The organism is Pseudomonas sp. BC42, from assembly GCF_021560055.1.
Taxonomy (GTDB): Bacteria; Pseudomonadota; Gammaproteobacteria; order Pseudomonadales; family Pseudomonadaceae; genus Aquipseudomonas.
The window spans coordinates 3,729,762-3,845,104 of sequence record NZ_CP091067.1; the positions used below are offsets into that span (position 1 = coordinate 3,729,762).

General features: G+C 64.2%; 91 protein-coding genes (2 of these 91 cut by a window edge). 47 read left to right on the forward strand and 44 right to left on the reverse strand.

The features are described from left to right. Positions 1-294: the 5' end (the start) of a UvrD-helicase domain-containing protein gene (locus L1O02_RS16615; protein ID WP_235758312.1), read on the reverse strand. Its footprint begins 2,172 nt before the window's first position; the window shows 294 of its 2,466 coding nt (coding positions 1-294); the start codon lies at positions 292-294; its stop codon lies beyond the left edge, outside the window. A 274-nt stretch (positions 295-568) separates the two neighbouring features. Here L1O02_RS16615 and L1O02_RS16620 point away from each other — a divergent pair, with 274 nt between their 5' ends. Beyond that, a complete protein-coding gene (locus L1O02_RS16620) occupies positions 569-1,264 on the forward strand; it encodes a pirin family protein (protein ID WP_108543489.1) in 696 nt (231 codons plus the stop codon). A 94-nt stretch (positions 1,265-1,358) separates the two neighbouring features. On the opposite strand, the gene pgm is transcribed toward L1O02_RS16620, so the two are convergent. Together pgm and L1O02_RS16630 are read right to left on the reverse strand one after the other, a co-directional pair. Further along, positions 1,359-3,005, reverse strand: a complete 1,647-nt coding sequence (gene pgm / locus L1O02_RS16625; protein ID WP_108543487.1) for a phosphoglucomutase (alpha-D-glucose-1,6-bisphosphate-dependent) — start codon at positions 3,003-3,005, stop codon at positions 1,359-1,361. Between the two features lie 226 nt (positions 3,006-3,231). After that, complete coding sequence (locus L1O02_RS16630) at positions 3,232-4,254, reverse strand: zinc-dependent alcohol dehydrogenase family protein (protein ID WP_060839125.1); 1,023 nt, start codon at positions 4,252-4,254, stop codon at positions 3,232-3,234. 270 nt (positions 4,255-4,524) lie between these two features. Between L1O02_RS16630 and L1O02_RS16635 the strand changes: the two genes are divergently transcribed. Continuing rightward, positions 4,525-5,439, forward strand: coding sequence for a LysR family transcriptional regulator (locus tag L1O02_RS16635; RefSeq protein WP_060839124.1), 915 nt, complete (start codon positions 4,525-4,527; stop codon positions 5,437-5,439). A gap of 400 nt (positions 5,440-5,839) precedes the next feature. Here the strand turns inward: L1O02_RS16635 and L1O02_RS16640 are convergent, their stop codons facing one another. Continuing rightward, positions 5,840-7,966 (reverse strand): TonB-dependent siderophore receptor, encoded by a 2,127-nt coding sequence (locus tag L1O02_RS16640; protein ID WP_108543485.1) that lies wholly within the window; start codon positions 7,964-7,966, stop codon positions 5,840-5,842. 277 nt (positions 7,967-8,243) lie between these two features. On the opposite strand from L1O02_RS16640, the gene L1O02_RS16645 reads away from it, so the two are divergent. The 3 genes from L1O02_RS16645 to L1O02_RS16655 all read left to right on the forward strand — a co-directional run bounded on the left by L1O02_RS16645 (position 8,244) and on the right by L1O02_RS16655 (position 12,120). Further along, entirely contained in the window at positions 8,244-9,134 is an 891-nt protein-coding gene (locus tag L1O02_RS16645; protein ID WP_108543483.1) for an amidohydrolase family protein, read from the forward strand. Positions 9,135-9,181: 47 nt separating this feature from the next. After that, positions 9,182-10,411 (forward strand): MFS transporter, encoded by a 1,230-nt coding sequence (locus L1O02_RS16650; RefSeq protein ID WP_060839121.1) that lies wholly within the window; start codon positions 9,182-9,184, stop codon positions 10,409-10,411. A gap of 98 nt (positions 10,412-10,509) precedes the next feature. Next, positions 10,510-12,120, forward strand: a complete 1,611-nt coding sequence (locus L1O02_RS16655) for an amidohydrolase family protein (RefSeq protein WP_108543481.1) — start codon at positions 10,510-10,512, stop codon at positions 12,118-12,120. 91 nt (positions 12,121-12,211) lie between these two features. Here the strand turns inward: L1O02_RS16655 and L1O02_RS16660 are convergent, their stop codons facing one another. Further along, on the reverse strand, positions 12,212-15,277 hold the full coding sequence (locus L1O02_RS16660) for an FAD-binding and (Fe-S)-binding domain-containing protein (RefSeq protein WP_108543479.1): 3,066 nt from the start codon (positions 15,275-15,277) through the stop codon (positions 12,212-12,214). A gap of 159 nt (positions 15,278-15,436) precedes the next feature. Here L1O02_RS16660 and L1O02_RS16665 point away from each other — a divergent pair, with 159 nt between their 5' ends. Further along, positions 15,437-16,330 (forward strand): LysR substrate-binding domain-containing protein, encoded by an 894-nt coding sequence (locus L1O02_RS16665; RefSeq protein WP_060839118.1) that lies wholly within the window; start codon positions 15,437-15,439, stop codon positions 16,328-16,330. A gap of 148 nt (positions 16,331-16,478) precedes the next feature. Here L1O02_RS16665 and L1O02_RS16670 read toward each other — a convergent pair whose 3' ends face one another. The 5 genes from L1O02_RS16670 to L1O02_RS16690 all read right to left on the reverse strand — a co-directional run bounded on the left by L1O02_RS16670 (position 16,479) and on the right by L1O02_RS16690 (position 21,740). Next, entirely contained in the window at positions 16,479-17,048 is a 570-nt protein-coding gene (locus L1O02_RS16670) for a VOC family protein (RefSeq protein ID WP_235758314.1), read from the reverse strand. 232 nt (positions 17,049-17,280) lie between these two features. Next, complete coding sequence (locus tag L1O02_RS16675; RefSeq protein ID WP_108543474.1) at positions 17,281-17,652, reverse strand: DUF4156 domain-containing protein; 372 nt, start codon at positions 17,650-17,652, stop codon at positions 17,281-17,283. A gap of 209 nt (positions 17,653-17,861) precedes the next feature. Next, complete coding sequence (locus L1O02_RS16680; RefSeq protein ID WP_060839115.1) at positions 17,862-18,860, reverse strand: LacI family DNA-binding transcriptional regulator; 999 nt, start codon at positions 18,858-18,860, stop codon at positions 17,862-17,864. A 101-nt stretch (positions 18,861-18,961) separates the two neighbouring features. Further along, positions 18,962-20,437 (reverse strand): glycoside hydrolase family 32 protein, encoded by a 1,476-nt coding sequence (locus L1O02_RS16685; RefSeq protein WP_235758316.1) that lies wholly within the window; start codon positions 20,435-20,437, stop codon positions 18,962-18,964. A gap of 13 nt (positions 20,438-20,450) precedes the next feature. Next, entirely contained in the window at positions 20,451-21,740 is a 1,290-nt protein-coding gene (locus L1O02_RS16690) for an MFS transporter (protein WP_060843471.1), read from the reverse strand. A gap of 377 nt (positions 21,741-22,117) precedes the next feature. Between L1O02_RS16690 and mexE the strand changes: the two genes are divergently transcribed. The 7 genes from mexE (at position 22,118) to L1O02_RS16725 (ending at position 33,696) form a co-directional block, all read left to right on the forward strand. Next, positions 22,118-23,365 carry a multidrug efflux RND transporter periplasmic adaptor subunit MexE gene (gene mexE, locus L1O02_RS16695; RefSeq protein ID WP_108543472.1) on the forward strand — a complete coding sequence of 416 codons (1,248 nt, stop codon included), beginning with the start codon at positions 22,118-22,120 and terminating at the stop codon, positions 23,363-23,365. 15 nt (positions 23,366-23,380) lie between these two features. Then, entirely contained in the window at positions 23,381-26,560 is a 3,180-nt protein-coding gene (locus L1O02_RS16700) for an efflux RND transporter permease subunit (protein WP_060839111.1), read from the forward strand. Further along, positions 26,557-27,978 carry a TolC family protein gene (locus L1O02_RS16705; RefSeq protein ID WP_129406000.1) on the forward strand — a complete coding sequence of 474 codons (1,422 nt, stop codon included), beginning with the start codon at positions 26,557-26,559 and terminating at the stop codon, positions 27,976-27,978. Before L1O02_RS16700 ends, L1O02_RS16705 begins: the two co-directional genes overlap by 4 nt. Positions 27,979-28,243: 265 nt before the next feature. Further along, positions 28,244-29,143, forward strand: a complete 900-nt coding sequence (locus L1O02_RS16710) for a bestrophin family protein (RefSeq protein ID WP_060839109.1) — start codon at positions 28,244-28,246, stop codon at positions 29,141-29,143. A 74-nt stretch (positions 29,144-29,217) separates the two neighbouring features. Further along, complete coding sequence (locus tag L1O02_RS16715) at positions 29,218-30,273, forward strand: tetratricopeptide repeat protein (RefSeq protein WP_235758318.1); 1,056 nt, start codon at positions 29,218-29,220, stop codon at positions 30,271-30,273. A 253-nt stretch (positions 30,274-30,526) separates the two neighbouring features. Continuing rightward, entirely contained in the window at positions 30,527-32,029 is a 1,503-nt protein-coding gene (locus tag L1O02_RS16720) for an ATPase domain-containing protein (RefSeq protein WP_235758320.1), read from the forward strand. Beyond that, complete coding sequence (locus L1O02_RS16725; RefSeq protein WP_235758322.1) at positions 32,026-33,696, forward strand: ATP-binding protein; 1,671 nt, start codon at positions 32,026-32,028, stop codon at positions 33,694-33,696. Before L1O02_RS16720 ends, L1O02_RS16725 begins: the two co-directional genes overlap by 4 nt. Positions 33,697-33,704: 8 nt before the next feature. Here the strand turns inward: L1O02_RS16725 and L1O02_RS16730 are convergent, their stop codons facing one another. The 5 genes from L1O02_RS16730 to L1O02_RS16750 form a co-directional block, all read right to left on the reverse strand. Then, a complete protein-coding gene (locus L1O02_RS16730; protein WP_060839105.1) occupies positions 33,705-34,082 on the reverse strand; it encodes a response regulator in 378 nt (125 codons plus the stop codon). Between the two features lie 244 nt (positions 34,083-34,326). Next, entirely contained in the window at positions 34,327-35,508 is a 1,182-nt protein-coding gene (locus tag L1O02_RS16735) for a hybrid sensor histidine kinase/response regulator (RefSeq protein ID WP_060839104.1), read from the reverse strand. Beyond that, positions 35,502-36,107 carry a chemotaxis protein CheB gene (locus L1O02_RS16740; RefSeq protein WP_060839103.1) on the reverse strand — a complete coding sequence of 202 codons (606 nt, stop codon included), beginning with the start codon at positions 36,105-36,107 and terminating at the stop codon, positions 35,502-35,504. The genes L1O02_RS16735 and L1O02_RS16740 overlap by 7 nt, the downstream gene beginning before the upstream one ends. Beyond that, positions 36,104-36,919 carry a protein-glutamate O-methyltransferase CheR gene (locus tag L1O02_RS16745; RefSeq protein WP_235758324.1) on the reverse strand — a complete coding sequence of 272 codons (816 nt, stop codon included), beginning with the start codon at positions 36,917-36,919 and terminating at the stop codon, positions 36,104-36,106. The genes L1O02_RS16740 and L1O02_RS16745 overlap by 4 nt, the downstream gene beginning before the upstream one ends. Next, positions 36,919-40,413 carry a response regulator gene (locus L1O02_RS16750; RefSeq protein WP_060839102.1) on the reverse strand — a complete coding sequence of 1,165 codons (3,495 nt, stop codon included), beginning with the start codon at positions 40,411-40,413 and terminating at the stop codon, positions 36,919-36,921. Before L1O02_RS16750 ends, L1O02_RS16745 begins: the two co-directional genes overlap by 1 nt. Positions 40,414-40,667: 254 nt before the next feature. On the opposite strand from L1O02_RS16750, the gene L1O02_RS16755 reads away from it, so the two are divergent. The 8 genes from L1O02_RS16755 to L1O02_RS16790 all read left to right on the forward strand — a co-directional run bounded on the left by L1O02_RS16755 (position 40,668) and on the right by L1O02_RS16790 (position 49,384). Beyond that, on the forward strand, positions 40,668-41,027 hold the full coding sequence (locus tag L1O02_RS16755) for a response regulator (RefSeq protein ID WP_060839101.1): 360 nt from the start codon (positions 40,668-40,670) through the stop codon (positions 41,025-41,027). Positions 41,028-41,095: 68 nt separating this feature from the next. Beyond that, complete coding sequence (locus L1O02_RS16760; RefSeq protein ID WP_108543462.1) at positions 41,096-42,394, forward strand: glycosyltransferase; 1,299 nt, start codon at positions 41,096-41,098, stop codon at positions 42,392-42,394. A gap of 165 nt (positions 42,395-42,559) precedes the next feature. Continuing rightward, positions 42,560-43,465 carry an AraC family transcriptional regulator gene (locus L1O02_RS16765; RefSeq protein ID WP_060841937.1) on the forward strand — a complete coding sequence of 302 codons (906 nt, stop codon included), beginning with the start codon at positions 42,560-42,562 and terminating at the stop codon, positions 43,463-43,465. A 262-nt stretch (positions 43,466-43,727) separates the two neighbouring features. After that, positions 43,728-44,576 (forward strand): iron uptake transporter permease EfeU, encoded by an 849-nt coding sequence (gene efeU, locus L1O02_RS16770; RefSeq protein WP_060839099.1) that lies wholly within the window; start codon positions 43,728-43,730, stop codon positions 44,574-44,576. Between the two features lie 9 nt (positions 44,577-44,585). Beyond that, positions 44,586-45,785 (forward strand): iron uptake system protein EfeO, encoded by a 1,200-nt coding sequence (gene efeO / locus L1O02_RS16775; protein ID WP_235758326.1) that lies wholly within the window; start codon positions 44,586-44,588, stop codon positions 45,783-45,785. A 15-nt stretch (positions 45,786-45,800) separates the two neighbouring features. Next, a complete protein-coding gene (gene efeB, locus L1O02_RS16780) occupies positions 45,801-47,111 on the forward strand; it encodes an iron uptake transporter deferrochelatase/peroxidase subunit (protein WP_108543457.1) in 1,311 nt (436 codons plus the stop codon). Between the two features lie 34 nt (positions 47,112-47,145). Further along, on the forward strand, positions 47,146-47,970 hold the full coding sequence (gene efeO, locus L1O02_RS16785) for an iron uptake system protein EfeO (RefSeq protein WP_060839096.1): 825 nt from the start codon (positions 47,146-47,148) through the stop codon (positions 47,968-47,970). A gap of 214 nt (positions 47,971-48,184) precedes the next feature. Further along, positions 48,185-49,384 carry an MFS transporter gene (locus tag L1O02_RS16790; protein WP_108543455.1) on the forward strand — a complete coding sequence of 400 codons (1,200 nt, stop codon included), beginning with the start codon at positions 48,185-48,187 and terminating at the stop codon, positions 49,382-49,384. Between the two features lie 120 nt (positions 49,385-49,504). Here the strand turns inward: L1O02_RS16790 and pssA are convergent, their stop codons facing one another. Beyond that, positions 49,505-50,848 carry a CDP-diacylglycerol--serine O-phosphatidyltransferase gene (gene pssA, locus L1O02_RS16795; protein ID WP_060843463.1) on the reverse strand — a complete coding sequence of 448 codons (1,344 nt, stop codon included), beginning with the start codon at positions 50,846-50,848 and terminating at the stop codon, positions 49,505-49,507. Between the two features lie 322 nt (positions 50,849-51,170). Between pssA and L1O02_RS16800 the strand changes: the two genes are divergently transcribed. Beyond that, a complete protein-coding gene (locus tag L1O02_RS16800; RefSeq protein WP_060839093.1) occupies positions 51,171-51,734 on the forward strand; it encodes a TetR/AcrR family transcriptional regulator in 564 nt (187 codons plus the stop codon). Positions 51,735-51,792: 58 nt separating this feature from the next. Beyond that, entirely contained in the window at positions 51,793-52,272 is a 480-nt protein-coding gene (locus L1O02_RS16805) for a nuclear transport factor 2 family protein (RefSeq protein ID WP_060843462.1), read from the forward strand. 330 nt (positions 52,273-52,602) lie between these two features. Here the strand turns inward: L1O02_RS16805 and sfnG are convergent, their stop codons facing one another. After that, positions 52,603-53,697: a dimethylsulfone monooxygenase SfnG gene (gene sfnG / locus L1O02_RS16810; RefSeq protein ID WP_235758329.1), complete on the reverse strand. Its 1,095-nt coding sequence runs from the start codon at positions 53,695-53,697 to the stop codon at positions 52,603-52,605. A 379-nt stretch (positions 53,698-54,076) separates the two neighbouring features. On the opposite strand from sfnG, the gene L1O02_RS16815 reads away from it, so the two are divergent. Both L1O02_RS16815 and L1O02_RS16820 read left to right on the forward strand, forming a co-directional pair. Further along, positions 54,077-55,312, forward strand: a complete 1,236-nt coding sequence (locus tag L1O02_RS16815) for an acyl-CoA dehydrogenase family protein (protein ID WP_235758331.1) — start codon at positions 54,077-54,079, stop codon at positions 55,310-55,312. A gap of 529 nt (positions 55,313-55,841) precedes the next feature. Beyond that, a complete protein-coding gene (locus L1O02_RS16820) occupies positions 55,842-56,621 on the forward strand; it encodes a TSUP family transporter (protein ID WP_060839089.1) in 780 nt (259 codons plus the stop codon). Here the strand turns inward: L1O02_RS16820 and nudC are convergent. The 4 genes from nudC to L1O02_RS16840 all read right to left on the reverse strand — a co-directional run bounded on the left by nudC (position 56,589) and on the right by L1O02_RS16840 (position 60,522). Beyond that, positions 56,589-57,419 carry an NAD(+) diphosphatase gene (gene nudC / locus L1O02_RS16825; protein WP_108543453.1) on the reverse strand — a complete coding sequence of 277 codons (831 nt, stop codon included), beginning with the start codon at positions 57,417-57,419 and terminating at the stop codon, positions 56,589-56,591. The two genes, L1O02_RS16820 and nudC, sit on opposite strands and share 33 nt — an antisense overlap. Positions 57,420-57,425: 6 nt before the next feature. Continuing rightward, entirely contained in the window at positions 57,426-58,238 is an 813-nt protein-coding gene (locus tag L1O02_RS16830; RefSeq protein ID WP_060839087.1) for a crotonase/enoyl-CoA hydratase family protein, read from the reverse strand. A 273-nt stretch (positions 58,239-58,511) separates the two neighbouring features. Next, positions 58,512-59,816, reverse strand: coding sequence for an ATP-binding protein (locus tag L1O02_RS16835; protein WP_060843457.1), 1,305 nt, complete (start codon positions 59,814-59,816; stop codon positions 58,512-58,514). A gap of 4 nt (positions 59,817-59,820) precedes the next feature. Beyond that, positions 59,821-60,522, reverse strand: coding sequence for a response regulator transcription factor (locus L1O02_RS16840; protein WP_060839085.1), 702 nt, complete (start codon positions 60,520-60,522; stop codon positions 59,821-59,823). Positions 60,523-60,725: 203 nt separating this feature from the next. Between L1O02_RS16840 and L1O02_RS16845 the strand changes: the two genes are divergently transcribed. Both L1O02_RS16845 and L1O02_RS16850 read left to right on the forward strand, forming a co-directional pair. Next, positions 60,726-61,880 carry an efflux RND transporter periplasmic adaptor subunit gene (locus L1O02_RS16845; protein ID WP_108543451.1) on the forward strand — a complete coding sequence of 385 codons (1,155 nt, stop codon included), beginning with the start codon at positions 60,726-60,728 and terminating at the stop codon, positions 61,878-61,880. 10 nt (positions 61,881-61,890) lie between these two features. Then, positions 61,891-64,989, forward strand: a complete 3,099-nt coding sequence (locus L1O02_RS16850; protein ID WP_108543449.1) for an efflux RND transporter permease subunit — start codon at positions 61,891-61,893, stop codon at positions 64,987-64,989. A gap of 68 nt (positions 64,990-65,057) precedes the next feature. Here the strand turns inward: L1O02_RS16850 and L1O02_RS31120 are convergent, their stop codons facing one another. Both L1O02_RS31120 and L1O02_RS16855 read right to left on the reverse strand, forming a co-directional pair. Next, positions 65,058-65,183, reverse strand: a complete 126-nt coding sequence (locus tag L1O02_RS31120) for a hypothetical protein (RefSeq protein WP_258230278.1) — start codon at positions 65,181-65,183, stop codon at positions 65,058-65,060. 258 nt (positions 65,184-65,441) lie between these two features. Next, positions 65,442-65,903, reverse strand: a complete 462-nt coding sequence (locus L1O02_RS16855) for a DUF6196 family protein (RefSeq protein ID WP_108543447.1) — start codon at positions 65,901-65,903, stop codon at positions 65,442-65,444. Between the two features lie 124 nt (positions 65,904-66,027). Between L1O02_RS16855 and L1O02_RS16860 the strand changes: the two genes are divergently transcribed. Then, positions 66,028-66,936 carry a LysR family transcriptional regulator gene (locus L1O02_RS16860; protein ID WP_108543445.1) on the forward strand — a complete coding sequence of 303 codons (909 nt, stop codon included), beginning with the start codon at positions 66,028-66,030 and terminating at the stop codon, positions 66,934-66,936. Between the two features lie 115 nt (positions 66,937-67,051). Then, on the forward strand, positions 67,052-67,591 hold the full coding sequence (locus tag L1O02_RS16865; RefSeq protein WP_108543443.1) for an AAA family ATPase: 540 nt from the start codon (positions 67,052-67,054) through the stop codon (positions 67,589-67,591). A gap of 335 nt (positions 67,592-67,926) precedes the next feature. Here the strand turns inward: L1O02_RS16865 and L1O02_RS16870 are convergent, their stop codons facing one another. The 5 genes from L1O02_RS16870 to L1O02_RS16890 all read right to left on the reverse strand — a co-directional run bounded on the left by L1O02_RS16870 (position 67,927) and on the right by L1O02_RS16890 (position 73,390). After that, entirely contained in the window at positions 67,927-68,106 is a 180-nt protein-coding gene (locus L1O02_RS16870) for a hypothetical protein (RefSeq protein ID WP_060839079.1), read from the reverse strand. Positions 68,107-68,261: 155 nt separating this feature from the next. Beyond that, entirely contained in the window at positions 68,262-69,437 is a 1,176-nt protein-coding gene (locus L1O02_RS16875) for a lactonase family protein (RefSeq protein ID WP_108543441.1), read from the reverse strand. Then, the gene (locus L1O02_RS16880; protein WP_060839077.1) at positions 69,424-69,717 is read right to left on the reverse strand and encodes a DUF5629 family protein; all 294 of its coding nucleotides are present in this window, start codon (positions 69,715-69,717) and stop codon (positions 69,424-69,426) included. The genes L1O02_RS16875 and L1O02_RS16880 overlap by 14 nt, the downstream gene beginning before the upstream one ends. 215 nt (positions 69,718-69,932) lie before the next feature. Beyond that, positions 69,933-72,308 carry an RND family transporter gene (locus tag L1O02_RS16885; protein WP_060839076.1) on the reverse strand — a complete coding sequence of 792 codons (2,376 nt, stop codon included), beginning with the start codon at positions 72,306-72,308 and terminating at the stop codon, positions 69,933-69,935. Positions 72,309-72,340: 32 nt separating this feature from the next. After that, positions 72,341-73,390, reverse strand: a complete 1,050-nt coding sequence (locus tag L1O02_RS16890) for a YCF48-related protein (RefSeq protein ID WP_108543439.1) — start codon at positions 73,388-73,390, stop codon at positions 72,341-72,343. A 423-nt stretch (positions 73,391-73,813) separates the two neighbouring features. Here L1O02_RS16890 and L1O02_RS16895 point away from each other — a divergent pair, with 423 nt between their 5' ends. Continuing rightward, positions 73,814-75,445 carry a SulP family inorganic anion transporter gene (locus L1O02_RS16895; protein ID WP_108544053.1) on the forward strand — a complete coding sequence of 544 codons (1,632 nt, stop codon included), beginning with the start codon at positions 73,814-73,816 and terminating at the stop codon, positions 75,443-75,445. A gap of 150 nt (positions 75,446-75,595) precedes the next feature. Here L1O02_RS16895 and pepN read toward each other — a convergent pair whose 3' ends face one another. From pepN to L1O02_RS16925, 6 genes are read right to left on the reverse strand one after another with little or no spacing between them, the layout of a single operon-like run. Next, on the reverse strand, positions 75,596-78,253 hold the full coding sequence (gene pepN / locus L1O02_RS16900) for an aminopeptidase N (protein WP_235758333.1): 2,658 nt from the start codon (positions 78,251-78,253) through the stop codon (positions 75,596-75,598). Positions 78,254-78,265: 12 nt separating this feature from the next. Continuing rightward, positions 78,266-79,096, reverse strand: coding sequence for a DUF2797 domain-containing protein (locus L1O02_RS16905; RefSeq protein ID WP_060843452.1), 831 nt, complete (start codon positions 79,094-79,096; stop codon positions 78,266-78,268). Then, the gene (locus L1O02_RS16910; protein ID WP_060839071.1) at positions 79,093-79,353 is read right to left on the reverse strand and encodes a DUF1315 family protein; all 261 of its coding nucleotides are present in this window, start codon (positions 79,351-79,353) and stop codon (positions 79,093-79,095) included. The genes L1O02_RS16905 and L1O02_RS16910 overlap by 4 nt, the downstream gene beginning before the upstream one ends. A 15-nt stretch (positions 79,354-79,368) precedes the next feature. Further along, positions 79,369-80,238 carry a rhomboid family intramembrane serine protease gene (locus L1O02_RS16915; RefSeq protein ID WP_060839070.1) on the reverse strand — a complete coding sequence of 290 codons (870 nt, stop codon included), beginning with the start codon at positions 80,236-80,238 and terminating at the stop codon, positions 79,369-79,371. Continuing rightward, complete coding sequence (locus L1O02_RS16920; protein WP_173655942.1) at positions 80,235-81,209, reverse strand: metallophosphoesterase; 975 nt, start codon at positions 81,207-81,209, stop codon at positions 80,235-80,237. Before L1O02_RS16920 ends, L1O02_RS16915 begins: the two co-directional genes overlap by 4 nt. Then, complete coding sequence (locus tag L1O02_RS16925) at positions 81,206-82,096, reverse strand: NAD(+) kinase (protein ID WP_007920913.1); 891 nt, start codon at positions 82,094-82,096, stop codon at positions 81,206-81,208. The genes L1O02_RS16920 and L1O02_RS16925 overlap by 4 nt, the downstream gene beginning before the upstream one ends. A gap of 162 nt (positions 82,097-82,258) precedes the next feature. Between L1O02_RS16925 and L1O02_RS16930 the strand changes: the two genes are divergently transcribed. Continuing rightward, on the forward strand, positions 82,259-83,236 hold the full coding sequence (locus L1O02_RS16930) for a DUF1853 family protein (RefSeq protein WP_181321557.1): 978 nt from the start codon (positions 82,259-82,261) through the stop codon (positions 83,234-83,236). A gap of 90 nt (positions 83,237-83,326) precedes the next feature. Here the strand turns inward: L1O02_RS16930 and L1O02_RS16935 are convergent, their stop codons facing one another. Both L1O02_RS16935 and L1O02_RS16940 read right to left on the reverse strand, forming a co-directional pair. Further along, the gene (locus tag L1O02_RS16935; RefSeq protein ID WP_108543433.1) at positions 83,327-84,613 is read right to left on the reverse strand and encodes an arsenic transporter; all 1,287 of its coding nucleotides are present in this window, start codon (positions 84,611-84,613) and stop codon (positions 83,327-83,329) included. A gap of 148 nt (positions 84,614-84,761) precedes the next feature. Then, positions 84,762-85,319 (reverse strand): NAD(P)H-dependent oxidoreductase, encoded by a 558-nt coding sequence (locus L1O02_RS16940; protein WP_060839067.1) that lies wholly within the window; start codon positions 85,317-85,319, stop codon positions 84,762-84,764. A 216-nt stretch (positions 85,320-85,535) separates the two neighbouring features. Between L1O02_RS16940 and L1O02_RS16945 the strand changes: the two genes are divergently transcribed. Next, positions 85,536-85,772 carry a hypothetical protein gene (locus L1O02_RS16945; protein ID WP_060839066.1) on the forward strand — a complete coding sequence of 79 codons (237 nt, stop codon included), beginning with the start codon at positions 85,536-85,538 and terminating at the stop codon, positions 85,770-85,772. Between the two features lie 116 nt (positions 85,773-85,888). Further along, positions 85,889-86,782, forward strand: a complete 894-nt coding sequence (locus L1O02_RS16950; protein ID WP_108543431.1) for a LysR substrate-binding domain-containing protein — start codon at positions 85,889-85,891, stop codon at positions 86,780-86,782. Here the strand turns inward: L1O02_RS16950 and L1O02_RS16955 are convergent. The 3 genes from L1O02_RS16955 to dnaQ all read right to left on the reverse strand — a co-directional run bounded on the left by L1O02_RS16955 (position 86,779) and on the right by dnaQ (position 90,670). Next, positions 86,779-87,366 carry a GNAT family N-acetyltransferase gene (locus L1O02_RS16955; RefSeq protein ID WP_108543429.1) on the reverse strand — a complete coding sequence of 196 codons (588 nt, stop codon included), beginning with the start codon at positions 87,364-87,366 and terminating at the stop codon, positions 86,779-86,781. The genes L1O02_RS16950 and L1O02_RS16955 overlap by 4 nt on opposite strands. A 14-nt stretch (positions 87,367-87,380) precedes the next feature. Further along, positions 87,381-89,636: an arginine/lysine/ornithine decarboxylase gene (locus L1O02_RS16960; RefSeq protein WP_060839063.1), complete on the reverse strand. Its 2,256-nt coding sequence runs from the start codon at positions 89,634-89,636 to the stop codon at positions 87,381-87,383. 281 nt (positions 89,637-89,917) lie between these two features. After that, positions 89,918-90,670: a DNA polymerase III subunit epsilon gene (dnaQ, locus tag L1O02_RS16965; RefSeq protein ID WP_060839062.1), complete on the reverse strand. Its 753-nt coding sequence runs from the start codon at positions 90,668-90,670 to the stop codon at positions 89,918-89,920. Between the two features lie 238 nt (positions 90,671-90,908). Here dnaQ and L1O02_RS16970 point away from each other — a divergent pair, with 238 nt between their 5' ends. Beyond that, on the forward strand, positions 90,909-91,187 hold the full coding sequence (locus L1O02_RS16970; protein ID WP_235760255.1) for a DUF2388 domain-containing protein: 279 nt from the start codon (positions 90,909-90,911) through the stop codon (positions 91,185-91,187). 5 nt (positions 91,188-91,192) lie between these two features. Here the strand turns inward: L1O02_RS16970 and rnhA are convergent, their stop codons facing one another. Continuing rightward, positions 91,193-91,642, reverse strand: coding sequence for a ribonuclease HI (gene rnhA / locus L1O02_RS16975; protein WP_016964267.1), 450 nt, complete (start codon positions 91,640-91,642; stop codon positions 91,193-91,195). A 108-nt stretch (positions 91,643-91,750) separates the two neighbouring features. Beyond that, positions 91,751-92,509, reverse strand: a complete 759-nt coding sequence (locus tag L1O02_RS16980; protein ID WP_060839060.1) for a methyltransferase domain-containing protein — start codon at positions 92,507-92,509, stop codon at positions 91,751-91,753. Between the two features lie 65 nt (positions 92,510-92,574). Here L1O02_RS16980 and gloB point away from each other — a divergent pair, with 65 nt between their 5' ends. From gloB to L1O02_RS17025, 9 genes are all read left to right on the forward strand, one after another. Further along, entirely contained in the window at positions 92,575-93,342 is a 768-nt protein-coding gene (gloB, locus tag L1O02_RS16985) for a hydroxyacylglutathione hydrolase (RefSeq protein ID WP_108543425.1), read from the forward strand. Between the two features lie 99 nt (positions 93,343-93,441). Beyond that, positions 93,442-94,872 (forward strand): transglycosylase SLT domain-containing protein, encoded by a 1,431-nt coding sequence (locus tag L1O02_RS16990; RefSeq protein WP_060839059.1) that lies wholly within the window; start codon positions 93,442-93,444, stop codon positions 94,870-94,872. Between the two features lie 172 nt (positions 94,873-95,044). After that, complete coding sequence (locus L1O02_RS16995; protein ID WP_108543423.1) at positions 95,045-96,874, forward strand: extracellular solute-binding protein; 1,830 nt, start codon at positions 95,045-95,047, stop codon at positions 96,872-96,874. Then, a complete protein-coding gene (locus L1O02_RS17000; RefSeq protein WP_108543421.1) occupies positions 96,871-98,706 on the forward strand; it encodes an extracellular solute-binding protein in 1,836 nt (611 codons plus the stop codon). The genes L1O02_RS16995 and L1O02_RS17000 overlap by 4 nt, the downstream gene beginning before the upstream one ends. A 1-nt stretch (position 98,707) precedes the next feature. Further along, on the forward strand, positions 98,708-99,781 hold the full coding sequence (locus tag L1O02_RS17005; protein ID WP_060839056.1) for a microcin C ABC transporter permease YejB: 1,074 nt from the start codon (positions 98,708-98,710) through the stop codon (positions 99,779-99,781). A 1-nt stretch (position 99,782) separates the two neighbouring features. Then, entirely contained in the window at positions 99,783-100,802 is a 1,020-nt protein-coding gene (locus L1O02_RS17010; RefSeq protein ID WP_060843442.1) for an ABC transporter permease, read from the forward strand. A 1-nt stretch (position 100,803) separates the two neighbouring features. Continuing rightward, complete coding sequence (locus tag L1O02_RS17015) at positions 100,804-102,414, forward strand: ABC transporter ATP-binding protein (RefSeq protein ID WP_235758335.1); 1,611 nt, start codon at positions 100,804-100,806, stop codon at positions 102,412-102,414. Positions 102,415-102,436: 22 nt separating this feature from the next. Then, positions 102,437-103,231, forward strand: a complete 795-nt coding sequence (fabI, locus tag L1O02_RS17020) for an enoyl-ACP reductase FabI (RefSeq protein WP_060839053.1) — start codon at positions 102,437-102,439, stop codon at positions 103,229-103,231. Positions 103,232-103,344: 113 nt separating this feature from the next. Next, on the forward strand, positions 103,345-104,277 hold the full coding sequence (locus L1O02_RS17025) for a hypothetical protein (protein WP_235758337.1): 933 nt from the start codon (positions 103,345-103,347) through the stop codon (positions 104,275-104,277). Between the two features lie 62 nt (positions 104,278-104,339). On the opposite strand, the gene L1O02_RS17030 is transcribed toward L1O02_RS17025, so the two are convergent. Both L1O02_RS17030 and L1O02_RS17035 read right to left on the reverse strand, forming a co-directional pair. Then, entirely contained in the window at positions 104,340-105,308 is a 969-nt protein-coding gene (locus L1O02_RS17030) for a sensor domain-containing diguanylate cyclase (protein WP_060843440.1), read from the reverse strand. A 92-nt stretch (positions 105,309-105,400) separates the two neighbouring features. Continuing rightward, positions 105,401-106,579 (reverse strand): NnrS family protein, encoded by a 1,179-nt coding sequence (locus tag L1O02_RS17035; RefSeq protein WP_235758339.1) that lies wholly within the window; start codon positions 106,577-106,579, stop codon positions 105,401-105,403. A gap of 284 nt (positions 106,580-106,863) precedes the next feature. On the opposite strand from L1O02_RS17035, the gene L1O02_RS17040 reads away from it, so the two are divergent. Beyond that, positions 106,864-109,299, forward strand: a complete 2,436-nt coding sequence (locus tag L1O02_RS17040) for a hypothetical protein (protein ID WP_235758341.1) — start codon at positions 106,864-106,866, stop codon at positions 109,297-109,299. 9 nt (positions 109,300-109,308) lie between these two features. On the opposite strand, the gene L1O02_RS17045 is transcribed toward L1O02_RS17040, so the two are convergent. Then, entirely contained in the window at positions 109,309-111,396 is a 2,088-nt protein-coding gene (locus L1O02_RS17045) for an EAL domain-containing protein (RefSeq protein ID WP_060839049.1), read from the reverse strand. Between the two features lie 331 nt (positions 111,397-111,727). On the opposite strand from L1O02_RS17045, the gene L1O02_RS17050 reads away from it, so the two are divergent. The 3 genes from L1O02_RS17050 to L1O02_RS17060 form a co-directional block, all read left to right on the forward strand. After that, positions 111,728-112,252, forward strand: coding sequence for a sigma-70 family RNA polymerase sigma factor (locus L1O02_RS17050; RefSeq protein WP_207168045.1), 525 nt, complete (start codon positions 111,728-111,730; stop codon positions 112,250-112,252). A gap of 6 nt (positions 112,253-112,258) precedes the next feature. Continuing rightward, a complete protein-coding gene (locus tag L1O02_RS17055) occupies positions 112,259-113,236 on the forward strand; it encodes a FecR domain-containing protein (protein ID WP_060839047.1) in 978 nt (325 codons plus the stop codon). A 114-nt stretch (positions 113,237-113,350) separates the two neighbouring features. Next, on the forward strand, positions 113,351-115,343 hold the 5' portion of the coding sequence (locus L1O02_RS17060) for a TonB-dependent receptor (RefSeq protein ID WP_235758343.1). The gene runs 488 nt beyond the window's last position; only the first 1,993 of its 2,481 coding nucleotides appear in the window; its start codon is at positions 113,351-113,353; its stop codon lies beyond the right edge, outside the window.

A 115,343-nucleotide genomic window follows, 5' to 3' on the forward strand; every position in this document is an offset into this window, starting at 1 on the left:
CAACCGGTCATCCACCCCTGGCGGCCGGTGCTCGGTGTTGCGGCTGTCGCGGATCAACAACACCTGACGGCCTTCTTCCAGCCCCTCAAGCCGGCCCTCCTTGTAGCCGTACTCCACTCCCGCCGTGTGACCGCTGCGAAAGCCGTCGGCCTGACCGTGCAGCCAGGAGGCCCGATGCTGGGCCCGCAGGCGGTTCAGGCCATGACCGAAGAAGCGCGCAGCCAGGCGCTTCAACAGGGGCATCTGGGCCAGGGGCAAAAGCTCGGGGGGCAGATCGGGATTGTGTTGCGACACGCGGACTCCAAGGGGGTGAGACTGAGCGGTAATGGTCGCCGGATTTATTCCTGGTATCCAGCGAATTGCTTGCAGGTCATTAACTTAAGCGATGAACCGAAGGTTTAACACCAAGATTCCGACAAAATAATCATCTAATTTTACGATTGGATTACGGCATTTTTTGCGCTTTTTATCGATCTATGACTGATAGAAGATGCACGCCATCAACCAACGGTTATCGTTTTTGGCCCGGGTACAAGGCGCCATGGCGAAGCCTAATGAGGAGACGATCATGCTTGAACTCAGACCCTTCAGCTCCCTAGGCGGCGCACACCACGGCTGGCTGGATGCTCATCACCACTTTTCCTTCGCCGAGTACTACGACCCCAAGCGCATGCACTGGGGCAACCTGCGGGTCTGGAACGATGACGTGATCGCTCCCGGCACCGGTTTTCCCCAGCACCCGCACCGGGACATGGAAATCATTACCTACGTCCGCGAAGGCGCCATCAGCCATCAGGACAACTTGGGCAACAAGGGCCGCACCGAGGCCGGCGATGTGCAGGTCATGAGCGCCGGGACCGGGATCGCCCACAGCGAATACAACCTGGAAGCCACGCCGACCAAGATCTTCCAGATCTGGATCGTTCCCAACCAGGCCGGTTCTGCGCCGTCCTGGGGCGCCAAGCCTTTTCCCAAGGGGCTGCGCGAGGGTTTTGTGACCCTGGCCAGCGGCAAGGACGGCGACGAGGAAAGCTTGCGCATTCGAGCCGACGCACGGCTGGTGGCGGCCAACCTGAAGGCTGGGGAAACCGCCGAGTACCATCTGGACGCTGGACGCCGGGCTTATCTGGTGCCGGCTACCGGAACGATCGAGATCAACGGCTTGCGCGCCGAAGCTCGAGATGGGGTTGCGGTCGAGGACGAACGAGTGCTGCGAGTGAGCGCGCTGCAGGACAGTGAGATCGTGCTGGTGGATCTGGCGTGAAGCGCTGCGGCCAATAAAAGCGCTGTGGTAAAAAAAGGGGCGGCCGTGAAGGTCGCCCCTTTTTTATTGGCCGGCGAGCCGGCTTTGGGGTGAATCAGTTGCCGCTGATGGCGGCGTCCACCAGGGCCTGGGCTTCCTGCACCAGCTGCTTGAGGTGATCGTCACCGATGAAGCTCTCGGCGTAGATCTTGTAGATGTCCTCGGTGCCCGATGGCCGTGCGGCAAACCAGCCGTTCTCGGTCATGACTTTCAGGCCACCAATGGCCTGATCGTTGCCCGGGGCCTGACTGAGGATCTGCTGGATCGGTTCGCCGGCCAGCTGGGTCGAGGTCACCTGTTGCGGCGAAAGCTTGCTGAGCAAGGCTTTTTGCTGCGGGTTGGCCTTGGCATCGACCCGTACCGAGAAAGGTTCGCCCAGCTCGTCGCACAGGGCGCGGTAGGCCTGGCTCGGATCACGGCCGGTACGAGCGGTCATTTCAGCGGCCAGCAGCGACGGGATCAGGCCGTCCTTGTCGGTGCACCAGACACCACCGTCCTTGCGCAGGAACGAGGCACCGGCACTTTCTTCCCCACCAAAGCCCAGGGAGCCGTCGAACAGGCCGTCGGCAAACCACTTGAAGCCCACGGGCACTTCGTACAGGCGACGGCCCAGACGCGCCGCCACCCGATCGATCAGGCCACTGCTGACCACGGTCTTGCCCACGGCGGCGTCGGCGCGCCATTGCGGACGGTTCTGGAACAGGTAATCGATGGACACCGCCAGGTAGTTGTTCGGTGCCAGCAGGCCGCCGCTAGGGGTGACGATGCCGTGGCGGTCGTGATCGGGGTCACAGGCAAAAGCCACGTCGAAGCGCTCTTTCAGGCCGATCAATCCTTGCATGGCGTAGCTGGAGGATGGGTCCATGCGGATCTGTCCGTCCCAGTCCACCGACATGAAGCGGAAGGTGGCATCCACTTGCTGGTTCACCACGTCCAGATCAAGACGGTAGTGCTCGGCGATGGCCGACCAGTAGCGCACCCCTGCTCCACCCAGCGGATCCACGCCCAGGCGCAGCTTGGCGTTGCGGATGGCGTCGAGGTCGATGACGTTGATCAGGTCGGCGACGTAGGTATTGAGGTAGTCATGGCGATGTGTGGTATCAGCCTTCAGCGCTTGCTCGTAGCTGATGCGCTTGACTCCGGCGAGCTTGGCCGCCAGCAGTTCGTTGGCCTTGGCCTCGATCCACTTGGTGATATGGGTGTCGGCCGGGCCGCCATTGGTGGGGTTGTACTTGTAGCCACCGCTTTGTGGCGGGTTGTGGGAAGGCGTGATGACGATCCCGTCCGCCAGGCCCGAGGTCCGGCCGCGGTTGTAGCAGAGAATGGCATGGGACACCGCCGGGGTCGGGGTGTACTCGTCACCGGCAGCGATCATCACGGTCACGCCGTTGGCCGCCAGGACTTCCAGAGCGCTGGCCCCGGCCGGGGTCGACAGGGCGTGGGTGTCGATGCCCACGAACAACGGGCCATTGATGCCCTGGGATTCACGGTACAGGCAAATGGCCTGACTGATGGCCAGGACGTGCCATTCATTGAAACTCAGATCGAACGAACTGCCGCGATGCCCGGAGGTGCCGAAAGCCACGCGCTGGGTAGGCACCGAGGCATCGGGTTGACCGGTGTAATACGACGTAACCAGTCGCGGGATGTCGACCAGCAATTCAACCGGTGCCGGTTTACCCGCAAAAGGACTGAGAGTCATGCAAAACCTCTGGAAAAGGATGGTTCGGGAATGGAGCGCAGTTTACTGGCAGTTTGACCGCAGCGCGACGGAATCTATCCCGCAGCGCCGCGCTTTTCTGTAGTCGTCGACTGGCCGGCAAAAGGGGCCGTGAGCCCCGTGCAGTTTTCCAGAGGGTCTTCGCCAACCGGCCGCGAGCCCAGGGCGCAGAAACAAAAACGCCAGGCTAGGCCTGGCGTTGGAGTCATCAGGCCGGTTCGACCTGGAGCGCCACCCGTTCGCGGCATGGACACTCGTCCATGTAACGGTGCGCTTCGACAAACTCGCTGAAAGGAAAGACCCGGGTCTTCAAGGGCAACAGCACCCGGTCCGCGGTCAGCTGGTTGATGTCGCGCAGCGCACGCTGCAACGCCACCTGGTCCTGAATGATCCCCAGCTCCGGCTTGCCGGTGAAGTTGCCGATGCAGTGGACGAAGAACTGAATGTTCTTCTGGAACGCCGCACAGGCCGGGAACGGCGTCTGGTTGCCGCCTTGCAAGCCGTACAGCACCAGGCTGCCTCGGGGTGCCAGGACGTCACCAAGCATCGACATCTGTGGACCGCCCAGACCATCGAATACCACGTCGACCCCACGGTTGTCGGTGAGCTTGTTGATCTGCATTAGCAGGTCCTGCTCCTCGGTGACTATGACTTTCTCGGCTCCCAGGGACAACAGGTACTCACGCTCTTCTGCGGTCTTGGTGGCGGCAATCACCCGCACACCCAAGGCCTTGCCCAACTGCACGAAGGACGGACCGGCGCAGTGACTGGCGTCGGTCACCAGGGCGAACTGCCCGGGCTTGACCCGCGCTAGATCAACGTAGGCGAAATAGGCGATCAACAGCGGCGTGTAATGCACGGCCGCCTCGATGGGGCTCAGCACATCCGGGTAGCGGGTCAGGGCCGAGCGCGGCAGGACGATCAGCTCGCCGTAGACCGGATAATCATTGGGACTTTCGGCAGGAAAGCTGGCGACCTTGTCACCGACCGCGAGGTCGTCGACGCCCTCGCCCACTGCGGTGACCACGCCGGCCATTTCATGCCCCAGGCCCGATGGCAGGCGGGCATGGGACGACGCCAGGTTCTGCCGCCAGAGCACGTCGTACCAACTGATACCAATGGCTTCGACTCGTACCTGCACTTCGCCTGGCGCAGGCAACGAGGCCGCATGCTCTTCGCATTTGAGCACCTCGGCCGGTCCAAACTTGTGAAAACGAATCGTGCGGGACATCGCAAACCTCGTCAAATTAACCTCTAATGCCGCGAACTTTATCCGGGCTTTGAAAGCAAGACTATCAGTGCCTATTAATAGTCGACATGTCTGTCATTGATTCCGTGCCCTTGATAATCGGGGCGGACAGCGCTTCCCGTGCGCGGCCTGACTACAAACAAACAACATTTAGCCGGTGCAGAGTACCAGCCTTTACCCGTAAGATTCACGCCGACCTTTTTACCCCGAGGGTCGCTTCCGTCAAGTTCGCTGACTCTGCCAGGACTCCAGATGAATCGTAATGACCTGCGTCGTGTCGACCTGAACCTGTTGATCGTGTTCGAAACCCTGATGCACGAACGCAGCGTGACCCGTGCCGCCGAGAAGCTGTTTCTTGGCCAGCCGGCCATCAGCGCCGCCTTGTCGCGCCTGCGCAATCTGTTCGACGACCCCCTGTTCGTGCGCACTGGCCGCAGCATGGAGCCTTCGGCCCGGGCAGTGGAAATCTTCGCCCTGCTCTCGCCGGCCCTGGATTCGATTTCCACCGCCGTCAGCCGCGCCGCCGAGTTCGATCCCGCCACCAGCACCACCGTATTTCGCATCGGTCTTTCCGATGACGTGGAATTTGCCCTGCTGCCGATGCTGCTCAAGCGCTTACGCGCCGAAGCCCCGGGCATCGTCCTGGTGGTGCGTCGGGCCAACTACCTGCTGATGCCGTCGCTGCTGGCCTCCGGCGAAATCTCCATTGGCGTCAGCTACACCGCCGACCTGCCGGCCAACGCCAAGCGCAAGGTCTTGCGCCGCAGCCTGCCCAAACTGCTGCGGGCCGACACCGTGCCCGGCGCCCTCAGCCTGGACGATTTCTGCGCCCGCCCCCACGCCCTGGTGTCGTTCGCCGGGGACCTGAGCGGCTTTATCGATGAAGAACTGGAGAAACTCGGACGCAAGCGCCACGTGGTACTCGCCGTGCCGCAGTTCAACGGCCTGAGCACCCTGCTGGCCGGCACCGACATCCTCGCCACCGTTCCGGACTACACCGCCGAAGCCCTGACTGCCGCCGGCGGAGTACGTGCTGAAGATCCGCCCCTGCCGGTGCGCAGTTTCGAACTGCACATGGCCTGGCGCGGCTCACAAGATAACGATCCGGGAGAACGCTGGTTGCGTTCGCGGATTCAGATGTTCTTTGGCGATCCGGACAGTCTTTGATCGAAGCGGCTTGAGCGCATCAAGCAACGCTGTGGCGGGCCAAGGCGAAATGGGTGCCTGAGCGCCGCGCCGACGGATTGAGCAATCGGCGCCGTCGGACGCCCCGGCAACCGACTCAGTTGGCGCGAATCATCCAGCAGATCACCTTTGGCTGCGGCGGCGTCAGAGTCCGCGAGCAACCCCGCAAGTCTCGCTGACAAGCCCATGCCAAGCGGTGCCGCTATGTATTGCTCGGGTATCTGCCAGCGCCTGCCCGGTGCCTCGGTGTTCGACTGCCAGGCCCACGCGCCGTCAGCGCGCGGGCGCCGGGTCAGCGTCCTATCCCTGGTTTTTTCGAGGTGGCTGTGCAGGTCGCCGTAACATCAGGCCAAGCTCGGCCCCCGCCGGCAAAACAAACTCGCTACAAGGTGTAGGCAATGCCCAATTGCAGCGTCCGCGGCGCCCCTGGGTAGGCGTAAACGTTGCCGAACGCGCCCTCTTCATATTCACGATCAAACAGGTTTTTCAGGTCAAGATTGAGCCGCACCTTGTCATTGACCTTGTAGAAACTGAGCAAGTCGACAACGGTGTAGCTGCCCATCGAAAACCCGGTGTTGGCGGTTTGCCCGGCGCGCTCGTCGACGTACTTGAGTCCGCCACCCAGGCCCAGGCCCTTGAGGATGCCGTCCTGGAACTCGTACATGTTCAGCAGGCTGAAGCTGTTTTTCGGGATGTTCAACAGCCGCGTGCCAGAGCGCAGCACGTTGTCCTTGGTGACTTCGGCATCGACATAGGCGTAGCCGCCGATCACGCGCCATTCGGGACTGAGGTTGCCGGCAACGTTGACATCGAAACCACGACTTCGCACTTCACCGGCCGCAACGCTGAAGGTCGAATCAACAGGGTCGGTGGTCAAGACGTTGCGCTTTTCGATCTGATAGATCGCCGCGTCGACACTCAACTGCTGGTCCAGTGCTTCCCACTTGATACCCATTTCATAAGACTTGCCCTTCTCCGGCGCAAATCCGCCACCGAGGCGGCTGGCGCCGGTGTTGGGCTTGAACGAGCGAGCGGTATCGGCGTAGATCGCAAAGGTTTCGGTCAAGTCGTAGCTCACCCCCATGCGCGGTGTGACGGCATTGTCACTGGCCTGCCAACTCCTGCCGCCGGGTACATAGGTTTCGTAGTCATGTTCGAAGCGTTCGAAACGCGCCCCCGCCAGCACTTTCAGTTTGTCGGTCAGTGCCACTTGGTCTTGCACGAACGCGGCATAAGTCTTGAGGTTTTCCTGGTCATGAGTCGGCGTGCGGGTCAGGGCCGGACGCGGCTGGCCGTACACCGGATCGAAGAGGTCGATGGGGTACGCACCCGCAGCGCCGCTGGAGCGTTGAATGATCGACTGGTAGTCGTAGTCTTCGTACTCGATGCCGGTCAGCAACGTGTGCTGCACACCGGCGGTATCGAAACGACCGGTCAGGTTGAGCTGAACATCCTGGTCGGTCCACTCCAGCTTGCGATAGTTGAAATTGCGCCCCAAGGTGCGGCCGTCGGCGGCAATACCGTTGGCCTCGACCGCGTTGCCCTTGAGCGAACCATCAAGCCACTGCACGCCACCGCCCAGGGTCCAGTCGTCGTTGAGCAGGTGGTCGAAACGCAGTTGCGCCATGTTGTTGTCGTTGTGCAACTTGCCCACGTCTTTTTCACCGAAAAAACTGTCGCGAGATGCGCTGCCAACCTGCTTCGCGTAACGGGTCATGCCTCGATCCAGAGGCGCGTTGTTACGCATGAAATCACCTTCGAACATCAGCCGGGTCGCATCGCTGACCTGCCAGGTGAGCACCGGCGCAATGCCGTAGCGCTCGGTGTCGACATGATCGCGGAAGGTGTCGCCGCCCTCGCCCACCACGTTCAGTCGATAGGCCAGGCGCCCTTCTTCGTCGAGCGGCCCGGAAGCATCCAGCGTGCCGCGCTTCATGCCCTGGTCGTTGAATTGACTGCCCAGGGTGACCGTGCGCTCGGGCAACGGCTGTTTGGAAACCACGTTGAAAGTACCGCCAGGATCACCCCGACCGTAAAGCATGGTTGCCGGGCCGCGCAGCACTTCAAGGCGCTCAATGGTGTTGGCATCCGGCATGTTCGGATAGCCGCGGTTGATCGGAAAACCGTTGCGGTAAAACTCGCCCGTGGTGAAGCCACGAACGGTAAAGGTGGTCAGCCCCTGCCCGCCAAAGTTGTTCGCCCGCCCCACGCCCCCGGCGTAGTCCAGCGCGTCCTGCAAACGAGTGGCTCCGAGATCCTCGACCGCATCCTTCGCGACCACGCTGATCGACTGCGGGGTTTCATGGATCGAGGTATCGGTACGCGTGGCGCTGGCCGAGCGCGTCGCGCGGTAACCCTGCACCGGGCCGTCCGCCCGTTCATAAGTCGCGGTGCCGATGACATCGGCCGTGTCCAACTCAAGGCTTGAAGGTTTTACCTGCGCTTGTTCAGCCCATGAAGTAGACGACAACGCTTGCAGCACACAAATGGAAAGCAGGGTTCGACGCATGGAGAGGAAAACCTTTACGAATAGGCCAATACAAGCGGTGAAACCGCCAAAAAACGCCCGCGAATGCTATACAAAACTATTCGCAATTAATACAAATTCCCATTAGCTCACAAATCGCCATTTCTCCGCCGTGCGAAATCCGCACCTGCGCGCATTGACAAGGCCATGGCAAAAATTCAACATGCCAGCACTTGTTGGACAACCTACAACCAACAACCAACAAGTACCGCTTTTCAGCCGCCAAGGCGTGCGAAGAGCTGTCGAGGAGATGAAATCCATGTCTCACCCCAAATCCGCCACAGCATGGCCGCCCTCCTGTGCCGCCCCGAGAGAAAAGATCCGAGCGCCCAGCTTCGTGCTACCGGCAGGTGCGTGCGACACCCATGCGCATGTGATCTGCGCCGATTTCGCGCGCTATCCCCTGGTATCCGACCGCAGTTACACCCCGCCTCCCGCACCTGAGGCGTTGTATCTGGACATGTTGCGGGCGACGGGAATGCAGCGAGGGGTGTTGGTGCAGCCCAGCGTCTATGGCACCGACAACCGCTACATGCTCGAGGTGTTGCAACGCCATCCCGATCAACTGAGGGGGGTCGCGGTCGTCGACGAACGAATCTGCGATGACGAACTGGCGCACATGCACGCCTTGGGTGTGCGTGGAGTGCGCATCAACGTTCTGTTTCGCGGCGGAGTGAATCTGGACTTGATGGAGCGTCTGGCCCATCGAGTTGCCGACCTTGGCTGGCACATGCAGTTTTTGATTGATGTCCGGCTTTTAAGCGAGCTGCAGGCGCGGATAGCCAAGCTGCCCTGCCCTGTAGTGATCGATCACTTCGGACACTTCCCGGCCCACTTGGGCGTCAAGGAGCCGGGCTTCAAGCTGCTGCTGAGAAACGTGGCGGAACAGGGTTGGTGGGTCAAATTGTCGGGCGCTTATCGCCTGAGTGAGCAGCCTCCGGACTATGCCGACACGGATGCCCTGGCCCATGCCTTGCTGGGCGCCGCACCCGAACGCATGGTTTGGGGCAGCGACTGGCCTCACGTCGCCCTCCAAAGCACGCCCGACACCGGTTCATTACTGGATCGCTTGCACTCATGGGCGCCCGGTGCACGCCAACGACAGAGCATCCTGGTCGATAACCCAGCCGTTCTGTACGACTTCAAATAACAAAAACAATAACCCAGCAGCACCGAGGTGCTGCACGGAGAACAATAATGAGTTGGTTTAGCGAACTTAATACCGTTGAAAAACGCACCTTCTATTCGGCATTTGGCGGCTGGGCTTTGGACGCCCTGGACTTCATGGTGTTCACCTTTGTCATCGCCTCGCTGATGACCCTCTGGCACATCGATAAGGGATCAGTGGGACTGCTGAGCACCGTGACACTGCTTTTTTCGTCCATTGGCGGATGGGGAGCGGGGATTCTGGCGGACCGCTACGGTCGGGTGCGGCTGCTGCAGATCAGCATTCTGTGGTTCTCGATCTGCACGGTGCTGATCGGCTTCGCGCAAAACTTCGAACAGCTGTTTGTTCTTCGCGCGCTGCAGGGCCTCGGGTTTGGAGGCGAGTGGGCCGTGGGCTCGGTACTGATCGGCGAAATGGTCCGAGCGGAGCATCGCGGCAAGGCCGTGGGTATCGTGCAGAGTGGATGGGCCGTCGGCTGGGGCGCGGCCGCGCTGCTTTACACAGTGGCCTTCAGCTACCTTCCGGAAGACCTTGCCTGGCGCTCGCTGTTTTGGATCGGCATCGCACCTGCACTCCTGGTCCTCTACATTCGTAAATACGTGCCAGAGCCCGAGGTGTTCCTGCAGACCAAAAAGCACCAGAGCGAAACAGGCGACACGGTGGCTTTCTGGCATATTTTCTCCCCTTCGCTGCTGCGCACCACCCTGTTGTCGGCTCTGCTGTGCATGGGTGTGCAAGGTGGCTACTACGCGATCACCACATGGCTGCCGGCCTATCTGAAGCTGGAGAAGGGCCTGTCGGTCTTCGGCACCGGGAGTTATCTGCTGGTCGTCATCATGGGGTCGTTCTTCGGTTACGTCTGCGGCGCCTTCCTGTCCGACCGGCTGGGGCGTCGCGCCAACTTCATCATCTTCGCCGTTCTGTCGGCCGTCAGCGTGATCTGCTACATGCAGTTGAACCTGACCAATACCCAGATGCTGATTCTCGGCTTTCCCTTGGGTTTCGCCGCTTCCGGTATCTACAGCGGCATGGGGGCCTTTCTGACAGAGCTCTACCCTTCGGCAGTGAGGGCCAACGGCCAGGCGTTCTCCTATAACTTCGGGCGGGCGGTGGGTGCTCTGTTTCCAGGGCTCGTCGGTTTCATAAGTGCCCAATACAGCCTGGGCACCGCGATCGCGATGTTCGCCGGAGGTGCCTACTGCCTTGTCCTGGTGGTGACCTGCTTCCTCCCGGAAACCAAGGGCAAGCAATTGCACTGAGCGAGCCATCATTTGTTAGAGTAACGCCCGCGTATCGTTCGTTACGTGGGCGTTCTACGTTTCAAGCTTTTGAAACTGACATTCGATGACTGAGTAAAATGACTATAAAAGCAATTGGCCGACGTGATCACTTCTCGGTTGAAATCTTTCGTTATCTGGAAAGTGAAATACGTGAAGGCCGACTCCGTCCCGGTGATCGCATCCCCACCGAAAGTCGCTTGGCCGAAGCCTTCGCTGTCAGCCGAAATGTAGTGCGTGAAGCCGTGGCCCGGCTCAATTCGGCCGGTCTCGTCATCAGTCGCCAAGGGCTTGGGGTGTTTGTTGCCACCGAAGCCAACCAGAGCAGCTTCCGCATCACTCAAGAGGAACTGACCGACAGCAACAAGCTGCGTCAGCTGTACGAACTGCGCCTGGACCTCGAAGTCGCCGCCGCCGCCATGGCCGCCCGACGCCGCTCGCGCAATCAGTTGAACAAGATCGCAGCGGCCCTGGACACCCTGCGCACCGGCCTACAAAACCGTCAGGACATGCTGGAGCACAGCCTGCAGTTCAAGCGGGCAATTGCCGACGCCACAGGCAATGACTACTTTCGCAACTTCATCATCTTTCTCTGCAGCCACGTCTACGAAGCGGCCTTGCTGGAGAACCGCCTGGTTCGTTCGAGCGACCTCGGCGAAACGCTGCTGGCCGAACACCAGGCGATCTTCGATGCCATCAAACTCGGCGACCCCGACCTCGCCAGACGCGCCACCTGGCAACAAATCATCAACTCCGCCGAGCGCAATGGATTGCGCGGATTGCAAGGCTGGGAAATCACGCGGATGAGTTCGCTGGGCGAAACCTATGCGCCGCAATGCGCAGGCCCGGATCCCGAGCCTCGCCAACTGCAACGCACCTTGCCGGAGGGCGCATGCGACTGCCACTTCCACGTCTTTGGTGACGAGCATGGGCAACCGTTCTCCCCTCACCGCTCCTACACGCCGCCACCCGCTCCCCTGGAGGCCTTTCAGCGTGTCCAGAAAACCCTCGGGTTGAGTCGCGCAGTCATCGTCCAACCCAGTGTCTATGGGGCCGATAACAGCACCACCCTGGCGGCGCTGAAAGAAGGGGGCAGTGCATTGCGCGGCGTGGTGGTGATCGATACCGACACCGATCCACACACCCTGTCGGCGATGCATCGCCTCGGGGTCCGCGGCGTGCGCGTCAACCTGATCTTCAAAAGTGGCGTTGAGGTATCGGATGTTGCGGCGCTGGCGGAAAAAGTCGCACCCCTTGGCTGGCACCTTCAGTTGCTGATCGATATCACCGAATTCGCCGACTTGTATGAAACCGTGGCCAGCCTGCCCGTGCCGGTCGTCATCGACCATATGGGGCACATGCCCACCAGTTGCGGGCTGAACCACCCTGGCTTCATCGACCTGCTGCGGCTGCTGAAAGAAGGCCGTGCGTGGGTCAAGCTTTCCGGCGCCTATCGCTTTACCGCGTCGAAGGACTTCCCTTACGACGACGTAACGCCCTACGCCCGGGCGCTGATCGAGGCCAACCCGAACCGCCTGCTATGGGCAAGCGATTGGCCACATCCGTGCATACCGGTGCCGATGCCCAACGACGCCAGCCTGCTGGAGATGCTGTTCGACTGGGTTGAAAACGATGACGCGCTGATCAAGCAGATCCTGGTGGATAACCCGGCACAGCTCTACGGCTTCTGATGCCCCCCTGACGCCCCGGCCACCCACCGATACACGCCAGTCCACAGCGACAGACACCCGAGGCCGTCACAGCGCCTCGGGCCCGTGCCACTCAAATTCCTGAAGATTGGGCGGCGCCGCGCATCAGCTTCAGCAACGCCTGCAGCGGATGCTCAACCGTCTGTCCGTCCTTGCGCTTGACCTGGCTTCGACACGAATAGCCATCCGCCAGCAGGCGCCCTGCCCCATTGAGACGGGCCACCAGCGGCCCCCAGGACTGACTGTAAATGACGTCGGACGTCTCGGCGTTCCGGGCTTCGTGGCCGTAGGTTCCGGACATCCCGCAGCAGCCGCTGGCTTGCACCTGCAACGTCAGGCCGACTCGTGCGAAGATCGTCTGCCACAGGGCCACGCTGCCCGGTTCGTTGGTTTTTTCGGTGCAGTGCGGCAGAAAGTAGTAAGTCCCCTGATCGGCGCCCAGCGCCGATGGCGCCAGTACCTGCGCCAGCCACTCCTGCGGCAGCAGCACCGTCGGCGCTTGATCCTGCCCCAGGGTCTTGGCGTACTCCTGCCGATACACCAGGGTCATCGCCGGATCCAGCCCCACCAGGGGAATCTGATATCGGTGCAGCTGGCGAAGGGACCGGCCGTTGAAATGGGCGGCCTTTTCGAAGGCTTTCAAGAAGCCCTGGACCTGCAGCGGCTTGCCATTGGCCGCGAACGGCGCGATGTACACCTCGAACCCCAGCCTGGAAATCAATTCGATCCAGTCAGCCAGCAGCGGTGTTTCGAAGTAACGGGTAAAGGCGTCCTGCACGAGAATCACGCTGCGAGCACGTTGCGCCTCGTCCAGCCCCTCAAGCCGTGCGGGCGACGCCACGCGTACGTTCCACCGGCGGCAAACCTCATCGAAATTCAGCAAGCTCAGCAGCGGACTGTCGATCATCCCGGCCACCCGCCGCAGCAACGCCCCCACCATCCGCGAGCCGAGGATGCCGTTGTACAAGCGCGGCACGCGGGCGAAGTAGGGAATCGTGTACTCCAGGGAGCCGATGAGGTAATCCTTCAGCGGGCGCAGATAGCGACTGTGGTACAGCTCCAGGAATCGCGAACGAAAGTCCGGCACATTGACTTTCACCGGGCACTGCCCCGCACAGGACTTGCAGGCCAGGCACCCGGCCATTGCATCGTAGACCTCATGGGAAAAGTCTTTCTGGCCCATCTTCTGCGCAAGCGTATTGACCGCACGTCGCGGCAGGCCCAGAAGCGCGGCCCCGGACGAGAGCCCCCCTTGGCAAGCCAGCACATCGACACCTTGCTGCCCCTGCAAGCGCAGCCATTCACGCACCAGGGAAGCCCGCCCCTTGGGCGAGTGCACTCGGTTGCGGGTGCCTTTCCAGGAAGGACACATGGCGTCATCGGGATCGAAGTTGTAGCAGGCGCCGTTGCCGTTGCAATGCACGGCGGCGTCATAGTGCGACCAGACCCGCTCATCAATGGTGCGATCCAGCTCGCCCCGCAACTGGACTTCATCCACCCGGGTCAACCGGGCGCCGGGCAGCGTCTTTGGCGTGGCGATCTTGCCCGGGTTGAGCTGGTTGTTCGGGTCAAAAGCCGCCTTGAGTTCCTGCAGGGCCGGATAGAGTTCGCCGAAGTAGTCGGGCACGTATTGCGAGCGCAGTCCTTTGCCGTGCTCGCCCCAGAGCAAGCCGCCGTGTCGTTGCGTCAGCTCGGCGACGGCGTCCGAAATGGGCCGGATCAGCGCCGCCTGAGCCGGGTCTTTCATGTCCAGGATCGGCCGCACATGCAGGACCCCGGCGTCCACGTGGCCGAACATGCCATATTCCAGGCCATGGCTATCGAGCAGCTCGCGAAATTGCCCGATGAAATCGGCCAGGTGCTCGGGAGGAACAGCGGTATCTTCAACGAACGGCTGGGGCCTGGCGGAACCCTTGACGTTGCCCAGCAGCCCCACCGCCCGCTTGCGCATCGCGTAGACCCGCTTCACTGCCTCGGCGCCGACGGCCAAGGTGTGCCCCAATCGCACCACGCGGGTGTCACGCTGCAGGTGCAGGACAAATTCATGCACCCGTTGCAGCAGGGCCGCCTCGTCGTCGCCACTGAATTCAATCAGGTTGATGCCCAGGGTCGGCACATCGAGGTCTTGGGGAAAGTATTCGGCGACGCCGTGCCAGACGATGTCGTTCATGGCCAGTCCGAGGACCTTGGAGTCCACCGTCTCGATGGACAGGGGCTTGAGCTCCATCAACGCCTTGGCGTCGCGCAGTGCGTCCATGAAGCCGGCATAACGCACATTGACCAGGATCGAATACTGGGGAATGGGCAGCACATTCAGCGTGGCTTCGACAATGAAACCCAGCGAGCCTTCGGAGCCGCACAGGACACTGCTCAGATTGAGGCGCTCATCGGGCTCCTGCAGATGCGCCAGGTCGTACCCCGTCAGGCACCGGTTCAGCTTGGGAAACGTGTGTTCGATGAGCTCGGCATACTGCTGCACGATCTGCGACGCGCATCGATAGACCGCGCCAACCTTGTCTTCGCGACGGGCCTGCGCCTGCCACTGTTCAGGCTCCAGGGGCGCACTGTCGAGCCGCTCGCCACCGATGAGAATGGTGGACAGCGCCAGGACATGATCACGGGTTTTCCCATAGGTGCAGCTTCCCTGACCGCTTGCGTCGGTGTTGATCATGCCGCCGATCGTGGCCCGATTCGAGGTCGACAGCTCGGGCGCGAAAAACAGCCCGTGGGCTTTCAACGCCGCGTTGAGCTGGTCTTTGACCACGCCGCTTTGCACCCGCACCCAACGTTCCTCGACGTTGATCTCGAGGATGCCGTTCATATGCCGTGACAGGTCGACCACAACCCCACTGGTCAACGATTGACCATTGGTGCCGGTTCCTCCGCCCCGCGGCGTGAGCACCACCGAGCTGAATGGCGCCAGCGCCACGAGACGGGCCAACAGCTCGACATCCTGCACATTGCGCGGAAACACCGCGGCTTGCGGCAGGCGCTGATAGATCGAGTTGTCGGTTGCCAGCACGGTCCTGAGTCCATGATCGCGAGCGATTTCGCCCTGGAAACCCTCCTGTTCCAGGCGAGCCAGGAACAACTCACAGGCTGGGTTTTTGACTTCATGGGGAGACAACCGGGCAATCATGCTGGAATTCCTACTGGCGATACCGCTAATCTGAGCATTCTCGTTATGTATGCTTACCCCCCGACAGCTGCTTCATGGCGAGGGGCACACCCCAGATTCTGTGGGGCCAAGACGTTTCACACAAACGTAAAACCTGCAGCATTTGCATGAGCTTTATGAATGAATCCACGCCGACTGACCCCCTCGATGTCCCTGCTGGTCGCTTTCGAGGCCGCCGCCCGCCATTGCAGCTTCACCAAAGCCGCGGACGAACTTGCCCTGACGCAAAGCGCAGTCAGCCGGCAAGTGCAGGCCCTGGAGTCGCAACTGGAGATCTCGCTGTTCAAGCGCGAGGGAAGAAAAATCGAGCTCACCGCCGCCGGCGCCCTTTACCAGCATGAGCTCACAGCCGCATTGGGCCGCATTCGCAGCGCCACCCTGCAGACCATCGCCTTCAAGGAAGACGATGGCCCGTTGAACCTGGCGGTGCTTCCAACGTTCGGCTCAAAATGGCTGCTGCCGAAAATGCATGAGTTTTATGCCCGTCATCCCAGGAACCTGGTGCATATCCACTCAAGGATCATTCATGCCGACAACCCCTCCAGCGTGGGCGACATGCAAGCCATCATCTGCGCGGGGAAAGGGGATTGGCCGGGCTACGTGTCGCACCTGTTGCTGCGAGAAAAGCTGATCGTGATCGCCAGCCCCAAAGCCCTGGCAGACACCCCCGAGCTGTCCCTCGACGACATCACCCATCATTTGCTGCTCAATGTGGTTTCGCGGCCCAACGGCTGGTCTGACTGGTTCGACTGCAACAACCTGGATCACCAGAAGATGCGCACGGGCCCCAGCTTCGAGCTCACCGCCCACCTGATCCAGGCGGTGGCCGCAGGCATAGGTATCGGGCTGGTTCCGGATATTCTGGTGCAGGATGAAATCGAGTCTGGGGCCGTGGTCAAGCTGTTCGGCCCCATGGAAAGCGGCCGCAACTATTACCTGACCTGCGCCGCGCGCTATCAGCATTTTCCGGCATTCAAGACATTCAGCGCCTGGCTGCTGTCCCTGCCCTCCTGAAGCGCCCGCTACAAGCAGCGGGCTCAGCGGCAGCAATGACCGAGCGATCGGCGCAACGCATCACCAGCGCATGATCATCGGCAGCAGCGGACGAAAATCCCGGTGCTGGCCGCTGGCTCCATGATCGATTTCCACTTCGATCAGGTGCTCATCGCCCTGGACCATCGCAAATCCCTGCAGCTGGTTTGCGCAGTGGGCAGCGGCTGAAAAAGCGTCGCGGGCGGGCGTGGTGATGCGCACCGCGCGTCATCTCGCGAAAACCATTGGGATGCTCAAACGGCTGGGCGCGCTCAATCGGCGCCTCATCGGGTCTGTTGGCAAACGCCAGAAAAAACCACATCGGCTCGCTGACCGGCGCTTGCCCCACGTCGACTTTCAGGGCCGCGGGCAAATACTGGGGGCGATATTCCCAGACCGGAAACAGCGGCGCCTCGCCCTCGCTGGAGGGCCTGAAGCAAACGCCAAAGGGCGCGGCGTGTGCATCGTCACCCTTGAGGCGGTCATAGAGTCGTGTCGGCGCGGTCAACTGACTTTGCGCCTCGGCCTCATCGGTGAGATACAAAAGCTCGATGAACGCATTGCGCAAGAAGAACCGTCTGTTGGCAGTGCCTTGGCCCGGGTGGGTGTTCGGCGTCCCTTCAACCAATCCGAGGGCTTTCAATGCCTCAGCGCCTTGCCGGTGATCATTCACGCCAATAAAGATGTGGTCTGTTTGCATCGTCAATTCCCTTTGATCCCGATCGCCAGTAGCGGCCCTTTTGCCTGGGGCAAAAAAGCCGGCAAGCAGTCTGACATGGCCCCTTGCGGCCATCCACCAGCCATGCTCGAACGCACGTTGGCCAGCGATCCGTGGCACGCAGATGCCCCCAACCGAGGCCGACTTCGATAGCGCCGACAGGTCAGCTCTTGGCGGGGGAAAGATCTTCCGCGATCAGAGGGAGCGAGTCGGTTCAGGGCTCAGGGCAGTGATAGACATTGCCCGAAAGCGTCACGTTGGTTTGCTCCAAGCGATTGTCCGAACCGGTCTGTCCGGCGCGCTGAGTGAGCAGATAAACCCGGTTGCCCCCCATCGCCGCGGCCTTGTTTTTCAGGTCGTTGCGGGCGCCGGTTTCGAGGTTGGCGTTGCCCGTGATACTGCCCAATAGAAAGTCGCCCTGACTGCCGGTGACATCGCCAAGAAACTTGCATTCACGTCCCGGTTCATTGTGGGTGATGCGCACATTGTTGGCCCCGGGTCCGGCGATTGAAGTGGGCGCGCAACCTGCCAGGACAAACAACGCGGCACACAGACCGATCCCCGTGAGCCTATGAGAGAGATACATCCGGATGATTCCTTTCGTGCATTTGGAGCGATACCCCGAGCGGAAAATCCTCCAGGGCGGTAGAGCGCGCAGTATCGAACTTTGCCAAAGCCGGAGTTGTATTAATCAGTGAATTTACAGTCAAAAAATGTAAAGGCTGGCCGACGATTGACCAGCCCCAGGATCATGGGCGCCCGTCGGCTGGCGCATTGTCCCGCCAGCCATGGCGTTCAGCAGGACTCGCGTTCCACCAGCGGGCATGCCACCCGGTGAATCATCGGCTGTTCCCTGCGTTCAATGAGGTATTGAGCAGCCCGCCGCCCCATCTCGTAATACGGCAATTGCACGGTACTGAGCGGCGGATAGAACAGCTCGGCAACACCGATCATGTTGTCGTACCCCAGGACCGCCACCTGATCCGGAATGCGCAGGCCGCGACTGAGCAAGTACTGGTAGGCGACCAAAGCGATCCGATCGTTACCGCACACCAGGAGATCGAACGCCGGCCGGCCTTGCAGCTCGCGCAACCGGCTCTCCAGCACGGCAATGGTTTCCTGATAGGCGTCGTCCTGGGACAGGTGGTATTGAGGCACATCGGCCACCGCTATCCCGGCTTCGGCGAAGGCGCGAGCCAATCCCAGCTGTCGCTGCTCCCAGGCCAGGCTGCTCTGCGGCAGGTTGATGCACAGCGGACTGCGGTAGCCCCGCTTGAGGGCGTAGCGCACCGCCTGATACTGACCGTCTGCGTCATCCGGCACGTAGCAGGCCACGCCGGGCTCCAGGCTCACGCAATTGCTCAGTACCAGCGGCAGGCTGCGCAGTACCGGGGGGATCTCGACGGTGCGCAGCTGCATGGCGCTGAAGATGATCCCGTCAGGCTGATGGGACAGCATCAGATCGATGGTCTGCTGGTTCGGCGGCACTTCAAAGACGTTGACGATGAACAGGTTCCAGCCGCTTTCGCGGGCGGTGCGCTCCATGGACAGGAGCATTTCCACAGCGAAGGGCGTGGTGGCGGTATCCAGGGCGAAGACGCCGATCGTCTTGCCACCCGAGGAGCCGCCGCGGATCTTTCGCGCAGAAAGGCTGGGGACATACCCCAGGGTCTCCACCGCTTGCAGAACTTTCGCCAGGGTTTCCTGATTGACCTTTTCCGGGGTATTGAGCGCCCTGGACACCGTCATGAAGGAAACCCCTGCCAGGCGCGCGACATCTTTAACTGAAGCCATTCGCAGGTGCCAATGCTGATAGGGCCGGGCATCATGTCATGCCTGGCAAAAGCATGACAACACGCCGCCGCAAGTCGTGCCAGGCGCGTCCCACCCGCGCCTCAGAGGCGCAGATCGGCCAGGTGCCAGAGCGAAACGTCGCCGAAAGCACCGCGCCCATTGATGGCAAACGCCGTGACCGCCTGACTGTCGGGACCAGGATAGATACGGCTGCTCAAGCTGTAGGCGCCATCGTCGACAAACACCTCGATAGAGGAACGATCCAGAAAAATCCGCAGGGCGATCCGGGTTTGCCCCCAGGCAATCGGCACGCTGCGTACCCCGCTCACACCGGCGCCCGAATGCTGCCGGTCAAGCACCAGACGGCGCGCCATGGCATCGAAATACACCAGGGTCCGCTCCTGCCGGTCCTCGCTGCAACGCAGGGCCAGACCGAAGCGCTCGGCGGTACTGCCAGCCAGGTCCAGGGTCAGTTCGAACTCCAGCAGCGTGCCTCGCTCATCGAGCAGGCAATCGGCGGATTCCACCGCGCCAATCGGCAAGGTCCGCAGCGACCGGCGCAAGGCCGTCAACTCGCGGGCCGGCCGCATGCGCAGCCGCTCGCCGTCGCGGCTCAACTCCCGAGGCAGCGACAGCGCTCCACACCAGTGATGCGCCTGACTCGGCATCGGGCTGTCCCACATGTCCATCCAGGCCCACAGCAGGCGGCGCCCGTCCGGCGCCAGCAGGGTCTGCGCAGCATAAAAGTCATGACCGTGATCCAGCTCGCGCAGCGTGCCGCACTCGCTGAAAAAACCCCGGTCGTCCAGCAGGCCCATTCGGTAGCTGTTCTGGAACTTGTTCCAGTTGTCATAGCCGCTGGGTTTCAGGCCCTGGGGCGAATAGAGAAACACGTCGCAGCCATCGAGTTCGAACAGGTCCGGACACTCCCACATGTAGCCGTCCGGCTGACGCTGCCCTTGCAGGGCGCAGCTCAGGTACTCCCAGTGCTGCAGATCGTGCGAACGATAGAGCAGCAGCTGCGGGTCGTCGCCGCAACGCGCGCCAAGGGCCATCCACCACTGCCCTGCCCGTCGCCACACCTTGGGATCGCGAAAATGCATGATGCCCGGCTCCGGCGCCGTCTCGATCACCACCCCGTGCTTGTGAAACGACACGCCATCGGTGCTGCTGGCCAGGCACTGGACCTGACGGATGTTCTGGTCGTCGCCCGGCGCGCCCAGCCACAAATGCCCGGTGTAGATCAGGTACAGCCTGTCGTCCGCGACCACTGCAGACCCCGAGAAGCAGCCGTCGCGGTCATAGGCAGCGCCAGGCGCCAGCGCGATGGGCAGATGCTCCCAATGCACCAGGTCACGGCTCCTGGCATGTCCCCAGTGCATCGGCCCCCATTGCGCCGAATAGGGATGATGCTGGTAGAACACGTGATATTCACCGCGAAAAAACACCAGGCCGTTGGGGTCGTTCATCCATCCCGCCGGCGGCGCAAGATGATAGGCGGGGCGAAAGTCGTTGCCCCGCTCAGCCAAGGTTTTTTCGATAGCGCGGTGCGCTTGGTCCAACAGTGCCGCGTGCATGGCTGGTTCCTGTCTAGGGTTCATAACGAAGGGCGGATTGAGAGATGGCGGGCAGCTCCGGCGAATCGCCAGGCCCGTCTTGGGAGGTGCCGCGCGCGGGGTCCTTGCGCAACAAGGTCCATGACAGCAGCAGGCAAGCGCCGACCAGGGCTGCCATGAGCACGTAGACGTTGGCGAAGCCGAAGCGGTCGTAGCCGTAGCCCACCAGCGGCGACAGCAGCATGGCGGTCAATTGCTGGGCGAACTGAAAGCCCACCAGGTAGATCGAGGCAGACAGCCGGGAGTCGAAATTGAGGGAAATGTATTTGAATATCGAGACCAGCAAGAGGGGCACTTCCAGGGCATGCAACATCTTGCAGGTGGCGATGGTCCAGGCCTGCGTTGCCAGCCCGGAACCGAGGATGCGCACGAACATGATGCCGCCCGCCAGGATCAGCCCGTATTTGGCGCCTGTGCGGCTGACCACCCAGGGGGCAAACAGCATCAGGACCGCCTCGACCAGCACCTGGGACGAGTTCAGGTAGCCATAGGCGCGGGTGCCCTCCTCCGGGGTCGGGAAAAACGAGGAGAAATACACCGGGAACTGTTGCTCGTAGATCATGTAGATCCCGCACACCCCCGTCAGGTAAAGGCTGAAGGCCCAGAATCGCGGGAGGACCAGCAACTTCCCGAGATCGTTCAACTGCACCGGCCGGGCCGCCATGCCCGCCTGCGCCGCCGGTTGGTTCAAGCGGCTCAGGTCCAGGCGCGACAGGATCAGCAGGAACACGATGCCGGCGGCGCTGCTCATGTAGAACGTGATGTCCGGATTGATGTTGAACACCACGCCGACCGCGCCCGTTGCACTGGCCCAGCCCAGCGATCCCCACATCCGGGTGGTTCCAAACTCGAAACCGGCATGCCGCGACAGGCGCTCGGTGTACGACTCGATCACCCCCACGCCGGCCAGCATCGCCAGTGCCAGGAACGCGGCACCGACCAGCGCCCCGAGCACCACGTTCTGCGCCAACAGGCCGGCATAGACATGAATCGCAAAGGGCGCGGCGGCACACAGCAGGATGCCAATCCACACCAGGAGCTTTTTGGACAGCCCGAGGCGGTCCTGAAGCGCGCCATAAAATGGCTGGACCAGCAACGCCGCAATGGCGTTGGCGGCAAAGATGAAGCCGGTTTCCGTGCCATTCAGGCCGATGACTCGATGCAGCCAGATAGAGAACAGCGAATAGCTGGACGACCACGAAAAGAAGAAGAAAAACAACAGACCACTGATAAGCCAGTACTCGCGTTTGGCGGCAAGCTGCATGTGACGATCCTTTTGTTCTTATTTAGGTTAACGTTAACATAGCAACACATTACGCGTCTTCAAAGGCTTTGCTGTCAAGTGGGAGCCGCTGCAAAAAGTCTCCGAAGCGCCCTGCCTGGCCCGCTCAAGGTTCCTCCCCGAGCGCAGCTCAACCACCTCGCTGCCGATGGCGACCTGCGCCGACCAATGTTGCGTGGCGAGCAACAATGAATTGCGCGCGAGGGGATTGATAGCAGCCTAACGACAGGCGCAGGCTAGAGGGCTCGCTCGGGGCTTATATCATTCCGAATGATAGTTACCTTCGCTTCATTCGATTCGTGAGATACAGACCTGCCGAGCATCATCCGCCCATCTCAAATTACCTTGGCGGATGAACCATGGACCAGTCAGTCAAATTCTTGCGTTACCCCTTAGCCGCCCTCGCCGTTCTGGTCATGAGTGCCTGCGGCAAGGCCCCGGAAACCGCCTCCGCTCCGCCCGCCGCCAAAGTCAGCGTGGCCAAGGTACTGGAGCAGCCGGTCAACGAGTGGGACGAGTTCACCGGGCGCCTGGAAGCCCCGGAAACCGTGGAAGTCCGTCCACGGGTATCGGGCCAGATCGATCAGGTGGCCTTCACCGAAGGCGCCCTGGTGAAGAAAGGCGACCTGCTGTTCCAGATCGACCCGCGTCCGTTCCAGGCTGAAGTCCGCCGTCTCGAAGCCCAACTGCAGCAAGCCCGGGCCACCGCCACCCGCAGCGCCAACGAAGCCCAGCGTGGCCAGCGCCTGCTGACCAGCAACGCGATTTCCGCCGAGCTGGCCGACACCCGCAGCAGCGCCGCCCAGGAAGCCCGGGCCGGGGTCGATGCGATCCAGGCCCAGCTCGACCTGGCCAAGCTCAACCTGAGCTTCACCCGGGTGGTGGCGCCCATCAGCGGTCGCGTCAGCCGTGCGCAGATCACTGCCGGCAACCTGGTGACCGCCGATGTCACCCCGCTCACCAGCCTGGTGTCCACCGACAAGGTCTACGCCTACTTCGACGCCGACGAACGTGTATACCTCAAGTACACCCAACTCGCCCGCCAGGGCCAGCGCGGCCAGACCACCCCGGTGTACCTGGGCCTGTCCAATGAAGAAGGCCACCCGCACCTGGGCCAGATGAACTTCGTCGACAACCAGGTCAACCCCAAGACCGGCACCATCCGCGGCCGCGCGGTGTTCGACAACCGTGACGGCAGCTACACCCCGGGCCTGTATGCGCGCCTGAAACTGGTGGGCAGCGGCACCTACTCGGCGATGCTGATCAACGACGAGGCCGTGGGCACCGACCTGGGCAAGAAATTCGTGCTGGTGATGGACGCCGACAACAAGCCGGCCTACCGCGCCGTGGAACTGGGGCCGAAGATCGAAGGCCTGCGCATCGTGCGCAGCGGCCTGAGCAAGGACGACACCATCATCGTCAAGGGTCTGCAGCGGGCACGTCCCGGCGCCCCGGTGACGCCTGAGGTGATCCCCATGGCCAGCCAGGAAACCCTCGCCGCCCTGGCCCAACAACGCCAAGCACTGGAAGCCAGCAACCTGCCGCAGGTCACCCCTGCCAAGGTGGCTCCGGCTGTGAAACTCGCCGCTGCGACTCCGCGCGGTTAAGGGACGACTCTCAAGATGAATTTTTCCCAGTTCTTCATTTCAAGGCCGATCTTCGCCGCGGTGCTGTCGCTGCTGATCCTGATCGCCGGCGCCATCTCGCTGTTCCAGCTGCCCATCAGCGAATACCCGGAAGTGGTGCCGCCCACCGTGGTGGTACGCGCCAACTTCCCCGGGGCCAACCCGAAGGTCATCGGTGAAACCGTGGCAGCGCCGCTGGAACAGGCGATCACCGGGGTCGAGAACATGCTCTACATGTCCTCGCAATCCACCGCCGACGGCAAGATCACCCTGACCATCACCTTCGCCCTGGGCACCGACCTGGACAACGCCCAGGTGCAGGTGCAGAACCGCGTGACCCGCACCCAGCCCAAGCTGCCGGAAGAAGTGACGCGCATCGGCATCACCGTGGACAAGGCCTCTCCGGACCTGACCATGGTGGTCCACCTGACCTCGCCGGACAAACGCTACGACATGCTCTACCTGTCCAACTACGCCCTGCTCAACATCAAGGATGAGCTGGCGCGCCTGGGCGGCGTGGGGGATGTGCAGCTGTTCGGCATGGGCGACTACTCGCTGCGGGTCTGGCTCGATCCGAACAAGACCGCCTCGCGCAACCTGACCGCCACCGACGTGGTCACCGCCATCCGCGAACAGAACCGCCAGGTCGCCGCCGGTGCCCTGGGCGCGCCGCCTGCGCCCAGCGCCACCAGCTTCCAGCTGTCGGTCAACACCCAGGGCCGCCTGGTCACCGAGGAAGAGTTCGAGAACATCATCATTCGCTCAGGCGAAGACGGTGAGATCACTCGCCTGAAAGACATCGCCCGCATCGAGCTGGGATCGAGCCAGTACGCCCTGCGTTCGCTGCTCAACAACCAGCCGGCAGTGGCGATCCCGATCTTCCAGCGCCCGGGCTCCAACGCCATCGAGATCTCCAACGAAGTGCGGGCCAAGATGGCCGAACTCAAGCAGAGCTTCCCGCAGGGCATGGACTTCAGCATCGTCTACGACCCGACCATCTTCGTCCGCGGCTCCATCGAAGCGGTGGTGCACACCCTGTTCGAAGCGCTGATCCTGGTGGTGCTGGTGGTGATCCTGTTCCTGCAGACCTGGCGCGCCTCGATCATCCCGCTGGTGGCCGTACCGGTGTCGCTGATCGGTACCTTCGCGGTCATGCACCTGTTCGGTTTCTCCCTCAATGCCCTGTCGCTGTTCGGCCTGGTGCTGGCCATCGGCATCGTGGTGGACGACGCCATCGTGGTGGTGGAGAACGTCGAACGGAACATCGGCCTGGGCCTCAACCCGGTAGAGGCCACCAAACGCGCCATGCGTGAAGTGACCGGCCCGATCATCGCCACCGCCCTGGTGCTGTGCGCGGTGTTCGTACCGGCGGCCTTCATCAGCGGCCTGACCGGACAGTTCTACAAGCAGTTCGCCCTGACCATCGCCATCTCCACGGTGATCTCGGCCTTCAACTCCCTGACCCTGTCGCCGGCCCTGGCCGCGGTACTGCTCAAGGAACACCATGCGCCCAAGGACCGCTTCTCGAAGATCCTCGACACGCTGCTGGGGGGCTGGCTGTTCAAGCCGTTCAACCGCTTCTTCGACCGGGCCAGCCATGGCTACGTCGGCACCGTGCGCCGGGTCATCCGCGGCAGCGGCATCGCCCTGTTCCTCTATGCCGGGCTGATGGTGCTGACCTGGTTCGGCTTCGCCCACACCCCGACCGGTTTCGTGCCGGCCCAGGACAAGCAATACCTGGTGGCCTTCGCCCAACTGCCGGACGCTGCCAGCCTGGACCGCACCGAAGACGTGATCAAGCGCATGTCCGACATCGCCCTCAAGCAACCCGGCGTGGAAAGCGCGGTGGCCTTCCCAGGCCTGTCGATCAACGGCTTCACCAACAGCCCGAACAACGGCATCGTCTTCGTCACCTTGAAGCCCTTCGATGAGCGCAAGGACCCGAGCATGTCCGCCGGCGCCATCGCCGGTGCCCTCAACGGCAAGTACGCGGACATCCAGGACGCCTACATGGCGATCTTCCCACCGCCGCCGGTACAGGGCCTGGGGACCATTGGCGGCTTCCGCCTGCAGGTGGAGGACCGCAGCGGCCTGGGTTACGACGAGCTGTATAAAGAAGTGCAGAACGTCATCACCAAGAGCCGCAGCGTGCCGGAACTGGCCGGGCTGTTCACCAGCTACCAGGTCAACGTGCCCCAGGTCGATGCCGCCATCGACCGGGAAAAGGCCAAGACCCACGGCGTGGCGATCTCCGACATCTTCGACACCCTGCAGGTCTACCTGGGTTCGCTGTATGCCAACGACTTCAACCGCTTTGGCCGCACCTACCAGGTCAACGTCCAGGCCGAGCAGCAGTTCCGTCTCGAACCCGAGCAGATCGGCCAGCTGAAAGTGCGCAACAACAAGGGCGAGATGATCCCCCTGGCGACCTTCATCAAGGTCAGCGACACCGCCGGTCCCGACCGCGTGATGCACTACAACGGTTTCGTTACCGCGGAAATCAACGGCGCGGCGGCCCCGGGCTACAGCTCCGGGCAGGCAGAAGCGGCGATCGAGAAACTGCTCAAGGAAGAACTGCCCAACGGCATGACCTACGAATGGACCGAGTTGACCTACCAGCAGATCCTGGCCGGTAACACCGCCCTGTTCGTCTTCCCGCTCTGCGTGCTGCTGGCCTTCCTGGTACTGGCCGCGCAATACGAGAGCTGGAGCCTGCCCCTGGCGGTGATCCTGATCGTGCCGATGACCCTGCTGTCGGCGATTACCGGGGTGATCGTTTCCGGTGGCGATAACAACATCTTCACCCAGATCGGCCTGATCGTACTGGTGGGCCTGGCCTGCAAGAACGCGATCCTGATCGTCGAGTTCGCCAAGGACAAGCAAGAGGAAGGCCTCGATCCGCTGGCTGCGGTGCTGGAAGCCTGCCGCCTGCGTCTGCGGCCGATCCTGATGACCTCCTTCGCCTTCATCATGGGTGTGGTGCCCCTGGTGATCTCCAGCGGTGCCGGCGCGGAAATGCGTCATGCCATGGGCGTCGCGGTGTTCTCCGGGATGCTCGGGGTGACCTTCTTCGGCCTGCTGCTGACCCCGGTGTTCTATGTCCTGATCCGCAATTACGTGGAGCGCAGCGAGGCCCGCAAAGCCGCCCGCGCCCTGCAACTGGAGGCGCAACAATGAGTGCCAAAGTCTTCCTGCCCAGCCTGCTGGTACTGGCCCTCGGCGCCTGCGCCGTCGGCCCGGACTACCAGGCCCCGACCACCGAGGCGGCGCACATCAGCGCCGCCACCGACGGCGCCGCAGGCCAGAAGAACTTCGACCGCGCGCGTTTCGAAGGCATCTGGTGGCAGCAATTCGATGACCCGACCCTCAACCAGCTGGTGAGCCAGTCCTTGCAGGGCAACCGCGAACTGCGGGTGGCCTTCGCCCGCCTGCGGGCCGCCCGGGCAATTCGCGATGACGCCAGCAATGACGCCATGCCCACCATCACCAGCCGCGCCAGCAGCGACCTGGCCAAGGGCCAGATCCCCGGCCAGACCACCAAGCGGGTCAACAGCGAGCGCTACGACCTGGGCCTGGACATGGCCTGGGAACTGGACCTGTTCGGGCGCATCCAGCGCAACCTGGAAGCCACCGACGCCGACCAGCAGGCCGCCGAGGCCGACCTCTACCAACTGCAGGTGACCATGATCGCCGAGCTGGTGGACGCCTACGGCCAGCTGCGCGGCGCGCAACTGCGGGAAAAGATCGCCCTGGCCAACCTGGACAACCAGCAGGCCTCGCGCAAGATCACCGAAAGCCTGCGCGACGCAGGCGTCGGCGACCAGCTCGACGTGGTGCGTGCCGACGCCCGCCTGGCTTCGGTGGAAGCCAGCGTGCCGCAGCTGCAGGCCGAGCAGACCCGCCAGCGCAACCGCATCGCCACCCTGCTGGGGGAACGGCCGGACAAGCTCAGCGTCGACCTGTCCCCGGCGCAACTGCCAGCGATTGCCAAGGCCCTGCCGATCGGCGACCCGGGCGAGCTGCTGCAGCGCCGTCCGGACATTCTCAGCGCCGAGCGCAAACTGGCCGCCGCCACCGCGCGCATCGGCGTGGCCAAGGCCGACCTGTTCCCGCGGGTCAGCCTCAGCGGCTTCCTCGGCTTCACCGCCGGGCGCGGCTCGCAGATCGGCTCCTCGGCGGCCAATGCCTGGGCCCTGGGCCCGAGCATCACCTGGGCGGCCTTTGACCTGGGCAGCGTGCGGGCCCGCCTACGGGGTGCCGACGCCAACGCCGACGGCGCCCTGGCCAACTATGAGCAGCAGGTGCTGCTGGCCCTGGAAGAGTCGGAAAACGCCTTCAGCGACTACGGCAAGCGCCAGCAACGGCTGATCTCGCTGATTCGCCAGAGCGAGTCCAGCCGCGCCGCGGCGGACCTGGCCGAGATCCGCTACCGCGAAGGCACCGTGGACTTCCTGGTGCTGCTGGACGCCCAGCGTGAACGCCTGGCGGCCGAAGACGCCCAGGCCCAGGCCGAAGTCGACCTGTACCGCGGCATCGTCGCCATCTACAAGGCCCTGGGCGGTGGCTGGCAGCCAGCGACGGTGGCCAGCCGCTAAGGCATAGCAACGAGCTCCTTTGGTTGGCCGCAACCAACCAATGTTTGGCCCCGCGACGCATTCGGTCGCGGGGCTTTTTTTTGCCACGACATCGCCAAGCAAGCTCCTGCGAACCTTCGCGCAGCCTCGCCGCAGGCTCGACAGCGGCTACAGGGTCGTTGGCCGATAGAGGCAGTCGATCATTCGGTCGATCGTTGCGATTGGACAGCCCTGCGGCGCGCTCCTACTCTTCACTCGCCGCGTAATCGCCCTGGCCTCAGCCCTCATGATCGTCCGCCCCAAGCCGAACCTGATCAGCATCCTCTTCGCCCTCAAGGGCTCGATCGCCAAGCGCATTGCCTTGCGCTGCGTGCTGATCACCCTGCTGGCCTCGGTCATCGTGCTGGTGGAAACCCTGCAACCCACTTACTTTTCCAAGGTCAACGCCACGCCCTTCACCCTGCTGGGGCTGTCGCTGTCGATCTTCATGAGCTTTCGCAACAACGCCTGCTACGACCGCTGGTGGGAAGGCCGCAAGCAGTTGGGCCAACTGATCATCGAGGTGCGCTCGCTGATCCGTGAAAGCCTGGTCATCGACGGCCACCCCGAACGCGAGGGCCTGCTGCGCGACCTGTGCGGCTTCGCCCACAGCCTGATTGCCCGCCTGCGCCATGAAGACGAAGCCCGCGCCCTGCAACCCTGGGCCCAGGCCGGCCTCGACCCGCAGCACCCGAACCTCACCGATGCGCAGTTGCAACGCATCGGCCAGCGCTGCTCGCAGTGGGCGCAGCAGGGACTGATCAGCGAATGGCGCTACACCCAGATGGAAACCCGGCTGGTCAGCCTGAGCCTGGTCCAGGCCGCCTGCGAGCGGATCCAGAACACCCCACTGCCCTTCCCCTACACCTTGCTGCTGCACCGCACCATCTACCTGTTCTGCATCCTCCTGCCGTTCGCCATGGCCGAGCCCCTGGGCTGGCTGACGCCGATCTTCACCGCCATCGTCAGCTACACCTTCCTGGGCCTCGACGAGATCGGCAACGACCTGGAAGACCCCTTCGGCTACGACGACAACGATCTGCCCTGCAACGCTCTATTGCGCGGCCTGGAGCGCGAAGTCCTGGCAGCCCTGGGGCAGCGCGAACTGCCGCCGCCGCTGGAACCGGTGGAATACGTGCTCAGCTGATTGCGGGTTTGACTCGGGCCGACTCCTGACCGAAGCTTGCGCCTTGCAAAAGTCGCCAGCTTCCGGATTCCCCCATGTCACTGCCCCGTCGCTACCTGCTGATCAGCCTGTCGCTCGTCATTGCCCTGGCCCTGGCCTGGAACTTCCTGCGCAGCAGTCCGCCGGTGATCCCCGAGGCCATCAAGCACGGCTATGGCCCGGCCCTGGAAAAAGCCCGCAACGGCCAGCCCGGCGCGGCCCGGGTGCTGTACCAGCAATTGGCGCGCCCCGACCTCAGCGACTCGCAGCGCATCCGTCTGCTGGCGGTGCTGCCCAACTACCCCAGCCCGCAAGCCCTGAAACTGGCGGACGCCGATCTGCACCACCCCTCGCCGCCCGTGCGCAAGGCCGCGATCAACAGCGTGCTGGGCCTGGTGCCCAGTGGCCAGCGCAGCCTGTTGCTGGGGCCGCTGCTGGATGATCACGAGCAAAGCGTGCGCTTTACCGCGGTGGACGCTCTGCTGGGCCTGTCCCCGGATGATCAGGGCCTGTACTTCGGCCCGCTGCAGCAGGTGATCGACGAATACACCCAGGTGCTCAAGACCCAGGGGGACAATGTCGAAGCCCAGTACCAGCTGGCGCGCCTGTACCTGCACAACGCCGATCTGGTCAAGGCCCAGCAGACCCTGGAACAGGCCCTGCGCCTGGCGCCGGACAACCTGCAGGCGGTGGTGCTGCAGATCGAGGTGCTGGACAAGCAGGGCCAGAGCGACGCCGCCCGCCAGTTGCTGGCCAAGCAATTGCAGGCCCAGCAGGACTCGGCCTACCTGCAACACGCCCTGGGCCTCTGGCTGCTGCACCATGGCCAGGGCGAATTCGCCCTGCTGGGCCTGTCTCGGGCCGTGGAACTGGAGCCCAACAACGCCGCCTATCGCTACGACCTGGCCACCACCCTGCACGGCCAGCAGGAGCAGGAGGCGGCGCAGAAGCAGCTGGAAGAAATCGTCCAGCGCCAGCCTTACAACCGCAAGGCGCGGGTGCTGCTGATCAATTACTGGAAAGAAAGCGGCCAGTTGCAGAACGTCCAGGTGCTGCTGGCCCAGCTGGAGCAGCAGAACCCCGACGACCCGGCCCTGCAACAGGGCCTGTAGCCGCTGCCGAGCCTGCGAGGCTGCGAAAAGCCCCGCAGGGCCTTCTGGCGATCCCCAACCGAACCTTTGCCGCCCTTGAGCCCCCTGCGTCTGCTGCGTCGGAATGCCGCCCAAGCCGTTCGCAGCCTGCGGCAGCGGCTACACAACAAAAGGTTGAACCGTGCCGACGGCAGGCGGTCAAGTGATTTATCGGCGATATCAAGGCGTTCGACGCCATCGCCGATCACCTTGACCCATTGTGCGAGGGCATTGTTTGTCGACCTCATGTGCGTTGCTCAGCGAAAAAGCCGCCACCGGCATCGAAGGCCTGGATGACATCCTCAACGGCGGATTGTCACGCGGCCATTTGTTTCTCCTGGAAGGCCAACCCGGCACCGGCAAGACCACCGTGGCCTTGCATTTCCTGCGCGCCGGCGCCGCAGCCGGTGAGCGCTGCCTCTACATCACCCTCTCGGAAACCGAACGTGAATTGCGCCAGGGCGCAGCCTCCCATGGCTGGCAGCTCGACGAGCACATTCACATCTTCGAGCTGATCCCGCCGGAAAGCCTGCTCAATGCCGAGCACCAGCAAAGCCTGCTGTACGCCTCGGACCTGGAGCTGGGGGAAGCCACCCGGCAGATCTTCGAAGTGGTGGAACGGGTCAAGCCGACCCGGGTGGTGCTCGACAGCCTCTCGGAAATCCGCCTGCTGGCCCAGAGCTCGCTGCGCTACCGGCGGCAGATCCTGGCGATCAAGCACTACTTCGTCCGCTATGACGCCACCGTGCTGCTCCTGGACGACCTGACCACCGAAGCCCTGGACAAGACCGTGCACAGCGTGGCCCACGGGGTGGTCCGCCTGGAGGAACTGACCCCCAGCTACGGCGCTGAACGTCGGCGCATCCGGGTGGTGAAGTACCGCGGCCAGAAGTACCGCGGCGGCTTCCACGACTTCACCATCATGGGCGACGGCGTGCATGTGTTCCCGCGCCTGGTGGCCGCCGAGCACCGCGCCCGCTACCCGCGCCAGACCCTGTCCAGCGGCATCGACGAGATGGACGCGCTGCTGGGGGGCGGCATCGAAACCGGCTCCAGCACCCTGATCCTCGGTCCGGCCGGCACCGGCAAATCGCTGATCTCGCTGATCTTCGCCGCCGCCGCGGTGGCCCGGGGGGAAAAGGCCGCACTGTTCATCTTCGACGAAGAGCTGGGGCTGCTGTTTGAGCGCATGCGCAACATGGGCATCGACCTGCAGGCCCTGCAGGCCGGGGGCGATCTGGTGATCGAACAGGTGGACGCCGCCGAACTGTCGCCGGGCGAGCTGTCCCACCGGGTCCGGCGCTGCGTCGATCAGCAACGGATCAAGACCGTGGTGATCGACAGCATCAACGGCTATCAGGCGGCGATGCCCGAGGAAAACGCCCTGGTGCTGCACATGCACGAGTTGCTGCTGTACCTCAACCGCCAGGGAGCGGCGACCTTCATGACCGTGGCCCAGCATGGCCTGGTGGGCGACATGCAGACCCCGGTGGACATCACCTACCTGGCCGATACCGTGGTCCTGCTGCGCTACTTCGAGGCCTTGGGCAAGGTGCGCCGGGCCATTTCCATCATCAAGAAACGCACCGGCCGCCACGAGTCGACCATCCGCGAATACCGCATCGGCGAGCGCGGCCTGACCATCGGCGCCCCTCTGGAAGCCTTCCAGGGCGTGTTGCGCGGCGTGCCCAGCTACCAGGGCGAGAGCGCACCGCTGCTGCAGGATGAGGACACATGAGCCGGCCTCCGGCATTTTCCGAGCGCGCCCTGGTGCTGACGCCCTACGGCCGCGACGGCCAGCTGGCGCAGATGATGCTCAACGAAGCCGGATTCAGCAGCCTGATCACCCCGCACCTGGCGGCCCTGTGCGACGAGCTGGATCAGGGCGCCGGGCTGGCGATCATCGCCGCCGAAGCCTTGCGCGGGGCCGATCTGCAGCCCTTGCTGCGTTATCTGGAGCAGCAACCGGCCTGGTCCGACCTGCCCATCGTGCTGCTGACCCAGCACGGTGGCCCGGAGCAGAACCCGGCCTCGCGCCTGGGCGCGCCCCTGGGCAATGTCAGCTTTCTCGAAAGGCCCTTTCATCCGGCGACCCTGATCAGCCTGGTCAGCGCCGCCCTGCGCGGACGCCGCCGGCAATACGAAGCCCGGGACCGGCTGATCGACCTGAGCCAGAGCGAACTGCGCCTGCAGCGCACCCTGGAAACCCTGGAGCAGCAGGTGCAAGAACGCACCGCGCAACTGCGGCACAACGAAGAGGCCCTGCGTCAGTCGCAGAAAATGGAAGCCGTGGGCCAGCTCACCGGCGGCATCGCCCATGACTTCAACAACATGCTCACCGGCATCATCGGCAGCCTGGAGCTGCTGCGCCGGCGCCTGGCCCGGGGCCGCACCGAGGACCTGGACAGCCTGATCGACCTCGGGGTGACTTCGGCCAACCGCGCTGCCGGCCTGACCCATCGCCTGCTGGCCTTTTCCCGGCGCCAGTCGCTGGATTCCAAGCCGGTGGAAATGAACGCCCTGGTGACCTCCATGGGCGAACTGCTGCAACGCAGCCTGAGCGAAAGCATCCAGCTGGACATGCGCCTGGACCCGCAGCTGTGGGTGGCCGAAGCCGACCCCAATCAACTGGAAAGCGCCCTGCTCAACCTGGTGCTCAATGCCCGGGACGCCATGCCCAACGGCGGCCGGCTGCTGGTGGAAACCCTCAACCAGCGCCTGGAAGCGGACTTTACCCAGGCCCACGACAACCTGGCGCCCGGGGAATATGTGCTGCTGCGGGTCAGTGACAATGGCTGCGGCATGCCCGAGGCGATCATCAACCGGGTGTTCGACCCTTTCTTCACCACCAAGCCCATCGGCCAGGGCACCGGGCTCGGGCTGTCGATGATCTATGGCTTCAGCAAGCAGTCAGGCGGCCACGTCACCCTCAACAGCACCCTGGGCCGCGGCACCGAGGTCAGCCTGTACCTGCCGCGCTTTCGGGGCGGCCTGGCGCAGGACGAACCGCCACCGGCGCAACAATCGGCGAGCGCGCAACAGGGCGAGACGGTGCTCATCGTCGAGGATGATCCGGCGGTGCGCGTGCTGGTCAGCGCGGTGCTTGGCGAACTGGGCTACGCCTATCTCGAAGCCGGCGATGCCCGCAGCGCCATGCCGATTCTCGATTCGGCGCAACGTATCGACCTGCTGATCAGCGACGTGGGCCTGCCGGGCATGAACGGCCGGCAACTGGCGGAGATCGGGCGGCAGATCCGCCCGCAATTGAAGGTGCTGTTCATCACCGGCTACGCCGAGCACGCCGCCGCCCGTGGCGGCTTCCTCGATCCCGGCATGCAACTGATCACCAAGCCATTCACCTTCGACCTGCTGACCGCCAAGGTGCGGGAAATGATCGGCGACTGAGGCCCGGTTCAGGCCAGCAGTTGCTGGATCTGTTCCTGCAGGCTGTTGAGGTCGAACGGCTTGGCCAGAATCGGCGCCTTGCGGGTGATGGGGCTGGCGCATTCAAGGATTTCGTTGGGGTAGCCGCTGATGAAAATCACCTTGAGGTCCGGGCGCAGCTTCACCGCCGGCTCGGCGATCATCACCCCGGTAATCCCGCCCGGCAGACGATAATCGGTGATCATCACGTCCAGGTGCGGCTTGCTGGCGAGGATCTCGAACGCCTGCTCGCCATTCTCGGCCTGCAGAACCCGGTAGCCCAGGCCCGACAGGTAGTCGGCCAGAAGCATCAGGATCACCGGTTCATCTTCGACGATCAGTACGACGTCTTGTGCATCTTCACTCATGGAAAACCTTTGCTGGGTCAATTGCTGCAAGGGGCTGTTGATGTTTGGTGACCGACTGCGTTGCCGGGCCGCGTTTCTCGGAGCGTATCTGGAACAACCAAACCGCGCTCCTCGCGCCCTGCCCTGTGCTCAGTGGGTCACCGTCGTGGCAGGTCACCAAACGTCAGCAGCCCCTTCGACCATTGGGTCACACAGAGGTTGCGTAAGCATTACGCTTTTAGTCACTCGCCGCTCGTCCGACCGTCTACAAGGGCAGGCTGACGCGAAACCGCGCGCCCTGGCCCAAGCGACTCTCGACCGTGATGGTGCCGCCGTGGGCGGTGACGATCTGTTCGGAAATAAACAGCCCAAGCCCGAGGCCCGCCGCCACATGGCTGGCGCTGACCCGCTCGAACTGCTGAAAAATGCGTTTCTGGTTGTCCTCGCTGATGCCGATGCCATGGTCCCGCACCTCGACCCGGGCCTCGCCGTCCTCGGCATAGACCCTGACTTCGATGGGGCTCTTGGCCCCGTAACGCAGGGCGTTGGTCAGCAGGTTGGAGATCACCTGCTCGATACGGAACTCGTCCCATTGGCCTTCCAGGGGCTGCTCGGCCTGCAGCGTCAGGGACGACTGCGCCGCTTCCACCTGAGGCGCGAAATTCTCCACCAGCCCGCGCACCAGTTGCGCCAGGTCGAACCGGGATGGCCGGATCGACAGCTTGCCGGTACGAATCCGCGAAATGTCCAGCATGTCCTCGATCAGGCGGATCAGGCTTTTGATCTGCCGCTCGTCGCGATCGACCATGGCGTGCATCTTGTCCAGGCTGAAGGCCGCGGCGTTCTCCCGGGCCAGGTGCATCTTGCGCAGCTGGGTTTCCAGGATCAGGCCATTGAGGGGCGTACGCACCTCGTGGGCGACGATGGACATGAAGTCATCGCGCATGCGCACCGCCTGCTCCAGCTCGTTCTGGGTGGCCTGGAGCTTGTTGAGCAGCGCCTCCTGTTCGCGCCGGCTCTGCTCCAGGGCCTCGACCTGCTGCTTCATGGCCTTGCTCTGGCGGTACAGGTCGACGAAGACATTGACCTTGCTCTTGACCGCATGGATGTCCAGGGGCTTGTGCAGGAAGTCCACCGCCCCGCTCTCGTACCCCTTGAACGCATAGTTGAGTTCACGCCCGGCGGCGCTGACGAAAACGATGGGAATGTTCTTGGTCTTCTCGGTGCCGCGCATCAGTTCGGCCAGCTCGAAGCCATTCATGCCGGGCATCTGCACATCGAGAATGGCCATGGCGAATTCGTGCTGGAGCAGCAATGACAAGGCTTCGTCGGCCGACAGCGCCTTGTACACCGTGCGGTCCTCGCGCTTGATCAGCGCTTCCAGGGCCAGCAGGTTCTCCGGCAGATCGTCGACGATCAGCAGCTTGGCTTGAATATTACTTAACATGCGATTCGTTCCAGCTCGGCGAGCAGATGGCTGATGCCGCGCAAAGGGAGGATGTGGTCCGGTTGCTGCAGGGCCAGGGCTGCTTCCGGCATGGTGGGGACACGGGCTTCGCCGGGGTCCTGGACGATGGTCAGCCCGCCCTGGCGCTTGACCTCGACCAGGCCCTGGGCGCCGTCCTGGTTGGCCCCGGTCAGCAGCACCGCCACGAGGTGCTCGCCGTAGGCGTCGGCGGCGGACTCGAACAGATAATCGATGGCCGGCCGCGAGTGATGCAGGCGCTCCTCCTGGCTCAGGGACAGGGTGCGGTCCTGCTCCACCGACAGGTGATAACCGGGGGCGGCGAAGTACAGGGTGCCCGCAACGATCGCTTCCTTGTCGTCGGCCTCCTTCACCCTCAGCGCCAGGCGCCGGTCGAAGACGTCGGCCAATTGGCTGCGACGCTCGTCGGGCAGGTGCAGGACCACGATCACCGGCAGGCTGAAGCTGGCGCTGAACTCATTGAACAGGCTCAACAAGGCCTCGACGCCCCCCGCGGAGGCGCCTACCACGACAGCCTCGATCCGAGGCCGGCGATGCGGCGCGACACTTTCCTGGCTCATGTCTTGCGGTAGATCCGTTCTTGTTTGACCAAGGGTTCGAAATGCTTGCCATAGGCGGAAAATTCCAGGGTTTCCTTGCTGCCCAGCACCAGGAAACCACGGTGGCAGAGCGACTCATGGAACAGCCCAAAGGTCCGATCCTGCAACTTTTTATTGAAGTAAATCAATACGTTACGGCACGAAATTAATTGAGTTTCGGAGAAGACGCTGTCCGTCGCCAGGCTGTGATCGGCAAAGGTCACGTTCTCGCGCAGGGTCTTGTCGAAGATCGCGTAGTCGTAGGCGGCGGTGTAGTAGTCGGCAAAGGAGCGCTGGCCACCGGCCTGCTGGTAGTTGTGGGTGTAGGCCCGCACGTTCTCCAGGGAGAAGATGCCCTGCTTGGCCTTCTCCAGGGAGCTGGGGTTGATGTCGGTGGCGTAGATGATGGTGCGTTCCAACAGCCCCTCTTCGCGCAGCAGGATGGCCATGGAGTAGACCTCCTCGCCGGTGCTGCAGCCGGCAATCCAGATCTTGATCGACGGGTAGGTCTTGAGCAGCGGCACCACCTCCTGGCGGATCGCCAGGAAGTGCGACGGATCGCGAAACATCTCGCTCACCGGAATGGTCAGGAACTGCAGCAGTTGCATGAACGCGGTCGGGTCGTGCAGCACCCGTTCCTGCAACGCGGAAATGGTCTTGCACTCGAACTGACGCAGGGCATGGTTGACCCGGCGCTTGATCGAAGCGCCGGAATAGTCGCGGAAGTCGTAGCTGTATTTCAGGTAGATAGCTTCGATCAGCAAACGCAGTTCGATCTCGGTATTACGCTCCACTAAATTCTTTCCATCTTCGGTAGCCACACGCGGATAAGGGAAAACAGCCGGTCAAGGTCGATGGGCTTGGCCAGGTAATCGTTGGAACCGGCCTGCAGGCAGCGCTCCTGGTCGTCCTTCATGGCCTTGGCGGTCACGGCGATGATCGGCAGCTTGCGCCAGCGCGGGTCCTTGCGGATCTGCACCGTGGCTTCAAAACCGTCCATCTCCGGCATCATCACGTCCATCAGCACCAGGTCGATATCCTCCACCTCGTTGAGGCGGGCAATGGCTTCATGGCCGTTGCGCCCGATCACCACCACCGCGCCCTTGTGTTCCAGGGCGCTGGTCAGGGCGAAGATGTTGCGCACGTCATCGTCCACCAGAAGAATCTTGCGCCCCTCGAACACCTTGTCGCGGCTGCGGGCGGTCTTGAGCATCTTTTGCCGCTCATGGGACAACTGGGATTCGACTTTGTGCAGAAAAAGCGTCACTTCATCCAGCAGGCGCTCCGGCGAGCGGGCGCCCTTGATGATGATCGAGCGCGAATACTTGCGCAGCTCGGCCTCTTCGTCCCGGGTCAGGTTGCGCCCGGTATAGACGATCACCGGCGGGAAGGAGCAGATGTCCTCGGTGGACATGCGCTTGAGCAGGTCGTTGCCGAGCATGTCCGGCAACTTGAGGTCGATGACCATGCAGTCGTAGACGTTCTCGCGCAGCAGGTCCAGGGCATCCTGGGCCAGGCCCACGGCGGTGATCTCGATGTCGTCGTCACCGATCAGGCGGGCAATGCTGTCGCGCTGCAGATCGTCGTCCTCCACCAGCAGCACGCGCTTGACCTTCTGGGTCAGCTTGGCTTCGAGGCGGGCGAACACGTCCTTGAGCTCCTCGCGGGTGGTGGGTTTCACCGCGTAGCCCACGGCGCCCATGTGCATGGCCGCTTCCACCCGGTCCTCCACCGAAATCACGTGCACCGGGATGTGCCGGGTCTGGGGGTGCTCCTTGAGCCGCTGCAGCACCGTGAGCCCGGAATGGTCGGGCAGGCGCATGTCCAGCAGGATCGCATCGGGGACGAACTGCTCCGCCAGGCTGAAGCCTTCGTCGGCGCCGTGGGCCACCAGGCAGTGATACCCCAGCTCGTGAGCCAGATCGAAGAGGATGTGCGCGAATTCGAGCTCGTCCTCCACCACCAGGATGCAGCGGCCGCTGAACGGTGCCTTGTCCCGATCATCGGCGAACCGCGGGATCTCGGCCGCCGGTGCCTCTACCGGCGTCGGCGCCATGCTCGCCGGCTGCACCGGTGCTGCCGGCAACAGCGCCGGCGGGGCCACGATCAACGGCTGCGCCGCCTCGTTGTAGTGCTCCGGCAGCACCAGGGTGAAGATGCTGCCACGCCCCGGCTCGCTGCTGACGCTGATGGAGCCGCCCAGCAAGGTGGCCAGATCCCGGGAGATCGACAGCCCCAGGCCGGTGCCGCCATAGCGCCGGCTGGTGGTGCCGTCGGCCTGGCGAAAGGCTTCGAAGATGCTCTCCTGCTGATCCCGGGCAATGCCGATGCCGGAATCCTGCACGGCAAAGGCGATGCCCGTGCCGGGCTGTGCGTAAACGCTCAGGCTGACCTGGCCCTGCTCGGTGAACTTGATCGCATTGGACAGCAGGTTCTTGAGAATCTGCTCGACCCGCTGGCGGTCGGTGAACAGCATCTGCGGCACCCCGGGCTGCAGTTGCACCCGGAATTCCAGGCCCTTGTCCACGGTCAACGGCTGGAACAGGTTACGCAAACCGTCCACCAGGCGCGGCACGCTGGCGTTTTCCGGACGCACTTCCAGCTTGCCGGCCTCGACCTTGGAAATGTCGAGGATGTCGTTGATCAGGTTCAGCAGGTCATTGCCGGCGGAGTAGATCGATTCGGCGAACTTGACCTGCTCGGCACTGAGGTTCTCCTGGGGGTTTTCCGCCAGCAGCTTGGCCAGGATCAACGAGCTGTTGAGGGGCGTGCGCAACTCGTGGGACATGTTGGCGAGGAATTCGGACTTGTAGCGGCTGGAACGCTGCAACTCCTCGGCGCGCTCTTCGAGCTGGGTCTGCGCCTCGTTCAACTCGTTGTTCTTGCGGTCCATGGCGTCGCGCTGCTCAGCGAGGATCTGCGCCTGTTCGGCCAGGCGTTCGTTGGTCTGCTCCAGCTCCACCTGCTGGGTTTCCAGGTGCACCTGGGATTCCTTGAGAATCCGCGACTGCTCCTCCAGCTCTTCGTTGGCGGTCTTCAACTCTTCCTGCTGCACCTGCAGCTCTTCGTTGAGCTGCTGGGTTTCGGCCAGCACTTCCTGCAGGCGCTGGCGATAGCGCGCGGCCTCGATGGAGGTGCCGATATTGCCGGCAATCAGCTCCAGCAACTCGACATCGCGTTCGCTCAAGGCCCGCAGGAAGCCCAGCTCGATCACGCCGTTGACCCGATCGTCATCCCGGGTCGGCACCACCAGCACGCTGTGCGGCGCGCCTTCGCCCAGGCCGGAACTGACCTTGAAATAATCCGCCGGCACGTTGTCCAGGCGGATCAGGCGCTTGTGCTGCGCGGCCTGCCCCACCAGGCCTTCATCGCCATACAGCGACTGCTCCTGCTGCTCCTGCTCCCGGGAGAAGCCGTAGGACGCCACGCGCTTGAGGCCGCCGTGGTCTTCGCGCACATACAGCGCCGCTACCGGCGTCCCCAGGTACTGGGCACAGAAGTGCAGGATGTTGCGCCCCAACAGGTTCAGGCTCAGTTGCCCGAGCATCTGTTCGGCCAGCTCGGTCTGGCCGTTGCGCAGCCAGGCTTGCTGCTCCAGGCGACGCGCGCTCTGGTCCTGGGCCTCGAGGTTGTCGCTGTAGCTTTTCGAAAGCGCCAGCAGGTCGCGGCGGCCGATGTAGGCCAGCAGGCCACTGATGCCCACCACGAACAGCAGGTACAGGATCACGCTGAAAATGGTCGTGCGACTGACGTCTTCATTGCGCTCCAGGCGCAGTTGCTGCTCCATGGTCACCGCGTCGTCGTATTCCTTGCGGATCTCGTCGGTCAGGCGCTTGCCGCGGCCAGCCTGTACCGCGCCACGGTAGTCGCCGTTCTGCCGACGCAGCTCGATCATGCCCTGGGCGAAGTTGTTCCACTCGGTCTGCAGGGCTTCCAGGCGCTTGAGCCGATCCACCTGCTGCGGGTTGTCCTTCACCAGTTCCTGGAGGCTGCGCAGCTCGCTGACGATGCGCGGCTTGGCCACTTCGTAGGGATCGAGAAAGTGCTCGTCGCCGGTGATCAGAAAACCGCGCATGCCGGTTTCCAGGTCAATGGTCAGGCGCGCCGCCTCGTTGATGTTATTGATCACCCGGTCAGTGTGCTGCACCCACTGGATCACCGAGAGCAGGTAGGTGATCAGGGACACGAAAAAAACCGCGCTGAGCACGCCCACACCCAGGGGCAGGCTGATGTTGCGGGTCAGCAGCTTGCGAAAACTCTGTTCATCAATCGAGGTCGGACGAATCATTTGATGGACCTGGACGCCGGTAAAAAAAACGAAGTTTGCCCCACATTCGGCCATTGCAGCTATTTTTTATAACCTGTGGGTTCACAACTGCAATTGAAGCTGCGCTGGGACAAAGGAAGCGGTTATTCTTGCCGACGCTTGTACAAGAGCATTTTTTTGTACAGCTTCGGGAACTTGTGGCCAGCTGCCACTTACTGATGCACAGGGCCGCCTGTCACGCCGCCCCACCGAATTCATTTCTTGAGAGTGTCCCTATGCCCGCCAGCGCTACCACCATCCTAGTCGTCGAAGACGATGCCATCGTGCGCATGTTGATTGTCGATGTTCTCGAAGAGCTCGAATTCAATGTCCTGGAAGCCGATGGCAGCGACGCCGCGCTGCACCTGCTGGAAGAGACGGGGCAAGGCATCGACCTGCTGATGACCGATGTCGGCCTGCCTGGCATGAACGGCCGCGAACTGGCCGAACGGGCCCGGCAGTTGCGCCCGCAATTGCCGGTACTGTTCGCCAGCGGTTACGCCGAATCCATCGAGGTGCCGGCCGGCATGGCGGTGATCGGCAAGCCCTTCTCCATCGATCAGTTGCGGGACAAGGTGCGCAGCATCCTCGGCTGATCCGGTGGCGGCCGGCTGTGGTTTAATGGCGACCTTTTTTTGCCCCCGCCTGCCAGGAATACCCGCTCATGAGTCCCACCGCCGCAACCAAAGTCCTGATCATTGGTTACGTCTGGCCAGAACCCCGCTCCTCCGCTGCCGGCGGGCACATGATGCAGATCCTCCAGAGCTTTCTCGATCAGGGTTGGGAGCTGACCTTCAGCAGCCCGGCCAACGAGGGCGAGCACAAGGAGGACCTGGCGGCGCTGGGCATCCGCGAGTGCCCGATCGAACTCAACAACAGCAGTTTCGACCGCTTCGTCGCCGAACTGGCGCCGGATATCGTGCTGTTCGACCAGTTCATGATGGAAGAGCAGTTCGGCTGGCGCGTCGAGCAGCACTGCCCGAATGCCCTGCGGGTCCTGGAAACCTCGGACCTGCAATGCCTGCGCCACGCCCGCCACCAGCGACTCAAGGATCAGCTCAAGGCCGGCGCCGACGAGGATGACTTCAGCGCCCTGTTCCGCCGGGCGCCGCTGGAAGAATTCCGCCACATGGCCGACACCGACCTGGCCAAGCGCGAGATCGCCGCCATCTACCGCTGCGACCTGAGCCTGATGATCTCCGAAGTGGAGATCGACCTGCTGGTGCAGCAGTTCCGCCTGCCCCCGGCCTTGCTGCACTGGTGCCCACTGATGCTGGACCGGTTGCCGGACCAGTTCCCGCCCTTTGAACAGCGGGCGCACTTCCTCAGCATCGGCAATTTCCGTCACGCGCCGAACTGGGACGCCGTGCTGTGGATGAAGAACCGCGTGTGGCCGCTGATCCGCCAGCAACTGCCCGGCGCGCAACTGCACCTGTATGGCGCCTACACCCCGCCCAAGGCCGCGGCTCTGCACAACCCGGCCCAGGGCTTTCACATCATGAACTGGGCCGAAGACGCGCTGCAGGTGATGAGCGCGGCGCGGATCTGCCTGGCGCCCCTGCGTTTCGGCGCCGGGATCAAGGGCAAACTGCTGGACGCCATGCTCTGCGGCACCCCCAGCGTGACCACCCCAGTGGGCAGCGAATCCATGTCCCAGGACGACCTGCCGTGGCCCGGGGCGGTGGCCGAATCCGCCAGCGCCCTGGCCTCGGCGGCGGTGCGCCTGTATCAGGATCAGGCCTTGTGGAACCAGGCCCAGGCCGCGGGCGCGCGCCTGCTGGAGGCGCGCTACCGCCGGCAGATTCACGGCCCGGCGCTGATCCAGCGCCTGCAGCAGTGCCGCCAGCACCTGGAACAGCTGCGCCGCGACAACTTCACCGGCGCCATGCTGCGCCACCATCATCACAAGAGCACCCAATACATGGCGCAGTGGATCGAGGCGAAGAACCGCCCCGCCTCCTGACCCCGGCGCCCTCGCAGGAGCCGCGGGTGGTTGCAGGGGCCGGCGAATAGGGTCGCAAAGGCGTTGAATGGGTGGGCGCCTTCGCTGGCCAGCCAGTTCCTGCTGGTGCACGGGAAGGCCGCGAGGCATTATCGGGCGGGCCAACAACAAGAACTGTCTCCCGCCATGAGCCGACCCGGCAAGATCACCGACCCTTCCTATGAATTGATGGACGACCACAACGGTCTGTCGATCATCTATCGCCAGCACGGCTTCCCCAGCCCACTGGTGCGCTGGCATTTCCACAAGGAGTACGAGCTGCACCTGATCGTCGCCAGCGCCGGCAAGGTGTTCATCGGTGACTACATCGGCAACTTCTATCCGCACACCCTGTTCCTCACCGGCCCCAACCTGCCCCACAACTGGATCAGCCAGGTGGCCGAGGACGAAGTGGTACCCAAGCGCGACATGCTGGTGAACTTCACCGACGAACTCTTCGACAGCGGCAGCCAGATCTTCAGCGAACTGAAGAACCTCAGTCCCCTGCTGGAGCGGGCCCAGTACGGCATCGAGTTCCGCTGCCCGCAGACCATCGCCCAGGCCATGCCGCTGATGCAGCGTATCGCCGACTCCAGCGGCATCACCCGGCTCGGCCACTTCTTCATCCTCATGGAACTGCTGGCGGCCTGCGACGACTACCAGTTGCTGTCCAGCGCCACCCGCGGGCAACTGGCGGATGAACACAGCGTCGACCGCACCAACCGCGCGGTGGACTACATCTTTGCCCACTACGCCCGGGAGCTGCCCCTGGAGGAAGTCGCCGAGTACCTGGGGATGAAAGCCAGCTACTTCTCCCGAGTGTTCAAGCAAGCCACCGGCCGCTGCTTCATCGAGTTCGTCAATCGCCTGCGCATCAGCAAGTCCTGCGAACTGCTGGCCGCTGGCGACAAACCGGTGACCGACGTGTGCTTCGAATCGGGCTTCAACAACATCTCCAACTTCAACCGACGCTTCCAGCAGCTCAAGGGCATGACCCCTTCCCATTACCGGCGCCTGGCGGTGCAACGCCTGACCGAACAGAACCGCGGCTGAGCCGCCCGCGCCAAAACCTGCATCTCCCTCCCCCGTAGGCGCTGGCTGGCCAGCGATTGCGCCAGCCTATTCAACCCATCTCTCGCGCCTCTCTGCGCCGCCCAGCCGGCCCATGCCGGGTGGGGGATGGGCGCCAAACCCCGCCGTAGAAGTAAACAAATCTCGTTCAGCTCAGGTTCAGCGGATGCCAATCATCTTCATTTAGCAATGAGTATCATTATGTTACAAATTAGCTCCCTACCCATTGCCCCGCCGGTGCTGAATGCTCGTTCCATTTCTGATCATGCTGCGCGAAGGGATTGAAGCCGCGCTTATCGTTGGCATCATCGCCAGTTACCTGAAACAGACCGGCCGCGGCCAGTGGATGCCCGCGGTGTGGATCGGGGTGTTTCTCGCCGCGGCCCTGGCCCTGCTGGTGGGCGGCGGCCTGGAGCTGATGAGCGCCGAGTTCCCGCAGAAACAGCAGGAACTGTTCGAAGGCATCGTCGGCCTGGTGGCCGTGGGCATCCTCAGCTCCATGGTGTTCTGGATGCGCAAGGTGGCCCGCTCCATCAAGCACTCCCTGCAGGTGTCCCTGGACCAGGCCCTGGCCGGCTCCCGGCATCAGGTCATGGCCCTGATCGCCATGGTGTTCTTCGCCGTTGCCCGGGAAGGCCTGGAAACCGTGTTCTTCCTGCTGGCGGTGTTCCAGCAGAGCGAAGGACCTGGCGCGCCCATCGGCGCCCTGCTGGGCCTGATCGGGGCAATCATCGTCGGTTGGCTGATCTACACCGGCAGCATGCGCCTGAACCTCGGGGCGTTCTTCCGCTGGACCGGGCTGTTCATCCTGGTGGTGGCCGCCGGCATCCTCGCCAACTCGGTACAGGCCCTGCACGAAGCCGGAATCTGGAACCACTGGCAGACCGTGCTCTTCGACTTCAGCGCCAGCCTGCCCATGGACAGCCCGCTGGGCTCGGTGCTGGCCGGCATGTTCGGTTACCAGGACGCGCCCACCCTCAGCACCCTCGGCGCCTATGGGCTGTACCTGGCGGTGACCCTGGTGCTGTTCTTCCTGCCCGCCGGCAGCGCGGCCAAGGCGCCCGCCCCGACCTCTTCCGTTTCCCGTCAGTAAGGCTCCCCCATGACCCAGCAAGCCTCTCCCCAGGCCTCGCCCCCCCGCGCCTTGCGCTGGGCGGTTGCCGGCTCGGTGATCGTGATGATCGCCGCCGGCGGGCTGTTCTATTACGCCGCGCAACTGGCCGCCGACAAGCGTCAGGCGCACCAGGGCGAAATCACCGTGACCATCCACCCCAAGGGCTGTGAGCCCAACGCCCTGACCGTTGCGGCCGGGCGTGCCAGCTTCCGCATCGTCAACCGCTCCGAGCGCGCCGTGGAATGGGAAATCCTCGACGGCGTGCTGGTGGTCGAGGAGCGGGAGAACATCGCTCCGGGCCTGAGCCAGGTGATCAACGCCAACCTGCAACCGGGTGACTACGCCATGACCTGCGGACTGTTGAGCAACCCGCGGGGCACCTTGCACGTGACGGCCACTGCCGAGTCCGACGCCCAGGCCAAGGCCGGCCCCTCGCTGCTGGCCTTTGTCGGGCCGCTGTCGGAGTTCCGGGTCTACCTCAGTGTTTCCGGCAGCGCCCTGGTCAAGGCGGTGAGCGCCTTGCAGCAAGCCATCGACGCCGGCGACCTGAAGCAGGCCCAGGCCCTGTACCTGCCGGCCCGTGCCGCCTATCAGCGTCTGGCGCCGGCGGCCCAGCGCCTGGCCGAGCTGGACAACGCCATCAATGCCCGCGCCGACTACTTCGAGCAGCGCGAACAGGACCCGGGCTTTCGCGGCTTCCATCGCCTGGAATACGGCCTGTTCGAGCAACGCGACCTGGCCGGCCTGGCCCCGGTGGCGCAAGGCCTGTCCAGCGATGTGGCCCGTCTCAAGGAACAGTTGCTGGCCCAGACCCTGGCGCCGCAACAGCTGGTCGGCGTGGTGGCGCGCAACATTCGCAGCCTGGCCGAGCAGCGAGCCGGCAGCGGTGAAGAGGAGCGCTACAGCCACAGCGACCTCAACGGTTTTGCCGCCAACCTGGACACCACGCGCAAGGTCGTCGACCTGCTGCGCCCCTTGCTGAGCAAGTCCGCCGCCCCCTTGCTGAACCAGGTGGACGGCGCCACCCAGGCCCTGGCGGCCCGCCTCGACAGCCTGCGCCAAGGGTTTGGCTATGTGGACTACGACCAGGTCAGCGCTGCACAACGCCAAGAGATCGCCGACAAGGCCAAGGCCCTGGCCGACGCCCTCGACGCCATCGACCCCGCACTCGGCCTTTCCGGCCTGTAACCAGACGAGCCTTCCATGAACGATTCAGATCAAGCCAACCCCTCCTTCAGCGCCCAACGCCGGCGCGTACTGCTGGGCATGGGCGCCGCCGGCGTGGCCCTGGCCGGCAGCAGCCTGAGCTGCCCGGCCATGGCCGCCGCGCCGGCCCAGGTCGCCGAAGCCCCGAGCAGCGACCGGACCCTGGACCGTCACGATTTCCACGGCCGGCACCAGAGCGGCATCGTCACCCCACGTCCGGCAGCCGGCATGCTGGTGTCCTTCGATGTCCTGGCCCGCGACCGCGACGAGCTGGAGCGGCTGTTCCGCACCCTCAACGAGCGCATCGCCTTTCTCATGAGCGGCGGCCCGGTGACCCAGGTCGACCCGAAACTGCCGCCCCTGGACTCCGGCATCCTCGGCCCGGTGGTGACCCCGGACAACCTGACCATCACCGTCTCGGTGGGTGCCTCGCTGTTCGACGAGCGCTTCGGCCTGGCCGCCGCCAAGCCCAAGCGCCTGATACGCATGGCGGGATTCCCCAACGACGCCCTGGAGCCGGCCTGCTGCCACGGCGACCTGAGCCTGCAGTTCTGCGCCAACACCGCCGACACCAACATCCACGCCCTGCGCGACATCGTGAAGAACCTGCCCGACCTGCTGCTGGTGCGCTGGAAACAGGAAGGCAGCGTGCCGCCCCAGGCCCCGGCCAAACCCGGCGAGCCGGCGCAGAGCGCGCGCAATTTCCTGGGCTTTCGCGATGGTTCGGCCAACCCCGATTCCAATGACCCACAGGCCATGCAGCAGATCGTCTGGGTTCAGCCCGGCAGCGACGAACCGGCCTGGGCGGCCCATGGCAGCTACCAGGCGGTGCGGATCATCCGCAACTTCGTCGAGCGCTGGGACCGCACCCCGCTGCAAGAGCAGCAAAGCATCATCGGCCGGGTCAAGACCACGGGCGCGCCCATGGACGGCCAGAAGGAAAGCCAGGTGCCTGACTACGACAAGGATCCCCACGGCAAGCTCACCAAGCTCGACGCCCACATCCGCCTGGCCAACCCGCGTACCGCGCAGACCCGGCAGAACCTGATCCTGCGCCGGCCGTTCAACTACTCCAACGGCGTCAACAAGAACGGTCAGCTGGACATGGGCCTGCTGTTCATCTGCTACCAGGCCGACCTGGAGAAAGGCTTCATCGCGGTACAGACCCGCCTCAACGGCGAACCTCTGGAGGAGTACCTCAAGCCCACCGGCGGCGGTTACTTCTTCACCCTGCCGGGGGTCACCGGCGCCGAGGATTTCATCGGCCGCTCGCTGCTCGATGCCACCCGAACGACAGCCACGGCCTGACACCCCAACACCACCACCCCCACGGAAACGTCCCATGAAAAAGTCGCCTCTCGCTGTGTTGCTGACCCTTGGCTTGCTCCACGCTCCCCTGTCGGCGTTCGCCGCCACCGCGCCCCTGGAACTGGTGGGGCCAATCTCCGACTACAAGATCTACGTCACCGCACAGCTCGACGAGCTGGCCAGCCATACTCAGCAGTTCACCGACGCGGTGAAACAGGGCGACCTGGCCACCGCCCGCAAGCTCTACGCGCCGACCCGGGTCTACTACGAATCGATCGAACCGATCGCCGAACTCTTCAGTGACCTCGACGCCGCCATCGACTCCCGGGTCGACGACCACGAGCAAGGCGTCAAGGCCGAAGACTTCACCGGCTTCCACCGCCTGGAATACTCGCTGTTCGCGGAAAACAGCACCGCCGGCCTGGGCGCGCTGGCCGAGCGCCTGAACAAGGACGTCAAGGACCTGCAGACCCGCGTCGCCGGCCTGACCTTCCCGCCGGAAAAGGTCGTGGGAGGCGCCGCCGCGCTGTTGGAAGAAGTGGCCGCGACCAAGATCTCCGGCGAGGAAGACCGCTACAGCCATACCGACCTCTACGACTTCCAGGGCAACATCGACGGCGCGAAGAAAATCGTCGATCTGTTCCGCGGCCAGATCGCCAGGCAGGACCAGGCCTTTGTCGCCAAGGTGGACAAGAACTTCGCCACGGTGAACAGCATCCTGGCCAAGTACAAAACCGCCGACGGCGGCTTCATGACCTACGACAAGGTCAAGGAAAGCGACCGCAAGGCCCTGGTGGGCCCGGTCAACACCCTGGCCGAAGACCTCTCGACCCTGCGCGGCAAACTGGGCCTGAACTGAGCTCGACGCCCAGGCGCCAACACCGGTGGCTCATCGCAACACTCGTAGCAGTGGGCTTGCCGGCGAAAGCGACCTTGAGTCCAACCCCCGTCTCAAGGCCCTCTTCGCCAGCCGATCCCGGGCCAACCACAGCATCGCTGTGCAGATAAGGCTGGGCTGTGACGCGTTATCCCGCTAACGTTCACGGCCCAATCGCTTTCATGGAAGACCCCGCATGTCTCGCCCCTTAGCTGCCGGCGCGCCGCTGACTGCCACGCCCTTCTCGCTGCTGCCGCTGATGGCCGCCTACATGGCCTGCACCATGGCGATGATGGCGTTCGTCTCGCTGATCGGTCCAATCACCCGGGCGCTGGGCCTGGAGACCTGGCACGCCGGCGCCGCGGTGACCGTTTCCGGCGTGATCTGGATGCTCCTGGCGCGCCCCTGGGGCCAGGCCAGCGACCGCTTCGGCCGGCGCCAGGTACTGCTGCTGGGCACCGCCGGCTTCACCCTCGCCTACTGGGCCCTGTGCCTGTTCATCGATCTGTCGCTGCAAAGCGTGCCCAGCGTTGCCATGGCCTTTTTCGGCCTGATGCTCGGCCGCGGCCTGATCGGTGCCTTTTATGCGGCGATTCCAGTGGGCGGCTTCGCCCTGATCGCCGACAACGTCGAACCCGAGCATCGCGCCCGGGCCATGGCCACCCTCGGCGCGGCCAACGCCGTGGGCCTGGTGGTCGGTCCGGCGATTGCCGCGCTGCTGGCCCGCTACAGCCTGAGCCTGCCGTTCTACGCCATGGCGGTGCTGCCGTTGCTGGCGCTCCTGGTGCTGCGCTACAAGCTGCCGCGCCAGGAACTGCACCTCAGGCACACCCCCAGCCAGGTCCGCTTGAACGACCCACGGTTGGTGCGCGCAATGACGGTGGCCTTTGTCGCCATGCTGTGTGTATCCATCGCCCAGATCACCGTCAGCTTTTATGCCCTGGATCGCCTGCAACTGGACCCGGCCGCCGCGGCACAGACCGCCGGGGTGGCCCTGGCCATGGTCGGCGTGGCGTTGATCTGCGCCCAACTGCTGGTGCGCAAGCTGGAATGGCCGCCCTTGCGGATGATCCGCTACGGCGCGCTGCTCTCGGCCCTGGGGTATGCCGGCAGCATGCTGGTGGACAGCGCCTGGGGCCTGTGGCTGGCGTTCTTTGTGTCGGCGGCGGGCATGGGCGGGGTGTTTCCGTCGTTCTCGGCCCTGGCGGCGAATGCCGTGGAAGCCTCGGAACAAGGCGCGGCCGCCGGCAGCATCGGCGCCGCCCAGGGCCTGGGCGTGGTCATCGGCCCCATGGCCGCCAGCCTGATCTACGCCATCGAACCGCGCCTGCCCTACCTGCTGGCAGCGATCCTGCTGGTACTGATCGCCATCTGGCCACAGCCCCGATCCCTGTAACCGCGGCCGCAGGCTGCGAACGGCTTGGGCGGCATGCCAACGCAGGCAATGGCGCCCCTCTGATCGCTGCAGGTCCTGCGGGCCCTTGCGCAGCCCCGCAGGCTCGGCAGCAACGCCGAGTTACAGCATGCGGTAAAGCAGACGCTCGATACGCACGCGGCTGACCCGACGCAGGAACTTGCTCACGGCCTCGGGATAGTCCACCAGGCTTTCCAGGTATTGGAAGTGCTCAATGCGCCGGGTGTGGCGATAGATCAACGCCTGCTCGGCGCTGCGCGCTGGCAGCAACTGGCCCTTGGGGTCGTCCAGCAACAGGGCGTTTTCCAGGTCCAGGCGAAACGCCCGGGGGTTGAGGTTGTTGCCGGTGAGCAAGGTGTAGCGCTCATCGACCCACATGCCCTTGAGGTGATAGGTGTTGTCGCCGTCACGCCACAGGTGCAGGTTCAACTGGCCGCTGTCGATCACCTTCTGATGCCGCTTGGCGAAGCGCCGCAGGCTGATCTCGTACAGGTACGGCAGCGCCGCGATCACCTTGAACGGCTCGCTGGGGGGGATATAGAAGTCGTTGGCGGTCTTGTCGCCGACGATGATGTCGATCTTCACCCCACGCTCCAGGGCCCGGTTGATTTCCCGGGTCACCGGCAGTGGCAGGTTGAAATACGGGGTGCAGATGGTCAGCTGGCGCTGGGCGCCGGCGATCAGCTCGCAGATCACCCGGTTCAGCGGGTTGCCCTTGCCGACCCCGAGCAATGGACTGACCGAGAGCTCGCTCTTGTCCAGGCTGCCGGCGGTGGTGTCGTAGGTGGCGTGCTTGAGACGGCTGCGCAGATCGCCGATGTCGTTGCGCAGGCTGCGGGTGCTGGGCAGGTTCGGCAGGTCCAGGCGATGCACCGCCCGCGAGGCCACCAGGCCGTGCTGCACCAGGTGCTGCATGGAATCGGCCAGGGCCTGGTTGTGCAGCAGGTGGTAACGGTCGAAGCGGTATTTGTCGAACTTGTGCAGGTAGACGTTATTCAGGCTGGCGCCGCTGTAGAGCACGCAGTCGTCGATGACGAACCCCTTGAGGTGCAGCACCCCGAACAGCTCCCGGGTCTGCACCGGCACGCCGTAGATCGGCACTTCGCTGGCGTGGGTGCGGGTCATGTGCTGGTACCAGGCCGAATTGCCCGGCTGCTTGCCGGCACCGATCAGGCCGCGCTGGGCGCGCAACCAGTCGACCACGACCACCACGTCCAGCTCCGGGCGGGCGGCCTTGGCGGCGTGCAGGGCATCAAGGATCTCCTGGCCGGCTTCGTCCTGTTGCAGGTACAGGGCAACGATGTAGATACGCCGGGTGGCCTGGGCGATTTGCTCCAGCAGCGTGCGGCGAAATTGTGCAGCACCGGTCAGCGTGGTGAAGGCCTCGGCAGCCAGCGGAAAGCTGCGCAGCTTGGGCAGCAGGGAACGTTTGAAAAGCGACGGCATAGGGCTCGCAGTGGCTCAAATCCAAAGAGCGCAAGAGCTTACACCATGGAACAGGCTGAGTCCCCTGCCCGACCTGTACAAGACCATTCCCCGCCCTGAACGGCGAGATACTGCGCAGCCTTCACTGGCAGCCAGCGCCTGCATAGGCAACCGCAGCACCTGATTCGGTAGGAGCCGGCTTGCCGGCGAAGAGGCCTGCGGATGCTGCGCAAGACCCGGTGACGCCTTCGTTGGCAAGCCAGCTCCTACATGGCAGGGGAACTTTGATGGCCAACGAAATAATTATTTGACCAAGGAGAACGATCGTTCTACTCTTTGCTCCATGAACGAAATCACTCCCTCTGAAACACGCGACATTATCCTCGACGTCACCGAGAAGCTGATCTACAAGAGCGGCATTGCCGCCACTGGCATGGATCTGTTGGTGAAGACCGCCGGGGTGTCGAGAAAGAGCGTCTATCGCTATTTCAGCAACAAGGACGAACTGGTGGTGGCCGCCCTGGAGCGTCGCGACCAGCGCTGGATGCACTGGTACAGGACCGAAGTGAACCGGGCCGAAGGCTCTGCGCAGCGGCTGCTGGCGCTGTTCAGCGTGCTCAAGGGCTGGTTCGAATCCGAAGGTTTCCGCGGCTGCGCCTTTATCAACACCAGCGGTGAGACTGGCGATCCACAAGACCCGGTGCGCCAGGTGGCGAAACAACATAAACAGAAACTGCTCGATTACGTGACCGAGCTTTGCCAGGAACATGGCGTGCAACATCCCGAGGGACTGGCAGCGCAACTGCTGATCCTGATCGATGGCGCCATTACCGTTGCCCTTGTCATGGGCGATCACAGTGCTGCTGATAATGCGCAATGCATGGCGCGAAAGTTATTGGACCTCTGATTGTTTTAAACAAGAGCAACTTCTTTGTTTGAACAGCAACTTTCATTGGAGACAGATCATGTCGTCTAACGCTCAAGTGCGCCCGCCCCTTCCGCCTTTCACTCGCGAGTCGGCGATTGAAAAGGTCCGTCTGGCCGAAGATGGCTGGAACTCCCGGGACCCGGAGCGGGTATCCCTGGCCTACACCCTGGATACCCAATGGCGCAACCGCGCCGAGTTCGCCCACAACCGCGAAGAGGCCAAGGCCTTCCTCACCCGCAAATGGGCCAAGGAGCTGGATTACCGTCTGATCAAGGAACTCTGGGCCTTTACCGACAACCGCATCGCCGTGCGTTACGCCTATGAATGGCACGACGATTCCGGCAACTGGTTCCGCTCCTACGGCAACGAGAACTGGGAGTTCGACGAACAAGGCCTGATGGCCCGGCGTTTCGCCTGCGTCAACGACCTGCCGATCAAAGCCAGCGAACGCAAGTTCCACTGGCCCCTGGGCCGGCGCCCGGATGACCATCCAGGCCTTAGCGACCTGGGCCTGTAACCCGGCCCAAGGTTCTTTTACCTAGCGCACCCGTAGGAGCTGGCTTGCCAGCGAAGGCATCCTCAAGCCTTGCACCAGACCCAAAGGCCCTTTCGCCGGCAAGCCGGCTCCTACACAGCAACCTCGCGCAACACCTTCCCGTAGGAGCTGGCTTGCCAGCGAAAGCGTCCTCAAGCCTTGCACCAGACCCAGAGGCCCTTTCGCCGGCAAGCCGGCTCCTACACAGCAACCTCGCGCAACACCTTCCCGTAGGAGCTGGCTTGCCAGCGAAAGCGTCCGCAAGCCTTGCATCAGGCTGTTGAACCGCTTCGCCGGCAAGCAAGACACCGTTCAAGCCGCCGCTTCTTGCTCCTTGAGCCGGGCCTGGGCTTCCAGCTCCCGCACCAGGGGCAATACCCGCTTGCCGAAGTATTCGACCTCTTCCTGGAAATGCAGGAAACCCGCCAGCACCAGGTCCACCCCCACCGCCTTCAGGTCGACGATGCGCTGGGCAATCTGTTGCGGGGTGCCGATCAGGTTGGTCTTGAAGCCGTCGTTGTATTGCACCAGGTCCTCGAAACTGGACTTGGCCCAGTTACCCTCGCCTTCGGGCGAGGCCTTGCCGGCCTGCCTGGCGGCATCGCCAAAGGCATTCACCGCCTCCGGATCGGCCTTGTCGATAATCTCCGCCAGCACCGCCCGGGCTTCTTCCTCGGTGTCCCGGGCGATCACAAAGGCATTCACCCCGACTTTCACCGAGTGCTGGTTGGCCGCCGCCTTGCTGCGGATGTCGTCCACCTGGGCCTTGATGCCTTCAACGCTGTTGCCATTGGTGAAGTACCAGTCCGACACCCTGGCCGCCATGTCCCGCGCCGCCCGCGAGCTGCCGCCCTGGAAGATCTCCGGCCGGCCCAGAGGCTTGGGCTTGAGGCTGTAGTTGTCAAAGCGATAGAAGTCGCCTTTGAAGGTGAAGTGGTCCTGGCTCCAGATGCCCCGTAGGGAACGGATGAATTCCTCGGACCGGCGATAGCGCTCGTCGTGCTCCAGCCAGTGTTCGCCGATGGCCTGGAACTCGCCCTTGAACCAGCCGCTGACGATGTTCACCGCGATCCGGCCGTTGGTCAGCTGATCGATGGTGGCCAGCTGCTTGGCCGCCAGCGCCGGTTGCCAGGGGCCGGGCAGAATCGCCGCGATCACCTTGAGCTTGTTGGTGGCGGCCAGCAGCGCGTGGCTGAAGGCCACCGACTCGTGCTGGTACTCGGCGCCGTACCCGGCAGTGAAGCGGATCTGGGTCAGGGCGTATTCGAAGCCGGCCTCCTCGGCGATCTGCGCCAGTTTGCGGTTGTAGTCGATGCCCCAGTGGGTGCGTTGCTCGATCTTGCTCACCACCAGACCACCGCTGACGTTGGGCACCCAATAGGCAAATTTGACGGCTTGCTGACTCATGGCTCGGTCCTCGGGACAGGTAAAGGTGCAAGGACCAGAGCAGCAAGCGTGCCAGTCACCGTCGGGGCCCCGGCTCGACCGGGTCCCGACGCTTCGCGGCCCCCGACCAAAGCGCGCCGGGCCGGGCTCCGGTCCCCTGGCAGGCGACGCCGGCGCCCTGGCTGCAGCGGGTCGGCCACGGCCCCTGCCCGCGGCGAGCGGGCCGTCGAAACACCGCGCAAACAGACGATTTGTTGATCAAGTGTTGTCCCGGCAACAGTTGACTGACCCTCCCCTGGGCCCATCCCCAGGCAGACCGGGCTGCGGGATGTCGGCATGCTGTGTGCAAAGACCCGCCCAGACACCCATTGTTTTTTCTGCCGAACCCAGGAGCTACGCCATGACTGAACACCAGGTAATCAATCCATTGTCCTTGGGGGTCGATTACGAGCCTCTGGCCGAGCGCTTCCGACCGATCTTCCAGCGCATCGCCGCCGGAGCCGTGGAGCGCGAGCACAGTCGCACCTTGCCTTATGAACCCATCCAATGGCTCAAGGAGGCCGGCTTCGGTGCCCTGCGAGTGCCCGTGGAATATGGCGGCGGCGGTGCCTCCCTGCCCCAGCTGTTCCAGCTGCTGATCGAGCTGGCCGAAGCCGACGCCAATGTGCCCCAGGCCCTGCGCGGCCACTTCGCCTTTGCCGAGGACCGCCTCAATGCTCCGCCCGGGCCGGGTCGGGACCTGTGGTTCAAGCGCTTTGTCGAGGGCGATATCGTCGGCTGCGCCTGGACCGAAATCGGCGCGGTGGAGATTGGCCAGGTGATAACCAAGGTGACGCCGGACGGCGAAAAATGGCGCCTCAACGGCGAGAAGTTCTACAGCACCGGAAGCATTTTCTCCGACTGGATCGACGTCTATGCCCAGCGCAGCGACACCGGCGGCGATGTGATCGCGGCGGTGCGCACCCGCCAGCCGGGCATCCAGCAGAGCGATGACTGGGACGGTTTCGGCCAGCGCACCACCGGCAGTGGCACCTCGCGCTTCAACGACGCCGAAGTCGAGGCCGAGAACATCATCGACTTCGCCACCCGCTTCAAATACCAGACGGCCTTCTACCAACTGGTGCTGCTGGCGACCCTGGCCGGGATCGGCCGCGCCGCGCTGCGCGATGTGGCCCACGAAGTGCGGGTGCGCAAGCGCATCTACAGCCACGGTAACGCGCCTCAGGTCAGCGCCGACGCCCAGGTGCAGCAAGTGGTGGGCGAGATTGCCGCCCTGGTGTATGCGGCCGAGGCCGCGGCGGTCCGCGCGGCGGCACCGGCCCAGCAGGCCTACCTGGCGCGCTTTGCCGGGGATGAGGTGAAGGAACGAGCGGCCAATGTGGCGGCGGAAATCGAATCGGCCACGGCCCAGGTGGTGGTCACCGAACTGATCCAGCGCGCCACCAGCGAACTGTTCAACGCCCTCGGGGCCTCGGACATTCGCCAGGGCAAGGCCCTGGACCGGCACTGGCGCAACGCGCGGACCGTGTCTTCGCACAACCCGGTGATCTACAAGGCGCGGATTATCGGTGACTGGCAGATCAACGGCACCGAGCCGCCCTTTGTCTGGCAGATCGGCAACGGCCCGCAACGCTGACCCTTCCCTGCACCGTCCGTAGGAGCTGGCTTGCCAGCGAGGGCGTCCTCTGATCATGCGCAAGGCTCAAAGGCCCATTCGCCGGCAAGCCGGCTCCTACGCTTTCCGGGCCCTGCGCCGTCCTTAGGAGCTGGCTTGCCAGCGAGGGCGTCCTCCGATCGTGCGCAAGGCTCAAAGGCCCATTCGCCGGCAAGCCGGCTCCTACGCTTTCCGGGCCTGCGCCGTCCGTAGGAGCTGGCTTGCCAGCGAGGGCGTCCTCCGATCGTGCGCAAGGCTCAAAGGCCCATTCGCCGGCAAGCCGGCTCCTACGCTTTCCGGGCCCTGCGCCGTCCGTAGGAGCTGGCTTGCCAGTGAGGGCGTCCTCCGATCGTGCGCAAGGCTCAAGGACCCATTCGCCGGCAAGCCGGCTCCTACGATAGGGGTACCAGACCAAGGTCGAGGCGGTCGCGCAGCGGGCGGGGTTGCAGGTAAGATGGCGATCTTTCGCGCAGCCCCCTTTGCGCTTCCCGCCGAACAATAAGCCGAATCCATGCCCTTCGAACTCAGCGTAGACCTGACCACCCTCGCCATCCTTGCCCTCGTGGCCTTCATCGCCGGTTTCATCGACGCCATTGCCGGCGGTGGTGGCCTGCTGACCACGCCCGCCCTGCTGACCGCGGGCTTGCCGCCGCATCTGGTACTGGGCACCAACAAGCTCAGCTCGACCTTCGGCTCGGCCACCGCCAGTTTCACCTTCTATCGGCGCAAGCTGTTCCACCCGCGGCAGTGGATGCACGCCATCATCGGCACCCTGGTGGGGGCGCTGACCGGAGCCATCGTCGCCCATTACCTGCCGGCCGAGTGGCTGAACAAGATGCTGCCGGTGATCGTCTTCGCCTGTGGCCTGTACCTGCTGTTCGGCGGCACGCCCAAGGCGCCGCTGGACAGCGATGCACCGATCAAGAAGAAGTGGCAGTCGAGCCAGGGCTTCAGCCTGGGCTTCTATGACGGCGTGGCCGGGCCCGGCACCGGGGCGTTCTGGACCGTGAGCAGCCTGCTGCTCTACCCCATCGATCTGGTCAAGGCCAGCGGTGTGGCCCGCAGCATGAACTTCGTCAGCAACATCGCGGCGCTGTCGGTGTTCGTGTTCTCCGGGCAGGTGGACTGGATCATCGGCCTGTGCATGGGCCTGTCGGTGATGGTCGGGGCCTTCTTCGGGGCACGCACCGCGATCAGCGGTGGTGCCAAGTTCATTCGCCCGGTGTTCATCACCGTGGTTCTCGGGTTGACCGTGCGCCTAGCCTGGCAGCACTGGTTCAGCGTGGCCTAGGCGACGCGCCACGTAGAGGTCGATCAGGTAGCGGGCAATCGAGCGCGAGGCCGGCAACGGCGGTAGCGCATGGACGCTGAACCACTGGGCGTCCTCGATCTCGTCTTCCTGGGGCACGATCTCGCCGCCGGCGTATTCGGCATGGAAGCCCAGCATCATCGAGTGCGGGAACGGCCAGCACTGGCTGCCCACGTACTGGATGTTCTTGACCTCGATGCTCACCTCCTCGCGCACCTCGCGAATCAGGCAGTCCTCCGCCGACTCGCCGGGCTCGGCAAAGCCGGCCAGGGTGCTGTAGACCCCGGTGACGAAACGCGGCGAACGGGCCAGCAGCACTTCATCGCCACGGGTGACCAGCACGATCATGCTCGGTGAAATGCGCGGGTAGGCCCGCAGATCGCAGGACTCGCAGTACATCGCCCGCTCCCCGGGCACCTGCACATTGGGCCGGCCGCAACTGCCGCAGAAACGATGTTCCCGGGCCCAAGTGCCAATCTGGGCGGCGTAGCCCAGGACCTTGTACAGGGTGTGATCGCCCTCCAGCATGAAGGCCCGCAGGCCTTTCCAGCCGCAGCCGGGCACCTCGGCGCGGCCACTGAGCTCCAGCAGGTACACCGGCTCGCCATCGAGGTGGCCGATGCCGTGCTCGGCCAGCAGCGGCAGGTCCTGGCCCTTGAGCCAGTGCCGGGGAAACAGCGCGCCGTTGTCGTCATAGAGAAAGCCGTCCGGGCCACGGGCCACGGCCCAGCCGCCGGGAAGTTCGGTATCCAGTACTGCGGTGGTCCAGCGTTCAATCATCGTCTATCAATCCAGAAATTCGGGTTTCTGTTTGCTCATGTGGGCGGCAATGGCCACACGCAAGTCGGTGGATTGCAACATGGCGGCGTTCCAGGTGGCGACATATTCCAGGCCGTCGTCGATCCGGTGGTCACGCATGTAGCTGAGCATTTCCTTGGTGCCGCTGACGGCGATCGGCGACTTGGCGGCAATCTCCCGGGCAATCTCCATGACCCCGTCCAGCAAGCTTGAAGCATCGCTGTAGGTGCGATTGACCAGGCCGATGCGGCGCGCCTCCTCGGCACCGAAGGTGCGCCCAGTGTAGGCCAGCTCGCGCAGCATGCCGTCGCCGATGATACGCGGCAAACGTTGCAGTGTGCCGACATCCGCCGCCATGCCGATGTCGATTTCCTTGATCGAGAACTGCGCGTCATCGGCGGCATACCGCATGTCGCAGGCGCTGATCAGGTCGATGGCGCCGCCCAGGCAGTAGCCCTGGATCGCTGCCAGCACCGGCTTGCGGCAGTTGTCCACGGCATTGAAGGAGGATTGCAGCTGGAGAATCTTGCGCCGCAGCAGGCGCGCATTGCGGCCCACGTCCTTGCCCAGTTCGTTGGCCACCCCGGCCAGCATCATCAGATCGATGCCCGAGGAAAAATGCTTGCCGGCGCCGCTGAGCACCACCACCCGCACCGCGTCGGTGTCGTCGATCCAGCGGAAGATTTCGACGATTTCGCTCCAGAACGCGGCGTTCATCGCGTTGATCTTCTCCGGGCGATTGATCTGCACATGGGCGATGTTGTCAGCGAGTTCGACGCGAAAGGCTTGGTATTCGGACATGGCAGTGATCCTTTACTGGGCGGAAAATGAGGCCCGAACTATAGCAAGCGACGGTGACGAGCCGTAAGGCAGCGCATTGGCCAAAAGCGGGACTGGCCGCAGGCTGGCGCGCGCCCTTGAAGGCACACCGGTTTGTGTAGCCGCTGCCGCAGGCTGCGAACGGGCCCTAAGGGCACGCTGGAGCAGACGCCGCGTTGTTGCAGCTTTGCGCCGACTGCGTCGGCGATCGCAGCCGCGCAGGTTCGGCAGCGGCTACAAGGCGGTGGGCGCCGTTCAGCGAGTGGTCGGGGGCGGCAGGCTCAGGCGAAAACGCGCGCCCCCCAGGGGCGAGGCCTCGACGGTCAGGGTGCCGTCCTGGGCTTCCAGGGCGCGGCGGCTGATGGCCAGCCCCAGGCCAAAACCGCCGGTGGAGCGGTCGCGGCTGCGATCCAGGCGATAGAACGGCTCGAACACTCGTTCGCGCTCATCGTCGGGAATGCCAATGCCGTCATCGTCGACCCAGATTTCGCAGCGCTCGTCGCTCACCAGCACCCCGACCTGGATGCGTTTTTCACAGTAGCGGGTGGCGTTGCGCAGCAGGTTCTGCAGGGCCCGGGCGGTGAGCCGCGGGTCCAGGGTGAAGCGCTCCAGGGTGCCGTGCAGCAGCACATCGATGACCAGCTCCGACTCCAGCTCGTCATCGACGCTGCCGAGGATGCTGTCGATGAACTCGTCCAGGGACACCTCGACCTGCTCCGGCAGGCAGGCCGGGTTCTGCAGGCGGCTGTAGGACAGCAGCTCCAGCACCAGTTCATCCAGCTCGCGAATATGCGCCACCAGCCCCTGCAGGCGCTCGCGGCTGGCTGCGGGCAGATCGTCGGAGAGCACCAGGGCCAGGCCGAAATCCAGTCGGGTCAAGGGGGTGCGCAGCTCATGGGACACCGCGTTGAGCAGGTCCCGCTGCTGATTGAGCAACTGCTCGATGTCCCCGGCCATGGTGTCGAAGACATGGGCCAGGCTGCCGATATTGGAACTGCCGGGCAGCTGCGTGCGCTCGCTCAGGTGCCCCTTGCCGAAACGCTCGGCGGTGCGTTTCAGGCGTTCCAGGTCGCGCCAATGCGGCCTGACCCAGAGCAGCAGGCAAGCCAGCAGCACCGCGACGATCAGTACGTTGATGCTCCAGTACAGCAGGTTGACGTCCAGCGGATCCGGCGGCACCACCAGCTTGACCGCCAGTTGCTCGTCCAGCGGCGACACCGCCAGGGTGCGCCAGCCCCAGTCTCCCAGGCGGACCACCTTTTCGCCGCGGGCCAGGCGTTCGCGCTCATACAGGCTGAAGTCCGGGTCGTCGATGCGCACCAGGGCCACTTGCAGCGGATGGAATTCCTGGTCCATTTCCTTGACCAGATCCGGCCACTGCGCGGCGGGAACCGCGCGGAACTGCTTGACGATCAGGCCTTGCAGGCCTCGGGACTGTTCCAGGTTGTAATCCACGAAGCGCTCGTGGAAGACCTTGATCACCAGGTCCGGAATCAGGTAGATCGCCGCGCTGAAGGCGACGATGGTAATCAGGTACAGCCGGACCAGGATGCGCAGCATGGAATCAGCATTCCCACTCGGAACGGCTGAACAGGTAGCCCTTGCCCCACACGGTCTTGATCTTGCGCGCTTCGCCGGCGTGGTCGTCGAACTTGCGCCGCAGCTTGGAAATGGCCACGTCCACCGAGCGGTCGGTGCCGTTGAACTCGATGCCCCGCAGCCGCTGGAGGATCTGGTCGCGGCTCAGCACTTCGCCGGCATGCCGGGCCAGCACCACCAGCAGGTTGTACTCGCCACTGGACAGCTCCACCAACTGCTCGCGCCAGGTCACGGTGCGCTCGCACAGGTCGATGCACAGGTTGCCCATGAGGATCTGGTCGCTGGCCGCCTGCGGCTCGCCGAGGCTGCTGCGGCGCAGCAAGGTGCGCACCCGGGCCAGAAGCACTCGCGGTTCGCAAGGTTTTGTCACATAGTCGTCGGCGCCCATTTCCAGACCCAGCACTTGATCATGGCTATCATCGCGGGCGGTCAGCATCAGGATCGGCAAGGTGGCCGAGTCGGCACGCAACAAGCGACAGACCTGCAGGCCATCCAGGCCCGGCAGCATCAGGTCGAGGATCACCAGATCCGGCGGGCTGGCCTTGGCCCGTTCGCGCACCTGATCGCCGCGACTGATCACACTGACCTGATAGCCATTGCGCTCCAGGTAGCTGGCAATCAGCTCCGAGAGCGCGGTGTCGTCTTCGACAAGAAGAATATTGGGCATGACAAGAGGTCTTTATTGAAGAAATACAGAGTAGCGGCGTTCCTTATAGAGCACCGGGCCACCGCAGCAAGGCTGCCAAGGATATACAACACTCATCGCGCAAGCGCGCCCGCTTCACACTTTTTCACACAGCACCTACACAGCTTCACAGCGGGCCTTGACCCATGCCCTTAGCATGCCGAGGTCATTATTGGGGTATCAGCATGTCGAATAAACTCCTCGCGCCACTCTGCCTGCTGGTTCTGGCGACGGCGTTGAGCGCCTGCAGCAAGACCGAAGGCGAACAGGCGCCGCCAACCGCCACCGTGCGGATCGAGACGGTGCAGAGCCAGGCCCTGTCCATCACCAGCGAACTGAGCGGACGCATCGCCGCGCCGCGCAGCGCCGAAGTGCGCGCCCGGGTGGCCGGCGTGGTGTTGCAGCAGACCTTCCGCGAGGGCTCGGACGTCAAGCAGGGCGATGTGCTGTTCCGCATCGATCCGGCGCCCTTCCAGGCCGACCTGGACAGCGCCCGGGCCAACCTGCGCAAGGCCGAGGCCAGTGCCTTCCAGGCGCGCCTGCAGGAACAGCGCTTTGCCAAGCTGATCGCCGACCAGGCCATCAGCGGCCAGGAATACGACAACGCCCGGGCGACCCGGCGCCAGGCCGACGCCGAGGTGGCGGCCAATCAGGCCGCGGTCAAGCGCGCCAAGCTCAACCTGGACTTCGCCACCGTCACCGCACCGATTTCCGGACGGGTCGGCCGGGCCCTGGTCACCGAAGGCGCCCTGGTGGGCCAGAACGAATCCACCCCCATGGCGCTGATCCAGCAGTTGAACCCGATCCACGCCGACCTGACCCAATCCACCCGCGAGCTCAACGAGCTGCGCCGGGCCTTGCGCGCCGGGCAGTTGCAGCAGGTTGGCAAGGACCAGGCCAAGGCCACCCTGATCCAGGACGACGGCAGCCTCTACCCGTTGTCGGGCAAGCTGCTGTTCGCCGATATCAGCGTCGACCCGGGCACCGGGCAGATCATCCTGCGCAGCGAGTTCCCCAATCCGGACCTCGACCTGCTGCCGGGCAGCTTCGTGCGCGTGCGCCTGGAACAGGCCGTCAACCAGCAAGGCATCAGCGTGCCGCAACGGGCCATCCAGCGTGACAGTGCCGGTATCGCCCAGGTGCTGCTGGTAGATGCCGAGAACCGCGTGGTACAGCACCCGGTGCAACTGGGTGGGGTGCAGAAAGACCGCTGGATCGTCACCGAGGGCCTCAAGCCCGGTGACCGAGTCATTGTCGAAGGCTTGCAGCACGCCCGTCCCGGCGAGCCGGTGCAGATCGACACCACTCCCCTTGCACTCGCCCAGCCCGCTGGCCAGTAGGTAGTACGACATGCCGCAATTCTTTATTGACCGCCCGGTCTTTGCCTGGGTGGTCGCCTTTTTCATCCTCCTGGGTGGCGCCCTGGCAATTCCCCAGTTGCCGGTGGCGCAGTACCCCAACGTGGCGCCGCCGCAGATCGAGATCTACGCCGTCTATCCCGGCGCCTCGGCGCAGACCCTGGACGAATCGGTGGTCAGCCTGATCGAGCAGGAGCTCAACGGCGCCGATCACCTGCTGTACTTCTCCTCCCAGAGCAGCCTGGGCAGCGCCACCATCACCGCGACCTTCCAGCCCGGCACCAATCCGGAGCTGGCCCAGGTCGATGTGCAGAACCGCCTCAAGGCGGTGGAGCCACGTCTGCCCCAGGCCGTGACCCAGCAAGGCCTGCAGGTGGAGAAGGTGTCCGCCGGCTTCCTGCTGCTGATCACCCTGACCTCCAACGACGGGCGCCTGAGCAATGTCGGCCTCAGCGACTACCTGGCGCGCAACGTGATGAATGAGATCCGTCGCGTGGACGGCGTCGGCAAGGCCCAGTTGTACGGCGCCGAACGGGCCATGCGCATCTGGGTCGACCCGCAGAAACTGGTCGGTTTCAACCTCACCCCGGCGGACGTCAATGCCGCGGTCGCGGCGCAGAACGCCCAGGTCCCGGCCGGCAGCATCGGCGACCTGCCCAACCCGTCCAGCCAGGAAATCACCGCGACCATTCTGGTCAAGGGCCAGCTGACCACCCCCGAGGAGTTCGCCGACATCGTGCTGCGGGCCAACCCGGACGGCTCCACGGTGCGCATCGGCGATGTGGCGCGGGTGGAAGTGGGCAGCCAGGAATACCAGTTCGGCACACGCCTGAACGGCAAGCCGTCCACCGCGGTCGGTGTGCAGCTGTCGCCCGGGGCCAACGCCCTGAGCACCGCGACCCTGATCCGCGCCAAGATGGACGAGCTGTCGCGCTACTTCCCGGCGGGAGTGGAATACAAGATCCCCTACGACACCTCGCCGTTCGTCAAGGTTTCGATCACCAAGGTGATCTACACCCTGCTCGAAGCCATGGCCCTGGTGTTCCTGGTGATGTTCCTGTTCCTGCAGAACATCCGCTACACCCTGATCCCGACCCTGGTGGTGCCGGTGGCGCTGATGGGCACCTTCGCCACCATGCTGGCCCTGGGGTTCTCCATCAACGTGCTGACCATGTTCGGCATGGTGCTGGCCATCGGCATCCTGGTGGACGACGCCATCGTGGTGGTGGAGAACGTCGAGCGGATCATGGCCACCGAGGGCCTGTCGCCCAAGGACGCCACGCGCAAGGCGATGAAGCAGATCACCGGAGCCATCATCGGCATCACCCTGGTGCTGGTGGCGGTGTTCATTCCCATGGCCTTCATGCCGGGCTCGGTGGGGGTGATCTATCAGCAGTTCTCCCTGTCCATGGCCACCTCGATCCTGTTCTCGGCGTTCCTCGCCCTGACCCTGACTCCGGCCCTGTGCGCCACCCTGCTCAAGCCCATCGCCGCCGGCGAGCACCATGAGCGCAAGGGCTTCTTCGGCTGGTTCAACCGGCGCTTCGAACGCCTGAGCAACAGCTACGAGGGCGGCGTGAGCTACGCCCTAAAGCGCACTGGCCGCTACCTGCTGATCTACGTCGCGCTGCTGGCGATCATGGCGCTGCTGTTCAGTCGCCTGCCCTCCTCCTTCCTGCCGGTGGAGGATCAGGGCTACACCATCACCGACATCCAGCTGCCGCCCGGCGCCAGCCAGAACCGCACGGTCAAGGTGGTGGAGCAGATCGAAACGCACAACGCCGGCGAGCCGGGCGTGGGCGACAGCACCGTTATCCTCGGCTTCAGCTTCTCCGGTAGCGGACAGAACGCGGCGTTGGCCTTCACTACCCTCAAGGACTGGTCGCAACGGGGCAGCGACGACTCGGCCATGGCCATCGCCGACCGGGCCAACGCGGCGCTGAGCGCGGTCAAGGACGCCGTGGTCTACGCCGTGCTGCCGCCACCGATCGACGGCCTGGGCACCTCCAGCGGCTTCGAGTTCCGTCTGCAGGATCGGGGTGGCGTCGGCCATGCCGCGCTGATGCAGGCCCGGACCGAGCTGCTGGCGGCCACGGAAAAGAGCCCGATCCTGGCCAACGTCCGCGAAAGCGCCCTGGCCGAAGCGCCCCAGGTGCAACTGGAAGTGGACCGCAAGCAGGCCAATGCCCTGGGCGTGTCCTTCGCCGATATCGGCAACCTGCTGTCCACCGCCCTGGGCTCGGCCTACATCAACGACTTCCCCAACCAGGGACGGATGCAGCGGGTGGTGGTCCAGGCCGAAGGCGACCAGCGCAGCCAGGTCGAGGACCTGCTGCGGATGCAGGTGCGCAACAGCGCCGGCAAGATGGTGCCGCTGTCAGCCTTCGTCCGCGCCAGCTGGACCCTGGGCCCGGCCCAGCTGACCCGCTACAACGGCTACCCGGCCATCGCCATCTCCGGCGAGCCGGCTCCGGGCCACAGCACCGGTGAAGCCATGCAGGAAATCGAGCGACTGGTGAGCCAGTTGCCCGCCGGCCTGGGCCTGGAGTGGACCGGCCTGTCGCTGCAGGAACGCCTCTCGGGCAGCCAGGCGCCGCTGTTGCTGGGGCTGTCGCTGCTGATCGTGTTCCTGTGCCTGGCGGCGCTGTATGAAAGCTGGTCGATTCCGACCTCGGTGCTGCTGGTGGTGCCCCTGGGGGTGCTGGGCGCGGTGCTGGCGGTGAGCGTGCGCGGGATGCCCAACGACGTGTTCTTCAAGGTCGGCCTGATCACCATCATCGGCCTGTCGGCGAAGAACGCGATCCTGATCATCGAGTTCGCCAAGAGCCTGTACGACGAAGGCCACGACCTGATCGACGCCACGGTGCAAGCCGCGCGCCTGCGCCTGCGGCCGATCGTCATGACCTCCCTGGCCTTCATCCTCGGCGTGGTGCCCCTGGCCATCGCCACCGGCGCCAGCTCCGCCAGCCAGCAAGCCATCGGCACCGGGGTGATCGGCGGCATGATCACCGCGACCCTGGCGGTGATCTTCGTCCCGGTGTTCTTCGTGGTGGTGATGAAGCTGGTCAAGCGCGGTTCGACCAAGGGCTGAAGCCCTCACGGCGGGCCCCATCACGGGGCCCGCACCTTCTACCCTGAGAGCCCCTGCTAAAAAGCGCTTCAGTCCTGCAACAAGCTGGCCAGGCGCTCGCGGGAAGTTTCCGGCTCACCTTCGACAGGCTGCGCAGAAGACAGGATGGGAGTGGAATAGAGCAACAGCAGCACCACAGCCAGACGCATTACCATGCTATCGATCCTTGCTCGGGAAAGAGTCAATAATTCAGCGTCAAATTTAAACATATGGCTATGTGATACTACCAAGCAAAATTTGCCACGCATGCGGATTGCGTCGCAAACGCACCACCCATTTGCGTCATCACTGGCGGCACATGCCTTGGGGGCCTGTTTGCCGGCAAGTGGAACACCGCCCAACAAGCCCCCTGGGGGAGAAGGCCCCGAGCGAAAGGTCGTCGACCCCGGCTCTGGCTCTAACGAACGGAGCCGCTATAGGGAAACGCCCTCCTCACCGTCCACTTGGCCATCCACCAAGGCCTGGATCTCTGCGAAGACATCTGCCCCCAGGCTCGCCGGGACGCCCCAATAATCAAAGATCCCGCCCTCCTCTCGATGCTGGCCACAGGTCACAAAAACACCGGTCCCAAACCTCTGCTTCAGGCGCATTGCCAACCAGCCAACAAACCCGCTGTTGTCGGCGCCGTCGGGAAAATGGAACCGGAAGACCGCGAACAGCTCTTGCTCGACGTCCGCACAGGGGACTAGCTGACTCCATACCTTGTCATCTCTTACGAGCGCCAGTGCATCAGGGCGTGCGGTACCAGGAAACAACGACAAAGGAAACTCCAGAAACGCGTAAGTGCCGGGGAAGAACCGGACACGCGCCTCGGTCATTACGTGCAACAGTCTGCGCTGCGTATCCTCTGCCGTTTCGTGGGAAATGTTCACCATTGCATACCCTCCATTGCGTGAAGCGCGCTGCGCTTCTTTTTATTGACCCACGAAATGCTAAGCATGAAGATCTTGAAGATAAATGTTCAATATCAAATAACATTGACAACCAAAGGTTGTAGATATGGATAAGCTGAAAAGCATGGCGGCGTTCGTTGCAGCAGCGGAGGCAGACTCCTTCTCGGCAGCGGCTGCGATGTTAGGCGTGACGCCACAGCTGATAGCCAAGCAGGTCGGCAATCTGGAATCTCAGCTAGGAATCAAGCTGATCACCCGAACCACCCGCCGCCAAAGCTTGACCGCCGTGGGCAGGGAATATTACTCGCGCTGCAAGGCTATCCTCAGTGACGTTGAAGACGCCGATGAACTGGCGCAGTCAGCAAACTCGACTCCCCGCGGCAAAATCAGAATCAGCGCGCCCTACAATTATGGTTCCCACAGACTCATCCCGTTCCTGACCCAATTCCTGACGCGTTACCCGGAAACGGAAATCGAGCTGGAGTTGACGGACAGGTTCGTGAACATCGTGGAAGAGGGATACGAAGTCGTGTTCCGGCTGGGCAAACCCCAGCTGGCCGACAGCGCGACCTTGGTTCAACGCGGCTTGAGACCTTTCAGGATGTTTGCTTGCGCATCCCCCGCTTATCTGTCGCGCAAAGGGACCCCGCTCCATCCCGAACAACTCGTGGACCATGATTGCCTGGGCTATCTCTTCTCCGATCGAATGACGGACAAACTCTGGCGATTCACCCAAAACAGGCAGACGTTCACCATCCCCATCACGAGTCGACTGAAGGTCAATAACACCCAGGCCAAGGTGAACGCCGCACTGTCGGATTTCGGCATCACGCTCTGCGTCGAGGATGTCCTGATGCCCTACGTGCAACGGGGTGAACTGGTCGTACTCTTCGAGGAGTTCGAAGGGCCCACGTATCCCGTCAATCTGATCTACCCCTTCGACCGTCGCCCCTGCGCCAAGCTCAGGCACTTCATAGACGAAGTCGTCGAAGCCTTGGGTGCACCGCAGGCCTGATAGAGCAAGGGCCGCTTACGGCCGGTCGTGCTGGCCGTCCGTGGTTGACCGAGGTCAGCATTGACGTAGAATCGCCCGCCCCAAAAAACAGCGTGCATAGCGAGAAGGAGCTTCGATGCAACGGGTGATGATTATTGGTCAACCTGGGTCAGGCAAAAGCACCTTGGCGCGAGAGCTGGGTCGGCGCACGGGCTTGCCGGTCGTGCACATCGACACCATCCACTGGCAGCCAGGGTGGATCGAACGCAGCCCGGACGAGAAGACGCGGCTTTGTCTCGATGCAGAGGCTCAAGATCGCTGGATTTTCGAAGGTGGCCATTCGGTCACCTGGCACAACCGGGTGGCCCGTGCAGATCTTTTGATATGGATTGATCGTTCGGCGACGCTTCGATTCTTGCGCGTACTGCGCAGAACGCTGCTGCAACGCGGTCAGTCTCGGCCCGACCTGCCGGAAAACTGCCCCGAACTGCTGGCGAACCTGCCGGCGTTTTTTAGATTCATGTGGCGGACGAAAAAATCGGCGCGAGAAAAGATGCAGCAACTTGTGGCAACAGCGCCATCGGCTTGCCGCGTGGTTTGTCTGCGGTCCAATCGGGATATCGGCATTTTTCTCGCCCGTATTGGACGTTCGACTGTCCAGGCTCCGCGAGATTGATCGACGGCTGACCGACTGCAGGAACTGCCGGTTACAAGGGGCGGCTCCCGGCAGAAAGCAACCGGTCACAAACCAGCGCTTTCATCCCAAAGCCAGCGTTCTCCCCAAAACACCCACAAGACAAGTCGCTCTGCGCTTTCCACTCAGTCAGCCAGTGACCAACACCGGACCAACCTTTCCCCTTGCGCCTTCGCCTATGACCTGGAGCAGACCCTGTCACTCATAAGGTCGGCCAACCAGTCAGGCTTGGGCGCAAAGGCTATGAGGAACTCAGTGGCTAAGGGGCACGCTGGACCTGCCAGCCGGCTCGCCCGCATAGGCGTGAAGCGACCCGATCAGCCGTGGCTCTTGTGGTCCAGGGCGGCGTAGAAGTGGGCGCTTTGTTGCAGGTACTTCTGGGTGTAGGTGTTGGTGCCGGATTTCTTCTGGCTGATTTCCACGTTGGCGCTGGCTGGCAGGGCCACGCTGGCGGAAATGGCGGAGGCGGCGATCACGGAGAAGAGATTGAAGTTCATCGGTTTAACCCTCGGATTCAGTTGGCTGACTGGCCCTTGTGGGCCGTGGAGCAAACTTACTCCCGAGGGTTGGCGGGAAAAAATGCTTTGCAGCAGTAGCGATTATCAGCGTCATTGATAGAAGCAGTCAGGCCCCGGAACACGGGGCCTGCGGCTTATTGACGCACCAGGAACTTGATGTCGCTGGGGGCTTCGAAAGGCAGTTTCTGCACGGTCTTGCCAAGGAAACCGGTCTTGGCGTCACGTTCGATCACCACGATTTCGTTGCTCTTCTGGTTGCCGATCAGCACGTAGCGATTGCTCGGATCGAGGCTGAACTCACGTGGGTGATCGCCTTCCACGGAGCGGCGCTGGATCTCCTTGAGCTGGCCATTGCTCTGATCGATGGCGAACACCAGCAACTGGTTGGCGGTGCCACGGTTGCTGACATAGAGGTACTGACCGTCCTTGGAAGCGTGCAAGGCCGCCGCGGACTTTTTCTCCTTGTTGCCACTGGCCGTCAGGTCGACCAGCTGACGCTGGGTCAGCTTGCCGTCCTGATAGTCGAAGACCGCCACCTGGGCGCTCATCTCCAGGGTCAGGTAGGCACGCTTGCCATCGGCACTGAACAGCAGATGGCGCGGGCCGCTGCCCGGGGGCAGCTGGACAAAGGCCGGTTCGGCGGGCGTCAGCGGATGTTCCGGGTTGGCCTTGGGGTCATAGCGGTAGACGAAGATCCTGTCCGCGCCCAGGTCGTTGGCGAACACAAACCGGCCATCCGGGGATGACACCGAGGAATGCACGTGGGCCGACTGCTGGCGTTCGGGGTCGACCCGGCTGGCCGGATGGCTGGTGAGTTGCACCACCGGCGACAGATGACCGTCGGCACTGACCGGCACCACCGCCAGGCTGCCGCCCGGGTCCACGTCCACCGAGTAGTTGCTGACGAACAGGTAGTTGCCGTCAGCGCTCAGGCTGGAGTGCGTAGGCTCGTTGCCCTGGCTCTGCACCTGGTTGATCAGGCTCAGTTGATGGGTCTTGGGCGCCAGGCTGTAGCTGCTGACACGGCCGATGGGGTCGGTCTGTCCCGGGCTGTTTTCATTCACCGCGAAGACGAATTTCAGGTCCTTGGACAGGGTCAGCCAGGACGGGTTGGAGCTCTTCACCACTTGCAGCGGCTTGGCATCGATCTGCCCGGTGCGCTCGTTGAAATGCAGGCGATACAGGCCCTGGCTCTGGCCCTGGGTGTAGGAGCCCACGAGCAACTCCTGGCTGTCCGCGGGAGCCGCCTGGACCGCCATGGCGCCAACACTGCCGGCCATCAGCAGCGGCCAGAAATTACGCATCTTCATGTTCACCCTCCTCTTCGTCGCGGGCACTGAACGCACTCATGCACACCAGGCGGTGCTCGCCGGCATCGTCGGCCAGGGTCCAGCTCTGCAGTTCCTGGTCGAAGGTCGCGGCCTGCACCTGGGCCAGGGTGAAGCTCCAGCGCTTGGCGGCGCGACCATCCATGCACTCGATCAGCAGGCGCTGCTCGTCGAGGGTGAAGTCGAAGGCGTGCAGGCCGTCGATTTCCAGCATGTCGCAGGCTTCAAGGGCGGTGAGCAAGGTGTCGGTAGCAGCGGTCATAGCGATCAATCATCAATTGGAAAGGCGCAATCATAGCTGATCGGCGCCCAGGGATCGGGCCCGTATTGCGCGCAATCATCGCTTGCCGTCGGTGCGGCAAGCGGGCACTGGCGCAAGGACTTGAAAATGCTGTGCGGCGCCAGCCTGTCGATGCCCTGGAGCGGGCATGAAAAAGCCGCACCCGAGGGCGCGGCTTGGTGTTCAAAACGCCTGGATCAGTGAGCGAACAGTGAGTTGCCCTTCTGCCCGGCGAGCTTTTCCGGCTTGATCAGGAACCGCGCCAGGGCCGGCAGCAGCCACAGGGCGCCGAACATGTTCCACAGCAGCATGAAGGTCAGCATCAGGCCCATGTCGGCCTGGAACTTGATGGCCGAGAAGATCCAGGTGCACACGCCGATGGCCAGGCACAGACCGGTGAACAGCACCGCCTTGCCGGTGGAGCGCAGGGTCTGGTAGTAGGCCTCCTGCAACGGCAGGCCGGCGCGCAGGAAGCTTTCCAGGCGACTGTAGATATAGATGCCGTAGTCGACACCGATGCCCACCCCCAGCGCCACCACCGGCAAGGTCGCCACCTTGACCCCGATGCCCATGAAGGCCATCAGCGCATTGCCCAGCACCGAGGTCAGCACCAGCGGCAGGACGATGCACAGGGTCGCCGCCCAGGAGCGGAAAGTGATCATGCACATGCCGGCCACACAGATGTACACCAGGATCAGGATGGTCAGCTCGGACTCCTTGATCACCTCGTTGGTGGCCGCCTCGATCCCGGCGTTGCCGGCGGCGAGAATGAACTCCAGGCCGTCCCTGTTGTGCTGCGCGGCGAACTCCTGCACGGCATGCACCGCACGATCCAGGGTCGCGGCCTTGTGGTCGTTGAGGAACACCAGCACCGGCGCCAGGGAACAGTTGTTGTTGTACAGGCCGTCGGCCCGGGCAATGGAGTTGTTCAGCACGTCAGGGTTGCGCGACAGGGTTTCCCATTTCAGGTTGCCCTCGTTCATGCCCTTGATCATCTGCTTGGACACGGTCACCAGGGAGATCGCCGACTGCACGCCCTCGGTGTTCTGCATCTTCCACATCAGCTCGTCGATCGGCGCCATGGCCTCATAGCGCGAACAGCCTTCGGCCGCGGTCTTGACCATCACCACCAGCACGTCTGAACTGGTGGAGTAGTTGCTGATGATGAAGTTGTTGTCCTTGTTGTAGCGCGAGTCGGGACGCAGCTCCGGAGCGCCCTGGTCGAGGTCGCCGATCTTCAGGTTCTGGCTGTACCAGAGGCCGCCGCCAAAGGCCACCAGGGCCAGGGCCACGGAGATCGGCGCAACCTTGGGGCTGGCGAAGTTCGACAGCAGGCGCCAGAACGGATGCTCGCGAGAAGCGTCCTTCTTGCTGCGCTCGATCGCGCGCTTGCTGATGCCGACGTAGGAAATCGCCACTGGCAGCAGGATCAGGTTGGTGAACACGATCACCGCCACACCGATGGAGGCACCGATGGCCAGCTCGCGGATCACCCCGATGTCGATGATCAGCAGGGTGATGAAGCCCACGGCGTCGGCGAGGATCGCGATCATCCCCGGCAGGAACAGTTGGCGGAAGGTCCGCCGGGCCGCGGTCAGGGCGTTGTCGGCATCACTGGACTGCAGGGCGATGCCGTTGATCTTCTGCACCCCGTGGGAAATGCCGATGGCGAAGATCAGGAACGGCACCAGCATCGAGTAAGGGTCCAGACCGAAGCCGAAGGCGTGCATCAGCCCCAGCTGCCAGACCACCGCCACCAGGGTGGTGATCAACACCGCGATGGTGCTGCGGATGCACCAGGTGAACCAGTACAGCAGCACCAGGGTGATGATGAAGGCCACGCCGAAGAACATCACCACCATGATCAGGCCATCGATCAGGTCGCCGACCTTCTTGGCGAAGCCGACAATGTGGATCTTCACATTGGGGTTCTGCGCCTCGAACTTGTCGCGGATCTTCTCTTCCAGCTGGTGGGAGAACTTCTGATAGTCCAGGGCCAGCAGCTTGCCCTGGTCCTGTGGGTCCGGGTAGGACTCCAGCAACGGGATGTCGACGATGCTGGATTTGAAATCGTTGGCCACCAAACGCCCGACCTGGCCGGACTTGAGGACGTTGTTGCGCAATTTGTCGAGGCTCTCGGCCGAGCCGTTGTAGCTCTGGGGGATCACCTCGCCGCCGGCAAAGCCCTCTTCGGTCACCTCGGTCCAGCGCACGCTGGGGCTCCACAGCGACTTGAGCCCGGAGCGGTCGACGCCGGAGATGTAGAACACCTCGTCGTTGATCTGCCTCAGCGTCTCCATGTAGTCCTTGGTGAAGATGTCGCCGTCGCGGGCTTCCACCGAGATGCGCACGGTGTTGCCCAGGTTGGCCAGGTCGTTGCGGTGCTCCATCATCCGTTCGATGAACGGGTGCTTGAGCGGGATCATCTTTTCGAAACTGGTGGACGGGCGGATCAGGGTCGCCTGCCAGAACAGGAAAGCGCTGACCAAGAGGCAGATAAAGATCACTGCCGGGCGGTTGTTGAAAATCAGGCGTTCGAGAAAGTTCGCCTTGTCCTGGTGATGACTGCTCATGGAATTCCCCACCTTCTTATTATGTGCCCGGCCTACTTGCCGAGTTCAGCGCCGCTTGCCGCAGAAACCCGCACCCCGCCCTGCCCGGCCAGGATCAGGTTGCCATTGCCGGCGGCGGTCACCGCCGACAACGAGAGGCGGTCCTGGCGGTTGAACACGCTGAACGTCTGGCCGTGATCGGTGCTGCGGATCACGCTGCCGCCGTTGCCGACGATCACCAACGAGCCGTCGTCCAGCAAGGTGGCGCCCGAGAGACCGAACTCCAGGGCGCCACGGGCCGCCTTCAACTCCACCTGCTCCCAGGTGCCGCCGAAATCCGTGGAGCGATAGAGATTGCCGCGCAGGCCATAGACCAGCAGCGTCGCCGGCTGGCCGGTGCCGATCACGCCGAACAGCGAGCCTTCATAGGGGCCTTCGAGGCGTTCCCAGGTCTGCCCGCCATCGGCCGAGCGGAACATGCTGCCCTGCTCGCCGACGATGAACAGGCCGGCGTCCTTGACCTCGGCGATGGCGTTGAGGTGGTACTGATCTTCGTTGTCCAGGCGATCGCTGGCGTCCTCCCAGTGCTGGCCGCCGTCGGTGGTTTCCAGCAAGGCGCCGTAGGCCCCCACGGCAAAGCCGTTGCGGGTGTCCTTGAACCAGACATCGAGCAACGGCGCTTCACGCTTGAGGTCCTGGAACTGCTGGGTCCAGGTGACACCGCCGTCGGTGCTGGCCAGGACCTGGGCATCGTGGCCCACCGCCCAACCATGCTGGTCGTCGACGAAGTACACCGCCGTCAGCAGCTGCCGGGTTGGCACCTTGGCCTGGACCCAGGACGCCCCCTGATCGTCGGAATAGAGAATGTGCCCGCGATCCCCCACGGCCACCAGGCGCTTGCCGGCGTGGACCACATCGAGCATCAGGCTTTTCGCCGCTTTGGGCGATTCGATGGAAAAGACCGTATCCGCTGCGGAGGCAGCGGCCAGGACCGGTGTCGACAGCGTCACGACACCCAACAGCGAGAGCGCTGTAGCCAGCAGTGCGAACGTGCGCAGCGCCGGCGGGCGGCCAACAACCACGCCCATGACAGGCTCACTCATAGACCATTCCCCCATTTATTATTGTCAGGTCACTTGACCTCTCAGGGCGCCTTCCGGGGTTTGCCTGGCCTGGATCGACCCTGACGATCGTCCTGAAACCTGCAATCTAGAGCCCCTTTGGCTGCGAGCTATCCTATCGGGCTTTGGAAAGGTCTGACAATCAACGCCACGTTATCTTTTGTTAATCAACGCGCCTGGTCAGGCCCCTGAATACTCGGGCATTCGCTGGGCTGATCGATGCCGCTGGGTGCCACGGATCGAGGCCACGGACCGCGACGAAGCTTTCGCTGCTGCGACTGACGGCTTGGCCCGGGCCAGCCGTCACTCGACCAAAGACTGATCCAGCGCATGCATCCCCCGCTCCCGCCGTTGACTATGATGAGCGGCATGGGGCGCCAGCCGGACGAGCTTGAGGAGTGCAGCATGATTGCCATACGCGAGGCGTGGAAAGCCGGGCTGCTGGGCCGCGCCCACTGGGCCCGCAACCTGGTGTCCGGGGTGATAGTCGGCGTGGTGGCCCTGCCCCTGGCCATGGCCTTCGCCATCGCCTCCGGGGTCAAGCCCGAACAGGGGATCTACACCGCCATCGTCGGCGGCCTGCTGGTGTCGCTGTTCGGTGGCAGCCGCTTGCAGATCGCCGGTCCCACCGGGGCCTTTATCGTGATTCTCGCCGGGGTCACCGCCCAGTACGGGGTCGACGGCCTGCAACTGGCGACCATGATGGCCGGCATCATCCTGTTCCTGCTGGGCATCAGCCGCCTCGGCGCCCTGATCAAATTCATCCCCGACCCGGTGATTCTCGGTTTCACCGCCGGCATCGGGGTGATCATCTGGGTCAGCCAGTGGAAGGACTTCTTCGGCTTGCCCGCGGCCCAGGGCGAGCATTTTCACCAAAAGCTCTGGCACCTGTTGCAGTCACTGCCCGGGCTGCACCCGGCCACCACCCTGCTGGCCCTGCTCAGCCTCGGACTGTTGCTGTGGGTACCGAAGATCCCCTGGCTCAAGCGCCTGCCCGCGCCCCTGGTGGCCATGACCCTGGCCACCGCCCTGCAGTCGCTGTTCCAGTTCGACGGCGTGGCCACCATCGGCAGCGCCTTTGGCGGCATTCCCCAGGGCTTGCCGAGCCTGCAACTGCCACAGATCAGCCTGCCGCGGGTGCTGGACCTGATTGGCCCGGCCTTCGCCATCGCCATGCTCGGGGCCATCGAGTCGCTGCTGTCGGCGGTAGTGGCCGACGGCATGGCCGGCACCCGGCACGATTCCAACCAGGAACTGATCGGCCAGGGCATTGCCAACCTGGCCACGCCGCTGTTTGGCGGTTTTGCTGCCACCGGTGCCATCGCCCGCACCGCCACCAACATCCGCAACGGCGCCACCAGCCCCCTGGCCGGCATCGTCCATGCCGGGGTGCTGACGCTGATCATCCTGTTTCTCGCCCCGCTGGCGGCCAATATCCCGCTGTGCGCCCTGGCCGCGATCCTGTTCGTGGTGGCCTACAACATGAGCGAACTGCACCACTTCAAGCGCATGCTGCAGCGCGCGCCGCGAGCGGACGTGGCGATCCTGCTGTGCACCTTTGTGCTCACGGTGTTCAGCGACCTGGTGATCGCGGTGAATATCGGGGTGATCCTGGCGATGCTGCATTTCCTGCGGCGCATGGCCTCCTCGGTGGAGGTGCAGCAGGTCGTGGGAGAGGATCTGGAGAACGAATTGCGCGGCAAAGGACGCGGGCACCTGCCTGCCGGGGTGCTGATCTATACCATCGAAGGCCCCCTGTTCTTTGGCGCTGCCGAAACCTTTGAACGGGCCCTGGCCCAGACCCACAGCGATCCCAGGCTGCTGATCATCCGCCTCAAGCATGTGCCGTTCATGGATATCACCGGGCTGCAGACCCTGGAGGAAGTGATAGGTCAGCTGCACAAGCGCGGGATCGTGGTGAAACTGTGCGAAGCCAACCTGAAGGTGCATGCCAAGCTTGAGCGAGTGGGCATCCTGCACGCCATTGGCGCGCAGAACTATCACCGCGACTTGAGTAGCGCGCTGCCCCCCCTGTAGCCGCTGCCGCAGGTTGCGAACGGTCTGGACGGCTCTGCGTCCGATATCAAGACCGACAGAGGTTTGACAGCGATCGCCAAGCAAGGTCCTGCGGACCTTTGCGCAGCTTCGCAGGCTCAGCAGCGGCTACAGGTGTAGCCGCTGCCACCGTCAGGCGAGGCTTTTGCTGACCACTTCGAACACGTCGCTGGACAGCTCGCCGGAGGCGCGGATGCGCTCCAGTTCGCCTTTCATCAGCGCCTGGCGGGCGCTGTCGTACTTGCGCCAGCGGGTCAGCGGCGCCAGTTGCCGCGAGGCGATCTGCGGGTTGAAGCCGTTGAGCTGGATCACCAGATCCGCGAGGAAGCGATAGCCGGAACCGTCGGCCGCGTGGAAGTTGATCAGGTTCTGCCCGGCAAAGGCACCCACCAACGCCCGCACCTTGTTCGGGTTCTTGAGATTGAACGCCGGGTGCTGCATCAGCGCCTTGACCCGCTCCAGGCCGCCCGGCAACGGGCTGCCGGCCTGCACGCTGAACCACTGGTCCATGACCAGGGCGTTGTCCTTGAAGTGCTCGGCGAACACCGCCAGGGCCTTGGCCTTCTCGGCCTCGAACGGCGAGTTGACCAGCACCGCCAGGGCGGTCAGGCGCTCGGTCATGTTGTCGGCGCTGTCGAACTGTTCGATGGCCGCCGCCAGCACTTCGGGCTTGTGGGTGAGCATCAGGTACGACAGGGCAATGTTCTGCAGCGCGCGACGGGCGAAATGCTCGGACTCGGCCACGTAGGCCGTGGCCTTGGACACTGCCCGGTTGGCCTGATAACGCTTCCACAGCGCATCGAACAGGCTGTCAGCCAGTTGCTGGCGAGCAAACTCGCGCGCCGCATGGATCGCCTCGACATCCGCCACTTCGCTGATTTCGGTGAGGTAGGCCTCGCCCGGCAGGGACAGCATTTCCGCGACCATGGCCTGGTCCAGGCTGTCATCCGCCAGCACGGTGCCCAGGGCGGTCACCAGACGTTCGTCCATCACCAGCGCCTGACCCTGCTGATGCTGGGCAATCAGTTCTTGCAGCACTTGCACGGCCAACTGCTGGCCGGCGTCCCAACGGTTGAAACCGTCGCTGTCATGCTGCATGAGGAACATCAGTTGGTCGCGGCTGTAGGGGAAGCTCAGCTTCACTGGCGCCGAGAAGCCACGCAGCAACGAAGGCAGCGGCTGTTCGGTGATGTCGACGAAGGTGAAGGTCTGCTCGGCCTCGGTCACCGAAATCACCCGGGACGTGCCCTGGGCTGCGCTTTCGCCGGACAGGCGCAAGGCCATGCCTGCCCCTTTGGAATCCAGCAGGCCCAGCTCCACCGGGATCACGAACGGCAGCTTTTCTACCTTGTCCGGGGTCTGCGGGCAGCTCTGGCGGAAGGTCAGGCTGTAGGTTTTCGCCGCCGCGTCGTAGGCCTCGCTGACCGCCAGCCGTGGCGTACCGGCCTGGCTGTACCAGCGCTTGAACTGGCTCAGGTCGACGCCGTTGGCGTCTTCCATGGCCTTGACGAAGTCGTCGCAGGTCACCGCCTGGCCATCATGACGCTCGAAGTACAGGTCGCTGCCCTTACGGAAGCCTTCGGCGCCGAGCAAGGTGTGGATCATGCCCACCACTTCCGAACCTTTTTCGTACACGGTCAGGGTGTAGAAGTTGGAAATCTCGATAAAGCTTTCCGGGCGCACCGCATGGGCCATGGGGCCGGCGTCTTCGGCGAACTGGTGGGTACGCAGGTAGGCCACGTCCTGAATGCGCTTGACGGTGCGCGAGTTCATGTCGGCGGAGAAACCGGCATCGCGGAACACGGTGAAGCCTTCCTTGAGCGACAGCTGGAACCAGTCGCGGCAGGTCACGCGGTTGCCCGACCAGTTGTGGAAGTATTCGTGGGCAACGATCGCCTCGACCCGCTGGTGCGCGGCATCGGTGGCGGTTTCGGCGCGGGCCAGCACGGCGCTGGAGTTGAAGATGTTCAGGCCCTTGTTTTCCATGGCACCCATGTTGAAGTCGTTGACCGCAACGATCATGAAGATGTCCAGGTCGTATTCGCGACCGTAGGTTTCTTCGTCCCAGCGCATGGACTTCTTCAGGCTGTTCATCGCGTGCTGGCACTTGTCGATGTTTTCCGGCTCGACATAGATGCGCAGCGCCACGTCGCGCCCGCTCTGGGTGCGGAAGCTGTCTTCCACGCACCACAGGTCGCCGGCCACCAGGGCGAACAGGTAGGCCGGCTTCATGAACGGGTCTTCCCAGGTCGCCCAGTGCCGGCCGTCTTCACCAGGACCGCTGGCGATCGGGTTGCCGTTGGAGAGCAATACCGGGTAGCGGTGCTGCTCGGCCACCACGGTGGTGGTGAACTTGCTCATCACATCCGGGCGATCGAGGTAATAGGTGATCTTGCGAAAGCCCTCGGCCTCGCACTGGGTGCAGAACATGCCGCTGGACTTGTACAGGCCTTCCAGGGCGGTGTTGCTTTCCGGGTGGATCTTCACGCTGGTGTCCAGGGTGAAGCTGGCGCTGGTCGGGTGCAGGGTCAGGTGGCTGTCATCGAGCTGGTAGTCGCTGGCGCTCAGCAGCTGATCGGACAGGCTCACCGACAGCAGCTCCAGCTGCTGGCCGTCCAGCACCAGCGGCGGCAGGCCGGCGCCGCGTGCGGGGTTGCGACGCATCACCAGCTGCGCATGGACCAGGCTGTGGTCCTCGAACAACTCGAAGGTCAGGTGGGTCTCGTCGATCAGGTACTCGGGGGCCTGATAGTCCTTCAGGTAGATCATCTTCGGTTGTTCGGTGCGCATGGCGAATTCCTTCTACTGATGCACGGCGAGCTGATAAGCCGTGTATTTGCGAATGTTGATCACGCCGGTATCAAAGATCAGGTACTGGCCCTTGATGCCCAGCAGCGTGCCTTCGGCGATCGGATTCTTGTCCAGGTTGAAACTGACGATCTTGCTCGGGTACTGCTCGACCGGATAACGGATTTCCAGGGGTTCGATGTCACTCACCGGCTGGATCGCCTGCAGGCCGAAACGCTGTTGCAGCGCCAGCAGGCCCTCGGCGCAGGATGCGAACAGCTGGTCGCGTACCGCCACCAGGTCCACGGCCTGGGCATCGCCCTTGAGCAGCGCGCGCCAGTTGGTCTTGTCGGCCACCTGGGAACGGAACAGGTCCTCGACGAAGCCCGATTGCTGGCGGGTCGCCACGCGCATGATCGGCAGCGCCTGGCTGGCGCCCTGGTCGAGCCAGCGGGTCGGCAACTGGGTGGCGCGGGTGATGCCGACCTTGATCCCCGAGGAGTTGGCCAGGTAGACCACGTGATCGGTCATGCAGAACTGCTCGCCCCAGGACGGCTCGCGGCAGGTGCCGGCGTCGTAGTGGCAGCGTTCGGGGCTCATGATGCACACATCGCACTGGGCCAGCTTGGTCATGCAGGGGTAGCAATAGCCCTGGCTGAAGCTGGTCTTGGTCTTGCGTCCGCAATGGGTGCAATGGATCGCCCCCAGGTACTCCAGGCGCACCTGAGTGCCGATCAGGGGGTTGACCGGCACCTCGCTGTCACCCAGGCGAAAGGCGTACTGAACATTCGGCCCGTCCAGGCGTGCCGACATTTTGCTGATGGAACCGCGGCCAATCTCGATCAATGGATGGCATCCGACTTGAACAGGATGTTCGGCACCGGTGCCGACTTCGAGGCGCATTCCTGCGGCCCCATGTAGCCGGTGCGCTGTTCCTCAGGCAGGTTCTGCATCTCCCAGGCGATCATGGCCTGCAGGGACAGCTCACGCTGCTCGGCGGTGAGCTTGCGGCCATCGGCCCATTTGCCGATCTCTACCGCCAGCTTCAGGCTCTGGTAGATCTCGGGGGTGATGTTTTCGATCATTTCGACAAAGGACGACATACACGACTCCAGCGTTTAAAGGGCCAGTTTATGGCGGCTGTAGAGGCCACCCAACAAGCCGGTGAGGCAACCGATGAGCAGCCCGCCGACATGGGCGGCGTTGGCGATTTCGCCGAAGCCGATCATCGACACCAGCCCGGACAGGCACAGCAGCAGCCACACCAGCATCATCACCAGCACGCCCCGGGGCAGGCGGTAGATGGGGTTGGGGGACAGTAATTGATAGATCCAGCAATGCCCGAGCAGGCCGTAGAGCACCCCGGACAGACCACCGAACAGGGTTGGGCCGCTGAAATAGTATTGCGCGAAGTTGGAAACCAGGCTGAACAGCAGGGTCAGCCCCAGCAGGTTGATGCTGCCCTGGCGCAGTTCGATGCGCCGCCCCAGTTCCCAGTACCACATGCCGTTCATGGCGATGTGCAGGATGCCGAAGTGAATCAGCATCGGCGTCACCAGGCGCCACCACTGCCCCGCCGCCAGGCTGTCGGCCAGGGAGCTGAACTGGATGTAGTCGCCCACCACGCGAAACTCGAGGAAGGTGAACCAGCCGAGGGTCTGCAGGTTGTCACCGAGCAAGGTGATGCCGCACACCGCCAGGCTCAGCAGCAGGATCAGCGCGGTGACCGGGCTGCGGCGCAACTGCTGCACCAGGCCAACCCGCGCCGGCGAGGCCGCCTGCGGGATGTCCAATTGCTGCTCGGGATCGCCCTGGGGAAAGCGCTGATACAGGCCCCGTACATCCTCACTGATGGATTCGGGCACCCAGAGCACTTGCTCGCCGGCCTCTTCACTGACCCGGTGGGGCACCTGCATGCGCTGCAGCAGCTTGACGAAGCCACTCAGGTCGGTGGCCAGTGGCAGACGCAAAACCGCTACTGCGCTCATCGCAACACCTCGGGCCGCTCGACGTCGACCCAGACAAATTTATTCGGATCCAGGCGGGTTTCCTGGTCCAGGCGATAGGCGGCAAGCTTGCCGTAGAGCACGGCGCTGTAGTCCAGGCACGCCAGGTTGGGACGGATCGGCGCCGGCTTGCCGCTGCGCCAGTAGTGGCCGACAAACAGCATCGGTTCGTCAGGGCCGTAGCGCAGCAGGCTGTTTTTCTCGGCCGGGGACAACGGCGTGCGCGCCACCGGATCGGGCAAGGCATCGGGCTGAAAGACGATGTCGCCGTAGGTCTGCGGGTCGTCTTCCCAGAACTTGGTGCGGAAGAACGCCCGGGTCAGGCCGTCGCCGCTGGTCATGGTCAGGCCGTGGGGCAGGCGCATGTCGGTGCCGCGCAGCAGGCGATCGAAGGCGGTGCTGGCAAAACTGTCGGGCAGCGCCGAGGCCTGGAGGAACTCGCGGTCGATGCAGCCGTTGGGGTACTGCTGGCGCAGCGGGGCGATCAGGCCCGCATCCCAGCAGGCGTGCACCACGCGAAAGCGCCCGGCGTCGACGAACAGCGGCAGTTCATAGAACCACTCGAGGAAGTCGTGCCAGTCGCCCGGGTGGTGTTCGAACTGGGTCAGGGTCTCGTGGATCAGCCGGGCATGGCGCGGCGTGTGTTCACGCACGAACTGCTTGCCACTGCCGGCCGCCGCCGGAGTGCTCCAGCCCAGGGCGTTGAACTCATGGTTGCCCATGATGCACAGCGCCTGACCGGCTTCGACCATGTCGTGGACGATATGCAGGGATTCACGGATTCGCGGGCCGCGGTCGATGATGTCACCGAGGAACACCGCCATGCGCGACGGATGCCGCCAGACGCCACCCTGCTTGTGGTACCCGAGCCGATCCAGCAAGTGCTCCAGGGTCAGGGCGCAACCGTGCACGTCACCGATCAGGTCGTAGCTACGCGCGGGATCGAGCATCAGTCGCCTCCACCGCCCAGTCGGCTGCCCCAGCCAAGCTTGGTCCGGCAGACCTCGTAGTAGTTGTGGTCCAGCGGGTGAATCAGGCGCAGTTTCTGCGCCTTCTTGCTGACCGTGATGGTGTCGCCCGGTGCGCAGGTGAAATGGTTCTGCCCGTCACAGGAGACTTGCGGATAGATCTGCATATCTTTGGACACGACGATTTTCAGCTCACTGTTGCCGTCGACCACAATCGGCCTTCCGGACAAGGTATGGGGGTACATCGGCACAATCACAATGGCATCCAGCTTGGGATGCATGATCGGGCCGCCGGCGGACAGCGCATAGGCCGTGGAACCGGTGGGCGTGGCGACGATCAGGCCGTCGGCCTTCTGACTGCAGACGAACTGGCCGTCGATGTAGATTTCGAACTCGATCATCCGCGTCGACTTGCCCGGGTGCAGCACCACGTCGTTCAGCGCATCGCCCTGACCAATGGCCTCGGCGTGACGGCGGACTTCGGCCTGCAGCAGGAAGCGGTTTTCCACCAGGTAATGGCCGTCCAGCACTTCGGCGACCTTGACCTCCAGCTCATCGGGGCGAATGTCGGTGAGAAACCCCAGGCTGCCACGGTTGATCCCCAGCACCGGAATATTGTGCCGCGCCAGGGCCCGGGCGGCGCCCAGCAGGCTGCCGTCGCCGCCGACCACGATGACCATGTCGCAGACCTCGCCCAACAGCTTGCGCGAGGAGGTCTGCAGGCCGTGGCCCGGCAGCACTTCGGCGATGGTGTCTTCGAGGATCACGTGCAGGTGGCGTGCCAGCAGAAACTTCTTCAGTCGGCGAACTGTGTCCAGCACCTGGGAGCTGCCCAGGCGACCGATAATGCCGATATTGCGAAATTGCTCCATGGGGCTCCTGCGGGGTTCGGGTACGGGCGAAACGGAGGATTATGGGCGAAACCCGGCGTTAGACAAAATCCTTTCAGCCACGCGGGCTTAGGAACCGCGGCGAGAGCACCGAGCGACACGCATTTATCGCGAAGCGCAAGGGTTTGCGTCTATGCTCGCAGCATGCTCCTGTTCCCGGATCTGCTCAGCCTTCCACGCCAGTTGCGTCAACCTGAAGTCCGCGACCTCGCCTGGGTCATCCTCGCGCCGCCGATGCTCAGCCACACGCCCTGGCCGCAGCGCCATCCCCTGTCCGGCAGCGACTGGGTGCAGGCGCCGCAATTGCTGGCGCACTGGCTGCAGCGCCTGGACCTGGACCCCAGCGCGCTGCGCCACTGGCTCGACCGCAGCCAGACACGGCGCCTGGGCCTGTACTACGAACGCCTCTGGCAGTTTGCCGTGCAGCACGCCCCCGGCGTCGAACTGCTGGCGGCCAACCTGCCGATCCGCCGTGGCGGCCAGACCCTGGGCGAGCTGGACATGCTGCTGCGTGACCGCGAAGGCGTGCATCACCTGGAACTGGCGATCAAGCTCTACCTGGGCCCGCAACGGGGCAACGGCAGCGACAGCGCGCAATGGCTGGGGCCGGGCTGCCACGATCGCCTGGACCGCAAGCTGGCGCACCTGGACGAACACCAACTGCCGATTTCCGCCCGCGATGAAAGCCGCGAGGCCCTGGCGGCGCTGGATATCCAGCAGTTTCGCGCCCACCTGTGGCTGGGGGGCTACCTGCTCTATCCCTGGCCGGGCCAAGCCGAACCGCCCGAGGGCGCCCATCCGCAGCACCTGCGGGGGCGCTGGCTGCATCAACGGGACTGGCCGGCCTACCTGGCCCAGGGCGCCCCGGGGCGCTGGCAGCCCCTGCCCCGCCACGCCTGGCTGGCCCCGGCTCACTATCCGGCGGAACAGGTCTGGACCGCCGTTGAACTGGGGCAATGGCTGAGCGTCCTCTCCCCCCACGCCCCGGCGCAATTGCTGGTGCGACTGGAGGAAACGGCCGAAGGGGGCTGGGAAGAAGCCGAGCGCCTGTTCCTGGTGGCCGACCTGTGGCCCAACCTCCCCGTAACCCAGCCCTTCCCGCCCAGAGACCAACCTGCGTAGCCGCTGGCTGGCCAGCGAAAGCCTCTCCACGAATGGCGCAGGGCTTGCGGGCCTTTTGGCCGACAAGCCGGCTCCAGCCGTGGGGTTTCGCTATGCCAGGGAAAGCCGCAACGCCAGGGCCGCCAGGGTCACCAGCAGCACCGGCACGGTGAGCACGACGCCGACCCGGAAGTAATAACCCCAGCCGATATGAATGCCCTTGCGCTCCAGCACATGCAGCCAGAGCAAGGTGGCCAGGCTGCCGATGGGGGTGATCTTCGGCCCCAGGTCGCTGCCGATGACGTTGGCGTAGATCATTGCCTCCTTGACCACCCCGGTGGCTTGGCTGGCATCGATGGACAAGGCACCGATCAGCACCGTCGGCAGGTTGTTCATCACCGACGACAACCCGGCGGTCAACAAGCCGGTGCCCAGGGCCGCCCCCCAGATTCCGCCGCCGGCAAAGGCGTCGAGCCAGGCGGCCAGGTGCCCGGTCAGCCCGGCATTGCGCAAGCCGTACACCACCAGGTACATGCCCAGGGAAAAAATCACGATCTGCCAGGGTGCTTCCTTGAGCACCTTGCGGGTGGAGATCTTGTGTCCACGCGCCGCGATCACCAGCAGCAAGGTGGCGCAGACCGCGGAAATCGCGCTGATGGGAATCCCCAGCGGCTCCAGGGCAAAGCAGCCCAGCAGCAGGATCAGCAGCACCCACCAGCCGGCCATGAAGGTCGCCCGGTCATGGATGGCACTGGCCGGCTCGGCCAGTTGCCGCGGATCGTACTGCTCAGGGATGTCCCGGCGGAAAAACCACAGCAGCACCGCCAGGGTCGCGGCAACGCTGACCAGGTTGACCGGTAGCATCACGGCCGCATAGCGGTTGAAGCCGATCTTGAAAAAATCCGCAGAGACGATGTTCACCAGGTTCGACACCACCAGCGGCAGACTCGCGGTGTCGGCGATGAAGCCGGCCCCCATGACGAATGCCAGGGTGGTGGCGGCAGAAAAGCGCAAGGCCAGCAGCATGGAAATGACGATGGGGGTCAGGATCAGCGCCGCACCGTCGTTGGCGAACAGCGCCGACACCAGGGCGCCGAGCAACACCATGAAGGCGAACAGGCGTCGCCCCCTGCCCCGTCCCCAGCGCGCCACGTGCAGGGCGGCCCAGGCGAAGAATCCGGCCTCGTCCAGCAGCAGGCTGATGATGATCAGCGCGACGAAGGTGCCGGTGGCGTTCCAGATGATCTGCCACACCACCGGGATGTCGGCCAGTTGCACCACGCCGCAGAACAGCGCCAGGAGCGCGCCGAACACCGCGCTCCAGCCCACGCCCAGGCCTTTGGGCTGCCAGATCACCAGGGTGATGGTCAGCAGGAAGATCAATACTGCAATCAACATGATTTAAGGAATCTTGAATAAAGAGCTGACCGGCAAAGGAACCGGCTTGCCAGCGAAGCTGCCCCCGAGGCCTCCATGAGCCTCAGGAACCCGCTCGCCGGCAAGCCGGCTCCTGCAACAGCAGGGGAATGTGGAGGGAGGAAGGCGTTCAGGCTTTCTTCTGTTGCTCGACCCATTGGCCGTAGGCGTTGATGAAGCCCTGCAGGAACGGCCGGGTGGCCTCCGACAGCTTGCCCGAATCATCGAACGCCGCACCGGCGCCGCCCAGGTAGGCTTCCGGCTGCTGCATGCACGGCACATTGAGAAACACCAGGGACTGGCGCAGGTGGTGGTTGGCCCCGAAGCCGCCGATGGCCCCCGGGGACACGCTGATCACCGCACCCGGCTTGCCGCTCCAGGCACTCTTGCCATAAGGACGCGAACCGACGTCGATGGCGTTCTTCAACGGTGCAGGCACCGAGCGGTTGTATTCAGGGGTCACGAACAGCACGGCATCGGCGGCCGCGATCTGTTCGCGAAAGCGGGTGTAGGTCGCCGGCGGCGTCACATCGATGTCTTCGTTGTAGAGCGGCAGGTCGCCGATCTCGACGATGCCCAACTGCAGGTTCGCCGGGGCCAGCTCGGCCAGCGCCAGGGCGACCTTACGGTTCAGGGACTGCGCTCTCAGACTGCCGACCAGCACTGCAACCTTGTAGACATTGCTCATTGGAGTTTCCAACCCTTGGCGTGAAGAAGGTGTTAGTTATAGATGAGCCCGGGGGGTGCCTGCTACCCCGCGAGCGCCATTTACTCAGATAAATCCTGCCGCACCCCACGGCCGGCGGCGGCCGTGGATTATTTTTTCCAGGCGGCAAAACTTACCCGGCACCCACCGGGTCTACAGCAGCGAAATTTGCGTGTTTTATCTCCAGAGGCTCTAAAGATGGCAGCAGTACTTGTCGGACAATTCCATGCAAGAGATGCCGAAGGACGGGTGTATTCAGTGCACGAGTTCCAGGAATCCATGCCCGCGCAGGACGGTACGACCGGCTCGGAACCCGTCACCACCTACCGCCTGGCGATTGGCGACCGGGTGCGCAAGCTCGACGACAATCAGTTCCTGCTGGTGCAATCGGATGTGACCATCGTCCGCGAGCCCGAGACCTACGTCACCGAATAGGCGCACCCGGCCCCGGCGGTCCGGTCCGGCCAAGGGTGGCGACTACAGATTCCGGACCTGCAGTTGGGGTAGGATTCGATGCTTGACCGCCCAACGGCTGGAGATGGACTTCAAGCATGCGTCTACGTCATATCGAAGTGATTCAGGCCCTCCTGCAAACCGCCCACCTGGGCACCGCCGCCGAGCTGCTGCAGCTCTCGGTGGCCGAGGTCGAGGCCTTGCTGCGCGATGCCGAAAGCCACTTGGGGTTCATGCTGTTCGCCAGCGTGCGCGGACGCTTGCAGGCCACCCGCGAAGCCCGGGAACTGCAACCGGCGATCACCCGGGTCTACGACGCCTTCGAGCCGCTGCAACGCCTGGCCGACAGCTTGCGCTTTCACCAGGCACCGCCGTTGCGCATCATCGGCACCCCGCCACTGGTCCAGCAACTGCTGCCCCAGTGCATCGCCGCCCTGCGGCGGCGCTTTCCCGATACCCCTTGCAGTCTCCTCAGCCACGGCACCCGGGACATGGTCGAGCGCCTGCTGCTGCGCGATTGCGACCTGGGCCTGAGCCTGCATGACCCCGAACACCCGGACATCCACAGCCAGGCTCTGGCCCAGGGCAAGCTGTTCCTGCTGGCACCCCACGGCTGGCTGCAACCCCGGCAGAAATACGCCGCCCTGCAGGATCTGGCCGGCCAGGCCATGCTCGGCCTGGAAGGCCAGGACCCGCTGAGCGTGATGCTCGCCAGTAAATTGCAGAATCTGCGGCCAAGCCCGGTGATCCAGACCCGGGTGCAGACCTATCAGATGATGCGCAGCCTGGTGGAAGCCGGTGAAGGGCTGGCCATTGTCGACCCCTTCACCGCCGTCGGCGCCCGCAGTGCCGGGCTCGACGCATGCCCGCTGTCGCCGCCGATCGGCGTCACCCTGTACGCCCTGCGCCGCCAGGGCAGCGAAGTCTCGCCCCTGCTCAATGCCCTGCTGGAACTGCTGACGCAACAGGCCGAGGCCCTGCTGGCGGGCTAAGGCTGGCGGGCCTGGGGTTCATCGGCAAACAGGCAATACCAGAAGATCGCCACTTCGCGGGTCTGCGGATCGATGCCGCGATAACGCAGTTGATCCACCCCGCCCACCACATAGCCGCACTGCTCGTACAGGCGACAGGCCCCCAGGTTGTTGTTCTGGGTTTCCAGCATCACCCCCGGCAGTTGCTTCTTGCGACTCCAGAACTGCGCCACCTCCAGCAGTGCCCGGGCCACGCCGTGGCGTCGGGCCGGTGCATGCACCGCCAGTTCGTCGACATGCCCGTAGCCGTTCCAGTTGGTGCTGACCACCACATGCCCCACGGGCTGGTCATCGAGATAGGCCATGAAGATCTCGCTGTCCGCGGCATTGCGGTAGCTGCCGAATTCCTCCGGATCGATGCCATAGCACTTGCGATACGGCACCACCTTGCGCAGCGGCCAGTCCGCCACCGCCTGGCCTGGCGCAGGCTCGGCGTAGGCGCTGACCTCGAAGCTGAAGTCGCTGCCCCAGACATAGGCGGCGAACCCCTGGTCGGCCACACGGATCGCCAGCCCCGGGTGCACGGGGTTCACAACAGGCTGCATAGCGGGAAAACTCCTCATGCCTTGATGCAATCGACGGTGTAGTGGCGCCCGTCGCCCAGATCCTCATGCTGCAGACCGTGCACATCGGCGACAAAGCCCGGGAAGCTGCTGTCGAAGGCCCGGGCGAAAGCCAGGTAATCGATGATCGAGCGGGTCGACTCGGTGAAGCGCTCGCCGGGCATGATCAACGGAATGCCCGGCGGATACGGCACCAGCATCACCGCGGCGATACGGCCCTGCAACTGATCGATGGACACCGCCTCGACTTCGCCGCGCACCAGTTGGTCGTAAGCATCGGCAGGCTTCATCGCCACCTCCGGCAGCACGGTGTACATGCGCTTGAGGTGCTTGGCCGTGGCGTTGCTGCGGTAACAGGCATGCAACTGGTCGCACAGGTCCTGCAAACCCATGCCCTGATAGCGCTGCGGGTCCTGGCTGGCGACGCTGGGCAGGCAACTGGCGAGGCTGACATTGGCGTCGTAGTTGCGCTTGAACTCCAGCAGCTCGGTCAGCAGCGTGCTCCACTTGCCCTTGGTGATGCCCATGGAGAACAGCACCAGGAACGAATAGAGCCCGGTCTTTTCCACCACCAGCCCGCGCTCCCAGAGAAACTTGCTGACCACCGCCGCCGGAATCCCGTGCTCGCTCAGGGCCCCGCCTGCGGTCAGGCCGGGCATTACCAGGGTCACCTTGATCGGGTCCAGCAGCACATAGTCGTCGGTGACGCCGGCAAAGCCGTGCCACTCGCCTTCGGGTTCCAGCAGCCAGTCCCCGGTGCGCACCTGATCGATGCCTTCGACCCGTTCCGGCTGCCAGATCGAGAACCACCAGTCATCGGCGGCGATGTGCTGCCGCAGGTTGGCCAGGGCCCGGCGGAAGCTCAGGGCCTCATCGAACATTTCCTGCAGCAGCGAGCGCCCCGCCGGCCCTTCCATCATCGCCGAGGCCACATCCAGCGAGGCGATGATGCTGTATTGCGGCGACGTGGAGATATGCATCATGAAGGCTTCGTTGAAACGGTCCCGGTCCAACTGCCGGGCGCCGCCGTCCTGGACATGGATCATCGACGCCTGGCTGAAGGCCGCCAGCAGCTTGTGGGTGGAATGGGTGGTGAACACCAGCGGGCTGTCGGCGCTGCGCGAGGTGCCCATGCCATAGCGCCCGGAAAAGAATTCGTGGAAAGCGGCGTAGGCATACCAGGCCTCGTCGAAGTGCAGCACCTCGACGCTGTTGCCCAGGCTTTGCTTGATCAGTTCGGCGTTGTAGCACAGGCCGTCGTAGGTGGAGTTGGTGACCACCGCCAGCTTGACCTTGGGCGGCCGGCCACGGGTCAGCGGACTGGCGTCGATCTTGGCCTGGATCGACTCGGGGCTGAACTCGCTCAAGGGAATCGGCCCGATAATCCCCAGTTCATTGCGTTCGGGACACAGGTACAGGGGGATGGCCCCGGTCATGATGATCGAGTGCAACACCGATTTATGGCAGTTGCGATCCACCAGCACCAGGTCATCGCGCCCCACCATGGAATGCCAGACGATCTTGTTGGCGGTGGATGTGCCGTTGATCACGAAAAAGGTGTGATCGGCGCCGAAATTGCGTGCCGCCCGCGCCTCGGCCTCCGCCAGGGGCCCGGTGTGGTCCAGCAGCGAACCCAGCTCCGGCACTGACACCGACAGGTCCGAACGCAAGGTGTTCTCGCCGAAGAACTGGTGGAACGCCTGGCCCACCGGGCTCTTGCGATAAGCCACGCCACCGCCGTGCCCCGGGGTGTGCCAGGAATAGTTGGAGTCGGCGGTGTGCTGCACCAGGGCCTTGAAGAACGGCGGCAGCAGGCCATCGAGATAATTGCGCGCGGCCCGGGCCACTTGCCGGGCCAGGAACGGCACCGTGTCCTCGAACAGGTAGAGAATGCCCCGCAGCTGGTTGAGCTCGCTCATGGCATCGGCCGGAGCGTTCTCCAGGGTCATCTGCTCTCCCAGGGCGAAGATCGGCAACAGGGGCGCGCGCACCCGGGCCAGGCGGATCAGCTCCACCATGTTTTGCAGCAGATGGGTGTTTTCCCCGGCGCCCTCGGCGGCGATCAACATGCAGGCCAGGCCGTGGTGGGTCGCGGCCACCAGGCGCCCTTCGGCGTAATTGACCGCCGAGAAGATGCTGAAGCCGTCCTTCTCCAGCTCCCGGGCGATGCCCCGCACCCGGTCCCCGGCCACCGTATCGGCCTTGATATCGCGGTGCACGATCAGGATCGGAAACTGCAGGTCTTTGTACATGGGGCAGGCTGTCCTGAGGCGGCGGGGATGCCCCGCCAATGGACTCAGGGTAGAAGCTCCTGGCGTCGCCTGTCACCCCGAGCACAGACTGGATGTAACAAAAGGTCGCACAGGCACAATTGCCGGCCCACGCCCCACACAGCTGTAACCGCTGCTGAGCCATGGCGAAGCTGCGTGAAGGCCCACAGGGCCTTGCTTGGCGATCTCCCGGCAAACCCCTGTCGCCTTCGGAGCCGTTCGCAGCCTGCGGCAGCGGCTACAGGGCCACGGACGACAACGGCTTAGTGTTGGTTTTCGAGCAACTGGGTCCACAGGGCCGGGCCGCCGGCAGACTTGGCGATGATTTCCAGGCGCGTCTGGTGCTCGGCCAATTCGGCTTCGCTGGCCTGGATGATCCGCCCCCGTGGACGATCGGCCGGCAGACGGCGGATTTCCGTGGCGCGGTTGCCCGAGCCTTCGCCGGAACCGTTGCCGTCCGAAGCGTTGCCCGCCAGGGACAGGCTGGTCTGGCCACCGGTCATGGTCAGGTAGACGTCGGCCAGGATCTCCGAGTCGAGCAAGGCGCCGTGCAGTTCACGACCGGAGTTGTCGACGCCATAGCGCTTGCACAGGGCATCGAGGCTGTTGCGCTGGCCCGGGTGACGCTCACGGGCCATCAACAGGGTGTCGAGGATGCTGCAGTGCTGGGTGATGTCCGCGCGGTCGTGGCGCCCCATCAGGGCGAATTCGTTGTTGATGAAGCCAACGTCGAACGCCGCGTTGTGGATGATCAGCTGAGCACCCTGGATAAAGTCGAAGAACTCATCGGCGACTTCGGCAAAGCGCGGCTTGCCCACCAGGAACTCGTTGGTGATGCCGTGGACGCCGATGGCGCCCTCATCGCTCTCGCGATCCGGTTGCAGGTAAACGTGGAAGTGCCGCCCGGTCAGGCGCCGACCGATCAACTCGACGCAGCCGATTTCAATGATCCGGTGGCCGTCGGTCACCGGCATACCGGTGGTTTCGGTATCGAGTACAACAGATCTGTTGGCCATCAGTGGTCCGTTCTCAATCTGGCAAAGGGCGGGATTTTAGCATGCCCGGCCCAGGGACAGCGCGCCGCAGGGAACAGGCCGCTGCCGCGCACTTTTTAACAGTTATTCGCAAAGCTGATGAGGTTCGCCCAAGGCCCGGCTGCTAGGGTGCCGCCGATCTTTTCCAGGGAAACTCGCGGTCATGAAGACTCTCCGGCGCCGTCTGCAAAACCTGCTGTTCATCGCCCTGCTCATTGCAATGTTCAGCAGTTCCAGCCTTGCCACCAGCCTGGTGATCAGCACCGACCTGAGCATGAGCGGACTGCTGAGCAGCAGCCAAGGCACGGCCAAGATCAGCAGTTCGTTCAGGGATGACAAGCTTGTCCTGGAAGCCCGCAGCGACGCCGCGGCCTTCGTCGCCAGCGACGGCGCGATTCGCGGGGCGCGACTGGAATCGGCGTTGCAGCACATTCGCCGGACACTGCACAACCTGCCCTACAGCGACGAACAACTGGCGGCGGCGATTCTCACCCTGTAACGCCCTCAGCCCTTGTAGCCGCGAACCTCATCCACGCCACGGTTGGCCAACTGGTCGGCCCGCTCGTTGCCGTGGTGACCGGTGTGGCCACGGACCCATTTCCAGGTGACCTTGTGCCGGTTGACCTGCTCGTCCAGCTGCTGCCACAGGTCGGCGTTCTTCACCGGCTCCTTGGCCGCGGTCTTCCAGCCGCGCTTCTTCCAGTTGGCCATCCACTCGTTGATGCCCTTCATCACGTACTGCGAGTCGGTAACCAGCAGCACGTCGCACTCGCGCTTGAGTTCTTCCAGGCCGCGAATCGCCGCCATCAGCTCCATGCGGTTGTTGGTGGTGTTGGCCTCGCCTCCCCAGAGCTCCTTCTCGACGCCCTTGAACACCAGCAACGCACCCCAGCCACCCGGGCCGGGATTGCCCTTGCAGGCACCGTCGGTAAAGATTTCTACGCTATCGCTCATCCACGCCTTCCATCAGAAAATTGCCAGTGGCCTGCCGATTGCGGTCGACAGCGCCCAAGGCCGAGGTCACTCGGCCGGTCTATATAAAAAGAAGGTTGCTGCAGGTCATCAGGGTTCGCTGTTACGGCGATTGACCTTGGCCATGGGCAGCGGCACCAGCTTGCCCATGGGTTCGCGTCGCACCTGGCGCACCGGGCGCAGGCCGACGGCGATCTTGCGCGCCACCAGCAGGTAAAAGCCGCCGCCGGCCAGTTGCCACTGCCCGGCCTTGCGCTCCCAGCCGGCCAGTCGCGCCTGCCATGCCTGTGAGGCAAGCGGCGGACGATAGCACCCGAAGCGGCGTTTCTCCAGCGCGAAGCCCAGCAGGTTGAGCCAGTCGCCAACCCGCGAAGGCGAGATGCAACGGGCCTGGCGCAAGGCGTCGTGGGCGAACACATGGCGCAGGCCCCAGGTGCTCCAGGGGTTGATGCCGACAATCAGCAGATGACCACCGGGGCGCACGCTACTGGCGGCCTCGCGCAACAGGCCGTGGGGCGACAGGCAGAAATCCAGGCCATGCTGCAGCACCACCACATCGGCGGCATGCTCGCTCAGGGGCCAGGCCTGTTCCTCGCAGACGATCTCCACCCCCGGCAGCGGTGCTCCCAGGCGCACGTTGCGCTGCACCTGAGGCGCCACCGGCGGGTTTTGCGCCGAAGGCCCGTAATGCACCAGGTAACCGCCGAAGAAACGCCCCAGTTCCTCTTCGAGCATGCGCCGCTCTTCGTCCAGCAAAAATTGCCCCAGGGGACCGGACAGCCAGTCCCGGGCCGCACTGATCAGGGCCAGCCAGTCGGGATCTGCCTGAGCGAAGGCTTTATCGGTCATTGCATTCTCCAACACGCCAAGAAGCTCTAAGATGCGCCATTGTTTTCCGCTTGGCGAATCCGAAGATGATACAGATCAGTGCCCTGCCCGCCTTCACCGACAACTACATCTGGTTGTTACAAGATCATCGCAGCCAGCGCTGCGCGGTCGTCGATCCGGGCGATGCGGCGCCGGTCCTGGCCTGGCTGGAACAGCACCCGGGCTGGGTCCTGAGCGACATCCTGGTGACCCATCACCACCACGACCACGTCGGTGGTGTCGAGCGTCTGAAGCAGCACAGCGGCGCCACCGTGTATGGCCCGGCGCAGGAAAAGATCCCCGGTCGCGATGTGGCCCTGGACGACGCCCAGCGCATCAGCGTCCTCGGCTGGGAATTCCAGGTGCTGGCCGTCCCCGGCCATACCCTGGGGCATATCGCCTATTACCACCACGGCCTGCTGTTCTGCGGCGACACCCTGTTCGCCGCCGGATGCGGGCGCCTGTTCGAAGGCACCCCGGAACAGATGCACCAGTCCCTCGGCCGTCTCGCCGCGCTGCCGGAGGACACCCTGGTCTACTGCACCCACGAATACACCCTGAGCAACCTGCGCTTCGCCCAGGCGGTGGAGCCGGCCAACCCGGAGATCGCCCAGCGCCTGGAAAAGGTCACGCAATTGCGCGAGCACGGGCGCATGACCCTGCCTTCGACCCTGGCCCTGGAGAAACTGACCAACCCGTTCCTGCGGACTGGCGAAACATCCGTTAAACAAAAAGTGGACGAACGGACCGGCTCGGATAACCCGTCGCAGAGTGCGGTCTTTGCGGCCCTGAGGGCTTGGAAAGATAAATTCTAAGCAAGCTATCTATTGGTACAAAAATTCTGAATGGTTGACCGCACCCCGGGTGCTTTCTAGAATCGCCCGACATTTTTGCCCGGAACTTACTTCCAGCCAATGTCGTCATCTATTCGTTATTCCATCAGTTCAGACGCATTGACGCGCTTGGCCCAGGCCATCGCGGTAGCTGTGTCAGCGACTCTTGCGGGCTGCCAAAGCACCGGCCATGCCCCGCAGAGCGACGCGACACACACCCAGAATTTCAACGCCCGCATCAAGCAAAAACCCATCTGGCTGAGCAACAAGCCAAGTCCGCAAGTGCCCCAGGACGTCTGGGAACGCATGCGCCAGGGGTTCCAATTGCAAGAAGGCCTGGGCGTCAACCCGCGTATTGAACAGCAGCGCCTGTGGTTCGCCAGCAACCCTTCCTTCCTGGAAAACGCCGGCGAACGCGGCAGTCTCTATATCCACTACATCGTCGAGCGTCTCGAAGAGCGCAACATGCCGCTGGAGCTGGCCCTGTTGCCGGTGATCGAAAGCGCCTACAACCCGCTGGCCTATTCCCGGGCCGATGCCGTGGGCCTGTGGCAGTTCGTCCCGGCCACCGGACGCTACTTCAACCTGCGCCAGACCCGCTTCTACGATGGCCGGCGCGACATCACCGCCTCCACCACCGCCGCCCTGGACTACCTGACCCGCCTGCACGACATGTTCAACGGTGACTGGTTGCTGGCCCTGGCCGCCTACAACGCCGGCGAAGGCACCGTGAGCCGGGCCATCGAGCGCAATGACAAGCTCGGCCTGCCCACCGACTACTGGAACCTGCCGCTGCCGGCCGAGACTCAAGCCTACGTGCCCAAGCTGTTGGCCCTGTCCCAGGTGGTACTGGCCCCGCAGGCCTACGGCGTGAACCTCAACCCGATCGCCAACGAGCCGTACTTCCAGGTAGTGGAAATCAACCAGCGCATGGACCTGTCCAAGGTCGCGGCGGTGGCCAACATCGACGAAGACGAGCTGTTCCAGCTCAACCCGGCGTTCAAGCAGCGCACCACCGTCGACGGCCCCCAGCACCTGCTGGTGCCCACGTCCAAGGCCCAGCTGCTGACCACCAGCCTGTCCACCATGAAACCCGAAGAGCTGATCAGCAAGCGCTCCCTCAAGCCGGTCTTCGACCGCGACGATGGCCGCGACTCGCTGCGGCCCAAGCGTATCTACCGGGTCAAGAACGGCGACAACCTGACGCTGATCGCCAAGGCCAACAAGGTGGATGTGCAGGACCTGCAACGCTGGAACAAGCTCAGCGGCAAGGACCTCAAGGTCGGCCAGACCCTGGTGATGCAGGACACCCGCAAAAGCGCCGGCAAGAAAACCACCGTGGCCAGCAGCGGCAAACAGAAGTCGACCCGCTACAAGGTCAAGCAAGGCGACTCGCTGTACATCGTGGCCAAGCGCTTCAATGTCGAGATGCAGCACCTCAAGCGCTGGAACCCTCGGGCGGCCCAGGCCCTCAAGCCCGGCCAGATGCTCACGGTCTACCTGCCGCACTGAAATCCGCCCCTGTAGAAGCCGGCTCGCCAGCCAACAACCTTCGCCGGCAAGCCGGCTTCTACAGCAGGTTTCAATTGCACGAAGCTCGCGCCAGCGAGCTTTTTCCTGCTGATACAAGCTGTTACTGTACGGAGCATTAAGCCCAAGCCGTCTGGAACGGATCTCTGACTCGATGCGTCCCCTCCTTCTGCTCTTCTTCAGTCTGGCCTTGAGCTTTCCCGCAAGCGCGACGATCACCGAAAGTCATGGTTATGCGCAGTTTGGCACGCTCAAGTACCCGGCCAAGTTCACCCACTTCGACTGGGTCAATCCCGCTGCGCCCAAAGGCGGCACCTTGCGGGTCATGGCCTTTGGCACCTTCGACACCCTCAACCCCTACACCTTCAAGGGCACCAGCCCGGTCGCCACGCCGAACTTCCTGCAATACGGGGTCAATGAACTCAACGAACCCCTGATGGTAGGCACCGGCCTCTACGCGCCCTCCGGCGACGAGCCCACCTCCAGCTACGGCCTGATCGCCCGCTCCGTGGAATACAGCGAGGACCGCAGCTGGGTGGTGTTCAACCTGCGGCCCGAGGCACGCTTTCACGACGGCCAGCCGATCACCGCCTATGACGTGGCGTTTTCCTACCGCCTGCTGCTCAAGGAAGGCCACCCGCAATACCGCACCAACCTGCAGGAAGTGCAACGGGTGGACATCCTCGGCCCGCAGCGCATCCGCTTCGTGTTCAAGCGCGCCGGCAACCCGCTGCTGATCCTGCGCCTGGGCGAGCTGCCGGTACTGCCCCAGCACTACTGGAAAGACCGCGACTTCAAGGCCACCACCTTCACCCCGCCCCTGGGCAGCGGCCCCTATCGCATCACCCAGGTCCAGCCCGGACGCCAACTGGTGTTCGAACGGGTCCAGGACTACTGGGGCAAGGACTTGCCGGTCAACCGCGGCTTCAACAACTTCGACCGGGTCGAGGTGGAGTTCTACCGCGACAGCGACGTGGCCTTCGAAGCCTTCAAGGCCGGCGAGTTCGACATCTACATCGAGCACCAGGCCAAGAACTGGGCCAACGGCTACAACTTCCCCGCGGTCAATCGCGGCGAGGTGATCAAGGCCCAGGTGGCGCACCAGATCCCCACCCAGACCCAGGGCCTGTTCATGAACACCCGGCGCAGCCTCTTCGCCGACGTGCGAGTGCGTGAAGCCCTGGGCCTGATGTTCGACTTCGAATGGACCAACCGCACCCTGTTCAGCGGTGCCTACCAGCGCGCCCTGAGCTACTACCCCAACAGCGAATTCTCCGCCACGGGCCTGCCGGTGGGACACGAATGGCTGCTGCTGTCGCCTTACCGCGACCAATTGCCGGCCAGCCTGTTCACCCAGGCCTTCGGCCTGCCCCGCACCGAGGGCCGCGGCATTCCCCGGGAAACCCTGCGCCGCGCCCTGGGGCTTTTGGCCGACGCCGGCTGGAAGCTCAACGGCCAGCGCCTGCAGAACAGCACCGGGCAGCCGCTGCGTTTCGAGCTGATGCTGGTCAATCCCAACCTGGAACGGATTCTCCAGCCCTATGTGGAGAACCTGGCCAGCATCGGCATCGATGCACGCCTGCGCACCGTGGACCGGGCGCAATACAAGCAGCGCCTGGACCAGTTCGACTACGACATGATCCTCATGACCCTCAACCAGACCCTGAGCCCGGGCCTGGAGCAATGGCAGTACTTCCACTCCAGCCAGGTTTCGGTCAAGGGCAGCAAGAACTATGCAGGCATCAACAACCCGATCGTCGATCACCTGCTGGAGCAACTGCTGGCCGCCCAGAGCCGCGACGACCAACTGGCCGCCGGCCGCGCCCTGGACCGGGTGCTGCTGTGGCAGCACTACATGATTCCCAACTGGTACCTCAACTATCACCGACTGGCCTACCGAAACCGGTTCGCCTTCGTCACCACGCCGCCCTACAACCTGGGCCTGAACGCCTGGTGGCTGAAGTCCCTGGAGACTCCCCAATGATGCCTCTGCGAGCCCTGCTCCTGCGCACCGGCGGCCTGTTGTTCGGCGTCATCGCCTGCTGTGCCCAGGCTGCGCCGCAACATGCCCTGACCCTGTACAACGAAGCGCCGAAATACCCGGCGAGCTTCCAGCACTTCGACTTCGTCGATCCCCAGGCCCCCAAGGGCGGCACCTTCCGCATGGCCGGCTTCGGCAGCTTCGACAGCCTCAACCCCTTCATCAGCAAGGGCGTGCCCGAGCAGAACATCGGCCTGATCTACGACACCCTGATGACCCAGAGCCTGGACGAACCCTTCACCGAATACGGACTGGTGGCGGGCAAGATCGAGAAAGCCCCGGACAACAGCTGGGTGCGTTTCTACCTGCGTCCGGAAGCACGCTTCAATGACGGCCAGCCGATTCGCGCCGAGGACGTGGTGTTCAGCTTCCAGACCCTGATGAGCGCCGGCTCGCCGCTGTACCGCGGCTACTACGCCGACGTCGACCAGGTGATCGCCGAAGATCCGCTGCGGGTGCTGTTCAAGTTCAAGCACAACAACAACCGCGAGTTGCCGCTGATCCTCGGCCAGCTGACGGTCCTGCCCAAGCACTGGTGGGAACACCGCGACTTTGCCAAGAGCAACCTGGAAGTGCCCCTGGGCAGCGGCCCCTACCGGGTGACTGCGGTCAAGGCCGGACGCTCGATTCGCTACGAGCGGGTCAAGGACTACTGGGGCCGCGACCTGCCGGTGAACCGCGGCTTCTACAATTTCGACGTGATCACCAGCGACTACTACCGCGACAACACCGTGGCCCTGGAAGCGCTCAAGGCCGGCCAGTTCGACTACTGGCTGGAAATCAGCGCGAAGAACTGGGCCAACGCCTACAACACCCCGGCCGTGGCCCAGGGCCGCTTGATCAAGGAACAGATCGCCAACGGCAACCCCACCGGCATGCAGGGCTTTGTCTTCAACACCCGCCGGCCGATGTTCCAGGATGTGCGGGTGCGCCATGCCCTGAGCCTGCTGCTGGACTTCGAGTGGAGCAACAAGCAGCTGTTCAACGGGGCCTACACCCGCACCCGCAGCTACTTCGAGAACTCGGAGATGGCCGCCACCGGCCTGCCGGGCCCGGAGGAGCTGGCGATCCTCGAACCGCTGCGGGGCAAAATCCCGCCACAGGTGTTCGACCAGGCCTTCTCGCCTTCAGTGTGCGACGGCAGCGGCATGATCCGCGCCCAGCAGCGCCAGGCCTACCAACTGCTGCAGGAGGCCGGCTGGCGCATCGTCGACGACAAGATGGTCGACGCCCAGGGCAAGCCGGTGGTGATCGAGTTCCTCCTGGCCCAGACCGAGTTCGAGCGGGTGCTGCTGCCGTTCAAGCGCAACCTGGCCGACCTGGGCATCGACCTGGTGATTCGCCGGGTCGACGTGTCCCAGTACATCACCCGGGTGCGTTCGCGGGACTTCGACATGATCGTCGGCAGCTTTCCCCAATCCAACTCCCCGGGCAACGAGCAGCGCGAGTTCTGGATGTCCTCCAGCGCCGACAAGCCCGGCAGCCGCAACTACATCGGCCTCAAGGACCCGGCCATCGACAGCCTGGTGGAAAGCCTGATCAACGCCGATTCGCGCAGCAGCCTGGTGGCCCACGCCAAGGCCCTGGACCGGGTCCTGCAATGGGGCTACTACGTGATCCCCAACTGGCACATCAAGACCTGGCGCGTGGCCTATTGGGACCACATCGGCCACCCGCAAGTCGCGCCCAAGTACGACATCGGCATCAACACCTGGTGGATCAAGCCCGATGCCAAGCCCGCCGTAGAACCGGCCCCGGCCGACAGGGAGCAATGACATGCTGGCCTATATCTTTCGCCGACTGCTGCTGATCATCCCCACCCTGCTGGGCATCCTGCTGATCAACTTCGTGATCATCCAGGCCGCCCCCGGCGGCCCGGTGGAGCAGATGATCGCCAAGCTCGAAGGCTTCGACGGCGCCACCAGCCGCATCGCCGGCGGCGGCGCCGAAGTCTCGGTGGCCGGTTCCAGCTACCGTGGCGCCCAGGGCCTGGACCCGGCGCTGATCAAGGAAATCGAGCACATGTACGGCTTCGACAAGTCGGCGCCGGAACGCCTGTGGATCATGATCAAGAACTACGCCACCCTGGATTTCGGCAACAGCTTCTTCCGTGACGCCAAGGTGGTGGACCTGATCAAGGAGAAGATGCCGGTGTCCATCTCCCTCGGGCTGTGGAGCACCCTGATCATGTACCTGGTGTCGATCCCTCTGGGGATCGCCAAGGCCACTCGCCACGGCAGCCACTTCGATGTCTGGACCAGCTCGGCGATCATCGTCGGCTACGCGATCCCGGCCTTCCTGTTCGCCATCCTGCTGATCGTGGTGTTCGCCGGCGGCAGCTATTTCAACTGGTTCCCGTTGCGCGGCCTGACCTCCAACGACTTCGACCAGCTGAGCTGGGGGCGCAAGATCCTCGACTACTTCTGGCACCTGGCGCTGCCGGTCACCGCCCTGGTGATCGGCCACTTCGCCACCATGACCCTGCTGACCAAGAACAGCTTCCTCGACGAGATCAACAAGCAGTACGTGGTCACCGCCAAGGCCAAGGGCCTGACCCAGCGCCGGGTGCTCTACGGCCACGTGTTCCGCAACGCCATGCTGCTGGTGATCGCCGGCTTCCCCTCGGCCTTCATCGGCATCTTCTTCACCGGCTCCCTGCTGGTGGAAGTGATCTTCTCCCTCGACGGCCTGGGCCTGATGAGCTTCGAGGCGGCGATCAACCGCGACTACCCGGTGGTGTTCGGCACCCTGTTCATCTTCACCCTGCTGGGGCTGGTGGTGAAACTGATCGGCGACCTGACCTACACCCTGGTCGACCCACGCATCGACTTCGACAGCCGGGAGCATTGAGATGAACCTGTCCCCCCTCAATCGCCGGCGCTTCGAACGCTTCAAGGCCAACAAGCGCGGCTGGTGGTCGCTGTGGCTGTTCCTGGTGCTGTTCATCCTCAGCCTGGGCGCCGAGCTGATCGCCAACGACAAGCCGCTGGTGGTGCACTACGAAGGCGGCTGGTACTTCCCGGCCCTCAAGCGCTACCCGGAAACCACCTTCGGCGGCGAATTCCCCCTGGAAGCCAACTACAAGAGCCCGTACATCCGCGAGCTTTTGGCACAGAAGGACGCCTGGGTGCTCTGGGCGCCGATCCCCTACAGCTACCAGAGCATCAACTACGACCTGCGGGTGCCGGCCCCGGCGCCGCCTTCGGCGGACAACCTGCTGGGCACCGACGACCAGGGCCGCGATGTGCTGGCCCGGGTCATCTACGGCTTTCGCATCTCGGTGCTGTTCGCCCTGACCCTGACCATCCTGAGTTCCATCATCGGGGTCATCGCCGGAGCCCTGCAGGGCTTCTACGGCGGCTGGGTGGACCTGGCCGGGCAGCGCTTCCTGGAAATCTGGTCCGGGCTGCCGGTGCTCTACCTGCTGATCATCCTCGCCAGTTTCGTGCAACCGAACTTCTGGTGGCTGCTGGGGATCATGCTGCTGTTTTCCTGGATGAGCCTGGTGGACGTGGTGCGCGCCGAGTTCCTGCGCGGGCGCAACCTGGAATACGTGCGCGCGGCCCGGGCCCTGGGCATGCAGAACGGCGCCATCATGTTCCGCCACATCCTGCCCAACGCCATGGTCTCCACCATGACCTTCATGCCCTTCATCCTCACCGGGGCCATCGGCACCCTCACCGCCCTGGACTTCCTCGGCTTCGGCCTGCCGCCGGGGGCGCCGTCCCTGGGCGAGCTGGTGGCCCAGGGCAAGTCCAACCTGCAGGCGCCGTGGCTGGGCATCAGTGCCTTTGCCGTGCTGGCGATCATGCTCAGCCTGCTGGTGTTTATCGGCGAATCCGCCCGCGATGCCTTCGACCCGAGGAAATGACATGACCCAGGACACTCTGATCGAAGTCCGCGACCTGGCGGTGGAATTCGTCGCCGGCGCCCAGTGCCAGCGCGTGGTGGAAGGCATCAGCTTCGACATCAAGCGCGGCGAAACCCTGGCCCTGGTAGGGGAAAGCGGCTCCGGCAAATCGGTGACCGCCCACTCGATCCTGCGCCTGTTGCCCTACCCCCTGGCCCAGCACCCGTCCGGCAGCATCCAGTACGCCGGGCACGACCTGCTGACCCTGAAGGAAAAGACCATTCGCCACATTCGCGGCAACCGCATCGCCATGATCTTCCAGGAGCCCATGACCTCGCTGAACCCGCTGCACAGCATCGAAAAGCAGATCAACGAGGTGCTGGGCATCCACAAAGGCCTGACCGGCAAGGTCGCCAGCAGGCGCACCCTGGAACTGCTGGAACTGGTGGGCATTCCCGAGCCACACAAGCGCCTCAAGGCCCTGCCCCACGAACTGTCCGGCGGCCAGCGGCAACGGGTGATGATCGCCATGGCCCTGGCCAACGAGCCGGAGCTGCTGATCGCCGACGAGCCGACCACCGCCCTGGACGTCACCGTGCAGTTGAAGATCCTCGAACTGCTCAAGGAACTGCAGGCGCGCCTGGGCATGGCCTTGCTGCTGATCAGCCACGATCTGAACCTGGTGCGGCGCATTGCCCACCGGGTCTGTGTCATGCAGAAAGGCCGCATCGTCGAGCAGGCGTCCTGCGAGGAGCTGTTCCGCGCGCCGCAGCACCCCTACACCCGGGAACTGCTGGCCGCGGAGCCCAGCGGCTTGCCGGCGAGCAATGAAGTCGGCCCGCCGTTGCTGCAAGTGGACAACCTCAAGGTCTGGTTCCCGATCAAGAAGGGCCTGCTGCGCCGCACCGTGGATCACGTCAAGGCGGTGGACGGCATCCACTTCAGCCTGCCCCAGGGCCAGACCCTGGGCATCGTCGGCGAGAGCGGCTCGGGCAAGTCGACCCTAGGCCTGGCGATCCTGCGCCTGATCGCCAGCCAGGGCGGCATTCGTTTCGAAGGCCAGCAGCTCGACGCCCTGAGCCAGCAACAGGTACGGCCGCTACGGCGGGAAATGCAGGTGGTGTTCCAGGACCCCTTCGGCAGCCTCAGCCCGCGCATGAGCGTGAGCCAGATCGTGGGCGAAGGCTTGCGCATCCACAGGATCGGCAGCGAACAGGAGCAGGAACAGGCGATCATCGAAGCGCTCAAGGAAGTGGGCCTGGACCCGGACACCCGACACCGCTACCCCCACGAATTCTCCGGCGGGCAACGCCAGCGCATCGCCATCGCCCGGGCCCTGGTGCTCAAGCCGCGGCTGATCCTGCTGGACGAGCCGACCTCGGCCCTGGACCGCACCGTGCAGCGCCAGGTGGTGGAACTGCTGCGCAACCTGCAACGCAAGTACAACCTGACCTACCTGTTCATCAGCCACGACCTGGCGGTGGTCAAGGCCTTGAGCCACCAGTTGATGGTGATCAAGCACGGCCAGGTGGTGGAACAAGGGGACGCCCAGGCAATCTTCGGCGCCCCGCAACACCCTTACACACAGCAACTGCTGGAAGCCGCCTTCCTGGCTCCGGCACACACCCAATAACCTGCAACAGGAGTAGCCACTTATGGGTTTTCTCGCTGGGAAGCGTGTCCTGATCGTCGGTGTCGCCAGCAAGCTGTCGATCGCCTCCGGCATTGCCGCCGCCATGCACCGTGAAGGCGCCGAGCTGGCCTTCACCTATCAGAACGAAAAACTCAAGGGCCGGGTCGAGGAGTTCGCCGCCGGCTGGGGCTCCAGCGCCGAGCTGTGCTTCCCCTGCGATGTGGCCAGCGACGAGCAGATCGCCCAGGTGTTCAGCGAGCTGGGCAAGCACTGGGACGGCCTGGACTGCATCGTCCACTCCGTGGGCTTCGCCCCGGGCGATCAGCTCGAAGGCGACTTCACCGACGCCACCACCCGCGAAGGCTTTCGCATCGCCCACGACATCAGCGCCTACAGCTTCGTGGCCCTGGCCAAGGCCGGCCGCGACATGATGAAGGGCCGCAACGGCAGCCTGTTGACCCTGTCCTACCTGGGCGCCGAGCGCACCATGCCCAACTACAACGTGATGGGCATGGCCAAGGCCTCGCTGGAAGCCGGCGTGCGCTACCTGGCCGGTTCCCTGGGCCCGGAAGGCACCCGGGTCAACGCGGTCTCCGCCGGGCCGATCCGCACCCTGGCCGCCTCGGGCATCAAGAACTTCCGCAAGATGCTGGCGGCCAACGAAGCCCAGACCCCGCTGCGGCGCAACGTCACCATCGAGGAAGTCGGCAACGCCGGGGCTTTCCTCTGCTCGGACCTGGCCTCGGGCATCAGCGGCGAGATCATGTACGTCGACGGCGGCTTCAACACCACCGCCATGGGCAACCTCGACGAATGACTCCCGGCTGTGGCGAGGGCCCTCAGGCCCTCGTCGCAGCGCCGCGACACCGGCTGATCGCCGATCCAGGCTCACCGGCCGCAGTGCAGATACCTGCCCCTCACGGATGCCCGATGCAAAGAACCCCATGGAAAACCCGGCCGTCTGCTCGCCCGCCGAAACCGCCCGGCATCAAGCTGCCGTGCCTGCTGCTGGTGATCTTTCTCGCCGGCTGCGACAAGCCTCAAGACACCCAGCCCAATCGCCTGACCGACACAGTCGCTAGCCTGCACATCCCGTTGGCCGCAACGGTTGACGAGGTCATTGCAAACAGCCCGGTACGCTTTGGCGCCGACTGCCTGGAGGCGGTGGACATGTGCTGGTATGAAGCCGATCGCCAAGGCGCGCTCCTTGACCTGAGCCTTTCCCAGCCCGAGGGCACGCTGGAGCTGGATCAGGTGTCCGGGCTGAGCATGGCCGTGGATGGCCGGGTTTCGAACAACATCCAGGCATTGAACATCGACCTGCGCGGCCTGCCGGACAACAGCACGCACAAGCAGAACAAGGACCTGATCTATCGCCTCATCGGGAACTTGAAGAGCGCCGGCTGGCAAACCTACTACTTCCCTTCAGACCCGCGGATACCCGGCGCGCAATGGTACAAGCTCAACGGGCAGGAGAGCCTCCTGGGCATGACCCCGCTCAGCCATCCCCTGTTCGATGCCAAGCGTGAAATGAGCCTGGAAGAATGGCTCGGCGTCGGCACCTTCTATGACTGGTATCTCTACCAGGGCAACTTCATCGCCCATGTCCGGGCCCTGCGCTACGACTCGAAAAGCGCGCCCCTGGAAACCGCTGTCTACCTGATCAGCGTCAACCTGATGTCCCTGGACAGGTTCTGGGCGAGCCATTTTGCCGAGCACCAGCGAGCACACTGGAAAACCCTGCTCCCGGCTCAATTGCAAGCCCTGCTGCAGCGGCGCTCGCAAGCGGAAACCCGCGCCAGGGCCGCCGGGGTGACCCTCGAGGAAGGCTATGCGCCACCGGCCATCGAGCGCGGCCCGTAGCGGCCGGCCAGCGCCTTGGGTTGCAGCCCCGCTCCACGCTGCCGGCCTTGCCGGCAGCAGATTCAGTGGCTGCGCTTGCCGGCCTGCTTGTGCAGGTACATGGCCTGGTCGGCATCGGCCAGCAGCGCTTCGATACCGGCGTGGCGCTCGGGGTCGTATGCGATCTGGCCGACGCTGAAGCGGATGTCGTAGCCGCGTTTCAGGGAAGCGTTGCGCTCATCGAGGATCTCCCGCAGGCGCGCCATGATCGCCGACGTCTCGACGTCATCGGTCCCGGTCAGCAGGGCCACGAACTCATCGCCGCCCAGGCGGCCGATCACATCACTCTCGCGAAAGGCAATACGCAGCACATCGGCAAAGGTTTTCAAGGCACCGTCCCCTTCGGCATGACCGTAGCTGTCGTTGATCCGCTTGAACTCGTTGAGATCGAAAAACAGCAGGGTCGCCGACTTGTCCAGACGCGTGCACGCCGCCAGGGCATGTCGGGCCAGGGCTTCGAAGCCGCGCCGATTGGACAGCAGGGTCATCTCGTCCATGCTGGCCATCTGCACGGCCGCCAGTTCCTGCTCGGCCATGCGGGCCAGGTCTCGCAGCAGGGCACGCTCTTCGTCGTCCAGGTCCCGGGGCCGGGTATCGATCAGGCACAGGGTGCCCAGCTTGCTGCCATTGGGCACGCTCAGGGGACAACCGGCGTAGAAGCGGATCCGCGGTTCGCCGGTGACCAGTGGGTTGTCCTGGAAACGTTCGTCGCACTCGGCGTCGCGGACCATGAAGATCTGGTCATCCAGGATCGCGTGGCCGCAAAACGAAATGTCCCGGGAGGTCTGGCTGGCCTCCAGCCCCGCGGCGGACTTGAACCACTGGCGATCGCTGTCCACCAGGCTGATCAGGGCAATGGGCACATTGAACAGGCGCTTGGCCAGTCGGGTCACCCGGTCGAAACGCTCCTCCGGCAAGGTGTCGAGCACATTCAGTTCGCGCAGGGTCTGGACTCGCCGGGCCTCATCACTGGGTTTGCGGGGATACAACATCGCGGACTCCATTCGCGGCTAAGACCGCAAGCGTAGTCCAGTTTCACCGCCAGCCCCTGGCGAGGCGGCTGGCGGTCCTCGATCGCGGCCTGTCACAGCCGCGCGGTCAACAGGATCCGCGCGTAGCCGCCGACGAACAGGGCAAAGGCCAAGGCGCCCAACAGCGCCGAAATCCCCAGGCCCAGGGCGCTGAACGGCACCAGCAGCACCCGGCACAGGGCCGCCAGGAACAGCAAGGCAAAGGCCCCGACCATGGCCCGGGTCACCTGCAGCGGCCGGCCGCTATGGCCCAGGCTGACCCGGGCGATCATGCCCAGCACCAGCCCGCCGAGGCCGCCTAGCGCCAGGGCGTGGGTCACCAGACTCTGCGACGACAGACCGCCCAGGTGCCACAGCGCCATGCCCAGGGTGGCCAGCGCCAGCCACAGGTAGCCCAGGTACAGCGACCACAGCAGCGGCAGCCGCCACAGCCCCGGCTGGTGCCAGCGCCACAGGCGCCACAGATGCAGGGCCGCCAGCACTGCGAACAACGCTGCCAGCCAGGGCCGTGGCGCGTCACCGCCGCCCAGGGCCATGGAGATTGCCGCCAGCAGGCTGCCCAGCAGCAACACCCGGGTGGGCCAGGGCGAAGCCGGTGGCGCCGGCGGCCGATTGAGCCCGCGCTGGATGAAGAACGGAATGACCCGACCGCCGATCACCGTCATCAGGGCCGCCACCAGCCACAGCGCCCCCAGCTCGCCGTGGCGCTGCCAGAGTTCCTGCGCCGCCAGCAGGCCCAGCAGGGTCTGCCCCTGAAACAGCGTCAACAGGCCCAGGATCAGCACCATGGGGTAGTTGTCGCGCTTGCCCGCACGCCACAGTTCATGCCCCACCACCGCGGCCAGCGCCGGCATGAAGGCCAGTTGCAGCACCAGGAACAACGGCAGCGGCAGCGCCAGCCACCAGGCCAGCCGCGCCAGCAGCCAGAGCAGCCACAACAGGATCAACGGCGTGCGACTCAGTGCCGGGCGCCCGGTCCAGTTGGCCACCGCCGTCAGCAGAAACCCGGCGATGATCGCCACGGCGAAGCCGAACAGCATCTCGTGCCGATGCCACGCCAGCATGCCGCCCAGCGGCTGGCGGCCGCTCCAGCCGCCGTGCAGCCACAGGCCCCAGCCCACCAGGGCGAGGCAGGCAAACGCCGCTCCGGCGAGGAAAAACGGCCGGAAGCCCAGGCTCCACAGCGGCTGCGCGGCCCATTGCCGCCAACGTTCAGGCAGCGACACAGGCATCCCTCCCCTGGCTCGGGACAGGCAACGGCGAATTGCAGCGACGAATCATGCTCGGAACTCCTTGGCCAATCAGCGATGCATCAGCCCCATCAGGTTTCATGCCAAGACCGCCGCCCGGCAAAACCGCGGCCGCCAGCCACACCGAGTCTTTATGACCCGAAAAAATCAGGTCATAACGACCACGCAACAGGTCAATTCGACTCGGTTTTGCGAGCTGCGTTTTTCCGCCCAAGGGCGTAGATTGGCAGCCCTTGCCATCCCCCTACGCCACAAGGATGTCCCCGGTGCCCTCCCGTCCCAGCGCCCCGTCCGAAAAAAGCCTGTCGCGCCTGTTGCTGGAACTGCTCTGGCAGTTGAGCGCCCTGCTGATCCCGATCTTCCTGGTCACCGTGCTGCCGCCGCCCCTGGCCCTGGCCGTGGTGCTGGGCTGCGCCGCCGGCATGGTCCTGGCGGCTCGCCTGGGCTGGCCCCGCACCGGCCGCGCCATGGCCCGCCTGATGATCAGTGCGGTGTTCGGCCTGGGCTTCAGCCTGGGGCGGGCATTGCCGGCGTACTGGGACATCGCCGCGGCCTTCGCCAGCATCCTGGTTGGCATGGGCACCATCAGCCACCTGGAGCGCCGCCTGGGCCTGGTCCAGGCCCCCGCGGCCAGCACCAGCGCCTGGGGCGGCAGCGAACCGCAGAGCACCCCGGAAGGCCTGCCGATCCGGGTGTTCAACCAGGGCGAGATCGCCATGGGCGGCCCCACCTATTGCGACTACCTGTTTCCGGACGGCGTGTTGCTGCAAGGACTGGGGTCGTCGGCGCGCTTCTCCAGCGACGGACGCTACTTCGCGGCGCCCTTGCCATCGCGGCAACGCTGGGGCCTGGCGATCCTCGATCGCTCGCTGCGCCGGCTGTACCGCTGCGACCACAGCGAGTTCTGGGAGCTGGACGCCTTCAGCGAAGAGCGCCTGATCGGGCGGCACAGTCCCCTGGTGGACAACGGCTCGCGCCACGCCAGCCTGGCCACGCTGCTGGAGGGCGCCGAAGCGATCGACCTGCTGGCGGTGGCCGATCTGTGGCTGGAGCCCGGTGCCTGGGTCGACAGCCTGGCCCGGCAGAGCTTCGAGGAACAGTCCCCGGACGGACGTCACCGGCTCCAGGCGCGGATGCTCCTGCCCCGTTGCTTGCGAGACTTGCCCCAACCCCTGGAACCCTTGCGGGCGCCGCCTTACCAACTGAGCCTGGACGGCCAGCCCACTGGCCTGCTGATCGGCGCCGACAGCCCCCGCTGCTGGAGCCGCGACAGCCGCTCCCTGGCCTGCAGCGCCCGCGAGGAACAACAACCCGATCTGGCCGCGACCTGGCTGTGGCAGGCAGACCACGGCTGGCGCCCGCTGCCGGCGCCCTGGGTTGCCAGTCCGGCGGAACCCTCCTTTTACCCCGGCCCCCTGCTGGAGCTGGACAGCCACTACCTGCGCCACGCGGCCTACCTGGACTGCGCCGAAGCCGACCGGGGCCGCTACGGCTATCGCCTGCACAGCATCCACAGCGACACCGAGACCGGCGTCGGCCACGACCCCGAAGGTTGCCTGCAGGTCGCGCCGCTGCCCCTGGTGCGGACCCGAGTGCGCCAGCCCCTGGACAGCGGCGGCCAGCGCGGTGACAGCCAGATCGAGTCGGAGCCGCTGCTGGACGGCCAGCGGGCGCTGTTCAGCTGGCTGGCCGACGATGAACACGGCCTGGGCGCCTACGCCTGCCGGATCGGCGACTGGCAACTGCCCGGGCACTGGCGGTTGGACCATCGGGTTTCCGACTGCCGGCGCTACCTGGCCCTGCTGCCTGTTGCCCGGCTTCCCCTGGTCAGCGACCGGGCGGTGGTGGCCGACCTGCAACAGCGACGCCTGCTGCACAGCCCGCCGCTGCTGGCGGCGCGCCTGCTGGACCTGCGCCATGGCCAGTTGAGCCTGGCGGTGATCGTCGGCCGCCTCGATCAGGACCTGCCAAGCAGCCCCCTGCAACGCTTCAATCAGCCCGCGCCGGCACCCGACGACGCTGCCGCGTTCTGCGCCGAGCAAGACGGCTCCCAGCTGTGCTACCAACGCCAGCGCTTGCAGATCACCGAGCAGCAGCTGCTGCCGCTGGCCGACTGGCGCCTGGTGGACCGGCCCCAGGCCGCGGTGGCTGAAGGTGACTTCATCCAGCCGGCCCCCGACGGCCGGGATGCCGCGTGGCTGTTCGGCAGCGAAACCGAATACGCCGACAGCTGGCTGCGGGAAGGCAGCCCGCGCCTGGGCGGCCACTTGCTCACCGCCAGCGGCTGCGCCCTGACGGACCTGGCACCGTCGCTGATCTGGTCCGCCGATGGCCATTACCTGGCCCTGACCCGGCTGCGCCTCGACGTCGAGGACGGCCACCGCGCCTGGCAGCTGTTGCTGCTGGACGTGCACCAGCGCAGCCTGCGCATCGCACCGCAATGGCTGCGCCACCGGCCGCTGTTGCGGCACTTCGACCACCAGGACCTGGAGTTGCGCCTGTTCGAACGGGATTGGCAGGCCGCGGACGACGCCGATCCGGGCCGCAGCCTGCGCCTGCCCCTGGCCGAGCTGCTCGCCCTGCCCGCCCAGGCCCTGGAGCCCCATCAGGGCCTGTGGCTGCTCGCCGCCGACGCGCACCTGGCCGGCGCCTGGCAGGCCCTGGCGCGCCCGGAACATCCGGCGTTTGGTCCCGCAGCCTGAAGCGCCGCCTCAGTCCTCGCGGGCGGCCAGGGCACTGTGCGCCCGCTGGCTGACAAAACCGGGGATCTGCTCCCCGGGCAGGGACTTGCTGTAGTACCAGCCCTGGATGATCAGCTCCGAGCTCGACTGCAGAAAGTCCAGTTGCTCCCGGGTTTCCACCCCTTCCACCACCACCTTGAGCTTGAGCGTCTCGCAAAAGCGCAACAGACCGTTGAGCACCTGGGCGCCCCTGGGCTCGCGCTGGGCCAGGACGAAGCTGCGGTCGATCTTGATCCCGTCCACCGGAAACTGGTGCAGGTAGCTCAAGGCGGAAAAACCGGTGCCGAAGTCATCGATGTAGACCCGCGCCCCCAGGGCATGCAGCTTGCCGATCCATTGCTGGGTCAGCAGGGCATCGCCCACCAGCGCGTCCTCGGTGATCTCCACCGACACCTGCCCCTGGGCCCAGGCGAGAATTTCCAGCAGGCGCCGACCATGCTCCGCCGAGGCCAGGGTGGCACTGGAGATATTGATGGTGATGGGCAGTTGGAAGCCGCTCTTGCTCCAGGCCAGGTGCTGGCGCACCGCCTGGGAGGCGACCCAGAAATCCACCTCGGGCATCAGCCCGGCCTGCCCCAGCCATTGCAACAGCTCCCAGGGCGACTGCACCTTGCCCTCGCCGTCCCGGGCGCGGATCAGCGCCTCGCAGCCGGTGCACAGGCCACTGCCCTTAGCCACCTGGGGCTGGTACTCCAGGTGAAAGTCGTAGCCGCTCAGTTGCTGGATCCGCGCCAATTGCAGGGACTGCTGCGCGGCCTGCCGGTAGGCCGCCACCATCGGGTCCAGCTCGAACAGCCTGCCGCGCTCCTCCAGGCCGCGGAAGGTGGTGTCGAAGGTTTTCAGGTAGACCTGCCCGGCGCCTTCGCCCTGGCGCTGGATGCTGCGCACATAAGGCAGGTAGATCAGGGTGCCGATCCCCAGCAACAGCAGTTGCAGAAGCACCGCGCCCCAGTCGCCCTGGGTGCTCAGGTAGGCATTGAGCAGCACCGGCGAGGTAAAGGGCAGGCTGACCAGCGCCGGGCTGACCCAGCCCAGTTGCACCACCAGCAGGGCCAGGCAGGCGTTGACCATGGGCACCAGCATGAAGGGCACCAGCAGGCGCGGGTTGAGGATGATCGGCAGGCCGAACAGCAGCAGTTCGTTGACGTTGAACAGCGACAGCGCCAGGCTCGCCATGGCCAGCAGGCGCATGGAACGGTTGCGGGAAAATCCGAGGATCGCCAGCACCAGGGCCAGGGATCCGCCGGAACCACCGATAAAGGCGAAACAGCCCAGCAGCCCGCTGTTGAGGGCAAAGCGCAGGGGTTGCCCGGCGGCATGATCGGCGGCATTGAGGGCCACCGCCTGATCCATCACCTCCATCAACGGCTGCATGGCGTAGGTGCCGTGAATGCCGAAGAACCACAGCAGGGAATTGGTCGAGGTCAGGAGAATCGCGTTGAGGTAGGGGTGATCCAGGCTGTCGATGTCAAGCGGGCGCTGGATGTAGGCAAAGTCGTGGACCTGCAACAGCAGCTGCAGCACCGCCACCAGCGCCAGGCAGGTCAGCCCTCCCGGCAGCACCATGTTGATGGTGCCCTTGAGGTTGTGCCCCACCAGGCCTTCGTCCACCAGCCGGGTCCAGCGTCGGCGGTGCAGCCAGGCCATGACCGGGACATTGACCAGGGGCGAGGCGATGGCGATGAACAGCACGAAGGTCGCCGACGCCAGCGGATAGTCCCGCAGCAGGTAGATGGCGATCACCACATGGGCCAGGCAGAGAAAGGCCACCGGCAGCTGGGGCAAGCGGTGCTGGATCGCCAGCATGTAGCCGATGGACGCCGCCACCAGCAGGGGAATGATCGAACTGATGCGGTTGTGCAGCCCGGTCAGCAGGTCCACCAGGGAGCCGGGGGCGCCCAGGGCCTGGGCGCATTGCGCGAGGATCAGAAACAGTGCCGACACCAGCAGGCAAGGCAATAGCCAGAGCAGGCCTTCGCGAATCGAGCGCAACGACTCGGCACCCGCCAGCAACGCCAGGCGGTGGGTGAAAAACAGCTTGAACCCCAGTTGCCGCATCGGCCTCTCCCCTCTGCCAGCACACGTCCGTCCCCCGCAGACGGCCCCCGCCACGGCCGCCCGGCGTCTGGCGGCGCCGTGGGGCAAACAGGGGGTGCAGGCGAAGATACCACTGTAGAAACCCTGGTCGGCAAGCACTCGATGGCACTGCCTTGAGTGTTTTATCGCCCCGGTGGCGCCAGACTTGACCCCGACGCCGCGCCTCCGGCCCGGCTGCACCCCGGTATAACGGCGAATCAATATCATTTGCAGCGTATCAGGGGTTTTGCTTTAATCGCGAGCAATTCCCATTTGCAACGCCACCCGCCACCGGACCACGCCCTTGTCTTCCATGCCGCCCGCCAGCCCCGCTCTGGTCCACAACCTCTATGACGCCCATCACCCCTGGCTCTATGAACTGTTGCGGCGCCGCCTGAACCACGCCTGGGATGCCGCCGATCTGGCCCACGAAATCTTCGTCCGGGTACTCAAGCGCCCGCCGCAGCTGGACGGCGAGGTGCAGCAGCGCTCCTACCTGGCCACCATCGCCCGGGGCCTGTGCATCGATCACTGGCGCCGCCGCCAGCTGGAACAGGCCTGGCTGCAGGCCCTGGCGGCGCGTCCGCCGGCGTTGCAACCGTCTCCGGAGCAGCGGGCGATCATCGTCGAGACCCTACACGAAGTGGACGCCATGCTCGGCCGCCTGCCCCAGCGGGTGCGCGAGGCCTTTCTCCTGGCGCAGTTGCATGGCCGTCCCTACAAGGCCATTGCCGAAGAACTGGGGGTCTCGGAGCGCATGGTGAAGAAATACCTGGCCCAGGCCCTGGTGCATTGCGCGCTGCTGGAGGCCGAACTCGACGGCCTGCTGATCGAGTAGAGACCCATGAGCGAACACGGCGCCCAGCGCTTGAGCCACGCCAGCCTGCAACAGGCCGCACACTGGTACGTGCAATTGCAGGACGAGGCCGTCAGCGACGAACAACGCCGCCACTGGCAGGCCTGGCTCGAACAGCACCCGGAACACCGTCGGGCCTGGGGCTACGTCGAGCGGGTCAGCCAGTGCCTGCTGCCGCTGCAGGAGGCCGGCGCCCAGCAAGCCGCCGGCCAGGCCCTGCGCGGTGGCCGGCGAGCGCCACTGGGGCGACGCCAGGTGCTCGGCGCCTTGCTGTTGCTCGGCCTGGGCTGGGGCACCTGGCGCGGTACGCCGCTGCCCCAGGCTCTGGGTCGCTGGCGAGCCGACTACGCCACCGGCACCGGGGAGATCCGTGAGGTCCGGCTCAGCGACGGCACCCACCTCTGGCTCAATGCCCTGAGCGCGCTGGATGTGCGCTACAGCGCCCGGGAGCGACTGTTGCAACTGCACCAGGGCGAAATCCTCATCGACACCGCCAGGGATCCGCAGCGACCGCTGCGGGTGGACACCGAACACGGACGGCTGCAGGCCCTGGGCACGCGCTTCAGCGTGCGCCGGGAGGGCGCCCGCACCCTGCTCAACGTCTACGCCGGCGCGGTGCAAGTGCACAGCGCCAAGAGCGGCCGGCAGCAGCGGGTCGACGCCGGCCAGCAGCTGGCCTTCGACGCCGTCGCGCTGGGTCCGCTGCAAGGCGCCAGCGCCGCTCGCGAAGCCTGGAGTCGCGGGCTGCTGCTGGCCGACAACCTGCCCCTGGCGCAACTGCTCGAAGAGTTGGGGCGCTATCGCCCGGGGCATCTGGGCTGCGACCCGGCCCTGGGTCGTTTGCCGGTCATGGGCGCCTTCCCCTTGCACGATTCCGACCAGGCCCTGGCCCTGCTGGAAGCCGCCCTGCCGGTGCGGGTCCAGCGCCTGACCGCCTGGTGGGTGACCCTTGAGCCTCGGGCCTGAACCCCGCGCCTGAACATCCGGCGAACATTTTTTTAAGGTTGCGGTTCCCTTTTGCCTGTCTGGTTCGGTTAACCGGGTAACAGCACTCACATTGCCGATCCACAAGGGAACTCCATGCCAACCCCCAACCGTCCCCGCTTGCGCCCGTCCCTGCGTCCCCTGACCCTGTGCAGCGCCCTGCTGTGCCTGCCCGCCCCCTGGGCCCAGGCCACCGAAAACCCCGCCAGCCAGCAGGCGGACAGCCAGCGCCGGAGCTACGACATCGGCCCCGGCCCACTGGTCAGCGTGCTCAATCGCTTCGCCGAACAGAGCGCGGTCTTTGTCGCCGGGCACAACGACCTCGCCGCCGGCAAGCAGAGCCCGGGGCTGCGGGGCCGCTACAGCGTCGAACAAGCCCTGCAGCAGCTGCTCAAGGACAGCGGCCTGCAAGTCCAGGCCGTCAGCGGCGGGTATGTGCTGCAAGCGCTGCCGACCGCCAGCGGCCCGTTGCAGCTGGGCACCACCCAGGTGTCCGCCCAGGGCCTGGGCAGCGTCACCGAGGACAGCCGCAGCTACACCACCGGGGCCAGCGCCTCGGCCACCGGCCTCAACCTGTCGCTACGGGAAACCCCGCAATCGGTGACGGTAATCACCCGCCAGCAATTGGACGACCAGGGCAGCAACAGCATCGCCGATGCCCTGCGCCGGGCCCCGGGGGTCAGCGTGCAGAACTACGACAGCGAACGCTGGGAGTTTTCCAGCCGCGGCCTGCCGATCACCAACTTCCAGTACGACGGGGTCAACGTCACCTACGACGGGGTCTACGACTACGGCACCACCAGCACCGACATGGCGACCTTCGACCGGGTGGAAATCATCAAGGGCGCTACCGGCCTGATGACCGGCTCCGGCGACCCCGCGGCCACCGTCAACCTGATCCGCAAGCGGCCGACCAAGGACTTCAAGGCCTCGGTCACCGGCACCCTCGGCTCCTGGGACAACTACCGCAGCGAAGGCGATATCTCCGGGCCACTGACCGAGACCGGCAACCTGCGCGGGCGCTTCGTCGGGGTCTACCAGGACCGCAGCTCGTACCTGGACCACTACCAGAACAGCAAGGACATCGCCTACGGCGTGCTGGAGGCCGACCTGACCCCCGACACCCTGCTGACGGTGGGCCTGGACCAGCAGAACACCCGCTCCCGGGGCGCCACCTGGACCGGCTTCCCGATGTACTTCAGCAACGGCTCGCGCACACACTTTTCCCGCTCGTTCAACCCGGCCACCGACTGGAGCCGTCGCGACTTCAAGAACCAGACCCTGTTCACCTCCCTGGAACAGCAACTGGCCCATGACTGGACCCTCAAGGTCAGCTACGACCACCTGCGCCGCGAGCACGACACCCTGCTGGGCTCGGCCAGCGGCGGCAACCCGGACCAGGCCAGCGGCGACGGCATGTTCATGTACATGGGCAAGTTCAAGGGCGAGCAGACCCAGGACAACCTCGACATCAACCTGCACGGCCCCTTCAGCCTGCTGGGCCGCGAACACGAGCTGATCGCCGGCTTCATGCTGATGAACGCCAAGCAAGACATCCCGGTCCACGGTTCGGTGTACCCGCCGGTGGGCGGCAGCATCTATCAGTGGCGCGGCGAATTCGCCAAGCCGGACATCCCGCAGATCGGCGACAACGACATCCTCCAGCGCCAGACCGGTGCCTACCTGGCCACCCGGCTCAAGCCCAGCGACGACCTGGCGGTGATCCTCGGCACCCGGGTCAGCGACTTCAAGGGCATCGACAACACCCGCTACTTCGAGCCCGGCCGCGCCGACGCGCGCCAGCGCTACCAGCAGACCGGAGTGGTCACGCCCTATGCCGGGCTGGTCTATGACCTCAACGACCGCTACTCGCTGTACACCAGCTACACCAGCATCTATCAGCCGCAGATGAGCAAGGACGCCGACGGCAAGATCCTCGACCCGGTGCAGGGCGACAGCTACGAAGCCGGGATCAAGGCCGAATACCTGGACGGCCGGGTCAATGCCAGCTTCGCGGTGTTTCATGTGCAGCAGGACAATGTCGCGCAACTGGTGGACGGCTGGGGCACCGATGCCGTCTACCGCCCGA

What these genes read in the sequence shown, in the direction of transcription:
- L1O02_RS16730 (WP_060839105.1), bottom strand. Translation starts at nt 34,082, where the DNA reads ATGAGTGAAGATGCACAAGACGTCGTACTGATCGTCGAAGATGAACCG.
- efeU (WP_060839099.1), top strand. Translation starts at nt 43,728, where the DNA reads ATGCTCGTTCCATTTCTGATCATGCTGCGCGAAGGGATTGAAGCCGCG.
- L1O02_RS16935 (WP_108543433.1), bottom strand. Translation starts at nt 84,613, where the DNA reads ATGTTGATTGCAGTATTGATCTTCCTGCTGACCATCACCCTGGTGATC.
- L1O02_RS16765 (WP_060841937.1), top strand. Translation starts at nt 42,560, where the DNA reads ATGAGCCGACCCGGCAAGATCACCGACCCTTCCTATGAATTGATGGAC.
- L1O02_RS16980 (WP_060839060.1), bottom strand. Translation starts at nt 92,509, where the DNA reads ATGACCGATAAAGCCTTCGCTCAGGCAGATCCCGACTGGCTGGCCCTG.
- L1O02_RS16680 (WP_060839115.1), bottom strand. Translation starts at nt 18,860, where the DNA reads ATGGCTTCAGTTAAAGATGTCGCGCGCCTGGCAGGGGTTTCCTTCATG.
- L1O02_RS17035 (WP_235758339.1), bottom strand. Translation starts at nt 106,579, where the DNA reads ATGCCTGTGTCGCTGCCTGAACGTTGGCGGCAATGGGCCGCGCAGCCG.
- L1O02_RS16895 (WP_108544053.1), top strand. Translation starts at nt 73,814, where the DNA reads ATGATTGCCATACGCGAGGCGTGGAAAGCCGGGCTGCTGGGCCGCGCC.
- dnaQ (WP_060839062.1), bottom strand. Translation starts at nt 90,670, where the DNA reads ATGGCCAACAGATCTGTTGTACTCGATACCGAAACCACCGGTATGCCG.
- L1O02_RS17030 (WP_060843440.1), bottom strand. Translation starts at nt 105,308, where the DNA reads ATGTTGTATCCCCGCAAACCCAGTGATGAGGCCCGGCGAGTCCAGACC.
- L1O02_RS16830 (WP_060839087.1), bottom strand. Translation starts at nt 58,238, where the DNA reads ATGTCCGAATACCAAGCCTTTCGCGTCGAACTCGCTGACAACATCGCC.
- L1O02_RS16670 (WP_235758314.1), bottom strand. Translation starts at nt 17,048, where the DNA reads ATGCAAACAGACCACATCTTTATTGGCGTGAATGATCACCGGCAAGGC.
- L1O02_RS16850 (WP_108543449.1), top strand. Translation starts at nt 61,891, where the DNA reads ATGCCGCAATTCTTTATTGACCGCCCGGTCTTTGCCTGGGTGGTCGCC.
- nudC (WP_108543453.1), bottom strand. Translation starts at nt 57,419, where the DNA reads ATGATTGAACGCTGGACCACCGCAGTACTGGATACCGAACTTCCCGGC.
- sfnG (WP_235758329.1), bottom strand. Translation starts at nt 53,697, where the DNA reads ATGAGTCAGCAAGCCGTCAAATTTGCCTATTGGGTGCCCAACGTCAGC.
- L1O02_RS16950 (WP_108543431.1), top strand. Translation starts at nt 85,889, where the DNA reads ATGCGTCTACGTCATATCGAAGTGATTCAGGCCCTCCTGCAAACCGCC.
- L1O02_RS16925 (WP_007920913.1), bottom strand. Translation starts at nt 82,096, where the DNA reads ATGGAGCAATTTCGCAATATCGGCATTATCGGTCGCCTGGGCAGCTCC.
- L1O02_RS16640 (WP_108543485.1), bottom strand. Translation starts at nt 7,966, where the DNA reads ATGCGTCGAACCCTGCTTTCCATTTGTGTGCTGCAAGCGTTGTCGTCT.
- L1O02_RS16710 (WP_060839109.1), top strand. Translation starts at nt 28,244, where the DNA reads ATGATCGTCCGCCCCAAGCCGAACCTGATCAGCATCCTCTTCGCCCTC.
- L1O02_RS16855 (WP_108543447.1), bottom strand. Translation starts at nt 65,903, where the DNA reads ATGGTGAACATTTCCCACGAAACGGCAGAGGATACGCAGCGCAGACTG.
- L1O02_RS17010 (WP_060843442.1), top strand. Translation starts at nt 99,783, where the DNA reads ATGAACCTGTCCCCCCTCAATCGCCGGCGCTTCGAACGCTTCAAGGCC.
- pssA (WP_060843463.1), bottom strand. Translation starts at nt 50,848, where the DNA reads ATGCCGTCGCTTTTCAAACGTTCCCTGCTGCCCAAGCTGCGCAGCTTT.
- L1O02_RS16675 (WP_108543474.1), bottom strand. Translation starts at nt 17,652, where the DNA reads ATGTATCTCTCTCATAGGCTCACGGGGATCGGTCTGTGTGCCGCGTTG.
- L1O02_RS16955 (WP_108543429.1), bottom strand. Translation starts at nt 87,366, where the DNA reads ATGCAGCCTGTTGTGAACCCCGTGCACCCGGGGCTGGCGATCCGTGTG.
- L1O02_RS16865 (WP_108543443.1), top strand. Translation starts at nt 67,052, where the DNA reads ATGCAACGGGTGATGATTATTGGTCAACCTGGGTCAGGCAAAAGCACC.
- L1O02_RS17025 (WP_235758337.1), top strand. Translation starts at nt 103,345, where the DNA reads ATGCAAAGAACCCCATGGAAAACCCGGCCGTCTGCTCGCCCGCCGAAA.
- L1O02_RS16880 (WP_060839077.1), bottom strand. Translation starts at nt 69,717, where the DNA reads ATGACCGCTGCTACCGACACCTTGCTCACCGCCCTTGAAGCCTGCGAC.
- L1O02_RS16715 (WP_235758318.1), top strand. Translation starts at nt 29,218, where the DNA reads ATGTCACTGCCCCGTCGCTACCTGCTGATCAGCCTGTCGCTCGTCATT.
- L1O02_RS16805 (WP_060843462.1), top strand. Translation starts at nt 51,793, where the DNA reads ATGTCGTCTAACGCTCAAGTGCGCCCGCCCCTTCCGCCTTTCACTCGC.
- L1O02_RS16840 (WP_060839085.1), bottom strand. Translation starts at nt 60,522, where the DNA reads ATGCCCAATATTCTTCTTGTCGAAGACGACACCGCGCTCTCGGAGCTG.
- L1O02_RS16790 (WP_108543455.1), top strand. Translation starts at nt 48,185, where the DNA reads ATGTCTCGCCCCTTAGCTGCCGGCGCGCCGCTGACTGCCACGCCCTTC.
- L1O02_RS16910 (WP_060839071.1), bottom strand. Translation starts at nt 79,353, where the DNA reads ATGTCGTCCTTTGTCGAAATGATCGAAAACATCACCCCCGAGATCTAC.
- L1O02_RS16990 (WP_060839059.1), top strand. Translation starts at nt 93,442, where the DNA reads ATGTCGTCATCTATTCGTTATTCCATCAGTTCAGACGCATTGACGCGC.
- L1O02_RS16700 (WP_060839111.1), top strand. Translation starts at nt 23,381, where the DNA reads ATGAATTTTTCCCAGTTCTTCATTTCAAGGCCGATCTTCGCCGCGGTG.
- efeO (WP_060839096.1), top strand. Translation starts at nt 47,146, where the DNA reads ATGAAAAAGTCGCCTCTCGCTGTGTTGCTGACCCTTGGCTTGCTCCAC.
- L1O02_RS16690 (WP_060843471.1), bottom strand. Translation starts at nt 21,740, where the DNA reads ATGCAGCTTGCCGCCAAACGCGAGTACTGGCTTATCAGTGGTCTGTTG.
- L1O02_RS16915 (WP_060839070.1), bottom strand. Translation starts at nt 80,238, where the DNA reads ATGAGCGCAGTAGCGGTTTTGCGTCTGCCACTGGCCACCGACCTGAGT.
- L1O02_RS16705 (WP_129406000.1), top strand. Translation starts at nt 26,557, where the DNA reads ATGAGTGCCAAAGTCTTCCTGCCCAGCCTGCTGGTACTGGCCCTCGGC.
- L1O02_RS16960 (WP_060839063.1), bottom strand. Translation starts at nt 89,636, where the DNA reads ATGTACAAAGACCTGCAGTTTCCGATCCTGATCGTGCACCGCGATATC.
- L1O02_RS16890 (WP_108543439.1), bottom strand. Translation starts at nt 73,390, where the DNA reads ATGAGTGAGCCTGTCATGGGCGTGGTTGTTGGCCGCCCGCCGGCGCTG.
- L1O02_RS31120 (WP_258230278.1), bottom strand. Translation starts at nt 65,183, where the DNA reads ATGGTAATGCGTCTGGCTGTGGTGCTGCTGTTGCTCTATTCCACTCCC.
- L1O02_RS16665 (WP_060839118.1), top strand. Translation starts at nt 15,437, where the DNA reads ATGAATCCACGCCGACTGACCCCCTCGATGTCCCTGCTGGTCGCTTTC.
- L1O02_RS17005 (WP_060839056.1), top strand. Translation starts at nt 98,708, where the DNA reads ATGCTGGCCTATATCTTTCGCCGACTGCTGCTGATCATCCCCACCCTG.
- L1O02_RS16860 (WP_108543445.1), top strand. Translation starts at nt 66,028, where the DNA reads ATGGATAAGCTGAAAAGCATGGCGGCGTTCGTTGCAGCAGCGGAGGCA.
- L1O02_RS16650 (WP_060839121.1), top strand. Translation starts at nt 9,182, where the DNA reads ATGAGTTGGTTTAGCGAACTTAATACCGTTGAAAAACGCACCTTCTAT.
- mexE (WP_108543472.1), top strand. Translation starts at nt 22,118, where the DNA reads ATGGACCAGTCAGTCAAATTCTTGCGTTACCCCTTAGCCGCCCTCGCC.
- efeO (WP_235758326.1), top strand. Translation starts at nt 44,586, where the DNA reads ATGACCCAGCAAGCCTCTCCCCAGGCCTCGCCCCCCCGCGCCTTGCGC.
- L1O02_RS16945 (WP_060839066.1), top strand. Translation starts at nt 85,536, where the DNA reads ATGGCAGCAGTACTTGTCGGACAATTCCATGCAAGAGATGCCGAAGGA.
- gloB (WP_108543425.1), top strand. Translation starts at nt 92,575, where the DNA reads ATGATACAGATCAGTGCCCTGCCCGCCTTCACCGACAACTACATCTGG.
- L1O02_RS16630 (WP_060839125.1), bottom strand. Translation starts at nt 4,254, where the DNA reads ATGTCCCGCACGATTCGTTTTCACAAGTTTGGACCGGCCGAGGTGCTC.
- L1O02_RS17045 (WP_060839049.1), bottom strand. Translation starts at nt 111,396, where the DNA reads ATGCGGCAACTGGGGTTCAAGCTGTTTTTCACCCACCGCCTGGCGTTG.
- L1O02_RS16750 (WP_060839102.1), bottom strand. Translation starts at nt 40,413, where the DNA reads ATGATTCGTCCGACCTCGATTGATGAACAGAGTTTTCGCAAGCTGCTG.
- L1O02_RS16970 (WP_235760255.1), top strand. Translation starts at nt 90,909, where the DNA reads ATGTTCAGCAGTTCCAGCCTTGCCACCAGCCTGGTGATCAGCACCGAC.
- L1O02_RS16725 (WP_235758322.1), top strand. Translation starts at nt 32,026, where the DNA reads ATGAGCCGGCCTCCGGCATTTTCCGAGCGCGCCCTGGTGCTGACGCCC.
- L1O02_RS16685 (WP_235758316.1), bottom strand. Translation starts at nt 20,437, where the DNA reads ATGCACGCGGCACTGTTGGACCAAGCGCACCGCGCTATCGAAAAAACC.
- L1O02_RS16940 (WP_060839067.1), bottom strand. Translation starts at nt 85,319, where the DNA reads ATGAGCAATGTCTACAAGGTTGCAGTGCTGGTCGGCAGTCTGAGAGCG.
- L1O02_RS16815 (WP_235758331.1), top strand. Translation starts at nt 54,077, where the DNA reads ATGACTGAACACCAGGTAATCAATCCATTGTCCTTGGGGGTCGATTAC.
- L1O02_RS16740 (WP_060839103.1), bottom strand. Translation starts at nt 36,107, where the DNA reads ATGAGCCAGGAAAGTGTCGCGCCGCATCGCCGGCCTCGGATCGAGGCT.
- pepN (WP_235758333.1), bottom strand. Translation starts at nt 78,253, where the DNA reads ATGCGCACCGAACAACCGAAGATGATCTACCTGAAGGACTATCAGGCC.
- L1O02_RS17055 (WP_060839047.1), top strand. Translation starts at nt 112,259, where the DNA reads ATGAGCGAACACGGCGCCCAGCGCTTGAGCCACGCCAGCCTGCAACAG.
- L1O02_RS16660 (WP_108543479.1), bottom strand. Translation starts at nt 15,277, where the DNA reads ATGATTGCCCGGTTGTCTCCCCATGAAGTCAAAAACCCAGCCTGTGAG.
- pgm (WP_108543487.1), bottom strand. Translation starts at nt 3,005, where the DNA reads ATGACTCTCAGTCCTTTTGCGGGTAAACCGGCACCGGTTGAATTGCTG.
- L1O02_RS16620 (WP_108543489.1), top strand. Translation starts at nt 569, where the DNA reads ATGCTTGAACTCAGACCCTTCAGCTCCCTAGGCGGCGCACACCACGGC.
- L1O02_RS16645 (WP_108543483.1), top strand. Translation starts at nt 8,244, where the DNA reads ATGTCTCACCCCAAATCCGCCACAGCATGGCCGCCCTCCTGTGCCGCC.
- L1O02_RS16655 (WP_108543481.1), top strand. Translation starts at nt 10,510, where the DNA reads ATGACTATAAAAGCAATTGGCCGACGTGATCACTTCTCGGTTGAAATC.
- rnhA (WP_016964267.1), bottom strand. Translation starts at nt 91,642, where the DNA reads ATGAGCGATAGCGTAGAAATCTTTACCGACGGTGCCTGCAAGGGCAAT.
- L1O02_RS16755 (WP_060839101.1), top strand. Translation starts at nt 40,668, where the DNA reads ATGCCCGCCAGCGCTACCACCATCCTAGTCGTCGAAGACGATGCCATC.
- L1O02_RS16735 (WP_060839104.1), bottom strand. Translation starts at nt 35,508, where the DNA reads ATGTTAAGTAATATTCAAGCCAAGCTGCTGATCGTCGACGATCTGCCG.
- L1O02_RS16800 (WP_060839093.1), top strand. Translation starts at nt 51,171, where the DNA reads ATGAACGAAATCACTCCCTCTGAAACACGCGACATTATCCTCGACGTC.
- L1O02_RS17015 (WP_235758335.1), top strand. Translation starts at nt 100,804, where the DNA reads ATGACCCAGGACACTCTGATCGAAGTCCGCGACCTGGCGGTGGAATTC.
- fabI (WP_060839053.1), top strand. Translation starts at nt 102,437, where the DNA reads ATGGGTTTTCTCGCTGGGAAGCGTGTCCTGATCGTCGGTGTCGCCAGC.
- L1O02_RS16870 (WP_060839079.1), bottom strand. Translation starts at nt 68,106, where the DNA reads ATGAACTTCAATCTCTTCTCCGTGATCGCCGCCTCCGCCATTTCCGCC.
- L1O02_RS16845 (WP_108543451.1), top strand. Translation starts at nt 60,726, where the DNA reads ATGTCGAATAAACTCCTCGCGCCACTCTGCCTGCTGGTTCTGGCGACG.
- L1O02_RS16820 (WP_060839089.1), top strand. Translation starts at nt 55,842, where the DNA reads ATGCCCTTCGAACTCAGCGTAGACCTGACCACCCTCGCCATCCTTGCC.
- L1O02_RS16875 (WP_108543441.1), bottom strand. Translation starts at nt 69,437, where the DNA reads ATGAAGATGCGTAATTTCTGGCCGCTGCTGATGGCCGGCAGTGTTGGC.
- L1O02_RS17000 (WP_108543421.1), top strand. Translation starts at nt 96,871, where the DNA reads ATGATGCCTCTGCGAGCCCTGCTCCTGCGCACCGGCGGCCTGTTGTTC.
- L1O02_RS16760 (WP_108543462.1), top strand. Translation starts at nt 41,096, where the DNA reads ATGAGTCCCACCGCCGCAACCAAAGTCCTGATCATTGGTTACGTCTGG.
- L1O02_RS16930 (WP_181321557.1), top strand. Translation starts at nt 82,259, where the DNA reads ATGCTCCTGTTCCCGGATCTGCTCAGCCTTCCACGCCAGTTGCGTCAA.
- L1O02_RS16835 (WP_060843457.1), bottom strand. Translation starts at nt 59,816, where the DNA reads ATGCTGCGCATCCTGGTCCGGCTGTACCTGATTACCATCGTCGCCTTC.
- efeB (WP_108543457.1), top strand. Translation starts at nt 45,801, where the DNA reads ATGAACGATTCAGATCAAGCCAACCCCTCCTTCAGCGCCCAACGCCGG.
- L1O02_RS16995 (WP_108543423.1), top strand. Translation starts at nt 95,045, where the DNA reads ATGCGTCCCCTCCTTCTGCTCTTCTTCAGTCTGGCCTTGAGCTTTCCC.
- L1O02_RS16885 (WP_060839076.1), bottom strand. Translation starts at nt 72,308, where the DNA reads ATGAGCAGTCATCACCAGGACAAGGCGAACTTTCTCGAACGCCTGATT.
- L1O02_RS16635 (WP_060839124.1), top strand. Translation starts at nt 4,525, where the DNA reads ATGAATCGTAATGACCTGCGTCGTGTCGACCTGAACCTGTTGATCGTG.
- L1O02_RS17050 (WP_207168045.1), top strand. Translation starts at nt 111,728, where the DNA reads ATGCCGCCCGCCAGCCCCGCTCTGGTCCACAACCTCTATGACGCCCAT.